This window comes from Paraburkholderia megapolitana, assembly GCF_007556815.1.
Lineage (GTDB): Bacteria > Pseudomonadota > Gammaproteobacteria > Burkholderiales > Burkholderiaceae > Paraburkholderia > Paraburkholderia megapolitana.
This window is the reverse complement of sequence record NZ_CP041745.1, coordinates 3,246,672-3,360,478: the sequence shown is the minus strand read 5'-3', so window position 1 is coordinate 3,360,478 and position 113,807 is coordinate 3,246,672. Positions and strand designations below refer to the sequence as shown.

103 protein-coding genes, 1 tRNA gene, 1 other RNA gene and 1 pseudogene (2 of these 106 cut by a window edge) are annotated in these 113,807 nt (G+C 63.8%); 64 read left to right on the top strand and 42 right to left on the bottom strand.

Annotation, left to right across the window (positions count from 1 at the left end):
- Both FNZ07_RS28275 and FNZ07_RS28270 read left to right on the top strand, forming a co-directional pair.
- A protein-coding gene (locus FNZ07_RS28275; protein WP_091011445.1) for a LysR substrate-binding domain-containing protein crosses the window boundary here: on the top strand, positions 1-834 show its 3' portion. Its footprint begins 78 nt before the window's first position; only the last 834 of its 912 coding nucleotides appear in the window; its start codon lies off the left edge, out of view; it ends in the stop codon at positions 832-834.
- A 134-nt stretch (positions 835-968) separates the two neighbouring features.
- Positions 969-1,277, top strand: coding sequence for a hypothetical protein (locus FNZ07_RS28270; RefSeq protein WP_143098056.1), 309 nt, complete (start codon positions 969-971; stop codon positions 1,275-1,277).
- 110 nt (positions 1,278-1,387) lie between these two features.
- Here the strand turns inward: FNZ07_RS28270 and FNZ07_RS28265 are convergent.
- The 3 genes from FNZ07_RS28265 to pepN all read right to left on the bottom strand — a co-directional run bounded on the left by FNZ07_RS28265 (position 1,388) and on the right by pepN (position 5,420).
- Positions 1,388-1,463, bottom strand: a tRNA-Thr gene (locus FNZ07_RS28265).
- A gap of 54 nt (positions 1,464-1,517) precedes the next feature.
- The gene (locus FNZ07_RS28260; protein WP_091011447.1) at positions 1,518-2,534 is read right to left on the bottom strand and encodes a class 1 fructose-bisphosphatase; all 1,017 of its coding nucleotides are present in this window, start codon (positions 2,532-2,534) and stop codon (positions 1,518-1,520) included.
- Between the two features lie 195 nt (positions 2,535-2,729).
- A complete protein-coding gene (pepN, locus tag FNZ07_RS28255) occupies positions 2,730-5,420 on the bottom strand; it encodes an aminopeptidase N (RefSeq protein ID WP_091011448.1) in 2,691 nt (896 codons plus the stop codon).
- Between the two features lie 186 nt (positions 5,421-5,606).
- On the opposite strand from pepN, the gene FNZ07_RS28250 reads away from it, so the two are divergent.
- The 18 genes and pseudogenes from FNZ07_RS28250 (at position 5,607) to FNZ07_RS28165 (ending at position 23,770) form a co-directional block, all read left to right on the top strand.
- A complete protein-coding gene (locus FNZ07_RS28250; RefSeq protein WP_091011449.1) occupies positions 5,607-6,329 on the top strand; it encodes a DUF4136 domain-containing protein in 723 nt (240 codons plus the stop codon).
- Between the two features lie 628 nt (positions 6,330-6,957).
- A complete protein-coding gene (locus FNZ07_RS28245) occupies positions 6,958-7,659 on the top strand; it encodes a beta-ketoacyl synthase chain length factor (RefSeq protein ID WP_091011643.1) in 702 nt (233 codons plus the stop codon).
- Complete coding sequence (locus FNZ07_RS28240) at positions 7,656-8,450, top strand: 1-acyl-sn-glycerol-3-phosphate acyltransferase (RefSeq protein ID WP_091011450.1); 795 nt, start codon at positions 7,656-7,658, stop codon at positions 8,448-8,450. The genes FNZ07_RS28245 and FNZ07_RS28240 overlap by 4 nt, the downstream gene beginning before the upstream one ends.
- Positions 8,425-8,724 carry a phosphopantetheine-binding protein gene (locus FNZ07_RS28235; RefSeq protein WP_091011644.1) on the top strand — a complete coding sequence of 100 codons (300 nt, stop codon included), beginning with the start codon at positions 8,425-8,427 and terminating at the stop codon, positions 8,722-8,724. The genes FNZ07_RS28240 and FNZ07_RS28235 overlap by 26 nt, the downstream gene beginning before the upstream one ends.
- 3 nt (positions 8,725-8,727) lie before the next feature.
- Positions 8,728-8,979, top strand: coding sequence for an acyl carrier protein (locus FNZ07_RS28230; protein WP_091011451.1), 252 nt, complete (start codon positions 8,728-8,730; stop codon positions 8,977-8,979).
- A complete protein-coding gene (locus tag FNZ07_RS28225; RefSeq protein ID WP_245811458.1) occupies positions 8,979-9,704 on the top strand; it encodes a COG4648 family protein in 726 nt (241 codons plus the stop codon). The genes FNZ07_RS28230 and FNZ07_RS28225 overlap by 1 nt, the downstream gene beginning before the upstream one ends.
- On the top strand, positions 9,701-11,419 hold the full coding sequence (locus FNZ07_RS28220; RefSeq protein WP_091011452.1) for an AMP-binding protein: 1,719 nt from the start codon (positions 9,701-9,703) through the stop codon (positions 11,417-11,419). The genes FNZ07_RS28225 and FNZ07_RS28220 overlap by 4 nt, the downstream gene beginning before the upstream one ends.
- Positions 11,416-13,356, top strand: a complete 1,941-nt coding sequence (locus FNZ07_RS28215) for a glycosyltransferase family 2 protein (protein ID WP_245811459.1) — start codon at positions 11,416-11,418, stop codon at positions 13,354-13,356. The genes FNZ07_RS28220 and FNZ07_RS28215 overlap by 4 nt, the downstream gene beginning before the upstream one ends.
- Positions 13,343-14,947 (top strand): HAL/PAL/TAL family ammonia-lyase, encoded by a 1,605-nt coding sequence (locus FNZ07_RS28210; RefSeq protein WP_091011453.1) that lies wholly within the window; start codon positions 13,343-13,345, stop codon positions 14,945-14,947. The genes FNZ07_RS28215 and FNZ07_RS28210 overlap by 14 nt, the downstream gene beginning before the upstream one ends.
- Positions 14,940-15,371 carry an acyl-CoA thioesterase gene (locus tag FNZ07_RS28205; RefSeq protein ID WP_091011454.1) on the top strand — a complete coding sequence of 144 codons (432 nt, stop codon included), beginning with the start codon at positions 14,940-14,942 and terminating at the stop codon, positions 15,369-15,371. Before FNZ07_RS28210 ends, FNZ07_RS28205 begins: the two co-directional genes overlap by 8 nt.
- Positions 15,359-16,024 (top strand): outer membrane lipoprotein carrier protein LolA, encoded by a 666-nt coding sequence (locus FNZ07_RS28200; RefSeq protein ID WP_091011455.1) that lies wholly within the window; start codon positions 15,359-15,361, stop codon positions 16,022-16,024. The genes FNZ07_RS28205 and FNZ07_RS28200 overlap by 13 nt, the downstream gene beginning before the upstream one ends.
- Positions 16,024-18,455 (top strand): annotated as a pseudogene (locus tag FNZ07_RS28195) (MMPL family transporter). The gene FNZ07_RS28200 and the pseudogene FNZ07_RS28195 overlap by 1 nt, the downstream one beginning before the upstream one ends.
- A gap of 32 nt (positions 18,456-18,487) precedes the next feature.
- Complete coding sequence (locus tag FNZ07_RS28190; RefSeq protein WP_409373404.1) at positions 18,488-19,633, top strand: beta-ketoacyl-ACP synthase; 1,146 nt, start codon at positions 18,488-18,490, stop codon at positions 19,631-19,633.
- Positions 19,633-20,118 carry a hotdog family protein gene (locus FNZ07_RS28185; RefSeq protein WP_091011458.1) on the top strand — a complete coding sequence of 162 codons (486 nt, stop codon included), beginning with the start codon at positions 19,633-19,635 and terminating at the stop codon, positions 20,116-20,118. The genes FNZ07_RS28190 and FNZ07_RS28185 overlap by 1 nt, the downstream gene beginning before the upstream one ends.
- Positions 20,115-20,840 (top strand): 3-ketoacyl-ACP reductase FabG2, encoded by a 726-nt coding sequence (locus FNZ07_RS28180; RefSeq protein WP_091011459.1) that lies wholly within the window; start codon positions 20,115-20,117, stop codon positions 20,838-20,840. Before FNZ07_RS28185 ends, FNZ07_RS28180 begins: the two co-directional genes overlap by 4 nt.
- 1 nt (position 20,841) lies before the next feature.
- Positions 20,842-22,068, top strand: coding sequence for a beta-ketoacyl-ACP synthase (locus FNZ07_RS28175; RefSeq protein WP_091011460.1), 1,227 nt, complete (start codon positions 20,842-20,844; stop codon positions 22,066-22,068).
- A complete protein-coding gene (locus FNZ07_RS28170; protein ID WP_091011461.1) occupies positions 22,065-23,306 on the top strand; it encodes a beta-ketoacyl-[acyl-carrier-protein] synthase family protein in 1,242 nt (413 codons plus the stop codon). The genes FNZ07_RS28175 and FNZ07_RS28170 overlap by 4 nt, the downstream gene beginning before the upstream one ends.
- Positions 23,307-23,344: 38 nt before the next feature.
- Positions 23,345-23,770: a signal peptidase gene (locus FNZ07_RS28165; RefSeq protein ID WP_091011462.1), complete on the top strand. Its 426-nt coding sequence runs from the start codon at positions 23,345-23,347 to the stop codon at positions 23,768-23,770.
- Between the two features lie 80 nt (positions 23,771-23,850).
- Here FNZ07_RS28165 and FNZ07_RS28160 read toward each other — a convergent pair whose 3' ends face one another.
- Entirely contained in the window at positions 23,851-24,588 is a 738-nt protein-coding gene (locus FNZ07_RS28160; protein ID WP_091011463.1) for a class I SAM-dependent methyltransferase, read from the bottom strand.
- A 130-nt stretch (positions 24,589-24,718) separates the two neighbouring features.
- Between FNZ07_RS28160 and FNZ07_RS28155 the strand changes: the two genes are divergently transcribed.
- The gene (locus tag FNZ07_RS28155; RefSeq protein WP_091011646.1) at positions 24,719-25,960 is read left to right on the top strand and encodes an NAD(P)/FAD-dependent oxidoreductase; all 1,242 of its coding nucleotides are present in this window, start codon (positions 24,719-24,721) and stop codon (positions 25,958-25,960) included.
- A gap of 64 nt (positions 25,961-26,024) precedes the next feature.
- On the opposite strand, the gene guaD is transcribed toward FNZ07_RS28155, so the two are convergent.
- The 10 genes from guaD to FNZ07_RS28105 all read right to left on the bottom strand — a co-directional run bounded on the left by guaD (position 26,025) and on the right by FNZ07_RS28105 (position 38,936).
- On the bottom strand, positions 26,025-27,362 hold the full coding sequence (gene guaD, locus FNZ07_RS28150) for a guanine deaminase (protein WP_091011464.1): 1,338 nt from the start codon (positions 27,360-27,362) through the stop codon (positions 26,025-26,027).
- A 119-nt stretch (positions 27,363-27,481) separates the two neighbouring features.
- The gene (locus tag FNZ07_RS28145) at positions 27,482-28,528 is read right to left on the bottom strand and encodes an adenosine deaminase (RefSeq protein ID WP_091011465.1); all 1,047 of its coding nucleotides are present in this window, start codon (positions 28,526-28,528) and stop codon (positions 27,482-27,484) included.
- Between the two features lie 67 nt (positions 28,529-28,595).
- Entirely contained in the window at positions 28,596-29,660 is a 1,065-nt protein-coding gene (gene xdhC, locus FNZ07_RS28140; protein WP_091011466.1) for a xanthine dehydrogenase accessory protein XdhC, read from the bottom strand.
- 64 nt (positions 29,661-29,724) lie between these two features.
- A complete protein-coding gene (xdhB, locus tag FNZ07_RS28135; RefSeq protein ID WP_091011467.1) occupies positions 29,725-32,148 on the bottom strand; it encodes a xanthine dehydrogenase molybdopterin binding subunit in 2,424 nt (807 codons plus the stop codon).
- The gene (gene xdhA / locus FNZ07_RS28130; RefSeq protein ID WP_091011647.1) at positions 32,145-33,707 is read right to left on the bottom strand and encodes a xanthine dehydrogenase small subunit; all 1,563 of its coding nucleotides are present in this window, start codon (positions 33,705-33,707) and stop codon (positions 32,145-32,147) included. Before xdhA ends, xdhB begins: the two co-directional genes overlap by 4 nt.
- A gap of 439 nt (positions 33,708-34,146) precedes the next feature.
- Entirely contained in the window at positions 34,147-34,656 is a 510-nt protein-coding gene (locus FNZ07_RS28125) for a disulfide bond formation protein B (protein ID WP_091011468.1), read from the bottom strand.
- A gap of 94 nt (positions 34,657-34,750) precedes the next feature.
- On the bottom strand, positions 34,751-36,127 hold the full coding sequence (locus FNZ07_RS28120) for an amidase (RefSeq protein WP_091011469.1): 1,377 nt from the start codon (positions 36,125-36,127) through the stop codon (positions 34,751-34,753).
- A 6-nt stretch (positions 36,128-36,133) separates the two neighbouring features.
- Positions 36,134-36,811: a GntR family transcriptional regulator gene (locus FNZ07_RS28115; RefSeq protein WP_091011470.1), complete on the bottom strand. Its 678-nt coding sequence runs from the start codon at positions 36,809-36,811 to the stop codon at positions 36,134-36,136.
- Between the two features lie 114 nt (positions 36,812-36,925).
- Positions 36,926-38,242 carry an MFS transporter gene (locus FNZ07_RS28110; protein ID WP_091011471.1) on the bottom strand — a complete coding sequence of 439 codons (1,317 nt, stop codon included), beginning with the start codon at positions 38,240-38,242 and terminating at the stop codon, positions 36,926-36,928.
- A gap of 7 nt (positions 38,243-38,249) precedes the next feature.
- Positions 38,250-38,936 (bottom strand): DUF2848 domain-containing protein, encoded by a 687-nt coding sequence (locus FNZ07_RS28105; RefSeq protein ID WP_091011472.1) that lies wholly within the window; start codon positions 38,934-38,936, stop codon positions 38,250-38,252.
- A gap of 185 nt (positions 38,937-39,121) precedes the next feature.
- On the opposite strand from FNZ07_RS28105, the gene FNZ07_RS28100 reads away from it, so the two are divergent.
- Positions 39,122-40,879: a cation:proton antiporter gene (locus tag FNZ07_RS28100; RefSeq protein WP_091011473.1), complete on the top strand. Its 1,758-nt coding sequence runs from the start codon at positions 39,122-39,124 to the stop codon at positions 40,877-40,879.
- A 188-nt stretch (positions 40,880-41,067) separates the two neighbouring features.
- A complete protein-coding gene (locus FNZ07_RS28095) occupies positions 41,068-42,450 on the top strand; it encodes a gamma-glutamyl-gamma-aminobutyrate hydrolase family protein (protein ID WP_091011474.1) in 1,383 nt (460 codons plus the stop codon).
- Between the two features lie 44 nt (positions 42,451-42,494).
- On the opposite strand, the gene FNZ07_RS28090 is transcribed toward FNZ07_RS28095, so the two are convergent.
- Positions 42,495-43,028 carry a GNAT family N-acetyltransferase gene (locus FNZ07_RS28090; protein ID WP_091011648.1) on the bottom strand — a complete coding sequence of 178 codons (534 nt, stop codon included), beginning with the start codon at positions 43,026-43,028 and terminating at the stop codon, positions 42,495-42,497.
- Positions 43,029-43,358: 330 nt separating this feature from the next.
- Between FNZ07_RS28090 and tcuC the strand changes: the two genes are divergently transcribed.
- On the top strand, positions 43,359-44,666 hold the full coding sequence (gene tcuC / locus FNZ07_RS28085; RefSeq protein ID WP_091011475.1) for an MFS transporter: 1,308 nt from the start codon (positions 43,359-43,361) through the stop codon (positions 44,664-44,666).
- Between the two features lie 236 nt (positions 44,667-44,902).
- On the opposite strand, the gene FNZ07_RS28080 is transcribed toward tcuC, so the two are convergent.
- Positions 44,903-46,876 (bottom strand): tetratricopeptide repeat protein, encoded by a 1,974-nt coding sequence (locus FNZ07_RS28080; protein ID WP_091011476.1) that lies wholly within the window; start codon positions 46,874-46,876, stop codon positions 44,903-44,905.
- A gap of 187 nt (positions 46,877-47,063) precedes the next feature.
- Here FNZ07_RS28080 and FNZ07_RS28075 point away from each other — a divergent pair, with 187 nt between their 5' ends.
- From FNZ07_RS28075 to FNZ07_RS28065, 3 genes are all read left to right on the top strand, one after another.
- Positions 47,064-47,387: an ArsR/SmtB family transcription factor gene (locus FNZ07_RS28075; RefSeq protein ID WP_177228271.1), complete on the top strand. Its 324-nt coding sequence runs from the start codon at positions 47,064-47,066 to the stop codon at positions 47,385-47,387.
- Positions 47,384-48,430, top strand: coding sequence for a cation diffusion facilitator family transporter (locus tag FNZ07_RS28070; RefSeq protein WP_091011478.1), 1,047 nt, complete (start codon positions 47,384-47,386; stop codon positions 48,428-48,430). The genes FNZ07_RS28075 and FNZ07_RS28070 overlap by 4 nt, the downstream gene beginning before the upstream one ends.
- 93 nt (positions 48,431-48,523) lie before the next feature.
- Positions 48,524-50,260 carry an FAD-dependent monooxygenase gene (locus tag FNZ07_RS28065; RefSeq protein ID WP_091011479.1) on the top strand — a complete coding sequence of 579 codons (1,737 nt, stop codon included), beginning with the start codon at positions 48,524-48,526 and terminating at the stop codon, positions 50,258-50,260.
- A gap of 41 nt (positions 50,261-50,301) precedes the next feature.
- Here the strand turns inward: FNZ07_RS28065 and FNZ07_RS28060 are convergent, their stop codons facing one another.
- Genes FNZ07_RS28060 through FNZ07_RS28045 form a run of 4 tightly spaced genes read right to left on the bottom strand, consistent with a single transcriptional unit; the run spans position 50,302 to position 55,601 of the window.
- The gene (locus FNZ07_RS28060; protein WP_091011480.1) at positions 50,302-50,550 is read right to left on the bottom strand and encodes a formate dehydrogenase subunit delta; all 249 of its coding nucleotides are present in this window, start codon (positions 50,548-50,550) and stop codon (positions 50,302-50,304) included.
- Positions 50,551-50,560: 10 nt separating this feature from the next.
- Entirely contained in the window at positions 50,561-53,506 is a 2,946-nt protein-coding gene (gene fdhF, locus FNZ07_RS28055; protein WP_091011481.1) for a formate dehydrogenase subunit alpha, read from the bottom strand.
- Positions 53,507-53,520: 14 nt separating this feature from the next.
- Positions 53,521-55,086 (bottom strand): formate dehydrogenase beta subunit, encoded by a 1,566-nt coding sequence (locus tag FNZ07_RS28050; protein ID WP_091011482.1) that lies wholly within the window; start codon positions 55,084-55,086, stop codon positions 53,521-53,523.
- Positions 55,083-55,601: an NAD(P)H-dependent oxidoreductase subunit E gene (locus tag FNZ07_RS28045; RefSeq protein ID WP_091011483.1), complete on the bottom strand. Its 519-nt coding sequence runs from the start codon at positions 55,599-55,601 to the stop codon at positions 55,083-55,085. Before FNZ07_RS28045 ends, FNZ07_RS28050 begins: the two co-directional genes overlap by 4 nt.
- 134 nt (positions 55,602-55,735) lie before the next feature.
- Between FNZ07_RS28045 and FNZ07_RS28040 the strand changes: the two genes are divergently transcribed.
- Both FNZ07_RS28040 and FNZ07_RS28035 read left to right on the top strand, forming a co-directional pair.
- A complete protein-coding gene (locus FNZ07_RS28040) occupies positions 55,736-56,815 on the top strand; it encodes a substrate-binding domain-containing protein (RefSeq protein ID WP_091011484.1) in 1,080 nt (359 codons plus the stop codon).
- A gap of 161 nt (positions 56,816-56,976) precedes the next feature.
- Entirely contained in the window at positions 56,977-57,249 is a 273-nt protein-coding gene (locus FNZ07_RS28035; protein WP_091011485.1) for a hypothetical protein, read from the top strand.
- A gap of 273 nt (positions 57,250-57,522) precedes the next feature.
- Here the strand turns inward: FNZ07_RS28035 and ssrA are convergent.
- From ssrA to ompA, 4 genes are all read right to left on the bottom strand, one after another.
- Positions 57,523-57,892, bottom strand: a transfer-messenger RNA (tmRNA) gene (gene ssrA, locus FNZ07_RS28030).
- Between the two features lie 120 nt (positions 57,893-58,012).
- Positions 58,013-58,726 (bottom strand): phosphoglycolate phosphatase, encoded by a 714-nt coding sequence (gph, locus tag FNZ07_RS28025; RefSeq protein ID WP_091011486.1) that lies wholly within the window; start codon positions 58,724-58,726, stop codon positions 58,013-58,015.
- A 37-nt stretch (positions 58,727-58,763) separates the two neighbouring features.
- Positions 58,764-59,462 carry a bifunctional 2-polyprenyl-6-hydroxyphenol methylase/3-demethylubiquinol 3-O-methyltransferase UbiG gene (gene ubiG / locus FNZ07_RS28020; protein WP_091011487.1) on the bottom strand — a complete coding sequence of 233 codons (699 nt, stop codon included), beginning with the start codon at positions 59,460-59,462 and terminating at the stop codon, positions 58,764-58,766.
- A gap of 189 nt (positions 59,463-59,651) precedes the next feature.
- Entirely contained in the window at positions 59,652-60,299 is a 648-nt protein-coding gene (gene ompA, locus FNZ07_RS28015) for an outer membrane protein OmpA (RefSeq protein ID WP_091011488.1), read from the bottom strand.
- Positions 60,300-60,778: 479 nt separating this feature from the next.
- On the opposite strand from ompA, the gene gyrA reads away from it, so the two are divergent.
- The 17 genes from gyrA to cysM all read left to right on the top strand — a co-directional run bounded on the left by gyrA (position 60,779) and on the right by cysM (position 80,033).
- On the top strand, positions 60,779-63,403 hold the full coding sequence (gyrA, locus tag FNZ07_RS28010) for a DNA gyrase subunit A (protein WP_091011489.1): 2,625 nt from the start codon (positions 60,779-60,781) through the stop codon (positions 63,401-63,403).
- A 117-nt stretch (positions 63,404-63,520) separates the two neighbouring features.
- The gene (locus FNZ07_RS28005) at positions 63,521-64,123 is read left to right on the top strand and encodes a DUF2059 domain-containing protein (protein ID WP_091011649.1); all 603 of its coding nucleotides are present in this window, start codon (positions 63,521-63,523) and stop codon (positions 64,121-64,123) included.
- Between the two features lie 155 nt (positions 64,124-64,278).
- Positions 64,279-65,361 carry a 3-phosphoserine/phosphohydroxythreonine transaminase gene (gene serC / locus FNZ07_RS28000; RefSeq protein ID WP_091011490.1) on the top strand — a complete coding sequence of 361 codons (1,083 nt, stop codon included), beginning with the start codon at positions 64,279-64,281 and terminating at the stop codon, positions 65,359-65,361.
- 46 nt (positions 65,362-65,407) lie between these two features.
- Positions 65,408-66,490 (top strand): prephenate dehydratase, encoded by a 1,083-nt coding sequence (gene pheA, locus FNZ07_RS27995; protein ID WP_091011491.1) that lies wholly within the window; start codon positions 65,408-65,410, stop codon positions 66,488-66,490.
- A gap of 61 nt (positions 66,491-66,551) precedes the next feature.
- Positions 66,552-67,664 (top strand): histidinol-phosphate transaminase, encoded by a 1,113-nt coding sequence (gene hisC / locus FNZ07_RS27990; protein WP_091011492.1) that lies wholly within the window; start codon positions 66,552-66,554, stop codon positions 67,662-67,664.
- A 66-nt stretch (positions 67,665-67,730) separates the two neighbouring features.
- Positions 67,731-68,660: a prephenate dehydrogenase gene (locus tag FNZ07_RS27985; RefSeq protein WP_091011493.1), complete on the top strand. Its 930-nt coding sequence runs from the start codon at positions 67,731-67,733 to the stop codon at positions 68,658-68,660.
- Between the two features lie 11 nt (positions 68,661-68,671).
- A complete protein-coding gene (gene aroA / locus FNZ07_RS27980) occupies positions 68,672-69,976 on the top strand; it encodes a 3-phosphoshikimate 1-carboxyvinyltransferase (RefSeq protein ID WP_091011494.1) in 1,305 nt (434 codons plus the stop codon).
- Positions 69,977-70,019: 43 nt separating this feature from the next.
- A complete protein-coding gene (cmk, locus tag FNZ07_RS27975) occupies positions 70,020-70,706 on the top strand; it encodes a (d)CMP kinase (protein ID WP_091011495.1) in 687 nt (228 codons plus the stop codon).
- A 165-nt stretch (positions 70,707-70,871) separates the two neighbouring features.
- The gene (rpsA, locus tag FNZ07_RS27970; RefSeq protein ID WP_091011496.1) at positions 70,872-72,587 is read left to right on the top strand and encodes a 30S ribosomal protein S1; all 1,716 of its coding nucleotides are present in this window, start codon (positions 70,872-70,874) and stop codon (positions 72,585-72,587) included.
- Between the two features lie 133 nt (positions 72,588-72,720).
- Positions 72,721-73,044, top strand: coding sequence for an integration host factor subunit beta (locus FNZ07_RS27965; RefSeq protein ID WP_091011497.1), 324 nt, complete (start codon positions 72,721-72,723; stop codon positions 73,042-73,044).
- 286 nt (positions 73,045-73,330) lie between these two features.
- Positions 73,331-73,624 carry a LapA family protein gene (locus FNZ07_RS27960; RefSeq protein WP_091011498.1) on the top strand — a complete coding sequence of 98 codons (294 nt, stop codon included), beginning with the start codon at positions 73,331-73,333 and terminating at the stop codon, positions 73,622-73,624.
- A gap of 61 nt (positions 73,625-73,685) precedes the next feature.
- Complete coding sequence (gene lapB, locus FNZ07_RS27955; RefSeq protein WP_091011499.1) at positions 73,686-74,861, top strand: lipopolysaccharide assembly protein LapB; 1,176 nt, start codon at positions 73,686-73,688, stop codon at positions 74,859-74,861.
- A 105-nt stretch (positions 74,862-74,966) separates the two neighbouring features.
- On the top strand, positions 74,967-76,361 hold the full coding sequence (locus FNZ07_RS27950) for a UDP-glucose dehydrogenase family protein (protein WP_091011500.1): 1,395 nt from the start codon (positions 74,967-74,969) through the stop codon (positions 76,359-76,361).
- A complete protein-coding gene (gene rfaE1 / locus FNZ07_RS27945; protein WP_091011501.1) occupies positions 76,336-77,316 on the top strand; it encodes a D-glycero-beta-D-manno-heptose-7-phosphate kinase in 981 nt (326 codons plus the stop codon). Before FNZ07_RS27950 ends, rfaE1 begins: the two co-directional genes overlap by 26 nt.
- Before the next feature lie 88 nt (positions 77,317-77,404).
- Complete coding sequence (gene rfaD, locus FNZ07_RS27940) at positions 77,405-78,397, top strand: ADP-glyceromanno-heptose 6-epimerase (RefSeq protein WP_091011502.1); 993 nt, start codon at positions 77,405-77,407, stop codon at positions 78,395-78,397.
- Positions 78,398-78,474: 77 nt separating this feature from the next.
- On the top strand, positions 78,475-78,825 hold the full coding sequence (locus FNZ07_RS27935; RefSeq protein ID WP_091011503.1) for a ComEA family DNA-binding protein: 351 nt from the start codon (positions 78,475-78,477) through the stop codon (positions 78,823-78,825).
- Between the two features lie 305 nt (positions 78,826-79,130).
- The gene (cysM, locus tag FNZ07_RS27930) at positions 79,131-80,033 is read left to right on the top strand and encodes a cysteine synthase CysM (RefSeq protein ID WP_091011504.1); all 903 of its coding nucleotides are present in this window, start codon (positions 79,131-79,133) and stop codon (positions 80,031-80,033) included.
- Between the two features lie 104 nt (positions 80,034-80,137).
- On the opposite strand, the gene mltB is transcribed toward cysM, so the two are convergent.
- Positions 80,138-81,439, bottom strand: a complete 1,302-nt coding sequence (gene mltB / locus FNZ07_RS27925) for a lytic murein transglycosylase B (RefSeq protein WP_091011505.1) — start codon at positions 81,437-81,439, stop codon at positions 80,138-80,140.
- A 223-nt stretch (positions 81,440-81,662) separates the two neighbouring features.
- Between mltB and FNZ07_RS27920 the strand changes: the two genes are divergently transcribed.
- Positions 81,663-82,586: a histone deacetylase family protein gene (locus FNZ07_RS27920; protein WP_091011506.1), complete on the top strand. Its 924-nt coding sequence runs from the start codon at positions 81,663-81,665 to the stop codon at positions 82,584-82,586.
- A gap of 41 nt (positions 82,587-82,627) precedes the next feature.
- Positions 82,628-83,452 carry an enoyl-CoA hydratase gene (locus FNZ07_RS27915; RefSeq protein ID WP_091011507.1) on the top strand — a complete coding sequence of 275 codons (825 nt, stop codon included), beginning with the start codon at positions 82,628-82,630 and terminating at the stop codon, positions 83,450-83,452.
- A 17-nt stretch (positions 83,453-83,469) separates the two neighbouring features.
- Here the strand turns inward: FNZ07_RS27915 and FNZ07_RS27910 are convergent, their stop codons facing one another.
- On the bottom strand, positions 83,470-84,357 hold the full coding sequence (locus FNZ07_RS27910) for an alpha/beta hydrolase (RefSeq protein ID WP_091011508.1): 888 nt from the start codon (positions 84,355-84,357) through the stop codon (positions 83,470-83,472).
- A gap of 251 nt (positions 84,358-84,608) precedes the next feature.
- Between FNZ07_RS27910 and FNZ07_RS27905 the strand changes: the two genes are divergently transcribed.
- The 6 genes from FNZ07_RS27905 (at position 84,609) to FNZ07_RS27880 (ending at position 91,084) form a co-directional block, all read left to right on the top strand.
- Positions 84,609-85,643, top strand: a complete 1,035-nt coding sequence (locus FNZ07_RS27905; protein ID WP_091011509.1) for a methionine ABC transporter ATP-binding protein — start codon at positions 84,609-84,611, stop codon at positions 85,641-85,643.
- On the top strand, positions 85,633-86,286 hold the full coding sequence (locus FNZ07_RS27900) for a methionine ABC transporter permease (protein WP_091011650.1): 654 nt from the start codon (positions 85,633-85,635) through the stop codon (positions 86,284-86,286). Before FNZ07_RS27905 ends, FNZ07_RS27900 begins: the two co-directional genes overlap by 11 nt.
- Positions 86,287-86,345: 59 nt before the next feature.
- A complete protein-coding gene (locus FNZ07_RS27895; RefSeq protein WP_091011510.1) occupies positions 86,346-87,149 on the top strand; it encodes a MetQ/NlpA family ABC transporter substrate-binding protein in 804 nt (267 codons plus the stop codon).
- A gap of 271 nt (positions 87,150-87,420) precedes the next feature.
- Positions 87,421-88,170 carry an electron transfer flavoprotein subunit beta/FixA family protein gene (locus FNZ07_RS27890; RefSeq protein ID WP_091011511.1) on the top strand — a complete coding sequence of 250 codons (750 nt, stop codon included), beginning with the start codon at positions 87,421-87,423 and terminating at the stop codon, positions 88,168-88,170.
- A 13-nt stretch (positions 88,171-88,183) separates the two neighbouring features.
- Positions 88,184-89,116, top strand: coding sequence for an electron transfer flavoprotein subunit alpha/FixB family protein (locus FNZ07_RS27885; RefSeq protein ID WP_091011512.1), 933 nt, complete (start codon positions 88,184-88,186; stop codon positions 89,114-89,116).
- Positions 89,117-89,296: 180 nt separating this feature from the next.
- Entirely contained in the window at positions 89,297-91,084 is a 1,788-nt protein-coding gene (locus FNZ07_RS27880; protein WP_091011513.1) for an acyl-CoA dehydrogenase, read from the top strand.
- Positions 91,085-91,225: 141 nt separating this feature from the next.
- On the opposite strand, the gene FNZ07_RS27875 is transcribed toward FNZ07_RS27880, so the two are convergent.
- Positions 91,226-92,512, bottom strand: a complete 1,287-nt coding sequence (locus FNZ07_RS27875) for a D-amino acid dehydrogenase (protein ID WP_091011514.1) — start codon at positions 92,510-92,512, stop codon at positions 91,226-91,228.
- Positions 92,513-92,670: 158 nt separating this feature from the next.
- Here FNZ07_RS27875 and FNZ07_RS27870 point away from each other — a divergent pair, with 158 nt between their 5' ends.
- Together FNZ07_RS27870 and FNZ07_RS27865 are read left to right on the top strand one after the other, a co-directional pair.
- Positions 92,671-93,159 carry an Lrp/AsnC ligand binding domain-containing protein gene (locus FNZ07_RS27870; protein WP_091011515.1) on the top strand — a complete coding sequence of 163 codons (489 nt, stop codon included), beginning with the start codon at positions 92,671-92,673 and terminating at the stop codon, positions 93,157-93,159.
- Between the two features lie 99 nt (positions 93,160-93,258).
- Positions 93,259-94,431: a PA0069 family radical SAM protein gene (locus tag FNZ07_RS27865; RefSeq protein WP_091011516.1), complete on the top strand. Its 1,173-nt coding sequence runs from the start codon at positions 93,259-93,261 to the stop codon at positions 94,429-94,431.
- A gap of 10 nt (positions 94,432-94,441) precedes the next feature.
- Here the strand turns inward: FNZ07_RS27865 and FNZ07_RS27860 are convergent, their stop codons facing one another.
- The gene (locus tag FNZ07_RS27860) at positions 94,442-94,909 is read right to left on the bottom strand and encodes an NINE protein (RefSeq protein ID WP_091011517.1); all 468 of its coding nucleotides are present in this window, start codon (positions 94,907-94,909) and stop codon (positions 94,442-94,444) included.
- A gap of 299 nt (positions 94,910-95,208) precedes the next feature.
- Here FNZ07_RS27860 and rpsP point away from each other — a divergent pair, with 299 nt between their 5' ends.
- The 6 genes from rpsP to FNZ07_RS27830 all read left to right on the top strand — a co-directional run bounded on the left by rpsP (position 95,209) and on the right by FNZ07_RS27830 (position 99,528).
- Positions 95,209-95,463: a 30S ribosomal protein S16 gene (gene rpsP, locus FNZ07_RS27855; RefSeq protein ID WP_091011518.1), complete on the top strand. Its 255-nt coding sequence runs from the start codon at positions 95,209-95,211 to the stop codon at positions 95,461-95,463.
- Between the two features lie 127 nt (positions 95,464-95,590).
- Positions 95,591-96,319, top strand: a complete 729-nt coding sequence (gene rimM, locus FNZ07_RS27850; protein WP_091011519.1) for a ribosome maturation factor RimM — start codon at positions 95,591-95,593, stop codon at positions 96,317-96,319.
- Between the two features lie 36 nt (positions 96,320-96,355).
- Positions 96,356-97,123, top strand: a complete 768-nt coding sequence (gene trmD, locus FNZ07_RS27845) for a tRNA (guanosine(37)-N1)-methyltransferase TrmD (RefSeq protein WP_091011520.1) — start codon at positions 96,356-96,358, stop codon at positions 97,121-97,123.
- A gap of 167 nt (positions 97,124-97,290) precedes the next feature.
- Positions 97,291-97,677 carry a 50S ribosomal protein L19 gene (rplS, locus tag FNZ07_RS27840; RefSeq protein ID WP_091011521.1) on the top strand — a complete coding sequence of 129 codons (387 nt, stop codon included), beginning with the start codon at positions 97,291-97,293 and terminating at the stop codon, positions 97,675-97,677.
- 103 nt (positions 97,678-97,780) lie between these two features.
- On the top strand, positions 97,781-98,461 hold the full coding sequence (locus tag FNZ07_RS27835) for a CoA pyrophosphatase (RefSeq protein WP_091011522.1): 681 nt from the start codon (positions 97,781-97,783) through the stop codon (positions 98,459-98,461).
- A gap of 128 nt (positions 98,462-98,589) precedes the next feature.
- The gene (locus tag FNZ07_RS27830) at positions 98,590-99,528 is read left to right on the top strand and encodes a CobD/CbiB family protein (RefSeq protein ID WP_091011523.1); all 939 of its coding nucleotides are present in this window, start codon (positions 98,590-98,592) and stop codon (positions 99,526-99,528) included.
- A gap of 121 nt (positions 99,529-99,649) precedes the next feature.
- On the opposite strand, the gene FNZ07_RS27825 is transcribed toward FNZ07_RS27830, so the two are convergent.
- From FNZ07_RS27825 to FNZ07_RS27815, 3 genes are read right to left on the bottom strand one after another with little or no spacing between them, the layout of a single operon-like run.
- Entirely contained in the window at positions 99,650-99,970 is a 321-nt protein-coding gene (locus FNZ07_RS27825; protein WP_091011651.1) for a putative signal transducing protein, read from the bottom strand.
- 44 nt (positions 99,971-100,014) lie between these two features.
- The gene (gene rsgA, locus FNZ07_RS27820; RefSeq protein WP_091011524.1) at positions 100,015-100,950 is read right to left on the bottom strand and encodes a ribosome small subunit-dependent GTPase A; all 936 of its coding nucleotides are present in this window, start codon (positions 100,948-100,950) and stop codon (positions 100,015-100,017) included.
- The gene (locus FNZ07_RS27815; RefSeq protein WP_091011525.1) at positions 100,947-102,206 is read right to left on the bottom strand and encodes a M48 family metallopeptidase; all 1,260 of its coding nucleotides are present in this window, start codon (positions 102,204-102,206) and stop codon (positions 100,947-100,949) included. Before FNZ07_RS27815 ends, rsgA begins: the two co-directional genes overlap by 4 nt.
- 143 nt (positions 102,207-102,349) lie before the next feature.
- Here FNZ07_RS27815 and orn point away from each other — a divergent pair, with 143 nt between their 5' ends.
- Positions 102,350-102,985, top strand: coding sequence for an oligoribonuclease (gene orn / locus FNZ07_RS27810; RefSeq protein ID WP_091011526.1), 636 nt, complete (start codon positions 102,350-102,352; stop codon positions 102,983-102,985).
- Between the two features lie 21 nt (positions 102,986-103,006).
- On the opposite strand, the gene mog is transcribed toward orn, so the two are convergent.
- Positions 103,007-103,627, bottom strand: a complete 621-nt coding sequence (mog, locus tag FNZ07_RS27805) for a molybdopterin adenylyltransferase (RefSeq protein ID WP_091011527.1) — start codon at positions 103,625-103,627, stop codon at positions 103,007-103,009.
- Positions 103,608-104,219 (bottom strand): ribosome biogenesis factor YjgA, encoded by a 612-nt coding sequence (gene yjgA / locus FNZ07_RS27800; RefSeq protein ID WP_091011528.1) that lies wholly within the window; start codon positions 104,217-104,219, stop codon positions 103,608-103,610. The genes mog and yjgA overlap by 20 nt, the downstream gene beginning before the upstream one ends.
- A gap of 226 nt (positions 104,220-104,445) precedes the next feature.
- Here yjgA and pmbA point away from each other — a divergent pair, with 226 nt between their 5' ends.
- Positions 104,446-105,816: a metalloprotease PmbA gene (gene pmbA / locus FNZ07_RS27795; protein WP_091011529.1), complete on the top strand. Its 1,371-nt coding sequence runs from the start codon at positions 104,446-104,448 to the stop codon at positions 105,814-105,816.
- Positions 105,817-105,868: 52 nt separating this feature from the next.
- Here the strand turns inward: pmbA and FNZ07_RS27790 are convergent, their stop codons facing one another.
- The 9 genes from FNZ07_RS27790 to FNZ07_RS27755 all read right to left on the bottom strand — a co-directional run.
- Entirely contained in the window at positions 105,869-106,372 is a 504-nt protein-coding gene (locus tag FNZ07_RS27790) for a dihydrofolate reductase (RefSeq protein WP_091011530.1), read from the bottom strand.
- Positions 106,373-106,434: 62 nt separating this feature from the next.
- Positions 106,435-108,054, bottom strand: a complete 1,620-nt coding sequence (locus tag FNZ07_RS27785) for a sigma-54 dependent transcriptional regulator (protein WP_245811461.1) — start codon at positions 108,052-108,054, stop codon at positions 106,435-106,437.
- 24 nt (positions 108,055-108,078) lie between these two features.
- Positions 108,079-109,557 (bottom strand): hypothetical protein, encoded by a 1,479-nt coding sequence (locus FNZ07_RS27780; protein WP_091011531.1) that lies wholly within the window; start codon positions 109,555-109,557, stop codon positions 108,079-108,081.
- 107 nt (positions 109,558-109,664) lie between these two features.
- On the bottom strand, positions 109,665-110,492 hold the full coding sequence (locus FNZ07_RS27775; RefSeq protein ID WP_091011532.1) for a peptidase C39: 828 nt from the start codon (positions 110,490-110,492) through the stop codon (positions 109,665-109,667).
- 7 nt (positions 110,493-110,499) lie between these two features.
- Complete coding sequence (locus FNZ07_RS27770; protein WP_091011533.1) at positions 110,500-111,210, bottom strand: C39 family peptidase; 711 nt, start codon at positions 111,208-111,210, stop codon at positions 110,500-110,502.
- Between the two features lie 97 nt (positions 111,211-111,307).
- A complete protein-coding gene (locus FNZ07_RS34585) occupies positions 111,308-111,796 on the bottom strand; it encodes a hypothetical protein (protein ID WP_409373397.1) in 489 nt (162 codons plus the stop codon).
- 32 nt (positions 111,797-111,828) lie between these two features.
- Positions 111,829-112,692, bottom strand: a complete 864-nt coding sequence (locus FNZ07_RS34580; RefSeq protein WP_409373396.1) for a hypothetical protein — start codon at positions 112,690-112,692, stop codon at positions 111,829-111,831.
- A gap of 30 nt (positions 112,693-112,722) precedes the next feature.
- Positions 112,723-113,328 (bottom strand): hypothetical protein, encoded by a 606-nt coding sequence (locus FNZ07_RS27760; RefSeq protein ID WP_245811470.1) that lies wholly within the window; start codon positions 113,326-113,328, stop codon positions 112,723-112,725.
- A gap of 23 nt (positions 113,329-113,351) precedes the next feature.
- A protein-coding gene (locus FNZ07_RS27755) for a hypothetical protein (protein WP_245811462.1) crosses the window boundary here: on the bottom strand, positions 113,352-113,807 show its 3' portion. 69 nt of this gene lie beyond the right edge of the window; the window shows 456 of its 525 coding nt (coding positions 70-525); the start codon falls outside the window, past its right edge; its stop codon occupies positions 113,352-113,354.

The window sequence follows — 113,807 nt, the reverse complement described above, 5'->3', positions numbered from 1 at the left end:
CGCGGCAGTTTTGCGCTGGGTGCGGAAGAACTTGCGGTGACGCCGTCCGCGGTCAGTCATCAGATTCAGCAGCTCGAGGATTTTCTGGGTGTGCCGCTGTTTCAGCGGCATCCCGGGCGGGCGGTGCTCACGGCTGCGGGGCGTGCCTATGCGCGCGAGATCGAGCGAGCATTTGGCGTGATTGCCGAGGCGACGAATCTGGTCGCGCCGCAGTCGCAGCGTGGTTATCTGGTTGTCGCATCTAGTCCGAGTTTCGCCGCCAAGTGGTTGCAACCGCGACTACCCGAATTCCTGCGCAGCAATCCGGACGTGAGGATCCGTTTGTCCACGCTCTCCGGTCATGACGATCTGGAGGCGACGCGATTCGATATCGCGATCGTCTATGGGCAACCGCATACGTCGAAGTTCGATGTCGAGCCGTTGTTGACTGAGCGGTTGCGTCCTTTGTGCAGCCCCGTACTTGCAAAGGAACTCGCGTTGCGCGCGCCGCAGGATCTGGCGCGTGCGACGCTGATCCATTCGTCGAACGCGCTGACGTGGCCGGAGTATTTGCGGCAGGCAGGATGTGCGGACGTGCGGCTCGACAACGAGCTATGGCTCGATCGCTCGGTGATGGCGATCGACGCCGCAGTCGATGGTCTCGGTGTGGTGCTGGAGAGCGAGCTTCTGGCTGCGCAAGAGTTGCGCGATGGGCGACTGATCGCGCCTTTCGATGGTGAGCGATTCAGCGTCGAAGTGACGTCTTATTATCTCGTTCGATCGCGGGATTACAACATCGGCTTGCAGGCCGCGACCGCTTTTGAGAACTGGCTGCGATCGGCGATTTCTTCGTAACCCGCAATTCTGCAGGAGTCGGACAGACATGGAAGCACTTCAGGTGTCAGCGACATGGGCCGCGCCCGTCGCCCATGATGGACACGAGCACCGTGACGGGTCGCATCATTGCACTGCTGAACCGAGGCCGTACTATGTTTGAGATCGTGGCGGTATCTGCGTTGGTATGCGCCTTTATCGGTGCACTGCTGGGCTGGCGTATGCGCACGGCGCGCCGGTGGCGGGCTCTTCGTTCGGCTATCCCGGACGGCACATCGGCCGCGACTGTCGAAGCGCTTTTAGGCGCGCCTGGCGGCCGCATCGATCTGTTTCCGTCCGGTTCCGCTGCGACTACATGGACGTACAGTCCCGCTGCCTACGCACCGGCCGACTTCAACGCGTATATCGCGATTGATTTCGATGACAGCGATCGGGTAATCGCCGTCCGGAAAATCAGGCGATAGACGAGGCACGGCGGGGGTGATTCTGCGCGATCCACCGATACAAAAAACCCGCGGAGCCTGAGGGCTGGCGCGGGTCTGAGAACTTCTAGCTGCTTTTCTGAATATCGATTTGGTGCCGGAAAGAGGAATCGAACCCCCGACCTTCGCATTACGAATGCGCTGCTCTACCGTCTGAGCTATTCCGGCATCAGAGAACCGCGATTATAGGGATACTTTCTATCCTTTGGCAAGCCCCGCCGATCAACTTTTTGCCTCGAGATGGTAGCGCGTGACGCGGTCCACCTCGTTCTTCGAGCCGAGGAACACGGCAACGCGCTCGTGCAGGCTCTTCGGCTGGATATCGAGAATCCGCTTGTGGCCGTTGGTCGCGGCGCCGCCCGCCTGCTCGACGATAAACGCCATCGGGTTCGCTTCGTACATCAGGCGCAGCTTGCCGGGCTTGTCGGGTGTGCGGCTGTCGGCGGGGTACATGAAGATGCCGCCGCGATTCAGGATGCGGTGTACGTCGGCCACCATCGATGCAATCCAGCGCATATTGAAGTCCTCCTGACGGGCGCCGTCGGTGCCGGCCTTCAGTTCGCCGACGTACTGCTGGACGGGCGGGTACCAGTGACGTTCGTTCGATGCATTGATCGCGAATTCGCGTGTCTCGACCGGAATGCGCATCTCGCTCTGCGTGAGCACCCACGACCCGAGTTCGCGGTCGAGCGTGAAGCAGTTCACGCCGTTGCCGGTGGTCAGCACGAGCACGGTTTGCGGACCGTACACCGCGTAGCCGGCCGCGACCTGGCGGGTGCCCGGCTGCAGGAACGACTGTTCGGTCGGCTGCTGGCCGTCCGGGCAGCGCAGCACCGAGAAGATCGTGCCGATCGACACGTTCACGTCGATGTTCGACGAGCCATCGAGCGGATCGAACACGAGCAGGTATTCGCCCTTCGGATAGTTCGCCGGGATCGGGAAGAACTGTTCCATTTCTTCCGATGCCATGCCGGCCAGGTTGCCGCCCCATTCGTTGGCTTCGAGCAGGATTTCGTTCGACAGGATGTCGAGCTTCTTCTGCACTTCGCCCTGCACGTTCTCGCTGCCGGCGGTGCCGAGCGCATCGCCGAGCGCACCCTTGCTGACGTGATAGCTGATCGCCTTGCACGCGCGCGCCACGACTTCGATCAGGAGACGCAGATCGGCGGGCAGGTTGTTGTTCTCGCGCTGCTGCTCGATCAGATACTTGGTGAGAGTGGTACGTCGCGATAAAGCCATTGCAGTGCTCCGGAAAGACTGAGGAATCCCTCGATTTTACCCGCTCGGGTTGCCCTGCCCGAGTTTTACGTCGGGTGCGCGCAACTGTTTTCGCTTCACACGATAAAAAGCCGGCCACAGGTGCCGGCTTTTTGCCTGATCGGCGGAGGGTGAGCGGGCCGGCGGCAAGCCGGCCAACGACACCGTCGGAACCTGCTAGCCCAGCGCCTTCTCAACAATCTCCCGCACGTCACGCGACTTCACCTGCGCGGCAACCTTTTCAAGCGCGCCGCGCATCTTCTCGCGCAGCGCCGGTGTGAACCGGCGCCACAGTTCGAGCGAACGCGCGAGCCGCGCGGCGACCTGCGGGTTCAGTGCATCGAGTGCGATCACCTGGTCCGCCCAGAACGCGTAACCCGAGCCGTCTTCCGCGTGGAACTGCGCGGGGTTCGCCGCGCAGAAACTGAAAATCAGCGAACGCGCGCGATTCGGGTTCTTCAGGTTAAACGCCGGATGTGACATCAATGCGCGCACGATATCGATCACCGGACGCTGCGCCGAACCGCGTTGCGTGGCTTGCAGCGCAAACCACTTGTCGATGACGAGCGGTTCCTTTTCGAAGCGGCGATAGAAATCTTCGAGCGCTTCCTGCGCACGGCGACCGTCGCCGGCCGTTGCCGCAGTGAGCAATGCGGACAGCGCGGCGGCGCGGTCGGTCATGTTGTTCGCCGCGTCGTATTGCGCACCGGCGAGCCGTACGGCATCGGCAGGGTCGGCGAGTTCGGCGAGGTAGGCGAGCGCAAGATTCTTCAGCGCGCGATGACCGCCTGCGTCAGGCGTCGCTTCGTAGTCACCAGGCGTTTGATGACGTTCGTAGATCGCGAGCCAGTCGTTCTTGAGCGCTTCGGCGAGGCGGCGGCGCACGAACTGCCGCGCGGTATGCACAGCGGCCGGATTCGACTCGGGCATCTGTTCCGCGAGATACGTTTCCGACGGCAGCATCAGCGCGAGTTCGCGGAACGAAGGCGACAGCGTTTCATCGGTCAGTACCTGCGCGAACGCATTGACAACCGAGTCGTCGAGTTGCAACGACGCACCCGTTGCTGCACGCGCTGCGAGGCTGAGCAGTTCGCGCGTCGCGAGCCGCTGGCCGGCTTCCCAACGATTGAACGGATCGCTGTCGTGGGCGAGCAGAAACGCAAGCTCTTCAGCCGAATAGTCGTACTCGACGATCACCGGCGCCGAGAAATTGCGCAACAGCGACGGCAGTGGTTTCTCAGCGATGTCGACGAACGTGAAGGTCTGCTCGGTCTGCGTGAACTCGAGTACGCGCGTCGTGCCAGACGCCCCAGTCTCGCCTTCGAGACGCAGCGGCAGGTCCGCACCGTTCGCACCGATCAGCCCGATTGCGAACGGAATCAGCAACGGGCCTTTTTGCGTTTCGCGTGCGGTCGGCGCGGCGTCGCCGTAACCCTGCGACAGCGTCACGCGATAGCGGTGTTGCGCGGCGTCGTAGTGCGTGCTGACCGTGACGCGCGGCGTACCGGCCTGGCTGTACCAGCGCTCGAACTGCGCGAGGTCGCGGCCGTTCGCATCGGCGAGCGCATGGCGGAAGTCGTCGCAGGTCACGGCCTGGCCGTCATGCCGCTTGAAGTACAGGTCCATGCCGCGGCGAAAACCGTCGCGACCGAACAGCGTCTGATACATCCGCACGACTTCCGAGCCTTTCTCGTAGACGGTCATCGTGTAGAAGTTGTTGATCTCGACGTAGCTTTCCGGACGTACCGGATGCGCCATCGGGCCCGCGTCTTCGGCGAACTGCATCTGGCGCAGCACGCGGACATCTTCGATGCGCTTGGTTGCGCGCGCAGCTTCGTCGGTGGCTCCACCTGCCATGTCGGCGGAGAACTCCTGGTCGCGAAACACGGTCAGCCCTTCCTTCAGGCTCAACTGGAACCAGTCGCGACAGGTGACGCGATTGCCGGTCCAGTTATGGAAGTACTCGTGGCCGACCACGGCTTCGATGTTCGCGAAGTCGGTGTCGGTGGCGGTTTCGGGGTTCGCCAGCACGTACTTCGTGTTGAAGATGTTGAGCCCCTTGTTCTCCATCGCGCCCATGTTGAAGTCGCCGACCGCAACGATCATGAAGCGGTCCAGATCGAGCTCGAGCCCAAAGCGCTGCTCATCCCAGCGAATCGAATTGATCAGCGAGTCCATCGCGTGACGCGTCTTGTCGAGATCGTGCGGTTCGACCCACACCTGCAGCAGCTTCTCTTTGCCCGAGCCGCTGCGCACACGCTCTTCGAGCTTGACGAGCTTGCCCGCGACCAGCGCGAACAGGTAGCTCGGCTTTCTGAACGGGTCTTCCCAGCGCGCAAAATGGCGGCCATCCGGCAGGTCGCCTTCGTCGAGCAGGTTGCCGTTGGACAGCAGCACCGGGTAGGCGGCCTTGTCCGCACGCAGCGTGACCGTGTAGGTCGCCATCACATCGGGGCGATCGAGGAAGTACGTGATGCGGCGAAAGCCCTCGGCCTCGCACTGCGTGAAGAAGTTGTCGCTCGATACGTAGAGACCCGACAGCGTCGTGTTTTCCGTCGGGTTGCAGAGGCTCACGAGTGTCAGTTCGAAGGCGTCCGGCACGTTATCGACGCTCAGCCCATGCTCGTGCGTGCGCACGGCGCTGTGCGGCGTACCGTCGATGCTCGCGCTGACGAACTCGAGCTGCTCGCCCATCAGTTCGAAGTGCGCTGCGTGGGCCGCGTCCGGATTGCGCCGCACGCGCATCGTATTCCTGACGACAGTACGTTCTGGGACGAGATCGAATTCCAGCGCGACGGTGTCGATCAGGAAAGCCGGCGGTGCGTAGTCGGCGCGCCGGATCACGGTGGGCGTTGCGGTATCTGCCATGATGTCCACGGGTAAGGGGATTTTCGGGGAGCCGGCCTGCGCGGGTGGGCGAGACGGGCATAGACCGCCATTGTACAAAGGCTCCGCGCGTCCTGCCGGGCGAACTTTTTACCGACTCGACCGGTCAGCGTATTATCGGGCCGCTGCACAATGTGCACACCCATGACAGGCAAGACGAGGACGACCATGAAACTGGACCGATGGACCCGGCGCGCGACGCTGTTGCTGGCGGCGTTGACCGTGATGCTTTCCGGCTGTACGACCTACGTGACGAGCCGCGTCACGGCGTTTTCCGACTGGAGCAGCAGCGACGCCACGCGGACTTACGCGTTTACGCGTACCGCCGCGCAGCAGAACAATCTTGAACAGGCAACTTACGAACAGCTGGTTGCCGACGAGCTCGCCACCCACGCATTCCGCCGCGTCGATGCGGCTGAAGCCCGTTATCTGGTCGGCCTGACGTATTCGACGCGGGCGGGCACCGTAACGGTTTCCGAACCGGTCTATGCCAACCCGTGGGCAGGTCCTTTCCCCGGTTATTGGGGCCGTCCGTTCGACCCGTGGGGGCCGTACGGTCCGTTCCCGGCTGGCTACGTGAACCAGAACTATCCGGTGTCCGTGCATACGCTCGGCATCCGCTTTACCGAGCGTGCGACCGGCAAGGAGGTCTACAACGTGACGGCCCGCACTTCCACCGATGAGCCCTCACTGGTCGGCGCGATGCCTTATCTGGCGCGCAGCGCGCTCGATGCTTTCCCGCTGAACAACGGTACGGTGCGTACGGTACGGATTCCGCTCGATAAGAACGGTGGGGCGTCGAACGAGGTGCCGGGGTCTGCGGTGCCTGGCGCGCCGCCGGTCAAGGCGCCGGCAGCAGCGCCGGTCGGCGCGGCGCAGACGGTGCAGTAATCGCCTCCGGGTCGCTAACGGTCCGACGGCAACAGCTAGCTACGCTTCACCAGATCAGTACATCAATAGATCAACGGCCTCACAAGGTGCAAGTCCTGTGGGGCCGTTGCTATTTCCCGGCGGTATTTTCCGACGGCCCGCTCCACAGGCATGCCGACGCAATGATGTCGCTTTAGCACTGTGCCAAAACTCAAGCGTCAAGAATTGAAACGGCGTATGGCATGACGGTAGTCGGGTAATCGAAAGGCTCTCGCTTAAAGCCCGACATGCGTTAGAGGTTTAAGGCTTCAATGCTTCTTTGACCGGCTTGCCACTCTTTTGACATTCAGTCGACATTCCGTCGCGCTAACGAGACGGATATAGAGAGATACGTTTTTTCAGGCTGATTTACCGGCGAATATTCGTTATGATTCGGCACATTACGGGGAACACATAGAAATCTGACCAAACGCGAAACGCGCCGCCCTGAATAAACGGGGCATGTGCGGTTAATTCACTGAATCCATAAAACAAGAGAACAAGACTGGATCGACTCCGGCGGTGACGACCTGGCGAGTGCGCGCACATTGCGCCACAGCGGGCGTCCTCCGGTCAGGCGCCAGCAGCGTTCATGCGCGCAAACACCGACATGCCCGATCTGCACTGGACCATTCCGGTTGCTCGCTGGTCTTCCTGGCCCGCGACAGCAGCCGTCGCTCCCGATATCGGCTTTATCGAACCGATGGTCAGGCGTCGTCTGAGCACACTGTCGCGCGCCGCGCTGAAAGTGGCGCACGACTGCGTGCCACGGCAATGCGAGGTACGCGTGGTATTTGCGTCCCGCCATGGCGAATTGCGGCGCACCACCGATATTCTCCATGCACTCACGGCCGGCGAACCCGTCTCGCCAACCGCCTTCAGTCTCTCCGTGCTTAACGCGATGCCCGGCATATTCAGTATTGCGCGCGGCGATCATGCGCCTGCCAGCGCGCTGTCGGCGGGTGTCGAAACGCTCGGCTACGCGCTGCTAGAAGCGCACGCGCAATATGCCGGTGATCCATGTGGCCCGGTGCTGCTCGTTTACGCGGACGAGCCCGCTGATGCGATCTACGGTCCAGTCGAACACGAAGTGCAAGGCGGCGCGCTCGCGATTCTGCTGGACTCCCAGGCTATCGGGCATCTCGAATGCACGGTTTGCGCCGATGAGTCTGATCAGCCCGATGAGCTCGCATCTGTTGCGTTGCCTACCCAGAGCGAAGCCGTGCTGCGCTGTCTGGAGCGCCGCGAGCCGACCGCGTGGCACGGGCCGCGCGCGGGGTGGCAGTGGCGCTGGAACGGAGTGGCGGCATGAATACCCGCATCGGCTACTACTGGCGTCTGGTTGCAACCGGTATGAGCTTCGTCGTATTCGGCGTGTGCGGGCTGCTGTTCTCGTTGCTCGTGTTTCCGATCGCGTGGCTCTGGCCGCATCGCGCGTCGCGGCAGCGCATCGTGACGTTGGTGATCCACCAGTTTTTTCGCGCGCTCGTTGCGGCGCTGCAATGGATCGGAGTGATGGAACTCGATGTGCGGGGTGGGGCTGCGTTGCGCAACCGCCGGCCGGCGATCGTCGTTGCGAACCACCCGACCTATCTCGACGTGGTGGTGCTGCTGTCGCTGACCCCTAGGGCCTGCTGCGTAGTGAAAAACGCGCATTGGGGAAACCCGTGCTTCTGGGGTATCGTGCGTGCCGCCGAATATGTCAGCAATGCCGATCCGGTCGAACTCGTCGAAGCCGGTTCGCGTCAGATCGCAGCGGGCTACACGATGATCATCTTTCCCGAGGGCACGCGCAGTCCCGCGCCGAACCGTCTGCACGCGTTCTCGCGCGGCTTCGCGCACATGGCGCTGAAGGCGGATGTGCCAATCCTGCCGGTGCTGATGGATTGCGATCCGCCTGCGTTCACGCGGCAGATGCGCTGGTACGACGTGCCGCCGCGTCCGTTCCGGATGCGCGTGAGTGTGCTCGAGCCGGTCGGCATCGAGCAACTGACAGCAAGCGACGCGGCGCCGGCGCTTGCCGCGCGCACCGTGACCAGCGCAATCGAAGCACATATCACCCGGCACCTGTTCGATTATGGATTCTTTAAAACTGGAAATTAAGCAGCTTCTGATCGAGGCACTCGATCTGGAAGACCTGAGCCCGGCGGACATCGACGACGATGCGCCGCTGTTCGACACGGACGGTGTCGGTCTCGATTCGATTGATGCGCTCGAGATCGGTATCGTGCTGCGCAAGAAATATCAATTGACGATCGCGGCGAACGACGAGCGCACGCGAGAGCATTTCCGTTCGATCAACACACTTGCGGCGCTGGTCGCCAGCCAGCGAGACGCTGCACACGCAGCGGACGAAGCAGTCAGGAAAGGGGAGTAAATCGTGACCGATGCAGAGATTCTTGAGCGTATTCGCGCCATCTTCAACGAGAACTTCGCGATCGAACCAGAGCGTGTGACGCCCGATGCAAACCTGTTCGAAGATCTCGATCTCGACAGCATCGATGCAGTCGACCTCGCGATCAAGCTGCAGGAAATGACCGGTCGCCGCATCAAGCCGGACGAGTTCAAATCAGTGCGTACGGTCAGCGATGTGATCCGCGCAGTCGAATCGCTGCTCGCAGCGCAGGGCTGATGCAGACGATGCGCACCCGCGCCCAGGGCCAGGACCACCAGGCGGCAGGTCGCGTAGCGCCCTCCACCGGACCGGCGCCCGAGGCCGGGCATGCCACGCTCGCGGTTGCGCCCGCAACGGCGCCCGCACGCGGGCGCGTCTGGAGCGGTATCGCGCAGGTCGCGCTGAAGCTCGCCTATCCGGCCTTGATCCTGGGCGCGTGGCACTGGGATGCGCCGCGCTACATCGGCTGCATGTTATTCGTGCTGCTGTGGTTGCAGCGCTGGATCGGCAAGGGTAGCGTCGCCACGTCGCTGCGACGGCTCACGGCGATCGACTGGTGCGTCGCCGGTGTGCTGAGCGTTGTGTCGGCTGCGATCGTCGCGACCAACAGTGAGATGCTGCTGCGTCTTTACCCTTCGCTCGTCAATCTCGGCCTGCTCGTCGCTTTCGGCGCGACACTTGTGCGCGGGCCGTCGATGATAGAAAAATTCGCCCGCCTGCGTACACCTGCCCTGAGCGAGCATGCCGTGCATCACACACGCCGCGTTACGCAGATCTGGTGCGGGTTCTTCGTACTGAATGGCGCGTTCTCCGCCTACACCGGGCTCTACTGGGCGCGCGACGCCTGGTCGCTGTACAACGGCGCGATCTCCTATGGGTTGATTGGGTTGCTGCTGGTCGGCGAGATCGCATGGCGCTATCTGGTGGTGTTGCCACGCGCCGCCCGCTCGGAGATCGCATGATCGCGTTGCACGATCTGTTGAGCGCGCCGCCCGCGGCGCGTGCTCCTTCGACGCCGGTATGCTGGGACGGCGCCGCGGTGCGCGACCATGCTGCCTTTCGTGCACGTTCGCTTGCGGCGGTTGCCATATTGCATACGCACAGCGCGCAGCGCGTCGCGCTGTGCATCGGCGACCCGTTCGATTTTGCCTGTGTGCTGTTCGCGCTCTTTGCGTGCGGCAAGACGCCGGTTATTCCCGCGAGCGCGACACCCGGCTATCTGGCCGATCTGGCCGATGCGTACGATGCGGTGCTTACCGACGCCGACATGCCGGCGCTGTGCGCTGTGTCGTTTTCGCCGGACGCGCCGGACGCGCCGGGCGCATCGGCAAGGGGTCTGGCGATCGACCCGCAGGCACCGTTGACGCTCTTCACCTCCGGCAGCAGCGGCACACCGAAGCCCATTCACAAGACGCTTGCCCAGTTCGATGCCGAGGTGCGCACCCTCGAAACGGAGTGGGGCGCGCTCGCGGGCGACGCGGCGATGCTTGCGAGCGTGCCGCACCACCACATCTACGGGCTATTGTTTCGCGTGCTGTGGCCACTCGCGGCGGGCCACGCGTTCGACCGTGGGTTGACGCTCGATCCGCAGCAGTTGCAGGCACGGCTCGCGGAAGTCGGGGCGGCACTCGTGGTGTCGACGCCCGCACAACTGTCGCGCTGGCCCGAGCTCGAGGGGTTCGCAGCGCTTGCTCCGGCGCCGCGCGCGTTTTTCTCGTCGGGTGGCCCACTCGATGAAGCGACTGCGCTCGTGTATGCAGCCGCGTTCGGCGCGGCGCCCATCGAAATCTATGGCAGCACGGAAACTGGCGGCATTGCCTGGCGCCGGCAGAACGAGCGCGCGGCGTGGACACCCGTGTTCGGCGTCGACGTGAGGCGCGCTGACGACGGCGCGCTGAACGTGCGCTCACCGCATCTGGGCCATGACCGTTGGCACCGTACCGACGACGCGATTGCGCTCGATGCCGATGGCCGGTTCCGGCTGCAGGGCCGGCTCGATCGCGTGGTCAAACTCGATGGCAAGCGCGTGTCGCTACCGGAGCTCGAGATGCGCCTCGCCGCGCATCCGCACGTCGCGCAGGTCGCGATCACACCGCTTGCCGGTGCGACGCGCGAACGGGTTGGCGCACTGGTCGCATTGAGTGCTGCGGGCCGCGACGCATTGCACGCGGGTGGTCGCGTCGCATTAGCGAAGACCCTGCGCCGCTATCTGGCCGCGTACTTCGACGTGGTCGCCCTGCCGCGCTACTGGCGTTTCCGGATGGCACTGCCATTCGACGCGCGCGGCAAGCTGCCGGCCGCGGCAGTCGCGGCCGCATTCGACGCCCGCGCGGACGGCGCCGAAGTCCTCGCCGAAACACGCGACGGCGACGCATTGCGCTACGAGTTGCGTGTGCCGCCGGGTCTCGTGCATTTCGACGGCCACTTTCCGGGCCTACCTATCTTGCCAGGCGTGGTGCAGATCGACTGGGCCATCCGGCTCGCGTCGGAACATTTCACGAACGTGCGCGAAGTCGCCTCGATCGATCGTCTGAAATTTCTCGTTCCGGTCCCACCAGGTGCGGTATTGCATCTGACGCTCGCACACGATGCCGCACGCCGTCGCGTGCAGTTCGGTTACCGGCTTGGCGAACGCGATTGCGCATCGGGTGTGATCGTCTATCGGGAGCAGGTATGAGCTTCGCTCCCTGCATCGTCATCCCGATCTATAACCATAAGGATGCGATCGGCGATACGCTCGCGCGACTCGCGGTGCACGGTTTGCCGTTCTTCGTCGTCGACGACGGCAGCGACGATGCGACTCGCGAGGTGTTGCTTGCGCTCGCCGTGCAATACCCGGCGCAGTTGACGCTACTCCGTTTGCCGGCGAACGGCGGCAAGGGTGCGGCGGTGATGGCCGGCCTGCGTGCCGCGCGCGCGGCCGGCTTCACACACGCATTGCAGATCGATGCCGATGGCCAGCACGATGCCGCCGATGTACCGCTTTTCATCGACGCCGCGCGTGCCGCGCCGGCCACCGTGATTCTCGGTCGCCCGGTGTACGACGCGAGCGTGCCGAAGGCGCGACTGTACGGTCGTTATGCGACGCACGTGTGGGTATGGATCGAAACACTGTCGCTGGAGATTCGCGATTCGATGTGCGGCTTTCGTCTGTACCCGCTCGACATCGCGTGTGCGTTGATCGACAGCGTCGCGCTGCCGACTCGCATGGATTTCGACATCGCGATTCTTGTGCGGCTGCACTGGCGCCGCGTCGCGTTCCATTCGATTCCGACGCGCGTGACCTATGCCGCCGACGGTGTATCGCACTTCGACGTGCTGTGGGACAACGTGCGCATCAGTCGCAGCCATACGTGGCTCGTCGCCGGCATGTTGTTGCGTTTGCCAGTGCTGCTTGCGCACAAGGTGATGCCGCGGCGTGCGCCTGCCGCAGCACAGTCTGTCGCAGCGCAAGCCGATGTTCAGGCCGCTGTTCAGACCGATACCCACGCCGGTACGCAGCAATGGTGGCGTATTGCAGAGCGCGGTAGCTCGATCGGTATGGGGCTGCTTGCCCTGAGCTGTCGGCTCTTCGGTATCCGTTTCACCGCGTTGTGGCTGCATCCCATCGTCGGGTATTTTCTCTTGACGGGCCGTGCTGCGCGCGCCGCATCGCGCCAGTACTTCACGCGTCTCGAACATGCCGCGCCGGATCTAGACACGCCACGACCCGGTTGGCGCAGCGCCTACCGGCAGATGCTCGAGTTCGCGCGTTCGGGACTCGACAAGCTGGCTGCATGGTCAGGCCATGTGAAGCTTGCCGACGCTGCATTCGACGATTCCAGCGCGTTCGACTCGCTCGTGGCGAGCGGCCGCGGCGCGCTCGTGATCGGCGCCCACCTCGGCAACCTGGAAATGACGCGCGCGCTCGCTGCGCGCGGTGCGCACGCCAAGGTGAGTGCCGTCGTCTACACCGAGCACGCGCGGCGCTTCAACCGCGTGCTCGCGTCCGCGAACAGCGAGTTTTCGCGGCGCCTGATCGAGGTCCGCGACTTCGGCCCGGAAACCTCGATGATGATGCAGGAGCGCATCGATGCAGGCGAGCTACTGGTGATCGTAGGCGATCGCGTGCCGGCGCTCGAATCCGGCCGCACGACCGACGCGCAGTTTCTCGGCGCGACCGCGCCGTTTGCGCAGGGACCTTACGTGCTTGCGCACGCGCTCGGTTGTCCGGTCTATCTGTTCTTTTGCCTGAAGGAGCGTGATGGCGCGGGCCAACGCTACCGGCTGTATTTCGAGCCATTCGCCGAACGTATCGATCTGCCGCGCCGCGAGCGCAAGCAGCATATCGCCGCGTGGGCGCAACGCTATGCGACGCGTCTCGAACACTATTGCCGCAAGGCACCCTACCAATGGTTCAACTTCTTCGATTTCTGGGCGCCTGCCCCTGGCGCACGTCCGTCCGGACGCGCGCGAGGAGAGCGTCCTTCGGAGCAAGCCCCGGAGGTGCCTCCCAGGGAACATGCGTTAGAGGCATCTTCTTCAGGGCACGCATCAACGGCGCTTTCAGCGGAACGCGCCACAGAAGCATTTTTTTCGGACCGCAGCAACGGAGAGGCGAATGGCGGAGCATGATCTGACCGGTGACGGATTTGCCTCAAGCGTTGCCCAGGTCGACGCGACGCGTGTTGTGACGATCGGCGGCCGCCGTCTGACGATCGAAGAAGTCGTCGCGATCGCGCAGCGGCGTGTGCCCGTTGCGCTCAGCGGCGACCCCACGTGGCGCGCGCGCATCGAGCGCGGCGCGGACTTCCTGCGCCGGTATCTCGCGTCGGGTGCGACGGTTTATGGCGTGAATACAGGCTATGGCGACGCGTGCGTCGTCGACGTGCCGCCCCATCTCGTCGAGGCGCTGCCATTGCAGCTCACGCGCTACCACGGCTGCGGCATGGGTCAGCACCTCGACGACGCGCAGACGCTCGCCGTGATCGTCGCGCGGCTTAACTCGCTGGCCTATGGCTTGTCGGGTGTGCGCCCCGTGTTGCTCGAACGATTGGCCGATCTGATTAACCACCGTGTGTTGCCGCGCATTCCATCCGAAGGGTCGGTCGGTGCGAGCGGCGACCTGACGCCGCTGTCGTATGTCGCTGCGGCGCTGGTCGGCGAGCGTGACGTGCTGTTCAAAGGCGGATTGCGCGACGCAGCTGGCGTATGGGCCGCGCTCGGTCTCACGCCACTCACGCTGGCGCCGAAAGAGGGCCTTGCGCTGATGAACGGCACGGCAGTGATGACCGGTCTCGCGTGTCTCGCCTTTGTTCGCGCCGAACATCTGACGCGGCTTGCCGCGCGCCTCACCGCGCTGTCGACGGTCGCGCTCGACGGCCGCGCCGCGCATTTCGATGCGCTGTTATTCGAAGCGAAGCCGCACGCGGGGCAGATGGAAGCCGCCGCGTGGATTCGGGCGGATCTCGCTGGCCGCGACGATACGCCTGGGCATCGTCTGCAGGACCGCTATTCGATCCGCTGTGCGCCGCATGTAATCGGTGTTGCGCGCGACGCGCTGTCATGGGTGCGCCGCGACATCGAGAACGAACTGAACAGCGCGAACGACAATCCGCTGGTCGACCCCGACGGCGAACGCGTGCTGCACGGCGGCAACTTCTACGGCGGTCATATCGCGTTCGCGATGGATGCGCTGAAAACGGCGGTCGCCAACCTCGCGGACCTGATGGATCGTCAGATCGCGCTGCTCGTCGACGACAAGTTCAACAATGGCTTGCCGCGCAACCTGACGGGTGCTGCGCCCGCGCGTGCGCCGATCAACCACGGCTTCAAGGCCGTGCAGATATCGTCGTCGGCATGGACCGCCGAGGCACTGAAACTGACGATGCCCGCGAGCGTGTTTTCGCGTTCGACCGAAGCACACAACCAGGACAAGGTCAGCATGGGTACGATCGCCGCGCGCGATTGTTTGCGCATCCTCGAGCTGACCGAGCAGGTCGCGGCCGCCCATACGCTCGCGACCGTGCAGGCCGCACAGCTGCGTTTGCGCAGCAACGGCACGCCGCTCCCCGCGCCGCTGCGCGATTTCGTCGACAGCGTGAGCGCGCAGTCGCCGTTCGTCGATGAGGATCGTGCGCTGGAGCCGGACCTGCGTGCATTGACCGCACGAATCGCAGATTGCGCGCTGGTCGGCGACACGGTGGAGGGCAGGCGGCATGGCTGATCCACGCCCGGTCCTGAGCGCGAGCGCCACTGTCGAGGTGCCGTTTCACGACGTCGATGCAATGAACGTATGCTGGCACGGTCATTATCTGAAGTACTTCGAGATCGGCCGGGTCGCGTTGCTGCGCGCATTCGACTACGACTATCGTGAGATGCAGGCGTCGGGTTATCTGTGGCCGGTCGTCGAGGCGCATCTGAAGTACGTGCGGCCCGCGGTGTACGGACAGCGCGTCGACGTGCACGCCGAGTTGCTCGAACACGAGAACCGCCTGAAGATCGGCTACGAGATCGTCGACTGTGTATCGGGCGAGCGGCTGACGAAGGGCTACACCATTCAGGTGGCCGTCGACGCCACGAGCCAGGAGTTGCAGTTCGTGTCGCCGCCAGTCGTATTCGAAAAGCTGGAGCGCGCATGGTCTCGCTGACGCTGCGTGCGGCGATCGCAACGCTGTTCGTCGCGGCTTGCGTGCCCGGGACAACTGCGTTCGCGGCAGCGGCACCGCCGTCCGCTGCGGCCCCCGATAGCGCACTCGTTGCGCAGATCGCCGCGCATCTCGGGCAGGCGCCAGGCATTCGTGCGCGCTTCACGCAGACCCAGACGCTGTCCGCGATGAAGCAACCGCTCGTCAGCAGGGGCTCGCTGCTGTTCGTTCGCGCGCTTGGCGTGATCTGGCAGATCGAGTCGCCCTACAAAGCCACTTACGTGATTACCGACACGGGCGTCGTTGAAGTCAACCCGCAGGGCCAGCGCATCGCCACACAAACCGCGTCCGGCACGCGCGGCGTCGCGCAGGTATCGCGGATGATGCGCGCGATGCTTGGCGGCGACCTGTCGTCCCTCTATTCGCAGTTCGACGTGCATGCGCAGGGCACGTTCGCACAATGGCGCATGCAGCTCACGCCGAACCAGCCGCAGCTCGCACAATCGATCCGCTCGCTGCAAATGACGGGCGGCACCTACCTGCAGACGCTGCACATCGCGTTCGCGAACGGCGACGCCACCCAGCTCGACTTCGCGAACACGACCCCGGTCGAGGCACCGACGCCTGCCGAACGTACCCTGTTCGGAGCGCCCTGATGGAACGGCTGCAACAGCGCGGCGCCAGAAAAACGTGGGCGATACGCGCCGCGTGGCTGGTGCTCGCACTCGCGGCCTCTTGCTACTGCGCATGGCGCTTCGCGGGGCCATCGCCGTTGCAGACCGATCTGCTCGCGCTGCTGCCCGCCACCGAAGTCGACCCTGTGGCCGAACAGGCCGTCAATACGCTCGCTGCATCGCTGGGCGACCGCACTGTGTTGCTCGTCACGAGTCACGATGCTGCGCATGCAAAGGCAGCGGCGCGGCAGCTCGGAGCATCGCTCACCACAAGCGGCGCGTTTCGCTCGGTAACCGCGGAGCTTCCGCCGTTCGATCTGTCGAGTATCGCTGCGCTATATCTGCCGTATCGCTTCGGCCTGCTCACCCCGACGGACCGCGCAACGCTCGCGGATCCTGGGGTCTCGCTGCACGATGCACTGGCCGCGCGCCTCTACAACCCGCTGCGCAGCGGTCTTGCCACGCCGCTCGCCGACGATCCGTTCGGCTGGCTCGAACATTGGCTCGCGAGGTTGCCGCTTGCCACCTCGAATCTCGGTATCGAAGACGGTCTGCTGGTCGCCCATCGCGGCACTGCGACGCTTGTGACGGGTGCCAGCACCAGCGTGCTGGTGCTCGCTACGCTACCCGGCTCAGCCTATGAAGCGAAGACACAGCGTGCGGTGCTCGACGCGGTCGCACACGGCACGGCGGTGCTACGTCAGACGTTTCCCGATGTGACCGTCGCGCGTACGGGCGCCGTGTTCTATGCGGAGGCGGCGCGCAGCGCGTCGGAGCGCGAGGTGCATCTGATCGGCGCCGTGTCGGTGTGCGGCATTGCGCTGCTGATGCTATGGGTGTTCCGCTCGCCGCGATTGCTGCTGTTCGGTTTCCTCTCGACGGCACTGGGCGTCGTCTGCGCGCTTGCGGTGACGATGCTGGTGTTCGGCAAGCTACACCTGCTGACACTGGTGTTCGGCGCGAGTCTGATCGGCGAGGCGGTCGATTACTCGATTCAGTACTTTGTCGTCTATCTCGGCACGCGGCGCAACTGGGATGCGCGACGTGGCGCACGCGCGGTGCGCCCGGCACTGGGCGTCGCACTGTCGACGAGTCTGCTTGGCTACGCGATTCTTGCATGGGTACCGTTTCCAGCGTTGAAGCAGATCGCGTGTTTTGCGATTGTCGGCATCTGCACCGCGTTCGCGTCCGTATTGTGGTTGTTGCCCACGCTGCTCACCACTGCACCGAAGCGCAGCCCGCGCGCACTTTTCAATGCAGCGGCAAGGCTGCTCGCACGCTGGCACGCTGCGATCGGCGGACGGCGCGCAGGGGTCGTCGCGGCGCTGCTGCTGGTCGCCGCGGCGCCGGGCTGGATGCGCCTCACGAGCGACGACGACATCCATCTGTTGATTCAGCGTGACCCGGCGCTGGTCGCACAGGAGCGCGAGGTCCGCGAGGCGACCGGCGTCGACAGCACGGCGCAATTTTTCGTCGTGCGCGGTGCGACGCCCGAAGCCGTGCTGGAGCGCGCAGAGATGCTTGGCGCGAAACTGGACGCGCTGCATGGCCCCAGGGAGTGGACGGCTGGCAATCGGTGACGTCGTTTGTGCCGTCGGCGAAACAGCAAGCCGACGACCGCCGGCTGCTCGCACAGCGTGTGTTCGCCGATCCGGCGAAACTGGGTACGCTGCTGGACGACGCGGGCTTTCGCGACGAGGTCGCAACCACGTGGCTCGCGGCCTATACGAAATCGGCCGGGACGGCGCTCGGTATCGACAACTGGCTCGCCGCACCCTGGTCGCGGCCGTTCCGTCATTTGTGGTTGGGCAACGTGGGTGAGATCGACGGGCGCGCGGGCGGTTATGCGGCGCTCGTGATGCCGCGGCGCGTGACGACCGCGAACGAAGCGGCGCTGATCGCCATTGCCAGTGCGTTGCCGCAGGTGGTTTTCGTCGACAAGGCAGCGAGCGTGTCGCGTCTCTTCGGTGCGTACCGTGTCGACAGTGGGCTGTGGCTCGCAGGTGCACTGGTACTGGTCCTTGGTTTGCTGATGTGGCGTTACACATTGCGCGGTGGTCTCGCGACGGCGCTGCCGGTCATGCTCGCGGTCGGCGTAACGCTCTCGGTGTTCGGTTATGCAGGCGTACCGCTCAATCTGTTCAACTGGCTCGCGCTGATGCTGGTACTCGGCGTCGGGGCGAATTACGCGGTATTTCTGCGCGAAGGTGCGGGGCGCCCCGACGCCGACCTCGGTGCGGTGTGGACCGGCGTGCTGCTATCGGCGGCGACGACACTGCTCTCGTTCGGCCTGCTAGGGTTGAGCGCGATGCCGGCGCTGCGCAGCTTCGGCGGCACGCTTGCGTTGGGTATCGCGGTGTCGGTGCTACTCGCTCCGATCGGCATGCCGGCGTCTCCCAGGAGGATCGCTTGAGCGGAGTACCCGTCTATCTGCACGCGCTCGGCATGATCAATGCACTCGGCGCCGACCTCGACGCGATCGTGCCTGCGCTCGCCGCTTCTGCTGCGCCGGGAATGGGTGCGGTGCCGATGCGCAACGGCGACTCGTTCGTCGGCCGGGTCATGGCACCGCTTGACATTGCACCGCCCGCGGCGCTCGCGCACTACGACTGCCGCAACAACCGGCTGCTGCTTGCCGCGCTCGCGCAGATCGCGCCGGCACTCGAAAACGCCCGGGCCCGCTATGGTGCGCGGCGGATTGGCGTGGTGCTTGGCACGAGTACGTCAGGCATCGATGCCGCCGAAGCCGCGCTCGCGCAGCGCGTCCGTACCGGCGAGTTACCCGCCGCGTTCGACTACCGGCAGATGGAAATCGGCACGGTGGCGCCGTTCGCCGCTGCCGCGCTGAACCTGCGCGGACCGGCATTCACGATTTCGACCGCGTGTACGTCGAGTGCGAAAGTCTTCGTGGCGGCGCGCCGGCTGTTGCAACTGAAGTTGTGCGATGCCGTCGTAGTCGGCGGGGTCGACGCACTGTGCGAACTGACCGTACAAGGATTCGGCTCGCTCGAATCGACCAGCGTGTCGCGCAGCAATCCGATGAGTCGCAACCGCTGCGGGATCAACATCGGTGAAGGCGCTGCGGTGTTCCTGATGAGCCGTGACGAAGCGCTCGTCAGGCTGGCGGGTGCCGGCGAGTCGAGCGATGCCCATCACATCTCGGCGCCGGACCCGCAGGGTGTCGGCGGTGAACGCGCCCTGCGCGCGGCACTCGCCGATGCGGGGATTGCCGCGGCGGCGGTCGGCTACGTCAACCTGCACGCGACAGCCACGCGCAAGAATGACGAGATGGAAGCGCATTTGCTGGCCCGCGTGTTCCCGGCGGGTGTCGCGGCGAGCGGCACGAAGCCGTTGACCGGCCACCCGCTCGGCGCAGCCGGCGCGACCGAACTGGGGTTCGCGTGGCTTGCGCTGGCGCGTCCAGATGTCGCGTTGCCGCGCCATCTGTGGGACGGTGAGGCCGATCCTGCGCTACCGGTACTCGATCTCGTCGAAGACGAACGGCGGTTAGCGAGCGCAGGCGGCGCGTACGCGATGAGCAATTCCTTTGCATTCGGCGGCAGCAATGTCAGCCTGATCCTTGGCCGGTGATGCCCGTGACGACACCTACGATCGAATCTGTTTTCCCACCCGTCGAGACGATCCTGCCGCATCGCGGCACGATGCTGCTGCTCGAGCGCGTGAGCGCGTGTACCGACGATGCGCTCACCGCGCATGCGAGAGTGAACCCGGCCGCGTGGTACGCCGATGCCAACGGTGCAATGCCCGCGTGGATCGGCATCGAACTGATGGCGCAGGCGATTGCCGCTCACGTCGGCCTGCTCGCCATGCGCGCGGGCGGCACGGCGCGCCCAGGCGTGCTGCTCGGTTCGCGCAGCTACACGGCGGTGCTGTCCGCTTTTCCGCGCGCGGCGCAGTTGCGGATCGAGACCAGCGAACTATTGCGTAGCGAAGCAGGGCATGGCGCGTACGAATGCACAATCGATTGCGGCACGACACGCTGTGCCGAGGCGGTGATCAAGGTGTATCAGCCCACCGATTTCCAGACATTCATTGAAGGGAGTTTCAGGTCATGAGCCGGCGTGTCCTTATAACCGGTGCAAATCGCGGCATTGGCCGCGCGATAGCCTATCAGCTTGCCGCCGACGGTTTCGCCGTATCGGTGCATTGCCGCAGTGGCCGCGCCGAAGCCGACGCGGTCACGGCAGGCATCGTCGCCCAGGGCGGCGCGGCACGCGTGTTGCAGTTCGATGTGCGCGAGCGCGCCGTCTGTCGCAATCTGCTCGAAGCCGACGTTGCCGCGCATGGCGCGTACTACGGGATCGTCTGCTGCGCCGGGGTGACCCGCGACGCGGCGTTTCCCGCGCTTACCGATGAAGACTGGGACATCGTGATCGAAACCGGTCTCGATGCGTTCTACAACGTGGTCCACCCCCTGACGATGCCGATGGTGCGTGCTCGCAAGGGTGGCCGGATCGTCACGATCGCGTCGGTGTCCGGTGTGATCGGCAATCGCGGCCAGGTGAACTACAGCGCAGCGAAGGCCGGGTTGATCGGAGCGACGAAAGCGCTGGCCGTCGAACTTGCGACGCGCAACATCACGGTCAACTGTGTCGCGCCCGGACTGATCGAGACCGGCATGCTCGACACCACGTCGCTCGAACACGGACTGCAGGCGGTGCCGATGAAGCGCGTCGGCCAGCCGGCCGAAGTCGCGTCGGTGGTGAGTTTCCTGATGTCCGATGCAGCCTCGTATGTGACGCGGCAGGTGATCGGTGTGAACGGCGGGATGGTCTGATATGAAGCGCGTCGTCGTTACAGGTATGGGCGGCGTCACGGCGTTCGGCGATCGCTGGGACGACATAGAAGCGCACTTGCGCGCCGGACGCAATGCGGTGCGTCGCATGACTGAATGGGACTACTTCGAGTCTCTGCATACGCGGCTGGCGTGTCCGCTGCCCGGCTTTAGCGCGCCTGCGCACTATCCACGCAAAAAGACCCGCTCGATGGGGCCGGTGTCGATGTATGCCGTGCGAGCGAGTGAACTCGCGCTGGAGGACGCCGGACTCGCCGAAGACCTGTCGATCCGCGATGGCCGCATGGGGGTCGCGTACGGATCGTCGTCGGGATCCGTCGCGCCGATCCGTGCGTTTGGCGCGATGCTTCAAACCGGGTCGATGACCGATGTCTCCTCAAACAGCTACGTGCAGATGATGCCGCATACCGCGGCGGTCAACGTCAGCCTGTTCTGGGACCTGAAGGGACGTATTGTGCCGACGTCGTGCGCATGCGCGTCGGGTAGCCAGGCGATCGGCTACGCCTATGAGACGATCGCGACCGGCAAGCAGCAACTGATGCTCGCGGGCGGCGCGGAGGAACTGTCGGGGCCCGCAGTCGCCGTGTTCGATACGCTGTATGCGACCAGTACCCGTAACGACGAAGCGCATCTGACGCCACGGCCGTTCGACCTGAAGCGCGACGGCCTCGTGGTCGGCGAGGGCGCGGCGACGCTGGTGCTTGAAGAGTACGAGCACGCGAGAGCGCGCGGCGCGCGGATTCACGCGGAGATTGTCGGCTTTGGCTGCAATTCCGATGGCGCGCATATGACCCAGCCCACTGCCCCGACCATGGCGATCGCGATGCGGCTTGCGCTCGACGATGCACAGCTTGCCCCCGCCGCGATCGCCTATGTGAACGCGCACGGCACGTCGACGGATCGCGGCGATGTTGCGGAAAGCCACGCCACCGAGCAGGTGTTCGGCGCGCGCATGCCGATCAGTTCGCTGAAGAGCTACGTGGGCCACACGCTCGGCGCATGCGGTGCGCTGGAAGCATGGTGGACGATCGAGATGATGAAGCGCAACTGGTACGCGCCGACGCTGAACCTGACTGAAGTCGACCCGGCGTGCGCGTCGCTCGACTACATCGTCGGCGGTGGCCGGGAGATCGACGCGGAGCACGTGATGAGCAACAACTTCGCGTTCGGCGGGATCAACACATCGCTTGTTTTCAGGCGCGTGCGATGAGCGCGCATACATCGCGCGCGACGTCGCGTGTCGTCGTCACCGGCATGGGTATCGTGTCGTGCCTCGGCAATACGCTCGACGATGTGTCGGCTGCGCTGCGCGAGGGGCGCAGCGGCCTGTCGCGAATCGACGCGTGGCGCGCCCGTGGCTTTGGCAGCCAGGTGGCGGGCGTTGCATCGGTGGCGGGCGCGCTGCCCTTCGACCGCAAGCTCGAACGCTTCATGGGCGATACCGCGCGCTTCGCATGCCATGCGGCGCGTAGTGCGATTGCCGATGCCGAACTCGATCCGGCGACGCTGCGCTCGCCGCAGGCGGGCGCCGTGATCGGCTCCGGCGTCGGCACCATGTCCACGTACGACCACGCGATGGCAATCGCACACACGCGCGGCGTCGACAAGGTGCCGCCGTACACGGTGCCACAGGCGATGAGCAGCACCGCCTCCGCGAATGTCGCGCAGGCGTTCGGTCTGGAAGGCGTGAGCTATTCGCCGTCTTCGGCCTGCACGACGTCCGCGCTCGCGATCGGTCAGGCGATGCAACTGATCCAGACGGGTCGCCAGCAGATCGTGCTCGCGGGTGGTAGCGAATCGCTGCACGACAACATGACGTTGATGTTCGATGCGATGGGCGCGCTGTCGCGGCACTTCAACGACACGCCGCAGCGCGCGTCGCGCCCGTACGATACGGCGCGCGACGGTTTCGTGATCGCATCGGGCGGCGGTGTGCTGGTGCTGGAGGCGCTCGATCACGCGCTTGCCCGCGGCGCACGCATTTACGCGGAGCTGACCGGCTTCGGAGAAGGTACCGACGGTGCCGGCATGGTGACACCGCACGCGCCGGGGATTGCGCGTGCGATGCGTGCCGCGCTCGACGAAGGCGGCGTACGACCCGGCTACATCAACACACATGGACCGTCGACACCGCTTGGCGACATCGAGGAACTGCGCGCGCTTGCCGACGTGTTCGGCCCGGAGGTGCCGCCGTTTTCCTCGACCAAGGGGTTGACCGGGCATCCACTCGGCGCATGCGGGGCGCACGAGGCGATCTACACGCTTCTGATGATGCGCGATGGTTTTATCGCAGGGACGACGGGGATCGAGACGATCGACCCACGGGTCGGCCACCTGCCGCTCGTGCAAGCCTCGCGTGCGGCGCAGATCGATGCGGCGATGTCGGTTTCTTTCGGGTTCGGCGGCAGTTGCGCGAGCCTGATGTTTCGCGCCTGGAAGGGTGCATAAAATCCTGCAACGTAGTTGCAATAACGAGAGAAATAACAATGAAGATCAGATACGCGGTTGGCATGGTGATCGTTGCGGCGATCACCCAGACGGGGTGTGCAACGCATGTTCGGTCGTTGCCGTTGCAGGCGAAGTTGACCCAGCCGGATGCCAGCTCGGCGGTAGCGCTTTATTTCGGTTCGCAAACCCACGAGGCGGTGAAGACGCAGCTTGGCGAGGTGACAGCGTCGGCGCGCATCGCGCGTAAGGTCGACGACGAGCAGGTGTCGTGCGATACCGCCTTGAACGAGGCGTTGCACAAGCTGCGCGACGATGCAGGCTCACGTCATGCGAATGCCGTGATCAATATTCGCACGAGCTTTCACAGCACCGAGACGGAAGCGGCCGATACCTTCACCTGTGGCGTAAGCGGCAGCGCCGCCGCGCTGCACGTGCGCGGCGATGCAGTCACGCTCGAGCAGTAACACTCGCAACGAAGTGAGCGTTGGGTGGCGGCATGCGAGGAGCGCTGGCCGGCGCTGCCCCGATGCCGCCACGGTCTGGATCAGCCTGTCTTGACCGCGGCGACGTTGACGAGCGTTTCGCGGCGCTTGCCCGGCTGAGGATGGGACAGGCCGAGTCGTTCGAGCAGACCGAAGTCTTTTGCGCGACTCCACCACAGGTAGGGCAGCGACACGTTGTGCGTGCCGAACGCGAAGCCGGCATCGCGGATCATCTGCAGATAACCGTCGGCGCTTTTCTGCACGTGCATCGGATGGCGGAACAGCAGCCGGATGACCCACGAGCGGATGTATGCGTCGGTCGATTCGGCGAACAGCAGCACGCCGCCAGGCTTCAGGACGCGGCGGAATTCGCTGAGCGCGCGGTCCTGCTCGACGAGATGATGGAAGGTCTGGTGGCAGAACACGAAATCGGCGCTCGCGTCGGGTAGCGGCAGGTTTGCACAGTCGCCGTGCAGTAATTCGATGTCGATGGCGCGATCAGCCTGCGCGCGACAAGTGTGCGCGGCCGCTTCGGCGAGCACCAGCGACGGCGCATGAAAATCGACGCCGACGATGCGGCGTGGGCGGAACGCGCTGGCCAGCAGGCGGAACGAGATGCCTTGACCGCAGCCGACGTCGACGATCGTGGGCGAGTCAGGCAGCGGGGCGTCGACGAGCTGCTTGAGGTCGTTGATCGCGACGCGCAGCACGTGGTGTTCCCACGTGTGAGTACGCAGGAACCAGATGCCGAAGGCAGTTTCGGGCACGAACGGCACGCTGGAAAATTGAGATGGCGACACGTGGTTTCCCCGGTAGAGGTGCAGTCTCGCCGCGGCGAGCGTTCGACATTGTAAAGCCCGATGCCGGGGCGCGCGAGCGATGGCGACACCGCCCGGGACGGATCAATGCAGCGAAGAACAGGTGAGCGGAATGTCTTTAGATCAGAATGTGACCGTCGATGTAGCGATTATCGGCGCTGGGCCCGCGGGTGCCGTTGCGGCGGCGTTACTGCGGCGTGCGGGACACTCGGTGCGAGTGCTCGAACGGCAACATTTTCCACGCTTTTCGATCGGTGAAAGTCTGTTGCCGCAGAGCATGACCTACCTTGAAGAAGCGGGCATGTTGCAGGCGGTGGTTGAAGCGGGTTTCCAGTACAAGAACGGCGCGCACTTTATCTGCAACGAGCAGACGTCGTCGTTCGACTTCCGCGACAAGCACACACCGGGGTGGGGCACGACATACCAGGTCGAGCGCGCGGTTTTCGACGATCTGTTGATCCGCTGCGCACAGCAGCAGGGTGCCGAGGTCAGCTTTGGCCACACGGTGCGCGCGATCCAGACCGGTGCGGCGCCTGTGCTCGATATCGAAGACGAGGCGGGTGCGGCGTACCGCGTGCAGGCGCGCTTTGTACTCGACGCGAGCGGTTTCGGCCGTGTGCTGCCGCGGCTCTTGAACCTCGAGGCGCCGACACGGATGCCGACTCGCGCCGCGATCTTCACCCACGTACGCGACGGCTTGCCCGCTGGCACGACCGATCGCAACAAGATCAGCGTGGCCGTGCATCCGCGGCGGCGCGACGTCTGGTACTGGATGATTCCGCTGGCTGGCGGCCGCTCGTCGGTTGGCTGCGTGGCGGAGGCGAGCTTTCTCGATGTACCGGATGCAGAACGCGAAGCGAAGCTGCGCAGCCTGATCAACGAGGAACCCACACTGGGTAGACTGATCGGCGCCGCACCGTTCCTGATGCCGGTGCGGCAGATCGGCGGGTATGCCGCGAACGTCGAGAAACTGCACGGCCCCGGCTATGCGCTGCTCGGCAACGCCGGTGAATTTCTCGACCCGGTGTTTTCTTCAGGCGTGACGATCGCACTGCGCTCCGCGCATCTCGCGACGCGCGCGTTAATACGGCTCCTGCGCGGCGAGGCCGTAGACTGGCAGGCCGATTACGACGTACCGCTGCGCAAGGGTATCGATACGTTCCGTGCGTTCGTCGAGCGGTGGTATACCGGCGAGCTACAGGACATCATTTTTCATCCGCACCAGACGGAGGGAATCCGTCGCATGATCAGTGCGGTGCTAGCGGGTTATGCGTGGGACGAGACGAATCCGTACGTTGCCGACCCGGTGCGCAGACTCAATGCGCTGCACGAAGTTTGCATGCAACCGGTGTGACGTGGCGTGAAGCGTTGCGACGGGCGGTGCAATCCAGATGCGCCGCCCGCCGCGGAATCTCGGGTTACGCAGCAATCCTCGCACTGCGAGCCGCATGCACCCGCTCCCGATCGCGCTCGTGCACACACTTCCCAGCCGCATAAGTCGCGTACACCGCGCGATCGTCGCCGAGCAGCGCGAACGCAAACAGCAGTTCCTCCAGCGATTCCACCCGCGCCGTACGGCGCGCCAGCAACGGCGTCGCCGCCGGATCGAGCACGACGAAATCCGCTTCCGATTGCACGGCGAGCGTCCCGACCTTGTCGGCAAGATCGAGCGCCTGTGCGGCGCCGGCAGTGGCGAGCCAGAACATGCGCGTGGCACTCAGATGATGGCCGGTGAGGCGCGCGACCTTGTGCGCTTCGTTCATCGTTTGCAGCATCGAAAACGACGTGCCGCCGCCGACGTCCGTTGCGAGTGCGACCGGCTGCCCCGTTTCCCCTGCCTTGTCGAAATCGAACAGTCCGCTGCCGAGAAACAGGTTCGAGGTCGGGCAGTGTGCGGCGACGGTACGGGTCTGCGCCATCCGCCGACGGTCTTCGTCGTCGAGATGGACACAGTGTCCATACACCGCGCGCGGACGCAGCAGCCCATAGTGATCGTAGATGTCGAGATAGCTGCGATGACCGGGAAACAGGCTCGCGACCCATTCCACCTCGGCGAGATTCTCCGCGACGTGACTCTGAATAAAGATGTCCTGATGCTGCTTCGCGAGCACGGTGCATGCTTCGAGCTGTGCTTCCGTCGACGTCGGCGCGAAGCGCGGCGTCAGTGCATACATCTGCCGGCCGCGGTTGTGCCAGCGGCCGATCAGCTCGGCGCTGTCGTCGTAGCCCGATTGCGCGGTGTCGCGCAGAAACTCGGGGCAATTGCGATCCATCAGCACCTTGCCGGCGACCATCCGCAGGTTGCGCGCTTCGCTTTCGGTGAAAAACGCATCGGCGGAATGCTTGTGCACGGTGCAGTAGACGAGCGCGGTCGTCGTGCCGCACGCGAGCAGCTCATCGACGAAGAAGCGCGCGGTATCCGCGGCAACTGCGGGGTCGGCGAAACTGCCTTCGGTTGGGAACGTGTACGTCTCGAGCCACGGCAACAAGCCCGGTGCCGGCGACGCGATCATGTCGGTCTGCGGGTAGTGGATGTGCGAATCGATGAAGCCCGGCACGATGAGCTTGTCGCGCATCTCGTGCACCTGCGTGCCCGGTGCGAGCTGGGTCGATACGGTGTTCCATGCGCCCGCTGCGACGACACGGCCGTCATCGACGATGAGCAGGCCGTCTTCGTCGAAGACCGCTGCGTGGTGCGATTGCGCAGGATCGCCGTTGAATCTCAGCAATTGTGCGCGGTAAGCCGATTGAGTCATGGGAAAAACTGTCTCCGTCGTGTAGCGATTGAAGTGGTGTGGGTTGGTGGGCTGTGCGCGGTGGGGGGCCGCGCGGCCTTCGTGGGTTCTGTGGATATCGGTGACCTAAGTGCGCGCAGTTACTGCGCGCCATCGCCGTGCCAATGCGCATCGAGCCTTGCAATCAGCGCCGCGCGCTCGTCCGGCGTGACGAACGATGCTTCGAAGCTGTTGCGCACGGTCGTGTAGACCTCGGTATCGGTAAGCTTCAGCGCTTCGATAATTGCGAAGTAATTGGTGTTCACGTAGCCACCGAAGTACGCCGGGTCGTCGGAATTCACGGTGACGGCGACACCGCGATCGAGCAACTCCTTCAGCGTGTGCTTCGTGAGATCGTCGAACACGCACAGCTTCAGGTTGGAGAGCGGGCACACCGTCAGTGCGACGCGCGAATCGGCGAGACGCGCGACGAGTGCCGGGTCTTCGATGCTGCGCACACCGTGATCGACGCGATCCACTTTCAACAGATCGAGTGCTTCGTAGATATACGACGGCGGACCTTCTTCGCCCGCATGCGCGACGAGTTTGAGCCCTAGCGCACGCGCTTTCGCGAACACGCGCTCGAACTTCGACGGCGGATGGCCGCGCTCCGACGAATCCAGACCGACACCGATCAACCGGTGGCGATAGCGCTCGAAAAGCGGCAGCGCCGCATCGAACGTAGCGAGCGCATCTTCTTCGGACAGATGGCGCAGGAAGCACAGGATCAGCTTGCTCGACAGGCCCTGCTTTTCCGCATCGGCAAGCGCACGCTCGATACCCGCGACCACGACATCGATCGATACACCGCGTTCGGTGTGCGTCTGCGGATCGAAGAAGATTTCGGTGTGCGCGACATGATCGGCGAGGGCGCGCTCGGCGTAGGCCATCGTCATGTCGTAGAAATCCTGCTCGGTGAGCAGCACGCTCGCGCCTGCATAGTAGATGTCGAGAAACGATTGCAGATCGGTGAACGCATACGCCGCGCGCAAGGCATCGATCGATGCGTACGGCAGCGTTACGCCGTTGCGCTCGGCGAGCCGGAAGATCAGCTCGGGTTCGAGCGAGCCTTCGATATGAATGTGCAGTTCGGCCTTCGGTGCGCGTGCAACCTTGTCGGCGAGAGTGGGTGCGATCGTTGTAGTCATCTTCGATTCTTCGGGGGCAGGTTTGGTTTATTGAAAACAGATGCATATCCGGAGGGGCAGCTCCGGTTTATCCGATGTCAGGTGCAATTCGCCCGGCTGCGGCCAGCGCCGCGGCGGAAGGCCCGGCAGGCGCATTCGCTTCGACGGCCTGTAACAGCTGCGCAGCCGCGGAAACCGCGATGACTTCCGGCGACTTGTCGACGATCCCATCCACACCGAGCGGGCACTTCATCCGCGCGATCTGCGCAGGGTCGATGCCGCGCGCGGCAAGCCGGTGCTCGAACTGCTTGCGTTTCGTGTGCGAGCCGATCATGCCGAAGAACCCGTAATCGCCGCGCAGCAGGATGCGCTCGGCGAGTTCGAGATCGACCTGGTGGTTGTGCGTCATCACGATGAAATACGTGTTCGGTGCGGCTTCGTCGACGGCGGCGTCGGGCGCATCGTTTGCGTCGATCGTCAGGTTTGGCGCGTTGAGCGTTTCCGGTGGCGGAAACTGCGCGTCGCGCTCGTCGACCCAGCGCACGTGACAAGGCAAGGTGGCGAGCACACGCACGAGTGCGGCACCTACGTGACCCGCGCCGAACAACACCACCGAGAAGTCGCGCGGCGCGATGGTTTCGGTCAGCAACGCGCCGCTCGCTTCGAAGCCGGCGCCGTCCCACAGCAGACAGTCCGCGCTTTCCACACCGGGTTCCGGTTCGGACAGCAGCACGGCGTCCGCTGCGGCGGTATCCGCGGCGGGACCGAATGATACGCTACGCACCATCGATTGCCCGGCCGCGATGCGCTTTGCCAGCGACGTGACCCAACCGAGATCGCCGATATCGAGCCGCTCGAACGCGAGCACGACCGCACCGCCGCAACATTGGCCGAGGCTCGGGCCGAGCGCAAAGCGTTCGAGCCGACGCATGCGCGGTGTGCGCATGCCGTCTTTGAGCACCTTGCGAGCGCTCTCGATTGCTTTCCACTCGAGATGGCCGCCGCCGATCGTATGCCGCGCCGAATCGCGCGTGACGATCATCTTCGTACCGGCCCCGCGCGGTACCGATCCTTCGGCACGCGCCACCGTGACGAGCACGACAGCATCGCCGTGCGCGAGCAGTTGTTGCAGATCGGGTAGCCAGGCTTGCATCCGGCATTCTCCAGTAAGGCCCGCACGAGGTATCCGGGTGGGCGGTTAGGTACGGTCGATGCGACTAGACGGCGGTATCGGCCGTCTTTGCTGACGGCGGTGTCGCCGCGCCGGCCGCGTTCGGTTCCTGATGTTCCTGTTCCTGTGGCGGCGCACCGAGTGCCTCGATCGCGTCGAGTATTGCCTCCGGCGTCGCGGGCGCGCGCAGCGGCGGCGCGCGCTTCGCGTGAGGCACGGCTGCGGCGATCGCATCGCGAAGCGCCAGGAACACCGAGAACGGCAACAGCAACGGCGGCTCGCCGACGGCCTTCGAACGGAACACGGTCGGCTCGGCGTTTTCGTTGCGATAGAGCCGCGTGTAAAACGCAGCCGGTGTGTCGCTTACGGCGGGAATCTTGTAGGTGGAGGGCGCGTGCGTCATCAGGCGGCCGTCGCTGTTCCACCAGAGCTCTTCGGTGGTGAGCCAGCCCATGCCCTGGATAAACGCGCCTTCCACCTGGCCGATATCGATGGCCGGGTTGATCGATTGACCCGCGTCGTGCAACAGGTCGGCACGCACCAGCTTCCATTCGCCGGTCAGCGTATCGACGACGACCTCCGATACGGCCGCACCGTACGCGAAGTAGTAGAACGGATGGCCGGTCAACGTCTTCGCGTCCCAGTGGACTTTCGGCGTCGCGTAGAAACCATCGGACCACAACTGCACGCGTGCGAGGTACGCGCTCTCGACCAGTTGCGCGAACGGTATCGATGCGCCGTTCGCGTGCACTGTGCTGTCTGCGAAACGCACGTCCTGCGTTTCGCCACCGAGTTGTTGCGCGGCCAACGCGGCCAGTCGCTCGCAAATGATGTGCGCGGCTGCTTCGGCGGCCTTGCCGTTCAGGTCGCTGCCGGTCGATGCCGCCGTTGCCGACGTGTTCGCGACTTTCGATGTATCGGTGGCTGTCACGCGTACGCGCGACAACGGCAGGCCGAACGCGTGTGCAACCACTTGAGCGACCTTGGTGTTGAGCCCCTGGCCCATTTCAGTGCCGCCATGATTGACGAGCACCGAGCCGTCCCGGTACACGTGAACAAGCGCGCCGGCCTGATTCAGAAACGGCACGTTGAACGAGATGCCGAACTTCACGGGCGTCAGTGCAATGCCGCGCCGGAGTATCGGGCTCGTCGCGTTGAATGCGGCGATTGCATTGCGGCGCGCCTCATACTGGCTCGTCGCGAGCAGTTCGTCGGTAAGCGGCGCGAGGATGTTGTCCTCGACGCGCTGACCGTACGGCGTCACATCGCGCTCTCCGACGCCGTAGTAATTCACGCGCCGCACGTCGAGCGGATCGCGCTGCAACTGTCGCGCGATGTCATCGAGCATGACTTCCATCACGAGCGCGCCCTGCGGGCCGCCGAAGCCGCGAAACGCCGTGTTCGACTGCGTGTTGGTCTTGCAGCACAGCGCGACGATATCGACATCGGACAGGTAGTACGCGTTGTCGACATGGCAGACGGCGCGTGTCGCGACGGCGCCGGACAGATCGGCGGAATAGCCTGCACGCAACGCGATCTCGACGCGCACGCCGGCGATGCGACCGTCGTCGTCGAAACCGACTTCGTATTCGTACGCAGCGTCGTGGCGCTTGCCGGTGATCGTGAAGTCGTCGTCGCGATCCGCACGCAACTTCACCGGTCGATTCAGCCTGCGGGCAGCGAGCGCGGCCGCGCAGGCAAACACCGCCGATTGCGATTCCTTGCCGCCGAACCCGCCGCCCATCCGCCGGCATTCGCAGACCACGTTATGCGCGGGCAGGTTGAGCATGTGCGCGACCAGCGCCTGCATTTCGCTCGGATGCTGCGTCGAACTGTAGATGAGCATGCCATCCATCTCTTGCGGCACCGCATACGCGATCTGCCCTTCCAGATAGAACTGCTCCTGGCCGCCTACTTCGAATGTGCCGGTCATGCGATGAGCCGCCGCCGCGATACGTGCGGCGGGTGCGCCGCGAGTCAGATGCAGCGGCGGCAACACGAACGATTGACGTGCCTTCGCTTCGGCGATGGTGAGTACCGCTTCGAGCGGCTCGTAACGGACCACGTCTTCGCTTGCGGCGAGCGCGGCTGCGCGGCGCGCGAGCGTGTGGCTCTGCGCGATCACGACGAATACCGGCTGGCCGAGATATTGCACTTCGCCGTCGGCGAGAATCGGATCGTCGTGCAGTACCGGGCCGCAGTTGTTTTCACCTGGAATGTCGCTCGCTGTCAGCACGGCGACGACGCCCGGCGCGGCGCGCACGGCGGCGAGATCCATCGAGACGATGCGCGCATGTGCATGGCGCGCGAGGCCGAGCGCCGCGTGCAACGTGCCGTGCAGTTCGGGTAGATCGTCGGTGTAGTGCGCTTCGCCGCTCACGTGCAGTTGCGCCGACTCATGCGGCAGCGACACGCCGATCGACGCGTGGTTTGCGTCGTCTGCAGTAGAAGTGTCGATGCGCGAGCTCATGGCTGAGGCTCCTTCGCGAGCGTGACTTCGTCGGCTGCGTCATGCACGTCACGCGTGCCGAACGCAAATGCGTTCACGTCGTGCAGACCAAGCGGCGCGTTGTCGCGCGTCTCCAGATGGAAGCGCCACAGCAGATTGCGCGCCACCTTCAAACGATAGGCGCCCGACGCGCGCATATCGGTCAGCGGTTGATAGTCGGCGGCGAGCGCATCCATCGCGCGACGGGCGGTGGCCGCATCCCAAGGCGCGCCTGTGAGCACCGCTTCCGCCTGGGCCGCACGCTGCGGCACCGCCGCCATCCCACCGAACGCGATGCGCGCGTTGACGATCGTGTCACCGTCGACGCGCAGTGCGAACGCCGCACACACCGCCGAAATATCCTGATCGTAGCGCTTCGATACCTTATAGGTGCGAAAGCGCAGTGTGGGAGCCGGTCGAGGCACGCGGATCGCCGCGACGAATTCTCCGGCCGTGAGCGCCGTTTTCCGGTAGCCGGGATAGAACGCATCGAGCGGCACGGTGCGCGTTTTGCGCGCATGGCGCAGCACGACCTGCGCACCGAGCGCGATCAGCGCGGGCATCGAATCGCCGATCGGCGAGCCGTTCGCGATATTGCCGCCGAGCGTGCCCGCATTGCGGATCGGCAGCGAGGCGAAGCGGACCCATAGCTCGGCGACTTCGGGGTAATCGACGGCGAGTGCGGCGTAGGCCGCTTCGAGCGATACCGCCGCGCCGATGGTGAGTGTCTGCGCATCGCGCTCGATGGTCTTGAGCGCTGCCACGTTGCCGACGTACAGGATGTCGCCGAGGTCGCGAAACTGCTTGGTGACCCACAGGCCAACATCGGTGCCGCCGGCCAGCACGCGCGCCTGAGGATGCTGCGCATACAACTGCGCGAAGCCGTCGAGGTCGACCGGCGCATGGAACGTCGGCGAACCGGCGGCGGTGCCGCGCACGTCGGGGGCGGTATAGGTGAAGGCGTGGCGACGCTGGACCGGTTCGAGCGCAGCGCACACCGCAGCGCGATCGAGCGCGACGCGCGGGTATTGCGTGTAGTCGAACATTTTCTGCGCGGCATCGACGATCGGGCGGTAGCCGGTGCAGCGGCACAGATTGCCGGAGAGTGCGGCGGCGATTTCATCGCGTGTTGGCAGGCCGGCGTCGGCGGGCTGGTTTTCGTAGAGCGCCCACATCGACATCGCGAAGCCGGGCGTACAGAAGCCGCATTGAGAGCCGTGACAATCCACCAAAGCCTGCTGGACCGGATGCAGTGCGCCGTTAGCGGCGCGCAGGTCTTCGATAGTGAAGAGGGCGCGGCCATCGAGCGTAGGCAGGAACTGGATGCAGGCGTTAACCGCTTTCAGCGCGAGCGAGCGTTGCGGACCCAGCTCGCCGACCACCACCGTGCACGCGCCGCAATCGCCTTCGGCGCAGCCTTCCTTCGTTCCCGTGCAATGCAGGTCTTCGCGCAGGTGCTGCAGCACGGTGCACGAAGCGGGCACGTCCGTGACTTCACGGAGGGCCCCACGGTAATAGAAACGGATGGTTTGCGTTGTCATGGCGAATCCGAAAGACATTGCGGACCGGGCGCGCGTTACGCATGAGGTCGAGCCGTAGCCGGCCTCGCGCACGTAGATCGCCATCCATGCCCGAAGATAGCACCACCGCGCGTGGAAAGGATTCCCTGCCGGTAATGGGGGTTATCAGCCGCGGGTCATGACAACCGTACGATTCGCCCGCGCGGCGGAAGTTGCGTGGGGGCGGGAAGGGGCGAAAGGCGGTGGAAAGTGACGTGAAGCGGTTGGCCGGAGACAGGAAAGGCCGCGGAATGGGCCGGGTCAAAGCGGTGACGCCGGACCTGTCAACGCTGCGCGGCCACGCAAACGCCGCTGACCCCGCGGCGCCGGCATCGCGGGCTCCGCCGCAGCCGCCCCACATCGACCGGCAGTACAGCGGACAGGCCGTCCGGCAACGAGCGCGCCGGGCGGCAACCCCGAATCAGCTGATGCGGCGCCGGTTACGCACGAGACTGCGCACGAGCGGCACGAACGCGACGACGAAGCCGAGCAGCGACCACATCGGCAGCGTCAGGCCGAGAATCGGCGGATAGGCGGTTTCGCAAAGGCCCGCCACCTTGAACACGCCGGGCAGCCAGTGCGCGGGCGGCAGGCTGTCGACGACCGGTTGCAGCGCGTCGAACCCGCAGCTAAACCCCGGGTTCGCCTGCACGTAGACGTGTTTCGCCGCGGTAGCGATGCCGGCTGCCGCCGACAGCACGGCCAGCAGTTCGAGCAGGCGCACGCCGCGCCAGCCGCGCAGCCGCGCGCCGAGGAACGCGAAGATCGCGATCAGCAGATAGAAGTAGCGCTGCATGATGCACAGCGGGCACGGGTCTTCGTGCTTGAAGTACTGGAGGTACAGCGCGCCGGCCACCAGCGCAAGACAGATGAAACCGAGCAGGACCAGCAGGGAGCGCTCGCGGCGCAGGACGGCGTTGTCGTTGTTCATGGATCGATCGTGTGGCGGTCGGTGAATGCCGGGGGAGCTCCCCCAGGCGGGTGCCCGCGATTCTAGCGCGAACCCGGGCCACCGCGCCTTTCGTCTAACGGATCGTCGTCAGAACGGCCTCGGCGGCCCGGCCGAGGGCCAGCAGCGCGTCGTCGTTGTGCGGGGCGCCCGCCAGCATCAGGCCGACCGGTGCATCGCCGCGCCGGTGGCAGGGCAGCGACAGCGCGCACGTATCGAGGAAGTTGAACGCGCTCGGATTGCGCAGGATCAGCGCGTTGGTGCGACCGAATGCCTCATCGTCGTCGATCAGGTCGGCGACGCGCGGCGGCACGACAGGCACGGTCGGCGCGACCACCGCGTCGAAGCGCTGCCACAGCGCGCGGGCTGCTTCCAGCATCGCGTGGCGTTCGGCGAGCAGGTCAAGATAGTCGGCGGCGCTGGCCGGCTGGCCCTTCAGGATCCGGACCAGCACGCGCGGATCGTAGAGGTCGCGATGCTTTTCCAGCAGCGGCCGGTGCCAGGCGTACGCTTCGATCGGCGAAAAGCCGAAGCGGTTGATTTCCGCCAGGCGGTCGAGCGGCGCGAAGCGGACTTCCTTGACGATCGCGCCGGCGGCTTCGAGATGCTTGAGCGCCATATCGACAGCTTCGGTGACCGCCGGCTCGACACCGTCCGTTACGTAGTTGGTTAACACGCCGAGGCGCACGCCTTCGAGCGGCCGGGCGGCCGGCACACGCGGTTCCAGCCCCGCCAGCATCCGGTCCACCAGCGCGCAGCACGCGACCGACACGCCGATCGGCCCGAACGAATCGAGCGTTGACGACAGCGGCACGCCGCCTTGCTTCGGAATCCGCTCGGCGGTCGGTTTGAAGCCGGTCAGACCGCACAGCGCGGCCGGGATGCGGATCGAGCCGCCGGTGTCGGTGCCGAGCGCAATCGCCGCCATGCCGTCGGCGACCGAAGCCGCCGCGCCCGACGAAGACCCGCCCGAGATCCGTTCGTCGCCGGGTTCGCTGCGCCGGTACGGCGACAGCGGATTCCCGTAATGCGGATTGAGCCCAAGCCCTGAAAACGCGAACTCGCTCATGTTGGTGCGCCCGACGATCACCGCTCCCGCACGCTTCAGCCGCGCGACGGCGATGGCATCGGCGGTGGCGGGCGGCGCATCGGCGAGCACGCGGGAACCCGCGCGCGTCACCTGGCCTTCGATATCGAACAGGTCCTTCACCGACACCGGAATCCCCGCGAGCGGCGACAGTACGGTGCCCGCGGCGCGCAGACGGTCGTGCGCATCGGCGGCCGCGCGGGCGCTGTCGGCATCGACATGCATGAAGACGGTCGATCCCTGGCCTGCCGGATCGGCGATCCGTTCGAGCGCGGTTTCGACGAGCGCGCGGCTCGTGGTGCGACCGGCGGAGAGATCGGCGGCGAGTTGGGCGAGCGGCGGGAAAGGTGTGAAATCGGTGGTCATGGTCGTTCAGATCCGGTTGAAAAGCGTCGCGCGGAACGCTTCGATATGACGCTGCACGGACTGGCGCGCGCCGTCCGCATCGCGTTCGCGCAACAGGCGAAACAGTTCGAGATGCTCGTCGTGGACGTCTTCGAGATGGTGCGGCTCGGACAGCGAGATGAACCAGAAACGCAGCGAGCGTTCATGCAGTCCACGCAGGATGTCGGCGAGCACCGCGTTGCGCGAGGCGGCGGAAATGGCCAGATGGAACTCGCGATCGATGTCCATCATCCCTTCGACGTCATGCGCCGCGACGCAGACCGCCGAACGTTCGAGCAGCGCTTCCATCGCTTCGAAATCCTGCGCCTGCGCATGGCGCGCCGCGAGTTCGACGCAGTAGCTCTCGTTGACGAGCCGCACATCGATGATCGCGAGCACGTCGTCGAGCGAGACCGGGCGCACCATGATGCCCTTGCGCGGCATGATCGTGAGCATGCCTTCGTGAACGAGCCGGTGCAGCGCCTGGTGAACGGGAGTGCGACCGATGCCGGTCAGCGCCATCAGTTCGGCTTCGTTGAGCACTTCGCTTGGGCGCAGACGCATCGTGATGATCTCGCGCTTGACGAAATCGTAGGCCTGTTCGGCGAGGCTCGCGGCGTTCTGTGGCTTGGGGCGAGCGCTGCGGGAAGTCTGCGGGAGCGTCATGAAAAGGAGTGCGGTCGGTGTGGCCGCATTGTAGAACACGGCTGCGCGGCAAACAGGGCGCAGCGGGCCCGCGGACTCACCGCGCTGTCGGCGCTGCGAGCTGCGGTGTGAGTATTACGCCGCACTCGTCGCACCGTGCAGTACCTTCACGCGCGGCATCGCGAGCGTGACAAGTCCACCGACGATCAATGCACCAGCGATCAATAGCAAGCCGTAAGTCACGCTATGCGTCGCATCCTTGACGATGCCGAGCACATACGGGCTCACGTAGCCGGCCAGATTCGCAATCGAATTGATCACGGCAATGCCGGCGACCGCAGCCGTACCTTGCAGAAACGTCGTCGACATCGACCAGAAAATGCCGAAGCCCGCGAGGATGCCGACGTACGCGATCGACAGACCGGTTACGGCAAGCGGAATCGAGTTCGTGACTGACGCACTGCCGATCAACCCAGCCGCGCCAAGGAAGCAGCACACCGCGTAATGCCACCGACGCTCGCCCGTCACATCCGACGAACGGCCGATCAGGATCATGCCGATGCCCGCCGCGAGATAGGGAATCGCGGTGACGAAGCCGTTCGTCAGCAGGTTCGTCACGCCGAGGTCCTTGACGATCTGCGGCAACCAGAACGAGAAGCCCGCATTGCCGGTGACGAGACAAAAGTAGATCAGCGTCAGCAGCCAGAAGCGACTGGAGCGCAGCGCGACGGCAAGACTGTGTTCCGCGCCCGCTGCGGCCGCGACGCTGTTTTCGCGGGCGAGCCGGCCGAGGATGGCGTGCTTTTCTTCGGCGGTGAGCCAGGCGGCGTCGGCGGGGCTGTTGCGCAGCACGGCGAGCGCCCAGAAGCCGGTCAGGATCGACGGAATGCCTTCGATCAGGAACATCCACTGCCAGCCGCGCAGTCCGTGCGCTTCATGCAGCGCCGACATCAGGAACCCCGACAACGGCGCACCGATGATGCCCGCCACCGGAATCGCCGCCATGAACACGGCGACCATCCGCGCGCGCCGGTCGGACGGAAACCAGAACGTCAGATACAGCACGACGCCCGGCACGAGACCGGCTTCGGCGACGCCGAGGAAAAAACGCAGCACATAGAACGTGGTCTCCGAATGCACGAACATCATCGCGCACGACAGCGCGCCCCACAGGATCGTGATGCGGGCAATCGTGGCGCGTGCGCCGAAGCGCTTCAAAAGCAGATTGCTCGGCACCTCGAACACGAAGTAACCAAAGAAGAAGATCCCTGCACCGAGCCCATAAGCTGCATTCGACAGGCCGAGGTCGCCGGTGAACTGCAGCTTCGCGTAGCCGATGTTCACGCGGTCGAGATACGACAGCACATAGACCAGAAACAGGAACGGCATGATGTGCCAGGTGATCTTGCGCAGCGCGCTGGCTTCGGCGGAAGCGGCGGGAGTGAGGTTCATGAAAGACTCATTCGACGATGGGTAATGCGCGCACGCGATACGCGTGGCGCAGCGTGCGGTTCAGCACGGGGTCATGCAGTTCGAGTTCGAGCGCATCGCCGTCTCCCATCCCGACGATGCCGCCGATCACCGCCAGCGTGCCGCAGAACATCGCCGCGCCGGCCGGCACCGGTGCGCGTTCGAGCAGATCGGCGGCGGCGAGCAGCGAGGCCACGCTGCCTTGCTGGTACAGGCGACGCTCGCCGTTCAGTACGGCATGCGCGCGCAACTGCAACTGATCCCAGTGGCCGACGACGTCGTCGAAGCGCCACGCATCGCGTGCTACTGGCTTCGGGCAGATCTGCTTCGATACGGTTACGCCGTAGGCTTCGACTTCGCGGTCCGTGTGGTCGGAGCCGATCGTCACGAGCAGTCCGTCGGCGCTATGGACCAGCACGCACTCGGCTTCGCCGCTCGATTTCGTGCCGACCACGTCGATCTGTTCCGCCTGCGTGAGCAGGCCGGCGCCGAGACGGTAGAAGAGCGGTGTCGTGGACGGGCGTTTGACGCCGAGCGCGGCGAGTTCGGCGATGTGATGCTCGATCGCCGCCTGGTCGCGGCCGGCCCAACCGGCGATCGTCAACCGGTTGAGATCGACGGTGGACGGGGCGCTCGTTCCCGAGCGGCTCACGACATTGAACGACACCTGCGACATGACTGAACTCCAGATTGAATATGCGATAGATATTATTGTGATATTTCACAGACGTCCAGTCTGTCAAAAACATTCCTTGAGATGACTTAGGCCGTGCGCAGGATGCCGGACGGCCTAAGTCCGGCACGTCGCACACGTGCGTTACTATTCGGTCTCGACATTACTTTTTGTAAGGAAAGGCGCCCATGCACCACGGAATCGGCTTCATTCAGGATCTGGCGGTCGTGATGGCGTTTGCCGGCGTCGTCACCGTGCTGTTCCATCGCCTGAAGCAGCCGGTGGTGCTGGGCTATATCGCGGCGGGCGTGATCATCGGGCCGTACACGCCGCCGTTCCAGTTGATCCACGACGAGGCGACCATCCAGACGCTCGGCGAACTCGGTGTGGTGTTCCTGATGTTCTCGCTGGGGCTCGAATTCAGTCTGCGCAAGCTGTTCCGGGTCGGCGCGACCGCCATCGTCGCGGCGCTCTCGGAGATCGTGCTGATGCTGTGGATCGGTTACGAGATCGGCAGTGCGTTCGGCTGGAGCCCGATGGATTCGTTATTTCTCGGTGCGATCCTCGCCATCTCGTCGACGACGATCATCGTCAAGGCACTCTCCGAACTGGGTCTTAAGCGCGAGAACTTCGCGCAACTCGTGTTCGGCATTCTGATCGTCGAGGACATCCTCGCGATTGCGATGCTCGTGCTGTTGTCGGGCATCGCGCAGACCGGTCAACTCAGCGCGGGCGTTGCACTGATGACGCTCGGCAAGCTGCTGCTGTTCATGACCGTGTCGCTGGTGGTCGGCATTCTGGTCGTGCCGCGTGCGCTCAATTACGTGGCGCGTTCGCGCAGCGACGAGATGCTGCTCGTATCGGTGCTCGGTTTCTGTTTTGGCTTCTGTCTGCTGGTCGTGAAGCTCGACTACAGCATCGCGCTCGGCGCGTTCCTGATCGGCGCGATCATGGCCGAGTCGCGGCACCTGCATCGCATCGAGCATCTGATCGCGCCGCTGCGCGACGCGTTCTCCGCGATCTTCTTCGTGACGATCGGCCTGATGCTCGATCCGCGCATCCTCGTCGACTATGCATGGCCGATTGCGGTGATCACGGTGGCGGTGATCGTCGGCAAGATCGTGTCGTGCGGCCTCGGCACATTCCTCGCGGGCAAGGACGGGCGTACCGCGATGCGCGTCGGCATGACCGTGTCGCAGATCGGCGAGTTCTCGTTCATCATCGCGTCGCTTGGGTTGACGTTGAAGGTGACGAGCGCGTTTCTGTATCCGATCGCGGTGGCCGTGTCGGCGCTGACCACGTTGTTCACGCCATATCTGATCCGCGCCGCCGATCCGATTACGCAGCGTCTTGGCCGCGCGATGCCGGCTACGCTGGCCAACGTGTTCGGTATGTACTCGCAATGGCTTGGTAGCTTGCGGCCCGCGAGCAACGAACCGACGCTGCTCGGCATGACGCGGCGGATCGTGCTGCAGATCGCAGTGAACCTCGCACTCGTCGCGGCGATTTTTCTCGGCGTTTCGTATGGTGCGCCGCATGCAAGCGACTTCCTTGCGCACTGGGTGAATTCGGAGCCACTGCAGCGCGTCGTGCTGTGGAGCGGGGCGCTGCTGGTGTCGCTGCCGTTTCTCGTCGCGGTCTATCGCAAGACCAAATCGCTCGCGTTGTTGCTCGCGGAAGTCAGCGTACAGCCGGCGAAAGCGGGGCGCTTCACGAGCGCGATCCGCTATGCGATTTCCGACCTCGTGCCGATCGTCTCGATGGTGGGGGTATTCCTGCTGGTGGCGGCGCTATCGGGCGGCATTCTGCCGCCGACCGGTCTGCTCGTCGCCGTACTCCTGTGCGCGGCATTGCTGGTGGCATTGCTGTGGCGCTGGTGCGTGAGAATTCACGCGACGTTGCAGATCGCATTGCGCGAAACGTTCGAGGAACAGCCTGATCCGTGAAGCGGGTTGCCAGCCAGGTGCCACCGAAGTACTACCCAGGCAGGCCCGGCTGAGGCTGTGACGGTCGTCATGTGACAGAAACACACTAATGTGAGCAATTGTGTGCTGGTTTGCCGGGCACTCCTGGCTGAAGGATAATGGGTTCACATCCATTCGTTCGCGTGTCCAGACGCGCCTGTGCCACCGCCATGAGCGAAAACAAACCTGATCAGCCTGCCGTACCGGGCACCCCCTCTCCCTCCACCGCCCACCCGGATGCCGCGAAGCCGGCGCCACCTCCGTCTGCTACACCACCGGTGCAAGCCGCTACCGAAGCGTCATCGACCGATTCACCCGTCAGTGCCTCGAACGTCACGCCTGCCGATCCCGGCGCCGCGCAGCGGCAAGATGCGGCCGAAGCGCGTGCTTCCGCTGCACAGGCGACTGCAAGGCAGGAAGCCGAGGTGCGCGCGCGGACCGGCGGTGCACATGCGAACCAGGGTGCCGGCGCGGAAGCAACCGCAAATGCCGGCGCGAGCCCCGGCGAGGTGTCGGCGGCCGGGGCGGAACAGGCCAGTACCAGCGATGTCCCTGGGGAAACCGCGGCAGCCGCATCCGCTGCGCGCGCCGGTGCACCGCCACCCGGTTTCGGCGCGGCGCCGGATTTCAGCGCATCGAATCCGCCGCCGCCCAATGCGATACCGCCAGGCCAGCCCGCGTACCTGAAGCAGGCCGATTCCGCGTGGTCGGTGTTTGGACGGATCGTCGCGGCGCGGGCGCGGCGCATCTTCGATCGTGCCGGCCAGCGCATCACGCAACGCACATTACGCATTGGTGTCTCCGCACGGATCTTCCATCCTGAGCCCGGTGCGAAGGGATTGCGCGGCAAGACGCTGCAATACCTCGAGGAATCGATTGCGCACTGGGTGATGTCGCGTGATGTGCTCGTGTTCATGATCCCGACGGTCGGTCATCAGGGCATGCTGCACCCGAGCAACATTCGTCTGCGCGATTACGCGAAGCATCTCGATGGGCTGCTGCTGCAAGGCGGTGCGGATGTTTCGCCGCAGTCGTACACGGAGGCCGCGACGCATCCCGAATGGCCCGGCGACCGCGTGCGCGATATGTACGAACTGGAACTGCTGCACGAGTTCGTCGAGTCGGGCAAACCGGTGCTCGGTGTGTGCCGTGGGTGCCAGCTCATCAACGTCGCGTTCGGCGGCACGCTGTATCAGGACATCGCCACCGATGTGCCGACCGCCGCCGTGCACGTCAACGAGCACTACGACCAGCATCGCCACTCGATTCATTTCCCCGATGGCTCGACGCTCGCGAACATGTTCCCGGGCCGGCGCGAGGCGATCGTCAACTCGATCCATCACCAGGCGGTGAAGACGCTCGGGCGCGATCTGAACATCGAAGCCGTGTCGGCGACCGACGGCATCATCGAAGCCGTGCGCTACCGGCGTGCGCCGTTCGTGGTGGGCGTGCAGTGGCATCCGGAGTTTCATCGTGCGGGTGGGCCGGAGCTGCTCGATTGCACACCGTTGCTCGATACGTTTTTACGCGTCGCGCGCGAGACGCGTTTCTAGCCGCGGGTTTTCAGGTGCGATAGCGGAGGGGCGACCTGTGAAACTCAGGTCGCCGTTGCTCGATCGAGCCGATAGATATAACGCAGCGCGGTGATATCGATGCCGCCCATCTGATCGGGCTCCGCGCCCGAGAACTGCCAGCCCTGGCGCTCATAGAAGCGGATCGCGGGCGTGTTGCCTTCGAGCACATATAGATAGAGCTGTACCGCGCCCTGAGCGCGTGCCCAGTCCTGGGCGGCGCGCATCAGCAGCTTGCCCGCGCCGATCCCCTGATGCGCGGGGAGCGCATGCAGGTTGTCGAGGAGGACGCCCCAAGGCGTGTCGATCTGACGTTCCACACAGACAAAGCCGATCGCTTCGCCGTCACGTTCGGCGATCAGCACGATGCGCCGTTCGGCGCCCGGCGCGTTCATCCGGTCGAACCAGTAGGCCGCGCGTTCTTGCGCAACTTCGCTGTCGAGAAAGGCGTCGGGCAGCAGCCCGCGATAGGTGGCCTGCCAGCTCGCGGCGTGGATCGACGCGAGCAACGACGCGTCATCGACAGTGGCGGGGCGCAGCGAAACAGAAACGGTGGACATCGAGGCAGGATTGGGTCGAAACAGACGAACGCAGAGTGTACCGCCGCAACTGGCGTGCGCGTGTGAACCTTCGCCTGCCGAGCGGTATGCGGCGCGACGCAGCGCAAACTGGCCGCGGGAACGGTAATATTCGAGTCGCTGATGATGCTCGCGTGGCCCCATGTTTACCCTGATATCGCAGCAATAACCGCAGCGTCAAAATTCAGCGCCCCTGGCGCGTGTTCCAGCTTGTCCGCCCCGGGCTATCCACTTGCCGATGCAGTGGATTGTCGTTAGTTAACTCCCCGATCCTGCCACCGTCCGCCGGCAACGGGCTCACCCGAGAGTGTCATGTCTACTGCGTCCCACGCGTCTCACGCGTCTTCCGCCGAGGAATCGAAAGTCCGCACGGTGTTCCGCGTCGTCAGCGGGAATTTCCTCGAGATGTACGACTTCATGGTCTACGGCTACTACGCGTCCGCGATTGCCAAGACCTACTTCCCTGGCGGCAGCGAATTTGCGTCGCTGATGCTGTCGCTATCGGTGTTCGGCGCCGGCTTCCTGATGCGTCCGCTCGGTGCGATCGTGCTCGGCGCGTATATCGATCACCACGGCCGGCGCAAGGGCCTGATTCTCACGCTCGGCTTGATGGCGCTCGGCACGCTGACGGTGGCCGCGATACCGGGCTACGCGACGATCGGTATTCTCGCGCCGGTGCTCGTGCTGCTTGGGCGTCTGCTGCAAGGGTTCTCCGCGGGCGTCGAACTGGGTGGCGTGTCGGTGTATCTGTCCGAGATCGCGACGAAGGGCCACAAGGGCTTCTATTGTTCGTGGCAGTCGGGTAGCCAGCAGGTCGCGGTGGTGTTCGCGGCGCTGATCGGCGTGCTGCTCAACAAGCTGTTGCCGGCCGACCAGATGACGGCGTGGGGCTGGCGCGTGCCGTTCCTGATCGGCTGTCTGATCGTGCCGTTCCTGTTCCTGATCCGCCGCTCGCTGAAAGAGACCGACGAGTTTCTCGCGAGGAAGCATCGCCCGTCGATGGGCGAGATCATGAAGTCGATGGCGCAGAACTGGGGCGTGGTGCTGGGCGGTATGGGCATGGTGATCATGACCACCGTGTCGTTCTACATGATCACCGCTTATACGCCGACGTTCGGCAAGGAAGTGCTGAAACTGTCGTCGCTCGATACGCTCGTCGTGACCGTCTGTATCGGTCTCTCGAATCTGATCTGGTTGCCGCTCGCGGGCGCGTTGTCGGATCGTATCGGTCGCCGGCCGGTGCTGCTTGCGTTCACGATCCTCACTATCCTGACCTCGTACCCGGCGGTGCTGTGGCTCGTGGCGGACCCGTCGTTCGGCCGTCTGCTCACCGTCGAATTGTGGCTCTCGTTCCTGTACGGCAGCTATAACGGCGCGATGGTTGTGGCGCTGACCGAAGTGATGCCGGCCGACGTTCGCACTGCGGGCTTCTCGCTTGCCTACAGTCTCGCGACGACGATCGGCGGTTTCACACCGGCCATCTCGACGCTGTTGATCCACTCCACGGGCAACAAGGCTGCACCTGGTTTGTGGATGGCCGTGGCTGCGGTATGCGGGCTGATCGCGACGCTGATGCTGTATCGCACGCCGGAAGCGCGGAATCAGTATCGAAACGCGTAGTGGCGAGCGGTGCGTGAGCGGCGTGCCGCTCGATAGTGACTTGCTGGTGTTGAACTGAACCCCACTTGCCTTTGCGGCGCGTGGGGTTTTTCTTTGGCGGTTTGATGTTGCTTAGGTGCTGGACGAGTGCTGGCTAAGTGTCGCTTGGGTGCCGTTTAGGTACCGTTTAGGCGCAACGTCCAGGCAGTGTTTAGTTACCACTTAGGTGCGGCCAGGGTGCCGTGTAACGAAAGCGTCTAGCCGTCACGCAGCGCGCGCGCGACCGTTTCCACAACTTCATCCCACGCACCTGGCCGCGGCTGGCGCACGAGCCGCGCGCCGGGATACCACGGGCTGCGCGTGTCGTCGGTGAACCAGCGCCAGTCCGCGGCGAACGGCAGCATCAGCCAGAGCGGCCGATGCAGCGCACCGGTCAGATGAGCGATCGACGTATCGATCGAGACCACCGCTTCCAGCCGTTCGACGATCGCCGCCGTGTCGGCGAAATCGACGATGCGTTGTCCTGTCCGCTGACCCATGCGATGAATCGATGCGGCCCGCGGGTGTGCATCGAGTGCCGCATGATCTTCCTCGCTCAGATCGGGTTGCAGCACGATCCAGTCGATGCCTTCCAGCGCGAACAGCGGGTCGAGCGCCGCGAGCGGCATCGCGCGGTTTTCCTGCTGCTGGATGCGGCCCGACCACGCGAGCCCGATCTTGCGCTTCGCGTGTCCGCCCAGCGATCCGCGCCATTTGCGCTGATAAGCAGGCGGCACGGTGAGGTAGGGCGCGCGCGCGGGGATCGTGTCGAAGGTCGTGCCGAAGGCGAGCGGCAGGCTCGGTAGCGGGCAGTGCAGATCCGCGTTCGGCCGCGACGTGCCTTGCGCGATCAGCGTGACGCGCCATGCGCGCGCTGCGGGTTCGAGTATCGGGATCAGTTGCGGCTGCACCTCGAGTATCACGCGCGCCGCACGCTGTGCGAGCTCGGGTACGTAGCGCACGAACTGCAGTGTGTCGCCGAAGCCCTGTTCCGCGTAGACCCGCAGCGTGCGCGAGTCGAGTGGTTCGCCATGCCAGCGCGGCAGGGCGGCTGAGGTGGCCGTCGATGTCGGCGACGGATGCGGTGCGGCAGACACGTGCAGCATATTCTGCCCATTCGCAGCACTCGCAGCATTCGATCCATTCACCACGTTTGACGCGTTCACCGCATCCGCATGCGATACAACCCGCAGTCGCCATTCGTATTCGGGCAACCCACGCGCGAAGTCGCCCAGTGTCAAACGCACGAGCGCGCGATTCATATGCGCAGGCGCGAGCTCGGGCCGCAGACGCAGCGCCTGATCGAATGCGCGCAGCGCCGCCGCGTGCGCGCCGAGCGCGTGGTGCGCCGTGCCGAGGCTCAACCACGCAAACGCAAACTGCGGATCGAGACCGACCGCGCGCTCGAAACGCGGTAACGCCTGCGCGTGCTGGCCGAGTGCGGCGAGCGCGTTACCGAGGCCGAACAGCGCGGGCGGCAGATTCGGTTGCAGCGCGAGTACGGTTTCAAATGCATCGATGGCTTCGCGATGCTGGCCAATTGCATCGAGCGTGTTGCCGAGATTGAATTGCGCGGCGACGAAGCGCGGTTCGGCGGCGAGCGCCGCGCGAAATTCGACGATCGCTTCGTGCGGCTGATTCAGCGCATTGAGCGCCATCCCGAGATTGTTGTGCGCGCCCGCGTGGCCAGGGCGCAGTTCGAGCGCGCGACGAAACGATGCGATCGCCTCGCGATGCTCGCCCAGCGCATGCAGCGCGTTACCAAGATTGTTGTGCGAGGACGCGTCCTGCGGTTGCAGTCGCAGCGACTTGCGAAACGCGTCGGCAGCGTCTTCGTGCCGACCGGTTGCCGCATACGCATTGCCGAGGTTGTAGTGCGCCATCGGAAAGGTCGGCGCGAGCGTCAATGCATTGCGAAACCGTTCGATTGCACTGTCCAGCTGGCCCATTGCCTTCAGCGCATTGCCGAGGTTCAACTGCAGCGCGGCGTCGTCCGGGCGCAGATCCGCGGCGCGGCGCACGAGGTCGGCCGCTTCCGCGTGCTGGCCCTGCTGGTGGCGCAGCACGCCCAGCAGATGCAGCGCATCGACATGTACGGGATCGGCGTCGAGCGTCGCGCGGTAATCGCGCTCGGCGTCGGCGAGGCGGCCGTCAAGATGTGCCGCGTACGCGCGGTCGAAAGCAGGTTCCATGACGGAAAAGGACGGATCGGGTGAGGCAGAGCGCGCATTTTCCCACACTCGCCGAGCCGTTCCGCGATTTGACCGGTCAAGTGGCATCGGCTAACATGTGAATACCTGTTCATATGTTATTTCCATGCTGTCCGGTTCTCATGTAATTCATGTAATAACCGGGCGCCAGACTTCTGCCGATACCTCCATGCTGCCTGCCGTCGTCGACGATCGCGTCGTGCCCATTGCCGATCTGTTCCGCCTGCTCGGCGATCCGACGCGGCTGCGTATCGTGCTCGTCTGCGTGGACGAAGAGCGCGCCGTGGGCGCGATTGCCGATGTGCTCGGACTGTCGTCGTCGCTGGTCAGCCATCATTTGCGGTTGTTGCGCGCGGCGCGGATCGTGCGCGCGGAGCGTCAGGGCAAGCAGGTGTTCTACCGTGCGGCCGACAGCCATATCAGCAATATGCTCGCGGACATGCTGGAGCACGTCGCCGAACCGGCCAACGAACTTACCCAGGATACAGAATGACGAATACGCCAGCCGCCGGCGAACACGAGCACGGCGACGATCATGATCACGATCACGAAGCGCATGCCGGCCATGACCATGACAATGACCACAGCGGCCACAATCACGGCGGCCATGACCACAGCCACGGCGGCCACAGCCATCACCATCATCACGCGCCGGTGCAGGGCCAGGGCCGCGCATTCGCACTCGCGGTCACGCTGAATATCCTGATCGTCGTCGTACAGGCCGTCTACGGTGTCCTCGCGCATTCGACGGCGTTGCTCGCGGATGCGGGCCACAACCTCTCGGACGTGCTCGGTCTGCTGCTCGCGTGGGGCGCGATCTGGCTCACCGCGCGCCGGCCGTCGGCACGCTACACATTCGGCTTCGGCAGTTCGTCGATTCTCGCGTCGCTCGCCAACGCGGGGTTGCTGCTGTTCGCATGCGGCGTGATCGTCGCCGAGGCGATCAACCGCCTGCTGAACCCGGCGCCCGTAGCGGGATTCGACGTGTTCGTCGTCGCCACCATCGGCATGATCGTGAACGGTTTCTCCGCGTGGCTTTTCATGCGCGGCCAGGAGAAGGACCTGAATGTGCGCGGCGCCTTCATGCATATGGCCGCCGATGCCGCCATCTCCGGCGCCGTTGCGGTGAGCGGTCTCGTCATTCTCGGCACCGGCTGGACGTGGCTCGACCCGGTGATGAGCATCGTCGTGGTTGCAGTGATCGTCTACGGTACGTGGGGTTTGCTACGCGATTCGATCCGACTCGCGCTCGATGCCGTGCCGCCCGGTGTCGACCTGCAGCGCATCCGCAGTTTTCTCGCGCAGCAACCCGGCGTCACCGATGTTCACGATCTCCACGTATGGGCGTTATCCACCACGGGTAACGCGCTGACCGCGCATGTCGTGATGCCCGCGGGCCATCCCGGCGACGCTGCCGTCGACGGCATGGTGATCGCGCTGCGCGAGCGCTTCGAGATGCATCACGCGACGTTGCAGGTCGACCTCGGTACGAGCGATCATCACTGCACGCTCGACAGGCCGCCGCGTTCGCATTGACCATACCGAACCAGCGTATGCTTTGATGCGCCGCGTAGAAGGCCGGCTACACGGCGGCGTACACTAGCGACGTGTTCATCCGCGGAGGCCAGCATGACAGCTGCTTCCTTCGATGCAGCGCCGGTGCTGATCGTCGGCGCGGGTCCGACCGGGCTCGCCGCAGCGATGAGTCTGGCCCGTGCGCACGTTCCCGTCCGTCTGATCGACAAGGCGTTGCAACCCGATCCGCATACGCGCGCAATCGGCATCCAGGCCCGCACACTCGAACTCTTCGAGCAACACCGGATCGTCGAGCCGTTTCTCGAGCTTGGTCATCGAGCGCGCGCGGCGAATCTCTACTCGAACGGTCACCGGCTCGTCCAGCTCGATTTCGATCCGCTGCAGACGCGTTATCCGTATCTGCTGTTCCTCGACCAGTCCGTCACAGAACGATTGATGACCGGGCATCTCGCGACGCTCGGCGTTACCGTCGAGCGCGGCGTCGAACTGACGACGCTCACACAGAACGCCGCCGGTCTGAGCGTGAACGTGCAGCGTACGGACGGTCATGCCGAAACGTTGCACCCCGCCTGGTTGATCGCCGCCGACGGCGCGCACAGCTCGATCCGCAAGCAGCTCGGCATGAGCTTTGCCGGCAGAACCCTCGCGCAGACTTTTCTGCTCGCCGATCTGCACGCGGACACCGAATGGCCTACCGACGAGTTCCATATCTTCGCGTCAGGCGAGGGAATTGCCGCGCTGTTTCCGATGGGCGATGGCCGCCATCGATTGATCGCCGATCAGGTGGCGGTACCGGTTGCGGGCAACCTTAAAGGTGACGGCGAAAGCGAAGCCGCACAGACACCGCCGGTGCCGTCGCTCGACGAGTGCCGAGAGATCGTCGAGCGGCGCATTCATCATCCGGTCGCGCTGTCGGCGCTTGCATGGTCCGCCTGCTTCCACGTGAACAGCCGCATGGTCGAACAGCTGCGCATGGAGCGCGTCTTTTTCGCCGGCGACGCCGCGCATGTGCACAGTCCGGCGGGTGCGCAGGGCATGAACACGGGCATTCAGGAAGCCTTCAATCTGGGCTGGAAACTGGCGCGCGTGCTGAAAGGCGACGCGCCGGATCGGCTGCTCGACACGTACCACACGGAGCGTCATCCGATCGAACGCGAGGTGCTGCGGCAGACCGGTTTCGTCATGCAACTCGCGCAGGCCGATCACGGGCCGCTCAAGCTGCTGCGCGAACGCGTGATGCCGGCGCTTGCCGCGCTCGGTCCGCTGCGCGATGCGGCCCGTCGCCAGGTCAGCGAACTGGCGCTGCAGTATCCGCGCTCGCCGCTCACGCTCGAGCGCGTGCTCGACGGTGGCCCGCATGCCGGAGCGCGTGCGCCCGATGCGCTCGTGCATGTCGTCGATGGGCCGCTCGGACGTGTGCCTGGCACTGGGTGCATATTCGATCTGCACGATCCCGCGTTCTTTTCGCTATTCCTGCTGGTTGCCGCGGACGAAGGGGGAGAGGGTGGGGCCGGTGGCTTGGGATTGAACGACTCCGCCTCGACTTCAGAAGCGCCGCGCGACAGCGCGCTCGATCAGCTTGCGGCAGCGGTGGAGCAGGCGTTACCCGATGCCGTGCGCGTGTGGCGCGTGACGGATATGGTCGGCGATGGAGCGTTGTCGTTGAGCGATGCGTATGGTCGTACGCGTCCGTCGTTTTATCTGGTGAGACCCGACGGGTATATCGCCGCGCGCGGCCGGCCGTCGTCGGATCTGCGCGCGTTACAGCGCTACTGCGATGCGTGGTTTACGAAGAATGCATTGGCTGGAGAAGAGTCGGAGGCCGGTTAGGCGTGACGTAAGCCGGCACCACCCATATCGGGCGTCGTGCCTCAAACAACAGCCGGGGCCACCGGCGTCAGCGACGCGCGATGCCGCAGCAACGCCTCGCGAACGATCGCCGACATCTCGTTGTCCGCGGGCGGCTGGTCGAGCGTCGCCAGCAATGTGCGGCGCATGCGCGGCTCCCAGAAGCGGCGAATATGATCGGCGATACCGTCGAGCGCTTCCTCGCGATCCGGCATCGACTCGAAAAACTCGCCGATCCGGTTCGCCATATCGATCAGGTTCTGTTCATCCATCGCCTGTCCTTTATTTACCGATCGTCGCGTTTGCCAGCTCGCCCGTGCGCAGCAGGTCGAGCTGCTCGGCGTTAAAGACCGAGTAGTCCTTCTGCCACTGCGATGGTTGCTCGACTGGCATCACCTGAACGGCCGTGACCTTGTATTCGGGGCAGTTGGTGGCCCAGTCCGAGCTATCTGTAGTGATCACGTTCGCGCCCGACTCGGGGAAGTGGAACGTCGTATACACGACGCCCGGTTGCATCCGCTCGGTCACTTTCGCGCGCAGCACGGTCTGGCCCGCGCGCGATTCGATACCGACCCAGTCGTCGTTGCGAATACCGCGTTCTTCCGCGTCGTGCGGATGGATTTCGAGCCGGTCTTCGTCGTGCCAGCGCGAATTCTCGGTGCGCCGTGTTTGCGCGCCGACGTTGTATTGCGAGAGGATGCGCCCGGTGGTCAGGATCAGCGGGAACTTGCGCGTGACTTTTTCCGGCGAGGCAATGAACTTCGTGATGACGAACTTGCCCTTGCCGCGCACGAATTCGTCGATGTGCATCGTCGGCGTGCCGTCGGGGGCCTGCTCGTTGCACGGCCACTGAATACTGCCGAGCTGGTCGAGCTTCGCATACGACACACCATGGAACGTCGGTGTGAGACGCGCGATCTCGTCCATGATCTCGCCCGGATGCGCGTAGTCCATCTCGTAGCCGAGCGCATGCGCGAGCAGCACTGTAACTTCCCAGTCCGCGTAGCCGGCGAGCGGCGGCATCACCTTGCGTACCCGCGAGATGCGGCGCTCGGCGTTGGTGAACGTGCCGTCCTTTTCGAGGAAAGTCGAACCGGGCAGCAACACGTGCGCGTACTTCGCCGTTTCATTCAGGAAGATGTCCTGCACGACGATGCATTCCATCGCCGACAACGCAGCCGATACGTGGTGCGTATTCGGATCCGACTGCACGATGTCTTCGCCCTGGCAGTACAGGCCCTTGAAGGTGCCGTGCACGGCGGCGTCGAACATGTTCGGAATCCGCAGGCCAGGTTCGGGCTGCAGCGTGACGTTCCAGGCGTCCTCGAAGAGTGCGCGCGTGATCGAATCGCTGATGTGGCGGTAGCCGGGCAGTTCGTGCGGGAACGAACCCATGTCGCACGAACCCTGCACGTTGTTCTGGCCACGCAGCGGATTGACGCCGACGCCTTCGCGACCGATGTTGCCGGTCGCCATCGCGAGATTCGCGATGCCCATCACCATCGTCGAGCCCTGCGCGTGTTCGGTGACGCCGAGTCCGTAATAGATCGCGGCATTGCCACCGGTTGCGTAGATGCGCGCGGCTGCGCGCACCTGGTCGGCGGGGACGCCGGTCGTTGCTTCGGTCGCCTCGGGCGAGTTTTCGGGCAGCGCGACGAACGCACGCCATTGTTCGAACGCGCGCGTTTCACAGCGCTCGGCGATGAACGCTTCGTTCAGCAGGCCCTCGGTGACGATCACATGCGCGAGTGCGGTGACGATTGCGACGTTGGTGCCGGGCATCAGTTGCAGATGGTGTACGGCTTTCACGTGCGGTGTATCGACGATATCGATGCGGCGCGGATCGACGACGATCAGTCGTGCTCCTTCGCGCACACGGCGCTTCAGACGCGACGCGAACACCGGGTGGCCATCGGTCGGATTCGCGCCGATCACCACGATCACATCGGCTTTTTCGACCGAGCGGAACGTCTGCGTTCCGGCGGATTCACCGAGTGTCGTCTTCAACCCATAGCCGGTCGGCGAATGACAGACACGCGCACAGGTGTCGACGTTGTTGTTGCCAAACGCAGCGCGTACGAGTTTTTGTACGAGATAGGTTTCCTCGTTCGTGCAGCGCGACGACGTAATACCGCCGATCGAATCGCGACCGTGCTTGTCCTGGATGCGACGGAATTCCGATGCTGCATAGCTGATCGCTTCGTCCCAGCTCACTTCGCGCCATGGGTCGGTGATCTTCGCACGGATCATCGGCTTCGTGATGCGGTCCTTGTGCGTCGCGTAGCCCCACGCGAAGCGGCCCTTCACGCATGCATGGCCTTCGTTTGCCGCGCCGTTCTTGTTCGGCACCATGCGCACGACCTGGCTGCCCTTCATCTCGGCCTTGAACGAGCAACCGACGCCGCAATACGCGCACGTCGTCACAACCGAGTGTTCGGCCTGGCCGAGCATGACGACGCTTTTTTCCTGCAGCGTCGCAGTCGGGCAGGCGGCGACACACGCACCGCACGACACACACTCCGAATCCATGAACGGCTGGTTCTCGCTTGCGGCCACGCGTGATTCGAAGCCGCGGCCAGCGATGGTCAGCGCGAACGTGCCTTGCGTTTCTTCGCAGGCACGTACGCAGCGATTGCAGACGATGCACTTCGACGGATCGTAGGTGAAGTACGGGTTCGACTCGTCTTTCTTGTCCTTCAGATGGTTCGCGCCGTCGAAGCCGTAGCGCACTTCGCGCAAACCCGTTACCCCGGCCATGTCCTGCAGCTCGCAATCGCCGTTGGCGGGACAGGTCAGGCAGTCGAGCGGATGATCGGAGATGTACAGCTCCATCACGTTACGGCGCAGCGACTGCAGGCGATCGGTCTGCGTGCGCACCTTCATGCCCGCTTCGACCGGGGTCGTGCACGAGGCCGGATAGCCGCGCCGTCCTTCGATCTCGACGAGACACAGGCGACACGAACCGAACGGTTCGAGCGAATCGGTGGCGCAGAGCTTCGGTACGTTGACGCCCGCTTCGATTGCGGCGCGCATCACCGATGTGCCGGCCGGCACGGTCACGGCCTCGCCGTCGATTTCGAGCGTGACGTCGACATCCGCGTAACGCAGCGGCGTGCCGTAGTCGGTCTCGTCGAGCGGCGAGCGGATGGCGCGTTGCTGTGCCTGCGATTTACAGCTGCAGTTACCTGAGCCGCAGCCGCCGGAAGGAGAATTGAGCGTATCGGACATAGGGAGCTCTCTCTTCAGGCCGCCGCCGCGTTAGCGGCTGCCTGGACACTATCGAGACCGAAGTCTTCGGGGAAATGATCGAGTGCGGACATCACCGGGAACGGCGTCATGCCGCCCATTGCGCACAGCGAACCGGACACCATCGTGTCGCACAGGTCGCGCAGCAACTGAACCTGGCGCGTCGACGTGTCGCCGTTGCGGATGCGCTGAATGACTTCGACGCCGCGCGTCGAGCCGATCCGGCACGGCGTGCATTTGCCGCACGATTCGAGCGCGCAGAAGTGCATCGCGTATTGCGCGAGTTCGGCGAGATTCGACGTGTCGTCGTGCACGACGAGGCCGCCGTGGCCGACCACCGCACCGACCGCCGCGTACGCTTCGTAATCCATTGGGATGTCCCACTGGCTCTCGGGCAGATACGTACCGAGCGGGCCACCCACCTGGACCGCGCGTGCGGGCCGGCCGCTTGCAGTGCCGCCGCCATAGTCGAACAGCAGTTCGCGCAGCGTGACACCGAATGCGAGTTCGACGAGACCGCCTTGCTTCACATTGCCCGCGAGCTGGAACGGCAACGTGCCGCGCGAGCGGCCCATGCCGAAGTCCTTGTAGAACGCTGCGCCCTTCGCAAAGATGATCGGCACGGTAGCGAGCGTGATCACGTTGTTGATCACGGTCGGCTTGCCGAACAGCCCGGAGAGTGCGGGCAGCGGCGGCTTCGCGCGAACGATGCCGCGCTTGCCCTCAAGCGATTCGAGCAGCGCCGTTTCTTCGCCGCACACGTAGGCGCCGGCGCCTTTTGCGACGAACAGCTCGAAGCGATGCGCGGAGCCGAGCACGCTGTCGCCGAGCCAGCCGGCGGCACGTGCTTTGGTGATAGCGGCTTCGAGCGTTGCGATTGCATGCGGGTATTCGCTGCGCACGTAGATATAGCCCGCCGTCGCGCCGGTCACGATGCCCGCGATCGTCATGCCTTCGATCAGCACGAACGGATCGCTTTCCATCACGAGTCGATCGGAGAACGTACCCGAATCGCCTTCGTCGGCGTTGCAGACGATGTACTTCTGGTCCGCCTGCGCGCCGCGCACGGTACGCCATTTGATGCCGGCCGGGAACGCTGCGCCGCCGCGCCCGCGCAGGCCCGATTCGATCAGCGCGGCGCAGGCGGCGTCGCCATCGGTAGTGAGCGCGTTGCGCAGACCTTCGAGGCCGCCGTGGGCGACGTAGTCGTCGGTGGAGAGCGGGTCGGTGATGCCGATGCGTGCGAAAGTGAGACGCTGCTGTTTCTTCAGATACGGAATCTCGTCGACAAGGCCGACGTGGAGCGCATGCGCACCGCCCTCAATAAAGCTCGCATCGAACAGCGAAGCAACGTCCGCGACGTCGACATTCGCATAGCCGACACGACCTTGCGGTGTGTCCACTTCGACGAGCGGCTCGAGCCACAACAGTCCACGCGAACCGTTGCGGACGACGTCGAGTGCAATGCCACGACGGGCGGCTTCCTGCGCGATCGACGCAGCAAGTGCGTCGGCGCCGAGCGCGAGCGCCGACGAATCGCATGGAATAAACACGCGCGTCATGCTGTTTGCTCCATGTGGTCATTCGTGCTGGCGGCGACCGTACTCATGGCGGCCTCGAAGAGGGCATCGAATTTTTGCGGCGTGACTTTAGCGTGCAACGTACCGTTGATCGTCATCGCTGGCGACAGTGCGCACTGGCCGAGGCAATACACGGATTCGAGTCCCACCGCGCTGTGCTTGTTGTGTTCGCCGTGCGCATCGTTGAAGTGGCAACCGGTGCGCGCTTCGATGTGTTGCGCAAGCGCTTCGGTGCCCATGCTGCGGCACGCTTCGGCGCGACATAGTTGCACCGTGACCGGCGCGGGCGGTGCGGTACGGAAATGGTGGTAGTAGGTGATGACGCCATGCACTTCGGCACGCGACAGGTTCATCGCGCGGGCAAGCGGTCCGACCGCGGCCGGCGGCACGAAACCGGTTTCGTCCTGGATGGCGTGCAGCACGGCGAGCAGCGACATGCCGGGCTGCGCGTGACGCTGCACGAGCGCCTCCGGTGCGAGGGCGGTGGGGTCGTCCAAGATGGGGCTCCTCCGAAGTCAAATATGCACACATGATTCATAATGCGCGCATCCCTGCTTCATTTATTTGGCGTGGATAAAGCGTACGATAGGCGGCGAATAGCGCTTGTGCAATAGGAGGCGGTGCAACATATATGATCAAGATCGAATGCCGGGCGCAACTGGTCGTGCGCGATGCGGACGGCCGCGAAGCCAGCCTGACGGATGTCGTGCCGCTGCTGGCTTTTGTCGATGAAGCGGGCAGCATTGCCCAGGCTGCCACGCTCAAGGGTTTGTCCTACCGTCATGCGTGGGGCTTGCTGCGCAGCATCGAGGAGCGCCTGGGCGGTCCACTGATCGCGAAGGAGCGGGGCCGCGGCTCGGTGCTGTCGGAACTGGGACAGGCGGTGCTGCGCTCGCAGCGCCTGTGCGGCGAACGGCTTGGCGGCAACATGCAGGCGCTCGCGAGCGAAGTAGCAAGCGATCTGAACCGCTGGCTCGCTCCGCCCGCCGACGATGTGAGGATCCACGCATCGCACGGTTACGCGGTCGCGACGCTGGTAACCGCGCTCGTCGCTAACGACGTACCCGTCGACATCAAGTATCGCGACAGCGCGGAAGCCGTTACGGCGCTTGCGCGCGGCGAATGCGATCTGGCCGGGTTTCATGTGCCGCGCGGCGAATTCCGTACGGCGTGTGCAGACACATACCGCCGCTGGCTCGATCCGCAGCGTCACGTGCTGATTCATCTGACGCGGCGCAAACAGGGGCTTTTTCTGGCGCGCGGCAATCCGAAGCGGATCGGCGGATTGGGCGACCTGTCGCGCGACGACATTCGCTTCGTCAACCGGCAGCCCGGCTCCGGCACGCGGCTGCTGCTCGATCTCGCGTTGCGCCGCATCGGTATCGATCCCGATCGGGTCAACGGTTATGCATCGGCGGAACTGACGCATTCGGCGATCGCGGCGTTTGTCGCGAGCGGCATGGCGGACGTCGGCTTCGGTGTCGAGCCGGCTGCGCATCACTTCGGGCTCGACTTCATTCCAGTCGTCGACGAGGACTATTACTTCGCTTGCGATCGGACGCGACTGCAGCGGCCGCCGCTTGCGACCGTGATCGATTTGCTGCGCGGCGAGCCGTTCGTGAGCAGCGTCGCGCGGCTCGCAGGCTACGATCCGGTTGAATGTGGAAAAGTATTCGATCTGGATGCGGGGTTGCGCGGCACCGACGCGTAACGGAGCGTGCCGTTTCGGGCGATTCGCTGTGCGCCGCGATGAGCGGGTAAGTTCAGGTAACAATCGGGGGCGCGTCGGCGCTGCATCGCGGGATAGTTTGCGATACTCTCTAAACTTCGCACTCCGCTTTAGTTGCGCGGTTTTTGCCGCGCCGAATCGACATGAAATTGCTCATCCAGACATGCATCGCCGCTGCCGCCGCAGGCGCGGTACTCGCAACGGCATCGGTTGCTTTTGCACAAAATTCGCCGGGCGTGCCCGGAGGCATCCTGCAGGACGAATTCCGTTTGCAGGAACATCCGCAGTTGCCGTTTGCCGCGTCCGCTCCGTCGAACAAATATCAGAAGGGCGCGCCGTCGAAAATGCGCCGCAAGGGCGATGACGGCGATCCGGATGGTTGCAATCTTCAGTGTCCTAGCGACAGTACCAAGTAGACTTGTGTTGTCCGGCGGTGCTGCGCGGCCCGAAAGCGCTTGCCGCGTTGTGAGCCTGGATCGACGGTGCGACATGATGTCGCGTCTCTGCAGCCGTTGGATCGTCAGGACAAAAAAGCCCGCTCATCGAGCGGGCTTTTTACTGGGAAGTTCTGGCGGAGCCGACGAGATACAGGCGCGCCAACACTCCCGACGCAGGTCGTCTGCTTCGTGTGTCAAACGGAGGGAAGGATCCAGCGGGCGCGCAGCGCACGAATGCGCTGCGCGGAATTGTGGTGGAGGCGGCGGGAATCGAACCCGCGTCCAGAAGCACTCTACGACCAGTTCTACATGTTTAGTTCTGTCATTTGATTTAGCCGCAGCGACGCGGACGAACACGCTGCACTACGGCGATTCACTAATTTTTCGACCCGGACGTCGTGACGCCGCCAAGGCTTAACTGACGTATATGACCTCTGTCGGTATTGCTACCGGTCTTGCGACACTAGCCCGTCAGTGAACTAGGCAGAGGACGGCGGCCCTTAGGCTGCCAGTGCGAACGTATCGTCGTTTGCAGTTACGTTTTTCCCATTGATTAACGAGGTGACGGGTCCTCGACATGCCCTAGCCGCTTCGCAACCCCTGTCGAAACCAGGTCGCCCCCGCAGAAGGATGACCCACAGAGAACTGCGGGCCAATATGCATTCTACAAGAGAGCGCCTTCTCGCGCCACTGACCCTTCTACACTGGCTGTCGGGCAAGGGCAGGGCAACCGCGCCGCGGGTTAACCGATCTCGCGCAGCAGCCGCTGCAGTTCCGCAGGCGAATCGACGACATGTTGCGCATGCCAGCGTGTCGGCGGCAGGTCGGTGCCGCAGTAGCCGTAGGCAGCTGCAACGGTCACCATGCCCGCCGCGAAGCCCGCTTGCACGTCGCGCAGATCGTCGCCGACATAAACGATCCGCTCCGGCGCGATACGCAGCTCGCGCGCGGCATGCAGAAGCGGTGCGGGATGCGGCTTCGCATGCGGTGTCGTATCACCGCTCACCACACTCGCTGCGCGCGTATCGAGACCAAGCAGCGCGACGAGCGGACCGGTCAGCCGGGAGGCCTTGTTCGTCACGATGCCCCAACGCACGCCGCGCGCATCGAGATCGTCGAGCACGGCATCGATGCCGGGAAAGAGCGTCGTTTCGATGCACAGATCCGCTTCGTAGTTCGCGAGAAACTCTTCGCGCATCGACGTGAAGTCGAGATGCTCGGGGCCGATCGAAAATGCTCCACCGATCAGACCGCGCGCGCCTGCGGATGCAAGCGGGCGCAGCGTTTCGAGCGGCACCATCTCGAGGCCGCGTTCGTGGCGCATCTTGTTGACGGCAGCTGCGAGGTCGGGCGCGGTATCGGCGAGCGTGCCGTCGAGATCGAACAGGACAGCCTGGCAGAGGCCAATCGACGCATCGTCGCCTTCACGTTGCGGCAGGGGCGTGGGGTCGCTCATGGGATTCCCGGGGGAAGGTGTCGCGTGTGGGCGCGGGTCAGGCTTCGCGACGACACGCGAGCATGTAGTTGACGCTCGTATCGTCGGACAACGCGAAATGCTTGCTGAGCGGACGGTAGGCGATACCTTTGATCTCCTGCGTATGCAGGGCAGCGGCCCGTACGAATCCGGCCAGCTCCGACGGGCGAATGAAGCGCGCGTAGTCGTGGGTGCCCTTCGGCAGCATCTGCGCGAGGTATTCGGCGCCGATCACCGCGAACAGATACGACTTGACGTTGCGATTGAGCGTCGAGAAGAACACCCAGCCGCCCGGCTTCACGAGTGTCGCGCATGCGGCGACGACGGCTGCCGGCTCGGGCACGTGTTCGAGCATTTCCATGCAGGTCACGACGTCGTAGGTGGCGGGTTCGCGGGCGGCGAGGGCTTCGGCGGCGATTTCTTCGTAGTCGACGGTGACGCCGCTTTCGAGGCTGTGCAGATCGGCAACGCCCAGTGCCTGCGACGACAGGTCGATGCCCTTAACCGTCGCCCCCAGTCCGGCCATCGACTCCGACAAAATGCCCCCGCCGCAGCCGATATCGAGCACCCGCTTACCGGCAAGCGCCGCATGCGCGTCGATCCACTTGAGCCGGACGGGATTCAGTTCATGCAGCGGTTTGAATTCGGCGTTCGGATCCCACCAGCGATGCGCGAGATCGCTGAATTTCTGCAGTTCGTGGGGGTCGGCATTGGTCATGGGAGAAGCGGCCTGTAGAGCGGGTGGGCGGGCGATCGAGGATAAACCCGAGTATATAGGCCGACGATCAGGGCGGCAAAATGCCGCGGTCGCAGCGGACGGGCCCGGAGGGCCGGAGCAGTGCGCTGCAGAAGCACATAAAAAAAGCCCCGCCGAAGCGGGGCTTTGATACTGCAGTAATTGTGTCGCTTACTGCTTCGAAGTACCGACAACTTCGACTTCCACGCGGCGATCCGGTGCGAGGCAGGCGATGAGTTGCTTGCGGTTGCGCTGGTTGCAACCCGTCGTAACCGGGTTACGCTTGCCCTTGCCTTCCGTGTAGATGCGGTTGGCTTCGATGCCACGGCTAACCAGGTAAGCCTTCACAGCTTGAGCACGGCGCAGCGACAGACGGTCGTTGTACTTGTCCGAGCCGATGCGGTCGGTGTAACCCGTTGCCACGACGACTTCGAGGTTCACGCCCTGAATCTTCGAGGCGAGGTCGTCAAGCTTCGCCTTGCCAGCCGGCTTCAGGATTGCCTTGTCGAAGTCGAACAGTGCGTCGGCTTGATACGTGATCTTCTGGCTGGTCAGAGCCGGCGGCGGCGGCACGTTAGCCGGCGGGGTCGGAGCCTGGGCGACCAGTGCGCCATCGCACTTCGCGTTAGCCGTTGCCGGCGTCCAGAACGCGTCGCGCCAGCAAAGCTCGTTCGTGCCGTTCATCCACACGTATTCGCCGGTACCGTTCACCCAGTTGTCGTTCACGGCTTGTCGCGATGCCGGCACCGATTGTGCCGAAGCCGATGCAGCCATTACTGCGGTAGCTGCAATGAACGCGAGCTTTGAAAGTTTATTCATATTTCTCCTCTCGAAATTGAGATTACCGCAGGTTTACTGCGAGCCTGTTGACGAAGACAAGTCATACATTGCTCGAAGTATAACATTGGTGCGGAACAAAAAACGTGCTGTGTAGACTTCGAGCCGTGTCTAACTCTTTGTGCGTTGGCATTTTGCCATATCGTTCCCTTCCAACGATAAAAAAATCCTGTTCCCCCGATCAGCCCCCCAATTGTGGTGCAAGCGCAACAGAACGTTAACTGGCGCAAGAGCCCGCCGGCCGTGGTTTTGCGCCGTTTCGGGGTCAGCACTTTCCGGGCCCGCTCTCACGCGCTGCAGAAGCCCTCAGGCGGCTTCGTTCGTCGTTCCTCTAATAGGTATACGCAGGTCCTCGGTCGTGGACGTCGCGCATGCTAGAATCGCGTGATGCGCTGCGCCTGCGGCGCTGACGCGTAAGGCGCGGCATCTTCGCCGTTTGCGCACGAAAAAGACACGGATAAATGGATCAATTCGCCAAAGAGACTCTGCCAATCTCCCTAGAGGAGGAAATGCGCCGCTCCTATCTCGACTACGCGATGAGCGTGATCGTGGGGCGAGCACTCCCCGATGTCCGCGATGGCCTGAAGCCGGTGCACCGGCGCGTGCTGTACGCGATGCATGAGCTTAACAACGACTGGAACCGGGCGTACAAGAAGTCCGCACGTATTGTCGGCGACGTGATCGGTAAATATCACCCGCACGGCGACACGGCCGTCTACGACACGATTGTCCGGATGGCGCAGCCTTTCTCGTTGCGCTACATGCTGGTCGACGGGCAAGGCAATTTCGGGTCGGTCGACGGCGACAATGCCGCAGCCATGCGCTACACCGAAATCCGCATGGCGAAGATCGGCCACGAACTGCTGGCCGACATCGACAAGGAAACGGTCGATTTCCAGCCGAACTACGACGGCAGCGAAAACGAACCGGCCATCATGCCGGCGCGGATTCCCAATCTGCTGATCAATGGTTCGTCCGGTATCGCGGTCGGGATGGCAACCAACATTCCGCCGCACAACCTCAATGAGGTTGTCGATGGGTGTCAGCATCTGCTGAAAAACCCGCACGCCACCATCGACGAACTGATCGAAATCATCCCCGCACCCGATTTCCCGACCGCCGGCATCATCTACGGCATCGCCGGCGTGCGCGACGGTTACCGCACCGGGCGCGGGCGCGTCGTCATGCGCGCGACCACGCACTTCGAGGAAATCGACCGCGGCCAGCGGATGGCGATCATCGTCGACGAACTGCCGTACCAGGTGAACAAGCGTTCGCTGCAGGAGCGCATGGCCGAGCTCGTCAACGAAAAGAAGATCGAGGGCATTTCCGACATCCGCGACGAATCCGACAAGAGCGGCATGCGTCTCGTGATCGAGTTGAAGCGCGGCGAAGTGCCCGAGGTCGTGCTTAACAATCTGTATAAGGCGACCCAGCTGCAGGACACGTTCGGCATGAACATGGTCGCGCTGGTCGACAATCAGCCGAAGCTGCTGAACCTGAAGGAAATGCTTGAGCATTTCCTGTCGCATCGCCGCGAGGTGCTGACGCGGCGCACTGTATACGAACTGCGCAAGGCACGCGAACGCGGCCACGTGCTCGAAGGTCTGGCCGTCGCGCTGGCCAACATCGACGAGTTCATCGCGATCATCAAGGCTGCTCCGACGCCGCCTATCGCGAAGCAGGAGTTGATGGCGCGCCCGTGGGATTCGTCGCTCGTGCGCGACATGCTGGCGCGCGCCGAGACCGAGAATGCAACGGTCGGCGGCGGCGCGGCCTACCGGCCGGAAGGTCTGAACCCGGCGTTCGGGATGCAGGGCGACGGCCTCTACCGTCTGTCCGACACCCAGGCGCAGGAAATCCTGCAGATGCGTCTGCAACGCCTGACCGGTCTCGAGCAGGACAAGATCATCGGCGAGTACCGCGAAGTGATGGCGCAAATTGCCGACCTGCTCGACATCCTGGCTCGTCCGGAGCGCATTACGGCGATCATCGTCGACGAACTCACGGCTATCAAGGCCGAATTCGGCGACGCACGCCGCTCGAAGATCGAGTTCAACGCAACCGAACTGAACACCGAAGATCTGATCACGCCGCAGGAAATGGTCGTGACGATGTCGCATGCCGGCTACGTGAAGTCGCAGCCGCTGTCCGAATACCGTGCGCAAAAACGCGGCGGACGCGGCAAGCAGGCAACCTCGATGAAGGAAGACGACTGGATCGATACGCTGTTCATCGCGAACACGCACGACCACATCCTGTGCTTCTCGAACCGCGGCCGCGTCTACTGGGTCAAGGTCTACGAAGTGCCGCAGGGTTCGCGCAACTCGCGCGGCCGTCCGATCGTCAATATGTTCCCGCTGCAGGACGGCGAGAAGATCACGGTCGTACTGCCGGTCAAGGAATTCTCGGCGGACAAGTTCGTCTTTATGGCGACGGCGTTAGGAACGGTAAAAAAGACGCCGCTAGAAGCCTTTAGCCGGCCGCTGCGCAAGGGTATTATTGCGGTCGGTCTCGACGATGGCGATTACCTGATCGGTGCCGCAATCACCGACGGCGAACACGACGTGATGCTGTTCTCCGATTCGGGCAAGGCGGTGCGTTTCGATGAGAACGATGTGCGGCCGATGGGACGCGAAGCGCGCGGCGTGCGCGGCATGCAACTCGACGACGGGCAGAACGTCATCGCGTTGCTGGTTGCGGGCGACGAGCAGCAGTCGGTGCTGACGGCAACCGAGAACGGTTACGGCAAACGCACGCCGATCATCGAGTACACCCGTCACGGGCGCGGCACGAAGGGGATGATTGCGATCCAGACGTCGGAGCGCAACGGCAAGGTGGTAGCCGCAACGCTCGTCGACCAGGAAGCGCAGATCATGCTGATCACCACCACGGGCGTGCTGATTCGTACGCGCGTATCGGAGATTCGCGAGATGGGCCGTGCAACGCAAGGTGTTACACTCATCAGCCTTGACGAGGGTACGAAGCTTTCAGGTCTCCAACAGGTCGCGGAAGCCGATGCCGAAGGCGATGCCGACGGTCCCGCCGAAAACGGCGAGGCCGATGAAGAAGGTGGTGTTGCCTGAGTAGTACCGGCGCGCTTCTCGCCACTGGGTGAATAGCCGCAAGGACACATGAGCGCATCGGGCCGATGCGCTGTCCAGGCGGCGCGCAGTTCGACTAATTTCTCTTAGGGAGTAATGATGCAAAAACGATTCAAACAGTTGATGGTGCTCGCAGCTTTCCTGCCGACTCTCGCGATGGCGCAAGCGCTGCAGCAGGCGCCGGCTACGGCACCCGCAGCTGCGGCAGCTCCGGTCGACCCGGCCAAGCAGGCTGCGATCAAGGATCTGCTCGACGCAATCGATGCGCAGAAGCTGGTCGGTGCGATCGGCAACAGCGCACAGATGCAAGCGAAGCAACTGGTTCCGGCCATCCTGTCGGACGCCCTGTCGGAAAACAAGACGCTGACGGACAAGCAGAAGCAGGCTTCCGTGCCGACGCTGCAAAAGAACGCCGTGCCGAAGCTGGTTGACGGTGCAGGCCAGGTCTTCGCAACCGATTCGTTCCGTCAGGACGCGATGCAGGCTCAGTACGACGCGTACGCGAAGTACTACAGCACGTCGGAAATCAAGGATCTGACGACGTTCTACAAGAGCCCGACGGGCCGCAAGTTCATCCAGGTGCAAGACCAGGTGGGCCGCGACGTGGTGAACGGTCTGATGCAGAAGTACATGCCGGAATCGATCAAGGCAACGCGTGACCAGGCCGACAAGGAAGTCGCGGCCGTCAAGCCGGCTAAGTAAGCCAGTCGAACCGGCTGCACCGGCAAGCACCGCCAGACGTCGCGCCGCAAGGCGCCTTCGGTTGGCGGGTTGCCAGTGACAGTGCGATAATGGCCGTTTGCGCACAGGCGCAAACGGCCATTATTTTTTCGGGTTTCTCACGCGGGGTTTTTACGATGCGCGTCTTCAATTTCTCCGCCGGACCTGCGGCTTTGCCCGAAGAGGTACTGCGTCAGGCCGCTGCCGAAATGCTCGACTGGCAAGGCAGCGGTATGAGCGTGATGGAGATGAGCCATCGCGGGAAAGAGTTCTCGTCGATTCACGAAGCGGCGCTGCTCGATCTGCGCGAACTGCTCCACGTACCCGCAAGCCACCATATTCTGTTCCTGCAAGGCGGCGGTCTGGGCGAGAACGCGATCGTACCGATGAACCTGATGGGCGCGAAGCCGCGCGCGGATTTCGTCGTGACGGGATCGTGGTCGCAGAAATCGCTGAAGGAAGCGCAGAAATACGGCGCGGTGCATCTGGCGGCAAGCGGCGAGACGTCGGCGGGATTCACGCGCGCGCCTGCCCGTTCCGAATGGCAACTGTCCGACGACCCGGCGTACGTCCATCTGTGCACGAACGAAACGATCCACGGCGTGGAGACGTTCGACATTCCGGATCTCGGCGACATTCCGCTCGTCGCCGATGCGTCGTCGCACATCCTGTCGCGTCCGATGGACATAGCTAAATTCGGTGTGCTGTTCGGCGGGGCGCAGAAGAATATCGGCATGGCCGGTGTGACGGTCGTGATCGTGCGCGAAGACATGCTCGATCGCGCGCTGTCTATTTGCCCGTCGGCGTTCGAATGGAAGACGGTCGCCGCGAACAATTCGATGTACAACACGCCGCCCACCTACGCGATCTACATCGCGGGGCTCGTGTTCAAGTGGTTACAGAAGCAGGGCGGCCTGCCTGCGATCGAAGCGCGCAATCTCGAGAAGTCGACACTGCTGTACGACACGATCGATGCGAGCAGCTTCTATCTGAACAAGGTCGAGCGCGGCTCGCGGTCGCGGATGAACGTTCCGTTCTTCCTCGCCGACGAAGCGCGTAACGAAGATTTCCTGGCCGGCGCGAAAGCGCGCGGGCTGGTGCAGCTGAAGGGCCACAAGTCCGTCGGCGGCATGCGGGCGTCGATTTACAACGCGGTGCCGCTCGAAGGCGTCAAAGCGCTCGTCGAGTACATGAAGGAATTCGAACAGCGCGAGGCCTGATTCCCGGCGCGCGCGCCACTCTTTCAGCTAACGGCCGGTTTTACGCATGGACGACGAACTTAATTTACGACTCAAACCGCTGCGCGAGCGCATCGATGCCCTCGATGCGCAGCTCATCGCGCTTCTCAACCAGCGTGCGGCGGTCGCGCTCGAAGTCGGCGAGGTGAAGAAGCATTTCAACGCGCCGGTGTTTCGCCCGGAGCGCGAGCAGCAGGTCATCGCGCGTTTGCAGGACATGAGCGCGGGGCCGCTGGCCGGCGAACACATCAGCGCCATCTGGCGCGAGATCATGGCCGCGAGCCGCGCGCTCGAACAGACGGTTCGCGCCGCCTATCTCGGACCGATCGGCACCTATAGCGAAGAGGCGATGCACGAGTACTTCGGCCAGTCGATCGAAGGGCTGCCGTGTCCGTCCATCGACGAAGTGTTCCGTTCCGTCGAAGCCGGCGCCGCGGAATTCGGCGTCGTGCCGGTCGAGAACTCGACCGAAGGCGCGGTGTCGCGCACGCTCGATCTGTTGCTGCAATCGCAGTTGCTGATCGGCGGCGAACTTGCGCTGCCGATCCACCACAACCTGCTGACGGCGAGCGGCGACCTGACAGGCGTGACGCGTGTCTGCGCCCACGCGCAGGCACTCGCGCAATGCCAGCGCTGGCTGTCTACGCATGCGCCGCATCTCGAGCGCGAGGCCGTGTCGAGCAACGCTGAAGCGGCGCGTCTGGCAGCGGCCGATCCGACGGTCGCGGCGATCGCCGGCGATCGCGCGGCGACGCATTATGGTTTGCAGGTGGCATACGCACTGATCCAGGACGATCCGCACAATCGCACCCGCTTCCTGATGATCGGCAAGGAGCCCGCGGGTGTGAGCGGCAATGACCGGACCTCGCTGATCTTCTCGGTGAAGAACGAGCCTGGTGCGGTGTTCCGGCTGCTCGAACCGCTCGCCCGCCACGGCGTGTCGATGACGCGTTTCGAGTCGCGGCCCGCGCGCGTCGACAAGTGGGAGTATTACTTCTACATCGACGTCGAAGGTCATCGCAACGATGCGGCTGTGGCTGCGGCGCTTGCCGAGCTCGAGCAGAAGGCCGCCTTCGTCAAGATACTCGGCTCGTATCCGCGCGCCCGCTGACGCTGGCTTGCCGGCTTGCTGCTGCGAATTCAACACATCAAATGTCGTTTTGGAGATACTCATGACTACGCCTTTCGGTCCTTCCTATGTGCGCGCCATCGCGCCTTATGTCGCCGGCAAACCGATCTCGGAAGTCGCGCGTGAATTCGGTCTCGACGAGGCGAGCATCGTGAAGCTCGCCTCGAACGAGAATCCGCTCGGCATGCCCGAGTCGGCGCAGCAGGCGATGACGAAGGCCGCGGGCGAGCTGGGTCGTTATCCGGATGCCAACGCGTTCGAACTGAAGGCCGCGCTGAGCGCGCACTACGATGTGCCCGCCGAATGGATCACGCTCGGCAACGGCAGCAACGACATCCTCGAACTCGCCGCGCACTCGTTTGTCGAGAAAACCCAGTCGATCGTCTACGCGCAGTATTCGTTTGCGGTTTATGCGCTCGCTACGCAAGGGCTCGGCGCACGCGCGATCGTCGTGCCGGCCGTGAAGTACGGTCACGATCTCGACGCGATGCTCGCCGCCATCGACGACGACACACGGCTCGTGTTCGTCGCGAATCCGAACAATCCGACCGGCACGTTCCTCGAAGGCGCGCAGATCGAAGCGTTTCTCGACAAGGTGCCGCGCCATGTCGCGGTGGTGCTCGATGAGGCTTACACCGAATACCTGCCGGCAGAAAAGCGTTATGACGCGATTGCGTGGGTGCGTCGCTATCCGAACCTGCTCGTGTCGCGCACGTTCTCGAAGGCGTTCGGCCTTGCCGGTCTGCGAGTCGGTTTCGCGATCGCGCAGCCCGAGCTGACCGATCTGATGAACCGTCTGCGTCAACCGTTCAACGTCAATACGCTTGCGCAGGCTGCGGCGATTGCTGCGTTGAACGACAACGCGTTCCTCGCGAAGAGTGCGGAACTCAACGCGCAGGGCTATCGTCGACTGACCGAAGCGTTTGACCGGCTCGGCCTCGAATATGTGCCGTCGTCGGGCAACTTCGTGCTGGTGCGCGTGGGCACCGACGATGCAGCCGGCAACCGCGTCAATCTCGCGCTGCTCAAGCAAGGCGTGATTGTGCGGCCGGTTGGCGGTTACGGTTTGCCGCAGTGGCTGCGCATCACGATCGGTCTGCCCGCAGAAAACGACGCGTTCATCGCCGCGCTCGAAAAGACGCTCGCGACCGCCTGAGCGGTTTGCGCCGACTATCCCTGTGCCCGGCCCGATGACGGCCGGGACGCTTTTTCCCGGTTCGCTGTGGCCGCATTCTCTTTCAACAAGCTGGTGATTTTCGGTGTCGGCCTGATCGGCGGATCGCTTGCGCGCGCGTTGCGCGAGCGTGATGGTGTGAGCGGCGCGCGTACCGTGGTCGGGGTGGGGCGTTCGGCGGCGTCGACGGCGCGGGCGCTCGAACTCGGCGTGATCGACGCAGCCGCCACGTTCGACGATCCGGTCGCATTGCGCGCAGCGCTGGCGGGCGCGGATATCGTGTTGCTTGCTGCGCCGGTTGCGCAGACGCAACCGCTGCTCGAACGCATAGCACCGCTTCTCGACGCTGCAACCATCGTCACCGATGCCGGCAGCACGAAGTCCGACGTCGTCGCGGCGGCGCGCGCGGCACTCGGTTCGCGGGTCGCGCAGTTCGTGCCCGGGCACCCGATTGCCGGTCGCGAGTCGAGCGGCGTCGATGCGGCGCTCGCCGATCTATATGTCGATCGCAATGTCGTGCTGTGCGCGCTGCCGGAGAATGCGCCGCGCGACGTCGAGCGAGTGGCTGCGATGTGGCGCGCCAGCGGCGCAGCGGTACACGAGATGTCGCCGGAGCAGCACGATCGTGTGCTCGCGTCGGTGAGCCATCTGCCGCACGTGCTGTCGTTTGCGCTGGTCGAGCAGATTCTCGGCTCACCGGATGCAGCGCTGAAATTTTCCTTTGCGGCTGGTGGCTTTCGCGATTTCACGCGGATTGCCGCGTCGAGCCCGGAGATGTGGCGCGACATCTGCGTCGCCAACCGCGCGGCGCTGCTCGACGAGCTCGACGACTACACGGCTGTGCTGGCACGGCTACGTGCCGCGATCGAGGCGGGCGACGGCGCGGCGCTCGAAGCCGTGTTCGCCCGCTCGCGCGAGGCGCGCAGCGGCTGGCAGGCCGGTGGCAGCAAGACCGGCACCGACGACGCGTCGAAATAACAGGACATACCATGGACTACCTCGATCTCGGACCCTACTCCCGTGCGTCGGGCACGGTGCGCCTGCCTGGTTCGAAGAGCATTTCGAATCGCGTGCTGCTGCTCGCCGCGCTCGCCGAAGGCGAGACGACGATTACCAACCTGCTCGATTCCGACGACACCCGCGTGATGCTCGCGGCGCTCGAACAACTCGGCGTGAAGTTGATTCGCAACGGCGATACCTGCACGGTCACCGGTACACGCGGCGCGTTTACGGCGCAGAGCGCCGATCTGTTCCTCGGTAACGCGGGTACGGCGGTGCGTCCGCTCACAGCGGCGCTCGCGGTGAACGGCGGTGAGTATCGCGTGCACGGCGTGCCGCGTATGCACGAGCGGCCGATCGGCGATCTGGTCGACGGGCTGCGGCAGATCGGCGCGAAGATCGATTACGAAGCGAACGAAGGGTATCCGCCGCTGCGCATTCACGCGGCGCAGATTGCCGTCGACGCGCCGATCCGTGTGCGCGGCGATGTATCGAGCCAGTTCCTGACCGCACTGCTGATGACCCTGCCGCTCGTGCGCTCCGCGAGCGGCGTGACGGTCGTCGAAGTAGAGGGCGAGCTGATCTCGAAGCCCTATATCGACATTACGATCAAGCTGATGGCGCGCTTTGGCATTCACGTCGAGCGCGACGGCTGGCAGCGCTTCACGGTGCCGGCCGGCCGGCGCTATCGGGCGCCGGGACGCATCATGGTCGAAGGCGATGCGTCGTCGGCCTCGTACTTTCTGGCGGCAGGTGCGCTGGGCGGCGGACCGTTGCGGGTGGAAGGCGTTGGGCGCGCGAGTATCCAGGGCGACGTCGGCTTTGCCGACGCACTCAACCAGATGGGCGCCAATGTATCGATGGGTGAGGACTGGATCGAGGTGCGCGGTATCGGCCACGATCACGGCAAGCTCGCGCCAATCGACATGGACTTCAACCTGATCCCGGATGCCGCTATGACGATTGCGGTGGCTGCGCTGTTCGCCGACGGCACCTCGACGCTGCGCAATATCGGCAGCTGGCGCGTCAAGGAAACCGACCGGATTGCCGCGATGGCGACTGAATTGCGCAAGGTCGGCGCGACGATCGAGGAGGGCGCCGACTATCTGGTCGTCACACCGCCCGCGCGCCTCACGCCCAACGCCGCCATCGATACCTACGACGATCACCGCATGGCGATGTGCTTCTCGCTGGTGAGCCTCGGCGGCGTGCCGGTGCGTATCAACGACCCGAAGTGCGTTGGCAAAACCTTCCCCGACTATTTCGAGCGCTTTGCCGCGCTCGCGAAGCCCTGACACCGATTCCCACTCCGGTTTACCCCGACGAGCGACTTTTCCGATGAAACCGACCCGTCCTTTTCACCAGACGCCCGTCATTACGATCGATGGCCCGACTGCCTCCGGTAAGGGCACCGTAGCCGCGCTGGTTGCCGCCCAGCTGGGTTTCCACCTGCTCGACAGCGGTGCGCTCTACCGGCTTACCGCGCTGGCCAGCGCACGCTATCAGGTTGCCACCGACGACGCCGACGCACTGGCCAGGCTGGTTGGCGACCTGCGCATCACGTTTCGCGAGGGGCTGGCGCAGCTCGACGGCGTGGATGTATCGAGCGAAATCCGTGCCGAGGAAATCGGCAAACGGGCCTCGGCGATTGCCGTTCACACACCGGTGCGGGCCGCGCTGGTGGCGCGTCAGCGGGCTTTTCGCAAGGAACCGGGGCTGGTCGCCGACGGCCGCGATATGGGGACGGTGATCTTCCAGGATGCGGCGCTAAAGGTGTTTTTGACCGCAAGCGCCGAGGCTCGTGCGGCGCGACGGCATAAGCAATTGATCCAAAAAGGTTTTTCTGCTAATATAGATGACTTGCTCCGGGATTTGCGTGAACGCGACGCGCGCGATAGTCAGCGCACGGCCGCGCCGCTCAAGCCCGCAGCAGATGCAAAGCTGCTCGATACTTCAGCTCTGTCAGTCGACCAGGCGGTCGGCCAGGTGGTGCAGTGGTATCAGGCGCTAACGCCGCATGCATGACGCGCGCAAGAGCGTGCGAGCGGCAAGGTAGGTGCTTCGCGAGCGTCGCGAAGCGTGAATTCAACCCTTTAACCCCGCGTGGGATTCGCTTTAATCACAGCGACTGAAGTCTTGCCGCTGTACGGCCATCCAGGCCGCGCGAAAACCAGGCAAATTCCGATTTTTATGTCCGACCTGCAAACCTCCACCCCGAATACCGAATCTTTTGCGGCTCTGTTCGAAGAGTCGCTGACCAAGCAGGACATGCGCGCTGGCGAAGTGATCTCCGCCGAAGTCGTGCGCGTCGACCACAACTTCGTGGTCGTCAATGCTGGTCTCAAGTCCGAAGCCTACATCCCGCTGGAAGAATTCCTGAACGACGCGGGTGAAGTGGAAGTGCAGGCGGGCGACTTCGTTTCCGTCGCGATCGACGCGCTCGAAAACGGCTACGGCGACACGATCCTGTCGCGCGACAAGGCGAAGCGTCTCGCTTCGTGGCTGTCGCTGGAAAAAGCCCTCGACAACAACGAACTCGTGACCGGCACGATCACGGGCAAGGTCAAGGGCGGCATGACCGTGATGGTCAACGGCATCCGCGCATTCCTGCCGGGTTCGCTCGTCGACACGCGTCCGGTCAAGGACACGACCCCGTACGAAGGCAAGACCCTCGAATTCCGCGTCATCAAGCTCGACCGCAAGCGTAACAACGTCGTGCTGTCGCGCCGTGCCGTGATCGAAGCTACGCAAGGCGAAGAGCGCGCGAAGCTGCTCGAAACGCTGAAGGAAGGCGCGATCGTGGAAGGCGTGGTCAAGAACATCACCGACTACGGCGCGTTCGTGGACCTCGGCGGTATCGACGGTCTGCTGCACATCACCGACATCGCATGGCGTCGTGTGCGTCACCCGAGCGAAGTGCTGTCGGTTGGCCAGGAAGTCACCGCGAAGATCCTCAAGTTCGATCAAGAGAAGAACCGCGTTTCGCTGGGTATCAAGCAACTCGGCGACGATCCGTGGGAAGGCATTTCCCGCCGTTACCCGTCGGGCACGCGCCTGTTCGGCAAGGTCACCAACATCACCGACTACGGCGCATTCGTCGAAGTGGAATCGGGCATCGAAGGCCTGGTTCACGTGTCGGAAATGGACTGGACGAACAAGAACGTTGCACCGTCGAAGGTTGTGCAGCTCGGCGACGAAGTCGAAGTCATGGTTCTCGAAATCGACGAAGACCGCCGCCGTATCAGCCTCGGCATGAAGCAATGCAAGCCGAACCCGTGGGACGACTTCAGCCGTAACTTCAAGAAGGGCGACAAGCTGCAGGGCGCGATCAAGTCGATCACCGACTTCGGCGTGTTCATCGGCCTGCCTGGCGGCATCGACGGTCTGGTCCACCTCTCCGACCTGTCCTGGAGCGAAACCGGCGAAGAAGCCGTGCGCAAGTACAAGAAGGGCGACGAAGTGGAAGCGATCGTGCTCGGCATCGACGTCGAGAAAGAACGCATTTCGCTGGGCATCAAGCAGCTCGAAGGCGACCCGTTCAGCAACTTCGTTGCAATGAACGACAAGGGTTCGATCGTCGACGGCGTGGTCAAGACGGTAGATGCGAAGGGTGCAGTGGTCACGCTGTCGACGGAAGTCGAAGGCTACCTGCGCGCTTCGGAAATCGCTCAAGACCGCGTGGAAGATGCGCGCAACGTGCTGAAGGAAGGCGACAAGGTCAACGCGATGATCATCAACATCGATCGCAAGTCGCGTGGCATCAACCTGTCGGTCAAGGCTAAAGATTCGGCTGAGCAACAGGAAGCGATCCGCGGCCTGGCTTCGTCGGATTCCAACGCGGCAGCAACCGGCACGACGAACCTCGGCGCGCTGCTGAAGGCCAAGCTCGACGGCCAGAACCAGTAAGCCTGAAGAACGCCCCCAACCCTGGCGCCTCGCGCGCCAGGCCCCCTGAAGAGGGGCTGTCCCCCACGGGGACTTCCTGCGGTGTACAAAACCTGGGGGCGGTCAGGCGTTTTCTTTAGGGGTCTGCTGCAGTATGACCAAATCGGAATTGGTCGCCCAGCTGGCTACGCGATTCCCGCAACTTGTTCTCAAGGACGCGGATTTCGCGGTGAAGACGATGCTTGATGCAATGTCCGAGGCGCTTGCCAAAGGCCATCGCATCGAAATTCGTGGCTTCGGCAGCTTCGGCCTTAACCGCCGTCCTTCCCGTGTCGGACGCAATCCGAAATCGGGCGAAAAAGTGCTGGTACCTGAGAAGTTCGTACCGCATTTCAAGCCTGGCAAGGAGTTGCGCGAGCGCGTCGACCGACGTGCGGGCGAACCGCTGAAAGATGAAGGGCCGGACGACGATCTGTGAGTTTCGTTGCCTGCAATGAAACTGTAGCGGCCGCCAGGGGCGGATGCCACAGATGCCAGACGGCAAAAAGACCAGAAAAAAGCGCCTGCGGGCGCTTTTTTTTCGCCTGTACGGCGCGCGACACCGAACCATGGCCGATCGATGCAAGCGCGGACCGTCCAGGCGGGTTCTGTCCAGCGGCGAGAGGCTTCAATTACAATACGGGTCACTTCGGCGCGGGCAGCACCGTGGCGCGATGCGTCATCAGGCCGGCGTCATCCCGCAATCGCCGTCAAGAGATCTACTCATGAAATTTATCGTCTGGTTGATCCGCGTACTGGTGTTCGTGCTGCTGCTGGTGCTCGCACTATCCAATACGCAAACCGTCACGTTGAATTTCCTGGCTGGCTACCAATGGCAGGCGCCGTTGATCCTGATCGGCCTCGCGTTCTTCGTCGTGGGCCTGCTGGCTGGCCTCGTATCGTCGTTGCCGGCGCTGTTCCGGTTACGGCTCGAGAACGGCCGCCTGAAGCGCGATCTGCGCGTCGCGCGCGAAACACCGGTGGTCGTCGAACAACCGCCGCTGCCGCCGTTGATGTGAGTTTCCTCATGCCGCGCGCCCCGTGTGCGCGGCTTTTGTTTTCGCCTTCACTACCATTCGCATGGATCTAGACTACTGGTGGCTACTCGTTATACCGGTCGCCTTCGCGCTCGGCTGGATGGCCGCGCGTTACGACCTGAAGACGCTGTTGTCCGAGAGCGCCAATCTGCCGCGGTCCTATTTCCGCGGCTTGAATTTTCTGCTGAACGAACAACCCGATCAGGCGATCGATGCGTTCATCGAAGTCGTGAAGCTCGATCCCGAAACCATCGAACTGCACTTCGCGCTCGGCAATCTGTTTCGCCGGCGCGGTGAAACCGACCGCGCGATCCGCGTGCATCAAAACCTGCTGAGCCGCGCCGACCTGCCGGTCAAGGAGCGCGACCACGCGCTCTTCGAACTCGGCCAGGATTTTCTGAAGGCCGGTCTGCTCGATCGCGCCGAGGAAACTTTCCGTTCGCTGCAAACGGGCGACCATGCGCTGGGCGCGCAGCGTTCGCTGATGACGATCTACGAGATCGAAAAAGACTGGAACAAATCGATCGACACCGCACGCCGGCTCGAAACGATGGGCGCGGCGTCGCTCGAGAAAGAAGTGGCGCAGTTCCACTGCGAACTCGCGCAGGAAGCGCTGCAACAGCAGAAGCCCGACGAGGCACGCCGGCAGATTACCCTCGCACTGAAAGCCAACCCGCAGAACGTCCGCGCAACGATACTCTCCGGTGACGTAGCCGCAGCAGCGGGCGAGCAGAAAACTGCGATCGCTCAGTGGCGCAAGGTCGAGGAGCAGAATCCGGCCTACCTGCCGCTCGTGGCCGAAAAGCTGATGAAGGCGTATGCGGCGCTCGGCCAGCAGGAAGAGGGTGCCAATCTGCTCACGACATGGGTGGATCGCTATCCGACCAACGATCTGCTGGATGTCGCGTATCAGCACGTCGCGGCACTGCGCGGACCCGACGCGGCGCATGCGCTGGCCCGCACGCAGATGCAGAAATCGCCGACGCTCGCGGGCATGACGCGCCTGCTCGAAGCGCAGCAGGCAACCGCGGAAGAACCGCGGCGCAGCGAACTGGATCTGATGCGCACGTTGATCAAACAGCGGACCAAGAATCTGCCGCGCTACACGTGCCAGAATTGCGGTTTTCGGGCACGGCTTTTTTATTGGCAATGCCCGGGCTGTAGCGGTTGGGAAACCTATGCGCCGCGTCGTATCGAACCGATGGCAGCGGCGAGCTGATCACGACAACGCCGGGTGCGTGCGAGGATCGCCGCGCCCGTGCAGTAGCGAAACGGCTGAATCATTCACCGGAAACCCACACCGGAACCACCTACCGGAACGCGTATGAAAATCACCATCATCGGTACGGGCTATGTCGGGCTCGTCACAGGCGCGTGCCTGGCCGAAATCGGCAACGACGTCTTCTGCGTCGACGTCGATCCGCGCAAGATCGGCATCCTGAACGGCGGCGGCGTGCCGATTCACGAGCCTGGCCTGAAGGAAATCATCGCGCGCACGCGGGCGGCCGGACGCATCGAGTTCGCCACCGATATCCAGGCGAGCGTCGAACACGGCGACGTGCAGTTCATCGCGGTCGGTACACCGCCCGATGAAGACGGTTCTGCAGACCTGCAATACGTACTCGAAGCGGCGCGCAACATCGGCCGCTACATGAACAGCTACAAGGTGATCGTCGACAAGTCGACGGTGCCGGTCGGTACCGCCGAACGCGTGCGTGCCGTCGTCGCAGAAGAACTGGCAAAGCGCGGTCTCGCGGATAGCCCGCAGCATCGTTTCTCGGTGGTATCGAATCCCGAGTTCCTGAAGGAAGGCGCCGCCGTCGACGACTTCATGCGGCCCGATCGCATCGTGCTCGGCATCGACGACGATGCGGCCGGCCAGATCGCGCGCGAAAAGATGAAGCGCCTGTATGCGCCGTTCAACCGCAATCACGAGCGCACGTTGTACATGGACGTGCGTTCCGCCGAATTCACGAAGTACGCGGCCAACGCGATGCTTGCCACACGCATCTCGTTCATGAACGAGATGGCGAATCTCGCGGATCGCGTCGGCGCCGATATCGAAGCCGTGCGTCGCGGCATCGGCTCCGACCCGCGCATCGGTTACCACTTCCTGTATGCGGGCGTCGGCTACGGCGGCTCGTGCTTCCCGAAGGACGTGCAGGCGCTGATCCGCACCGCGAGCGAGAGCGGTCACAACCTGCGCATTCTCGAAGCCGTCGAGGACGTGAATCAGGCGCAGAAGGAAATCCTCGTGCGCAAGATTACCGGCGCGCTCGGCGACGATCTGACGGGCCGCACGTTCGCAGTCTGGGGGCTCGCGTTCAAGCCGAACACCGACGACATGCGCGAAGCGCCGAGTCGACGGTTGATCGCGGAACTGCTCACGCGCGGTGCGACCGTACGTGCTTACGATCCGGTCGCGCTCGACGAAGCACGTCGCGTCTTTGCAATGGATCTCGATGGCGAGCCAGAACAACGCGCGCGCCTGCACTTCGTGAACACCCAGGACGAAACCTTGACCGGCGCCGACGCACTCGTCATCGTCACCGAATGGAAAGAGTTCAAGAGCCCGGACTTCGCGTACCTGAAGTCGGTGCTGAAGTCGCCGCTTATTTTCGATGGCCGCAACCTGTACGAACCGGAAGCGATGACCGAGCTGGGCATCGACTATCACTCGATTGGACGCCCCTATGTACAACCCTCCCACCGTCCCTGAAGCGTCGACGCCGGTGCCCGAACCCCGCGTCGTACCGCGCGAGCAGATCGCGCGTGCGCGCGTGCTCGTCGTGGGCGACGTCATGCTCGACCGTTACTGGTTCGGCGACGTCAACCGGATCTCGCCGGAAGCGCCGGTGCCGGTCGTGCATGTGCAGAAGCAGGAAGACCGCCTGGGCGGCGCGGCGAACGTCGCGCGCAATGCGGCGGCGCTCGGTGCGCAGGCCGGATTGCTGTGCGTGGTCGGTCACGACGAACCGGGCGAGCGCATCGTGCAGTTGCTCGGCGACAGCGGCGTCACGCCGCATCTCGAACGCGACCCGGCACTGCTCACCACCATCAAGTTACGCGTGCTGTCGCGCCAGCAGCAGTTGCTGCGCGTCGATTTCGAAAATACGCCGGCACACGAAGTGCTGCTGTCCGGTCTCGCGCGCTTCGACGCACTGCTGCCGCAGCACGACGTGATCCTGATGTCCGATTACGCGAAAGGTGGCCTCACGCATGTCACGCGAATGATCGCGAATGCGCGTGCGGCGGGCCGACCGGTGCTGGTCGATCCGAAGGGCGACGACTGGGAACGTTATCGCGGCGCGACGGTGATCACGCCGAACCGCGCGGAGCTGCGCGAAGTGATCGGACAGTGGAAATCGGAAGAGGACTTGCATGCGCGAGTCGCGAAACTGCGCGCGGATCTCGAACTCGATGCGCTGCTGCTCACACGCTCCGAAGAGGGCATGACGCTGTTCGCCGCCGAAGGCATCCTGCACGCTTCGGCGGTAGCACGCGAAGTGTATGATGTGTCGGGTGCCGGCGACACCGTGATCGCCACGCTCGCCGCCATGCTCGGCGCGGGTTTGTCGCTGGTCGAAGCGGTCTCGCTGGCCAATCGCGCAGCGGGCATCGTGGTCGGCAAGCTCGGTACCGCCACCGTCGACTACGACGAACTGTTCCATTGACCCCGCGCCGCGTTTTGCGTCGCGCAGCCATGCGAACGATGCAAGACGCCGCGTAGCAACCGCTACTCTTACTCAACGCAGGACGATCATGACTCTCATCGTCACCGGCGCAGCCGGCTTTATCGGCAGCAATATCGTCAAGGCGCTCAACGAGCGCGGCGAGCAGCGCATCATCGCAGTGGACAACCTGACGCGCGCCGACAAGTTCAAGAACCTCGTCGATTGCGAGATCGACGATTATCTCGACAAGACTGAATTCGTCGAGCGGTTTGCGCGCGGCGACTTCGGCAAGGTGCGTGCGGTGTTCCATGAAGGCGCCTGTTCGGACACGATGGAAACCGACGGCCGCTACATGATGGACAACAACTTCCGTTACAGCCGTGCGGTACTCGATGCGTGTCTCGCGCAGGGCACGCAGTTTCTGTATGCGTCGTCGGCGGCGACTTATGGTGGCTCGGACCGCTTCGTCGAAGATCGCACTGCGGAAGCGCCGCTGAACGTATACGGTTATTCGAAGTTTTTGTTCGATCAGGTGATTCGCCGTGTGTTGCCGCAGGCGAAGAGCCAGATTGCCGGCTTCCGCTATTTCAACGTGTACGGTCCGCGCGAAACGCACAAGGGCCGCATGGCGTCGGTGGCGTTTCACAACTTCAACCAGTTCCGCGCCGAAGGCAAGGTCAAGCTGTTCGGCGAATACAACGGTTACGGCGCGGGCGAACAGACGCGCGACTTTGTCTCCGTCGAAGACGTGACGAAGGTGAACCTGTTCTTCTTCGATCATCCGGACAAGTCGGGCATTTTCAACCTCGGTACTGGACGCGCGCAGCCGTTCAACGACATCGCCACGACGGTCGTCAACACGCTGCGCGCGCTAAAAGACGAACCGGCGCTGTCGCTCGCCGAGCAGGTTCAGCGCGGACTGATCGAATACATACCGTTTCCCGATGCGCTGCGCGGCAAGTATCAGTGCTTCACGCAAGCCGATCCGACCAAGCTGCGCGCAGCCGGCTACGATGCGCCGTTCCTGACGGTGCAGGAAGGTGTCGATCGCTACGTGCGTTGGCTGTTCGGCCAGCTATAAATCCCTCCGGCAGCTTCTTAAACTGGACTCTCCTGGTCGGCGATCGGCGCCGACCGGTTGCATCAAGGAGAGTCCAGATGTTCCGAAAAACCATCATTACGGCGGCGATGCTCGCTGCGTTCGGCCACGCGTATGCGGCCGTCGACGTCAATACCGCGAACGAGGACGCATTGCGCGGAATCAGGGGCATTGGCGCGTCGAAGGCGAAAGCGATTCTCGAAGAGCGTACCGCGCACGGTCCGTTCAAGGACGCGAGCGATCTCGGCAAACGCGTCAAGGGCATGGGCGGGCATACCGTCGAGCGCCTGCAGGCGGAGGGTCTCGCTATCGGTCCGGCTGGCGCTGCTGCTGGTACACAGGCTGCGGCAAAGGCCGCGCCCGCAAACCCCGGCGTGAAAAACGGTGCGGCGACGGTGGCGAAGAAATAGCCGCGTGCGGTGAGGGCGGCTTCCGCCGCCTTGCGAGGTTTCTTTTCGGGTGCGTGCCAGGTGATTGCTTCCGTCGGCTCATTCCTTCAGGTCGCTCCTTCAGCCGTCTTCTGATGACTGGCTCCCGCGGCGATATTTGCCGCGGTTTTTTGCGTTTCAGCAGCGATGGCGCGAGGCGGGCGCAATGTCTTGTACCTGTGGTCATTTCAGGCAGTTGCCCGCGTGACGACGAGGGACGGACAGCGAGGCCGGGCACAGTGGTTTAGAATCGGCGGATTATCGATCGTCCGGCAAAGCAAACGCACATGGCTTACAAAACAATTGAAGACACGATCGGCAATACGCCGCTCGTTCAACTCGTCCGCCTGCCGGACGACGAAATCCGCAGCCGCAATAACGTGATTCTCGGCAAACTCGAGGGGAACAACCCAGCCGGTTCGGTGAAGGATCGTCCGGCGCTGTCGATGATCAGCAAGGCCGAAGCGCGCGGACGCATCAAACCCGGCGATACGCTGATCGAAGCGACGAGCGGTAATACCGGCATCGGGCTGGCAATGGCCGCGGCGATCCGGGGCTACAAAATGGTGCTGCTCCTGCCGGAAGACCTGTCGCTCGAACGGCGCCAGAGCATGGCCGCCTACGGCGCGCAGATCGTACTCACGCCGGTGACGGGCGGTATGGAATACGCACGCGATCTCGCCGAGCAGATGCAGCGCGACGGCAAGGGCGTGATCCTCGATCAGTTCGCGAATCCCGACAATCCGCTTGCGCACTACGAAACGACGGGCCCGGAAATCTGGCGCGATACCGAAGGACGCATCACGCATTTCGTGTCAGCGATGGGTACGACCGGCACGATCATGGGCGTCTCGCAGTATCTGAAGGAACAGAGCCAGGCGGTGGAGATTATCGGTGCGCAGCCGGAAGAGGGTTCGCGCATTCCCGGCATCCGCAAATGGCCCGAAGCCTATCTGCCGAAAATCTTCGATCGCACCCGTATCGATCGTACCGAGAACGTCAGCCAGGCCGCGTCCGAGGCGATGGCGCGGCGACTGGCATCGGTGGAGGGGATTTTCTGCGGGATCTCGTCGGCGGGTGCCTGCGAGGTGGCGCTGCGGATTGCGCGTCAGGTCGAGAATGCGACCATCGTGTTTATCGTTTGCGATCGCGGGGACCGGTATCTGTCGACGGGTGTATTTCCGGCCTGAGATTCTCGCGGTGGTGTGCCAGCAAAAAGCGCCGGTTTTGAAGCCGGCGCTTTGCGTTTCACGCTGCGGAGCGTAGCGCGTCGCGCTATCCAGCGCACCGCATCCTACTGATTCGTCGAATTCGAGCCCGGGCTTACTTCAGGACTAATCCCCGGATTCAACGGGGGGATCGGTTGAGCGTTCGGCACCTGATCGCCCGGCGTCGCATCGTCGGTTGCTTCCATCTGCGCCTTGATGCGCTGACCGAGCTGATACACCGCGAGCGCATAGAAGAAGCTGCGGTTATAGCGCGTCAACACATAGAAGTTCTTCAGGCCGAGTTCGTATTCGGTCGGCCGTCCTGGGGACGGCAAATCGATCACCGTGACCGGCGTACCCGCTTCGGCTGCGATGTCGAGGTTCGGCTCGTTCAGCAGCATGCCGGCGCGCAGCAACTGGGAGAGCGGCCAGCGAGGCTCCGGCTGACCATCCGCGGCCGCTTGCGCGATGCCGAGGCTGCCCGGGTCGCTGGTAATTTTCCACACCACCGGCCGGCCGTTTTCCCAGCCGTTCTGCTTCAGATAGTTCGCCACGCTGCCGATCGCATCGGCCTGGCTCGTGCGCAGGTCGATCTGCTTGTTGCCGTCATAGTTGACTGCGTACTGCACGATGCTGCTCGGCAGAAACTGCGGAATACCGATGGCACCCGTGTAGGAGCCGAGCACGGTAGTCGGATCGATCTGCGAATCGCGTGTCCACACCAGGTAGTCTTCGAGGTTCTTGCGGAACGTCGCCTGGCGGTCGGCGCGATTCGGTGTGCCCGGGTAATCGAAGGTCAGCGTCGTGAGCGCGTCGAGCACACGGAAGTTGCCCATGAAGCGCCCATAAATCGTCTCGACACCGATAATGCCGACGATCACCTCCGGCGGCACGCCGAATTCGTCAGATGCGCGCTGCAGCGTCGCCTGGTTGTTGCGCCAGAAACGCACGCCTGCGTTGATGCGGATCTGATCGAGAAAGCGCGCCTGGTACACACGCCAGTTCTTGATCGACGGCGACGGTGCGGGCGTGACGAGTTTCACCGCGGTCGCCGAATAGCTGACGCGCGCGAACAGCGCGTGCAGCATGGACGGATCGAAGTCGTAGCGCGCAACCATGTCGTTGATGAACGCTTCGACGTCCGCGTTGTTCGCGTAGCGCTGCGGAACGATCTCTTCTTCGAATGTCTGTCCTTGTTGCACCGTCGCTTGAGGCTGGCTTTGCGCGAGCAGCGCCGGCTTCGGACTCACGGTCTGCGCACTCGCCGCACGGCTGCCGGCGAACCCGCATGCAGCGACCAGCGCGATAACAAGCGCTGTTGTGCCGAACCGGTTCGATGCGTGCGTGGACGTGGATGTCGAGGCGGGCAAAGCAGACGTAACGGTCATAGGGGACGGGGTGGGCAGAGGCGGAAAAGGACCGGGCCAGTATACCCGACGACATCCGCCGCGCCGGTGCCTGTGGCGGCCGCAGAACAAAAGCGCATAACCCGCGCGCGGCTGAGAGCGATGTGCCGTCGTGTGGTAACTTGGCGCTAATTGCGCGCATTCCCGCTGCGCGCCCAGACGGAGACATGCCGTGCACGCGTTGCGTCGCGCGGCTCGACGATTCATGGCCACAGGCTTCTATTCCCACACCGACTGTCTGAAGCACGAGATGGGGCAATGGCATCCCGAATGCCCCGGGCGCCTGCAGGCAATCGAAGATCAACTGATCGCGAGTCGCATCGATGCGCTGATCGAACGCGATACGGCGCCGCCCGCCGACGAAGCCGCACTGCTGCGCGTACATACCCAGGCGCATATCGACTACATCCGTAGCCGCGCGCCGTCCGAAGGCTACGCGGAGATCGATCCCGACACGTCGATGAATCCGCATTCGTGGCAGGCCGCCTTGCGCGCTGCCGGCGCAGCAATCGCCGCGACCGATGCGGTGATCGAAGGTCGCTACGACAATGCTTTCTGCAGCGTGCGCCCGCCGGGTCACCATGCAGAGCCCGCACGCGCGATGGGCTTCTGCTTCTTCAACAACGTGGCGATCGCGGCGCGTCATGCGCTCGAAGTGCACGGCCTCGCGCGTGTCGCGGTCGTCGATTTCGACGTGCATCACGGCAACGGCACGGAAGCTGCGTTTTCCGGCGACTCGCGCGTGCTGATGTGCAGCTTTTTTCAGCATCCGTTCTATCCGTTCAGCGGCGCGGACAACCAGGCGCCGAACATGGTGAACGTGCCAATGCCGGCGCGCTCGAAAGGCATGGATGTGCGCGAGGTCGTCGACCTGTTGTGGCTGCCGCGGCTACACGCGTTCAAGCCGGAGATGATCTTCGTGTCGGCGGGTTTCGATGCGCATCGCGAAGACGACCTCGGCAACATGGGGCTCGTCGAAGACGACTACGCCTGGCTGACCGGACAGATTCGCGAGGTCGCGGATCGTTATGCGCAAGGCCGGATCGTCAGCTGTCTTGAAGGCGGCTATAACCTCTCGGCGCTGGGTCGCAGCGTCGTGGCGCACGTGCGAGCGCTGGCGGGAATCTAGAGGCCCCCCAGTCACACTGCAGCTACGCAAAGGAGCGCGTGATGAGCGGTACTTCGCAGATTCCCGTGTCAGACAAAACCGGTCGCGCGTCACTCGTCGACGTTAAGCACCATGCGTATGGCGTGCGCGATCTGGTCTGCCTGACGCTGAACCGGCCCGATGCGTTCAATGCGCTGTCGGAAGCGCTGCTCGACGAACTGCAAACACAGCTCGCCTCGCTCGAACATTCGGATGCGCGCGTAGTCGTGATCGCCGGCGCGGGTCGCGCGTTTTGTGCGGGGCACGACCTGAAGGAAATGCGGGCGGCGCCATCGGCCGGCTACTACGAGGCGCTCTTCGCGCGCTGCACGAAGATGATGCTGACTGTCCAGCGTCTGCCGCAGCCGGTCATCGCACGGGTGCATGGCGTCGCGACCGCGGCGGGTTGCCAGCTCGTCGCGATGTGCGATCTCGCCGTCGCAGCCGATTCGGCGCGCTTCGCAGTATCGGGCGTCAACCTCGGGCTGTTCTGCGCGACACCGTCGGTGCCGCTGTCGCGCAACCTGTCGCGCAAGGCGGCGCTCGAAATGCTGCTGACCGGCGACTTCATCGATGCGCAACGCGCGCTACAGCAAGGACTCGTCAACCGCGTCGTGCCGCTCGACGAACTCGACGCAGCAGTCGCCGCGCTAGCCTCGAGCATCTGCGCGAAACCGCGCGAGGCCGTGCGCGCGGGGAAAGGGCTCTTTTACCGCCAGCTCGAAATGGGCATCGATGCCGCGTATCAGCTTGCTGGCCAGACGATGGCCTGCAACATGATGGATGCCTCCGCGCTCGAAGGCGTGCAGGCGTTCATCGACAAACGCCCGCCCGACTGGCAGCGCTGAACCGACGCACTTCAACTTCACACAGCGCGCTTCACTATCCATTCGATCAACGCATCGATCACCTGCGTGCGATCGAGGTCGTTCATCGTCTCGTGATAGCTCCCCTCGTACAGCGTGAGCGTCTTGTCGGGCGAGCCGGCCTGCGTGCCGAACGTACGGCTGCCATCGGGTTCGGTGAGCTTGTCGCGCGTGCCGTGATAGACGAGCAGCGGTAGCCGCAAACCGGCCCGGCCGCGTTCGATGCGCGTCATCGCGAGCAGGATTTCGGCGCCGGTGCGTGCGGGCACCGCGCCGTGATGGACGAGCAGATCGTGCCGGTTGTTGTCGACGACGGCCGGGTTGCGCGACAGAAGCGCCGCGTCGATCTTGAGGGCCGGAAAACGCGGCCATACGCGACTGATAATCCGGCTTAGCCCGATCATCCAGCGCGGCACGTCGCGGCCCGGGGCGAGCGCCGGGCTCGACAGGATCAAGCCGGAAAAACGGCGGCCGCGAGTCGCAGCCCGTTCGATCGCGTACAGCGCCGCGATCTCGCCGCCCATGCTGTGCCCCATCAGGAAGAGCGGTGCGCTGCTGCGGGCCGCGGCGTCGAGCAACGCATCGGCGTCCTGCAGATAATCGTCGAATCGCTCGACCCACACGCGCAAGCCGGGCGCGCGGCCGTGACCGCGCAGATCGACGGCGAACAGTTCGATGCCGGCCGCGTTCAGCCGTTGCGCCAGCGCCGTATAGCGTCCCGCATGCTCCGCGAGACCGTGTACCAGCGCGACGGTCGCGCGCGGCGACGTCACGGGCCAGCGGTACAGGGGCAGCTCGATACCGTCGCCGGTCACGACGTTCGATACGTCAGGCGCCTTACCGGCCGTAGGCACGGCAGCGGCGGCAACAGACTGGGGTGTCTCCATGGGGCGGGGGTCTCCGTCGTGGTTGTTCTGAGATTCGCCCGATCATAGTGGCTGCGGCGAAGCGGGCGTACAGATGATGACCGCGGGTGTCCTCTAATGCTCTCCCGTTATGAAAAGATCGGAATTGATTATTAAGGGAAATGTCGACGCTGCGGTAAAATCGCCAGCCATCCTCTATCAAGGCGGCGGCTGACCTTTGCGATCATCGCGACGGACGATCCGTCGTCCGGCAGACCGCCGTCCTGTTCTCAATGATCGAAATACGCAACATCTCGCAGCGTTTCGCGGGGCCCCGCGGTTGGGTCGAAGCGCTGCACAACGTCAATCTGTCCATTCCGCAGGGCGAAGTGTTCGGCATCATCGGACGCAGTGGCGCGGGCAAAAGCACGCTCGTGCGGACGATCAACCTGCTGACACGGCCCACCGAGGGCAATATCGTCGTCGACGGCCGCGATCTGACGACGCTGCCCGCCGCGCAGTTGCGCGAAGCGCGGCGCGAAATCGGCATGATCTTCCAGCATTTCAACCTGCTGTCGTCGCGCACGGTTTACGGCAACGTCGCGTTGCCGCTCGAACTGGCCGGCATGTCGGCGGCCGAGATCAAGGCGACCGTCTTGCCGCTGCTCGACCTGGTTGGTCTTTCGGCGCAGCAGGATCGCTATCCGGCGCAGATCAGCGGCGGCCAGAAGCAGCGTGTCGGCATCGCGCGGGCGCTGGCGAGCAAGCCGAAGGTGCTGCTCTCCGACGAAGCGACCTCTGCGCTCGATCCGGAAACCACGCGCTCGATTCTCGATCTGCTCAAGCGCATCAACCGCGAATTCGGTTTGACCGTCGTGCTGATCACGCACCAGATGGACGTGATCAAGCAGGTCTGCGATCGCGTCGCGGTGCTCGATGCGGGGCGTGTCGTCGAGGAAGGCAAGGTCATCGATGTGTTCCTGCAGCCGCACCACGAAGTGACGCGCGCGCTGATCGGCGATGTGATCGCGCAGGAACTGCCGCCAGCGATGAAGGCGCGCGTAGCCGAGCGTCTCAAGACCGGCAGCGGTCATCTGTTGCGTCTCGCGTTCACGGGCTCGGGCGTCGATCAACCGATCCTGTCGGAAACGATCCGTCGCTACGAACTGGACTTCAACATCCTGCACGGCCAGATCGACGAGATTCAGGGCCAGGCGTTCGGCTCGCTCGCGGTGCTGGCGGGCGGCGAGCCGCTGAAAGTCGCGCAGGCGATAGCGTTTTTGCGCGAACAGGGTGTGGTGGTCGAGGAGCTTTCGTATGTTGAGTGAAATGTTCGATATGTTCGTGCAGTCGTTCTGGGAAACGCTCGTGATGGTGGGCATTTCCGGTGCGGTCGGCGCGCTCGCCGGTGTGCCGCTTGGCGTGCTGCTGTATCTGACCGACCGCCAGGGCGTGCTGCAGAACATCGCGGTGAATCGCGTGATGGGTATCGTGGTCAATGCAGTGCGTTCGACGCCGTTCATCATCCTGCTGGTGGCGGTGATTCCGTTCACGCGGCTCGTCGTGGGCTCGTCGATCGGCACAGCCGCTGCTGTCGTGCCGCTGACGATCGCCGCCGCACCGTTTATCGCGCGGCTAGTCGAGACGGCGTTGCGCGAAGTGGACCGCGGGCTCATCGAAGCCGCTCAGGCAATGGGCGCGACAACCTCGCAGATCGTGTTCAAGGTGCTGTTGCCGGAGTCGCTGCCTGGCGTCGTCGCGGGTCTGACGATCACCTTCGTTTCGCTGGTTGGCTACTCGGCGATGGCCGGGGCGATCGGCGGCGGCGGGTTGGGCGATCTGGGTATCCGCTACGGTTATCAGCGCTTCCTGCCGGAAGTGATGCTGACGGTCGTCGTGATCCTGATCGTGTTCGTACAGTTGGTGCAGTCGTTCGGGGATTGGCTCGTGCGTCGTTTGAGCCATAAATAACAAGGGTTGTGTTGCGATTCGCTCGATAACCCGTTCAACGAGAATCATAAAGGTCGGTCATGCAACGTCGTTTCATTGTCAGGCTCGCGGCCGCGCTCGGCGCCGCGTCGCTGTTCACCGTTTTCGCCACGCCGGCCCAGGCCGATGACACCATCAAGGTCGGCGTCACCGGCGGCCCGCACGCGCAACTGATGGAAGTGGTGAAAGGCGTCGCCGCGAAGAACGGCCTGAACATCAAGATCGTCGAATTCTCCGACTACGTGCAACCGAACGCCGCGCTCGCCGCCGGCGACCTCGATGCAAACAGCTACCAGCACGAGCCCTATCTGCAGGCGCAGGTGAAGGACCGCGGCTATCCGCTGATCAAGATCGCGGATACCGTCACGTTCCCGATGGGCATCTATTCGAAGAAAGTGAAGTCGCTGGCCGAACTGCAAAACGGAGCGAAGATCGCGGTACCGAACGATCCGACCAACGGCGGTCGCGCGTTGCTGCTGCTGCAGAAAAACGGTCTGCTCAAACTGCGCGCCGACGCGGGGTTGAAGGCAACACCGCTCGATATCGTCGATAACCCGAAGAAACTGAAGATCGTCGAACTCGATGCGGCGCAGATTCCGCGTTCGCTCGGCGACGTCGATGCCGCTGCAATCAACACGAACTTCGCGATGGAGGCGGGCCTGAAGCCGAAGCAGGACGCGATCGCCATCGAAGATCCGCAAGGTCCGTACGCCAACATTCTCGTGATCCGTGCGGCGGACCGCAACAAGCCGTGGGTGGCGAAATTCGTGGCCGCCTATCACTCAGCGGAAGTGAAGCAGTTCATCGAAAGCCGCTTTGGCGGTTCGGTCGTTGCTGCCTGGTGAGCATGCGTGTCGCCACGCAAATGCGGAGGCCTCGCCACCAGTTAGAGGCGTCGGTCGGAACCCGGGGTTGGCACCCGGGTTTTTTTGCGTTTAAAATAGAACGATCGTTCGCTATCGCAGTCAAGCCCACCGACCGTCCTGCCCGTTTCCTTGCCGGTGTCGTGTCAGGGCGCAATATCCTCGCAGCAAACCCACGCCACCGACTGTCTGGAAGAAGGCAGTCGTTATAATGGCCGCTGGGTTGACGTATTCGTAACTTTGGAGCGTGTGCATGAAAATCCTGGTGCCAGTCAAGAGAGTGGTCGATTACAACGTGAAGGTCCGTGTGAAGTCGGACGGCACGGGAGTCGACATTGCGAACGTGAAGATGTCGATGAACCCGTTCGACGAAATCGCGGTGGAAGAAGCGGTACGGTTGAAGGAAGCAGGCATTGCGACCGAAGTGATCGCGGTGTCGGCAGGGGTGACGCAGGCGCAGGAAACGCTGCGCACGGCGCTCGCAATCGGCGCGGACCGCGCAATCCTCATCGAATCGAATGAAGATCTGCAGCCGCTGGCCGTGGCCAAGCTGCTCAAGGCGCTGGTCGACAAGGAACAACCGCAACTGGTGATCCTCGGCAAGCAGGCCATCGACGACGATTCGAACCAGACCGGCCAGATGCTCGCCGCGCTGGCGAATCTGCCGCAGGCTACGTTTGCATCGAAGGTCGTCGTTGCCGACGGCAAGGCGACGGTGTCGCGCGAAGTCGACGGCGGTGCGGAAACGCTGTCGCTGAAGCTGCCGGCCGTTGTCACGACCGATCTGCGCCTGAATGAGCCGCGCTACGTGACGCTGCCGAACATCATGAAGGCGAAGAAAAAGCCGCTCGAAATCGTCAAGCCGGAAGACCTCGGTGTCGACGTGACGCCGCGCCTGAAGACGCTGAAAGTGGTCGAGCCGCCCAAGCGCAGCGCTGGTGTGAAGGTGCCCGACGTGAAGACGCTGGTCGAGAAGCTGAAGACCGAAGCCAAGGTGCTGTGAGGAGACCGACAACATGACGAATCTTGTAATTGCAGAACACGACAGCGCATCGATCAAGCCCGCGACGCTGAACACGATTGCAGCGGCGCAGAAGATCGGCGGCGATATTCACGTGCTGGTAGCGGGCCACAACGCGCAGGGCGCGGCCGATGCAGCGGCGAAGATCGCCGGGGTATCGAAGGTGCTGCTGGCCGATGCGCCGCAACTGGAAGCGGGCCTTGCAGAGAACGTCGAAGCGACGGTCGTCGGTATCGCGAAGGCTTATACGCACATCCTTGCACCGGCTACCCCCTACGGCAAGAACATTGCTCCGCGCGTTGCAGCGAAGCTCGACGTTGCGCAGATCAGCGACATCACCGCGGTAGACAGCGCCGACACGTTCGAGCGTCCGATCTACGCAGGTAACGCCATCGCAACGGTCCAATCCACCGATCCGATCAAGGTCATTACGGTCCGTACGACCGGTTTCGACCCGGTTGCGGCCGAAGGCGGCAGCGCATCGGTCGAGAAGATCGACGCAGCAGCGGATTCCGGCCTTTCGGAATTCGTTAGCCGTGAAGTGACGAAGCTTGATCGTCCTGAACTGACCTCGGCAAGCATCATCGTGTCGGGCGGCCGTGGGCTTGGCAGCGGCGAGAACTACACGAAGGTGCTCGAGCCGCTCGCGGACAAGCTGAACGCGGCGCTCGGCGCTTCGCGTGCAGCCGTCGATGCAGGCTTCGTGCCGAACGACTACCAGGTCGGACAGACCGGCAAGATCGTCGCGCCGCAGCTGTATATCGCGGTGGGCATCTCTGGCGCGATCCAGCATCTGGCTGGGATGAAGGACTCGAAGGTCATCGTGGCAATCAACAAGGACCCGGAAGCGCCGATTTTCAGCGTCGCCGATTACGGTCTGGTGGGAGATCTGTTCACGGTTGTGCCGGAGCTCGTTGGCGAGCTTTGAGGGTCGACTGCGCGCCCAGCGGGTGCGCACGGATCGACGCCGACGCCGGCTAGCGCTGAATAGCACTAGACAACGCCGCGCAACAGGTGTCCGGCAGTAACCGAAGGGGCGCAGGACCTGAAGTCCCGCGCCCCTTTTTATATCGCTCAGCTACAACATTCAGGCAGGAGGAGAACTGACATGTACAACGCGCCCATCCGAGACATGCTGTTCGTCATGAAGGAACTGGCCGGTCTCGAAGACATCGCGGCGTTGCCCGGATTCGAAGATGCGAACCTCGAGACCGCTCAGGCCGTACTCGAAGAATCCGCACGATTCTGCGGCGAAGTTCTGGCGCCGCTGAATGTGGAAGGCGACCGCAATCCGAGTAGCTGGCGCGACGGCAAGGTTACGGCGACGCCGGGTTTTGCCGACGCGTTCCGCCAGTTCGCTGAAGGCGGCTGGCAAGGCGTTCAGCACCCAATCGATTACGAAGGGCAGGGTCTGCCGAAGCTGATCGCGACGCCTTGCGTCGAGATGCTCAACGCATCGAACCTGTCGTTTGCACTGTGTCCGCTCTTGACCGACGGCGCGATCGAAGCGCTGCTCACCGCTGGCACCGAAGAACAGAAACAGGCGTACGTGCCGAAGCTGATCTCCGGCGAGTGGACCGGTACGATGAATCTCACCGAGCCGCAGGCCGGCTCCGATCTCGCGCTGGTGCGTACGCGCGCGGAGCCGACCGGCGACGGCGCATACAGGATCTTCGGCACGAAGATCTTCATCACGTGGGGCGAGCACGACATGGCGAAGAACATCGCCCATCTCGTGCTGGCACGCACACCCGGCGCGCCCGAAGGCGTCAAAGGCATTTCGCTTTTCATCGTGCCGAAGTTTCTTGTCAATGCGGACGGCTCGCTCGGCGAGCGCAACGACGTACATTGCGTGTCGATCGAACACAAGCTCGGTATCAAGGCGAGTCCGACGGCGGTTCTGCAGTTCGGCGACCACGGCGGCGCGCTCGGCCATCTGATCGGCGAAGAGAATCGCGGCCTCGAGTACATGTTCATCATGATGAACGCGGCGCGTTTCGCGGTCGGGTTGCAGGGCGTCAGCGTATCGGATCGCGCGTATCAGCAGGCGGTCGCGTATGCGAAGGAGCGTGTGCAGAGCCGTCCGGTCGACGGGTCGGCGAAGCAGTCGGTGGCGATCATCCAGCATCCGGACGTGCGCCGCATGCTGTCGACCATGCGCGGCCTGACCGAAGCTTCGCGCGCTCTCGCCTACGTTGCTGCCGCTCATTGCGACATCGCGCACCGGCATCCCGACGAAGCGAAGCGGGCCGAGCATCAGGCGATCTATGAATTCCTCGTGCCGATCGTCAAGGGCTGGAGCACCGAGCTGTCGATCGATGTGACGAGCCTCGGCGTGCAGGTGCACGGCGGCATGGGCTTCATCGAAGAGACGGGTGCAGCACAGTACTATCGCGACGCGCGCATCCTGCCGATCTACGAAGGCACGACTGCTATCCAGGCAAACGATCTGATCGGCCGCAAGACGGTGCGCGACGGCGGCGCGGTCGCGAAAGCGCTACTGGCCGGCATTGCGCAGACGGTCGAGCAACTCGGTCAACAGCAGGGTTCCGCGTTTGCTTCGATGCAGCGGCACCTCGCGCAGGGGCAGCGTTCGCTCGAGGCAGCGGTGCACTTTGTCGTAGAGAACACGCGACGCGATCCGAACGCGGTGTTTGCCGGCAGCGTGCCTTATCTGAAGCTTGCGGGTATCGTGCTGGGCGGCTGGCAGATGGCGCGTGCGCTGCTCGTGGCCGCGCAAAAACAGGCCGACGATCCGTCGTTCTACGGCGCGAAGATCGCGACGGCGCAGTTCTTTGCGGAGCATGTGTTGTCGCAGGCAAGCGCATTCGAAGCGGCGATTGTCAGTGCGAAGGGTGGTGAAGGGGTGCTGGCGTTGTCGGAGGATCAGTTCTGATCGTGCGTTGCGAACCGCTCGCCGCGGGCATGACGCAGGAATAGATAAACTGACCCGGCAAAACAAACGGCGCCTTCAAGGCGCCGTTTGTTCTCTCAGGTGAACTAGGTCAAGCACGGCAAAAAGCCGTCGCTACAAGTATCAAGCGTAAGCCGGGCGATGCGTGCCGCCAGTTTCACCAAGGTAGCGATGCACCGACAGATCTCCCGATTGAATAGCCGGCTGCTTGCCGGAGATCAGATCGGCGAGCAACTGGCCCGAACCGCACGACATCGTCCAGCCGAGCGTACCGTGCCCGGTATTCAGGAACAGGTTCGACACAGGAGTGCGACCGACGATCGGCGTGCCGTCCGGCGTCATCGGGCGCAGGCCGGTCCAGAAGGTGGCCTTCGACGTATCGCCGCCGCCCGGGAACAGATCGTTCACGCACATTTCGAGCGTCTCGCGACGCGCCTGGCGCAATGTCTTGTCGAAGCCGACGATCTCCGCCATGCCGCCCACACGGATGCGGTCGTCGAAGCGCGTGATCGCGATCTTGTAGGTCTCGTCGAGCACGGTCGAGACCGGCGCCGCGGCCGCGTTCACGATCGGTGCGGTGATCGAGTAACCCTTGAGCGGATACACCGGAATCTTGACGATGCTGGACAAGAACTTCGTCGAGTAGGAGCCAAGCGCGACGACGAACGAATCGGCGAGCACCAGTTCGCTGCCGCACTGCACGCCAGCGATGCGTCCACCTGCCATCGCGAGTGCGTCGATCGGTGTGTTGTAGCGGAATTTCACGCCGAGCTCTTCGGCCATTGCAGCAAGACGCGTGGTGAACAGCTGGCAGTCGCCGGTTTCGTCGCCCGGCAGCCGCAGGCCGCCCGTCAGCTTGTGCGAAACCGCGGCGAGCGCCGGTTCGGCGCGTGCCAGTTCGTCCGGCGACAGCAATTCGTACGGCACGTTTGCTTCCTGAAGTACGGCGATGTCTTTCGCCGCGCCATCGAGCTGCTGCTGGCTGCGGAACACCTGCAGCGTGCCGCCCGTACGGCCTTCGTACTGGATGCCGGTCTCGGCGCGCAGCGCCTGCAGACAATCGCGGCTGTATTCGGCGAGACGGACCATGCGGCCTTTGTTCACCGCATAGCGCGCGGACGTGCAGTTCTGCAGCATCTGCCACATCCATTGCAGCTGGAACTGCGTGCCATCTAGACGAATGGCGAGCGGCGCGTGCTTCTGGAACATCCACTTGACGGCTTTCAGCGGCACGCCAGGTGCCGCCCACGGTGCCGCGTAGCCCGGCGAGATCTGGCCGGCATTGGCAAAACTGGTTTCGAGCGCTGGGCCCGCTTCGCGATCGATAACGGTCACTTCGTGACCGGCGCGTGCTAGATAATAGGCGCTCGTCACCCCGACGACACCGCTTCCCAAAATGACAACCCGCATAGCTGCTCCAGAGAGGTCGAAAGGCCCTGGCGCTCGTGGAATCGGTCAGTACATTCGATTAACGAGGTGTTACGCGAGTGGCCCAGTGTTAACCGCTATACTATTGATCGTTCACTAGGTTTTGTTATTGTATTTTTGCGAATTTCAGTAAAAACACGATGAGAACACAACGTCAACCGATCCGCGCACTCGACAAGCTCGATCACCGCATCCTCAAGCTTCTGCAGCAGGATGGCCGCATGGCGATGAAAGATCTCGCGGAGCAGGTGGGGCTTTCAGTCACGCCATGCATCGAGCGCGTGAAGCGGATGGAGCGCGACGGTGTGATCACCGGCTATTACGCGCGCCTGAATCCCGCCGAACTCGGTGCGGCGCTGCTGGTGTTCGTCGAGATCACGCTCGACCACAAGAGCGGCAACATGTTCGACCAGTTTCGCCGCGAGGTGCAGAAGATCCCCGAGGTGCTCGAATGCCATCTCGTCTCCGGCGATTTCGACTATCTGATCAAGGCGCGCATCGGTGAGATGGCCGACTACCGCAAGCTGCTTGGCGACATCCTGTTGCAATTGCCCGGCGCGGTGCAGTCGAAGAGCTATGTGGTGATGGAAGAAATCAAGGAATCGCTGGCGATCGCAGTGGGCGAATAGCGGTCGGCACGGGACGTTTTTTGCGTTGCATCGGCGCTCGACAAACCGTGTAAACACTGTATATTTGTACAGTATTGATGCCGTTTGCCGCGCCCAGCCATGTCCGCTTCCGATTCCGATTCCGACGCCGATTTCAATCCCGACCGCGAATTTCCGATCGCACCGCCTGCGCCCCGCAAGGGCCGCGGCGCGGTGACGAACCTGCAGGGCCGCTACGAAGTCGACCAGCGCGAAACCGTCGACGATGGCTGGGCGTCAAACCCCGACGAAGACGGCGAGCCTAGGGCCCTGCGCACGCAGGTGTTCGAGGAAAAGGCGAAAAGCATCCTCACGCGCAATGCGTCGCCGGATATCCCGTTCAACGTCTCGCTGAACCCGTATCGCGGCTGCGAACACGGCTGCATCTACTGCTTTGCGCGGCCGACACACAGTTATCTCGGGCTGTCGCCGGGGCTCGATTTCGAAAGCCGTATCTACGCAAAGATCAACGCGCCCGAACTGCTCGAGCGCGAGATGTCGAAGAAGTCCTATGTGCCGGAGCCAATCGCGCTTGGCGTCAATACCGACGCATGGCAACCGGTCGAGCGCGACTTGCGGCTCACGCGCCGCATCATCCAGGTGCTGCACGATCGCGGCCAGCCGTTCGCTGCGATTACGAAGTCATCGTTGATCGAACGCGATCTCGATCTGCTCGCGCCGATGGCCGCGCGCGGGCAGGTGATGGCTGCCATTACGATCACGACGCTCGATGCCGATATCGCGCGCACGCTCGAACCGCGCGCGGCAACGCCGGCGCGTCGGTTGCGTACGATCCGGACGTTGAGCGAAGCGGGGGTGCCGGTCGGGGTGAGCATTGCGCCGGTCATTCCGTTCGTGACGGAGCCCGACATGGAGCGCGTGCTCGAAGCCTGCGCGGAAGCGGGTGCGACGAACGCTAGCTATATCGTGCTACGGCTGCCGTGGGAAGTCGCGCCGCTGTTCAAGGACTGGCTGACCGCGCACTTTCCGGATCGAGCCGACCGTGTGATGAGCCGGGTGCGCGACATGCGGGGCGGCAAGGACTACGACTCGTCGTTTGCGAGCCGGATGAAAGGCGAGGGCCTGTGGGCTGATCTGCTGCGGCAGCGCTTTTACAATGCGGCGCGTCGTCTTGGGTTGAACCGGCGGGATCGCGGCATTCTCGACATGTCGCATTTCCAGCACGTCGAGCAAAAGCCGGCACCGCGGGCCGCACCGGACAAACCCGCGAGCCCGCAACTGGATCTGTTCTAGCCGCGCTGCCTTACTGCGAGAGGGACTTGGCCGCTTCGACCTGCGATTCGAAATAAGTCTGGAACGACAGAGCCAGCCCGGTCATCAGCAGGAAGGCGCCGATCAGCAGCGAAAAAATCACGATGAAGATGACCGTCCAGCCCGAACGGCTGTGCCGTCCGGTCTGCGCGTTGAACTGCGCATCCCATTTGTCATCCGGGCGCAGGCCATAGACGATCGCTGCGAGGAACGCGGACAGCAGCGATATCGCGCCAGGTACGGCGAGAAACCAGCCCAGCATCGAGGCCCGCTCGGTCGCAACCAGCAGCAGGACACCCGGGATACCGAGCAGCGTGCCGACCACGTGCAGCCAGCCATACGGATCGCGCGGGCTATACAGATAGAAGCGATGCGCACCGAGCGTGCCGAAGAAGAAGGCAAGCGCGGCGGTGGCCGTTTTGGAGCGGAAGCGCGGGGAAGTCGAAGCGGCGGTGGACATGGGAAGGGCGACAGGCTGCGGAAAGATGCGGCGCGCTTGCGCGCGGGCCGACGCGCATTCTACGCTGCGTGAGCACCGGCGGTCACGCGGCGCTGTGCCGCACAGGCCCCAGGTTCGACGTGGGTTTCGCGCCCAGGGAACCTTTCATCAGAAGATTTTGTGGCACCGGAATGCCGCGACTGTGTGGTCCGTGCGACTGGGCGTGCCAGTTTATCCCCGTAAGTGTTTGTTATGGCGTTGGTTTCGGGCTATAATCTCGCGTTTAGTGGTTCTGAACCCCGGTTTTCAAGGATTCCAGTATGGTCATCATCCGCTTGGCTCGTGGCGGCTCGAAGAAGCGCCCGTTCTACAACATCGTCGCAACCGATTCGCGTAACCGTCGTGACGGCCGCTTCATCGAACGCGTTGGTTTCTACAACCCGGTCGCTACGAAGGGCGAATCGCTGCGTATCGCTCAAGATCGCCTGACGTACTGGCAAGGCGTTGGCGCCCAGCTGTCGCCGACGGTCGAGCGTCTCGTGAAGCAAGCGCAACAGGCACAACCGGCTGCGTGATGGCGGCAGGTAATTGCATCGGCGGCATGGTCCGGCGGTGCGATGTACTCGGTGATGCGCGAAAGCAAGCGCGGCTACGGTTTCGTGGCACGCCTGCCTTCGCGCAATAAGTTTTTGAGGTCGGTCCATGTCAGCGCCTGATTCCAGCGGCTCCGGTCGCGCGAAAGCGCCTGCATCGGCATCCGAGGCTCCGTTTGGCGCGTTTGTTCGCAAGCCGTCGAAAGCCGCTGCACCCGCCGCACCGAACGCCAGTCCCGATGCCGGTCCCGATACGCAGCCTATGCGTGTCGAATCGCCGGAAAGCTGGCCGGCCGACGCCGTTGAAGTAGGCGCGATCGTCGATGCTTACGGTCTCAAAGGTTGGGTCAAGGTGGCCGCGCATGCGGACGCCGGGCACGGCGGCGATGCGCTGCTGAGCGCGAAGCGCTGGTGGCTGCTCAAGGGCCGCGATGCGAATCCGGAGCGCAGGTCGACGCCGGTGCTGCAGGCGAAGATCCATTCCGACAGTATCGTTGCGCATCTGGCCGGTGTAGATGGTCGCGACGCTGCAGCCGCCATGCGCGGCTGTCGTGTTTATGTGAGCCGCAGCGAGTTTCCCTCGCTCGAAACCGACGAGTTTTACTGGGTCGACCTGCTTGGTCTGGATGTGGTCAACGTTGCCGGGGTTGCACTCGGCAAGGTCGCCGACATGATCGACAACGGCGCCCATTCGGTGCTGCGTGTCGAGTACCCGGCAACCGGCAAGGATGGAAAGCCGGTCAACGGCGAACGGCTCATTCCGTTCGTCGGTGTGTACGTCAAGCATGTGGACCAGGCGGCGAAGCAGATCACAGTCGACTGGGAAGCCGATTACTGAACCCATTAGCAAGCGTTCGCTGAAACGGAGAGAGCGATGCAGTTCGATGTCGTGACGCTCTTCCCCGAAATGTTCCGCGCGCTGACCGACTGGGGCATTACAAGCCGTGCGGCGAAGCAGGCGCGTTACGGGTTGCGGACCTGGAATCCACGCGATTTCACCACCGACAACTACCGTACGATCGACGACCGGCCGTATGGCGGCGGCCCCGGCATGGTGATGCTGGCCAAGCCGCTGGAAGATTCGCTCGGCGCAGCGCGCGCCGCGCAGGCGGAGCAGGGTATTGCAGGTGCGCGGGTCGTGATGATGTCGCCGCAAGGCGCGACGCTGAATCACGAAGGCGTAATGCGACTCGCTGGCGAACCGGGGTTGATCGTGCTGTGCGGTCGCTACGAAGCGATCGACCAGCGTCTGATCGACCGGTATGTCGACGAAGAAGTGAGCCTCGGCGATTTCGTGCTGTCGGGCGGCGAGTTACCCGCCATGGCCATGATGGACGCGATCGTGCGTCAGTTGCCGGGCGTGCTGAACGATGCGCAGTCGGCGGTGCAGGACAGTTTTGTCGATGGCCTGCTCGATTGCCCGCATTACACGCGGCCGGAAGAATATGACGGTGTGCGCGTGCCGGATGTGCTGCTCGGTGGCCATCACGCGGAAATCATGCTGTGGCGTCGTCGCGAATCGCTGCGCAATACGTGGCACAAACGGCCCGATCTGATCGAGCGGGCCAGAAAGAACAAGTTGTTGAGCCGTGCCGATGAGGCGTGGCTTGCAAGTCTCGCGAAGGAAGCGCCAAAGGCCTGAGGCCCTGGCGTTCCGGGCGGGAACCAGGCGGTGTCGTTCATGCGTGGACGGCGCCAGATGTGAACCCATCCTCTATCGGGGCCGTAGCCGCGCGTAACAGGTAGTCCTCTGGGCAAACCCACGCAAGGCAGGTACGAACGCCGACAAGATGGCATTAGGAGTCAGTGATGAATCTGATTGAAAAACTCGAGCAGGAAGAAATCGAGCGCGCGCTCGCAGGCAAGACCATTCCCGCATTCGCCCCCGGCGATACGGTAATCGTCAGCGTGAACGTGGTCGAAGGTACCCGCAAGCGCGTTCAGGCTTACGAAGGCGTTGTCATTGCGAAGCGTAATCGTGGCCTCAACTCGTCGTTCATCGTCCGCAAGATTTCGTCGGGCGAAGGCGTCGAGCGTACGTTCCAGACTTACTCGCCGCTGCTGGCGAGCATCGTCGTGAAGCGTCGCGGCGATGTGCGTCGTGCAAAGCTGTACTATCTGCGCGACCGTTCGGGCAAGTCGGCCCGGATCAAGGAAAAGCTCGTGTCGAAAGACCGCGCGGCTTCCCAGGAGTAAAAGCTGTAAGAAAAAGCACCCGTTACGGGTGCTTTTTTGTTTGGCGAGGCAAAATGTCGGTTATCCCGTCGATGTCCCACATTTGCCTGCGCCGAGAATCCCGTTGATCCGTCCAGTTTTCGAACCCGAAACCCTGCCTGTCGTGGCCACCGGTGGCGATCTGCCCGCCGTGGCGCCCGCGCGTCTGACGCCTGACACCCTGCGGGCCCGTTTCGAACAGCGGCTGAGTTGGAACCCCGAGCAGGCCGAGGTGCGTTGGGTCGAAGGTACCGATCCGCGTGTGGCGGCCGTGCTGGTGCCGCTCGTGGTCCGCGAGGGCGGCCTGACTGTTTTGCTGACGCAGCGTGCCGATCATCTGAACGATCACGCAGGCCAGGTCAGCTTCCCCGGCGGCCGCGAAGAGCCGCACGATACCGATGCCACCGCGACCGCGTTGCGCGAAGCGCAGGAAGAGGTCGGACTCGATCCGGCGCGCGTGGAAATTCTCGGTACGCTGCCCGATTACATGACCGGTACCGGCTTTCGCGTGACGCCCGTGGTCGGCCTCGTGCATCCGCCGTTTACCGTCGAAGCCGATACGCTCGAGGTCGCCGAAATCTTCGAAGTGCCGCTCGCTTTCCTGATGGACCCCGCGCATCACGAGGTGCGTCTGTTCCGTTGGGAAGGCAACGAACGCCGTTTCTTCGCGATGCCGTATCCGCGCCCCAACGGGGGCGCGGACTATTTCATCTGGGGCGCGACGGCGGGCATGCTGCGCAATTTCTATCGTTTTCTGATGGCGTAATTTCATGGCGTAGCTCGCGCGTGGCCGGGACGGACGTTGTACGTTTGTAAAGCCGCCGTTCAGCGGCATCCGACCCTGTGCTATCGTTACAACACAACTGTAAAAACTCGAATGGCACGGCGCATCGCATGACTTTTTTCTCCGTATTGCTCGCTCTCATCGTCGAACAGATGCGCGCGCTGTCGCCGAACAATCCGGTGTCGGCGTTGCTGCAATATCACGCGGAATCGGCGGCGCGCGGATTCGATGCCGGCAAGCCGAAGCACGGCATCCTCGCGTGGCTCGTCGTCGTCCTGCCATGGACGCTCGCGGTCGGCCTCGTCTACTACGTGCTGTACCGGATCAACTTCGTGCTGGCGTTCATGTGGAACGCGGTGATCGTCTATTTCACGCTCGGCTTCCGGCAGTTCAGCCACTACTTCACCGACATCCATCTCGCGCTGAATAACGACGACGTCCCGCGCGCGCGGGAGATCCTCGCCGAATGGACCGGGATCGATACGGTCGATATGCCGGTCAGCGAGATCGTCCGGCACACGTTGATCCACGCGGTCGTCGCGTCGCATCGTCATGTGTTCGGCGTGTTCTTCTGGTTTCTCGTGCCGATCGGTCCGGCCGGCGCCGTGTTGTACCGGATCGCCGAGTATCTGGCGCGGACGTGGTCGCAGCCCGCGGTCGATCGCACCGCGGCGTTTTCGACCTTCGCGCAGCGCGCGTTTTTCGTGATCGACTGGGTACCGGCGCGGCTTACGTCACTCGGCTTTGCGATCGTCGGCAATTTCGAGGATGCAATCTATGCGTGGCGCAATCATGCGCGCCAGTGGCCCGATCCGAACGACGGCGTGCTGCTCGCCGCGGGCAGCGGTGCGCTGGGTGCACGGCTGGCGGGTCCGCTCGCGGAGCCGTCCAGTCTCGATGCGCTCGCCACCGGCGATGGTGGCCCGCTGTCGGTCGGTGACGACTGCACGCCGCGTACGCTGCAATCGGCGGTTGGGCTGGTGTGGCGCGCGGTGATCCTGTGGATGATCCTGCTGCTGATGCTGACGATCGCCGTATGGCTCGCGTAGCGTAGTAGGGCAGTGCCCGCACTAGCGGACACAAAAAAGCAGTGAGAGCGAGGCCGGCCAGACCGGCCTCGATTCTTTTCAGCGCCCGATATCGGCTTCAATACCGCGCTAACGTCGCCGCTCAGTCGCCGAGCGGATCGCGCGCCGTCCCGCATTGCCAGCACACCGTAAACTGCGCCTCCAGCGTTTCGCTGCACTGTCCACAGCGCCACGACGGCGTGCCCGCTGCCGGTCCGTGCAACGCCACGTCGATCAATCTGCGCGCCATCATTTCATCGCGTTCGTCGGTGAGCCACAGTTCTGGCGCGCATTGATCCGCGGGAATCTCGCCGAGCGCCCCGTTCAGATAACGATTGTGCAGTTCGCAGCCGATGCCGGCTGTCGCCAGCACATTGACCCAGTGCTGGCCGATCAGCAGATTCGGTGCGCGCATCAGCTTCAGCATGGAAAGGACGAGCCGTAAGGAAAACGGGAGCTGCTCAATGCTCAACGAACGATCTGACTCGCCTCGTGCACGAGCTGCGCATACAGCGCATGCCGCGTGCGCGCGATCCTGCCGTCGGCGACTGCTTCGAGTATCGCGCAGCCCGGTTCCTGCAGATGATGGCAGTTATAAAAGCGGCAATGCGCGAGCAACGGACGGAACTCGGGGAACGCGCGCTCGAGCCGTCCCTCGGTCAGGTGATGCAGGCCGAACTCCTGGAACCCCGGCGAGTCGATCAGCGCGCCGCCTTCCGGCAGCGGATAGAGCCGCGTGAACGTGGTCGTATGGCGACCGCTGTTCAGCGCCGTGGAGATCTCTCGCGTGGCGACTTCGGCGTTGGGGATCAGCAGGTTCACGAGCGTCGACTTGCCCATCCCGGACTGGCCGAGCAACAGCGTCGCATGGCCATGCAGATGCTCGGTGAGGATTGCGTGCGCCGCTTCCGGCTGCGCCTTGATCGATACCTCGACCACCGTATAACCGAGCGCCCGATAGCGTTCAAGGCGTGCGCGGGCGCCGGCCAGTTCGGCCTCCACGTCGATCTTGTTCAGAACGATCAGCGGCTTCAGCTCATGCGCCTCGGCGGCGACCAGTGCGCGGCCGAGCAGGTCTTCGCTGAAATGCGGCTCGGTGGCAAGGACGATCAGCAACTGGTCGAGATTGGCGGCGAAGAGCTTCGATTTGTACTGGTCCGAACGGTAGAGCAGGTTGCGCCGCTCGCCGATCTCGACGATCACGCCCTGATCCGCCGAAGTCCATTCGTACAGCACGCGATCGCCGACCGCGACCTCGCTGCGTTTGCCGCGCGGAAAGCACTGCATTGAGGGGCCGCCGTCGTCGGGGGTGACGAGGTAGTGGCGTCCGTGCGCGGCGACCACGAGGCCGTGTGCGCGAGCACCGGTTGCTGCCCGGGCGGGCTTCGCCGAGCGGTGCTTCATGCGTGCCGCAACAGGCGATCGATACGCTGCGACGCCGGCGGATGCGAATAGTAGAACGCGGTGTAGAGCGGGTCGGGCGTCAGCGTCGATGCGTTGTCTTCATACAGCTTGACGAGCGCGTTGACGAGATCCTTCGCGTCCGTCTGCGTGGCGGCAAACGCGTCCGCTTCGAATTCGTGTTTGCGCGAACTGAGGCTACCGAGCGGCGTCACGAAGAACAGGAACACCGGCAACGCAATGAAGAACAGCACCAGCGCGAGCCCGCTGTCGCCGCTCGTCAGCGATGGCCGCACGCCGAGCCCTTCGAAGAACCACAGGCGCTGCGACAGCCAGCCGAGCAGCGCGAGCATTGCGAGACTGATGACGAACGTGACGATCATCCGCTTGAGCACATGGCGCCGCTTGAAATGGCCGAGTTCGTGCGCGAGTACGGCTTCGATCTCGCTGCCCGACAGACGCGCGATCAGCGTATCGAAGAAGACGATCCGTTTCGACGCGCCGAAACCGGTGAAGTACGCATTGCCGTGCGCCGAGCGCCGGCTGCCGTCCATCACGAACAGTCCTTTTGCAGCAAATCCGCAGCGCTTCATCAGCGCTTCGATGCGCGAGCGCAGCGCTTCGTCTTTCAGCGGTTCGAACTTGTTGAAGATCGGAGCGATAAAGGTCGGATAGAGCACGAGCGCCAGCATCTGGAACGCGACCCAGACCACCCACGCCCAGAGCCACCACAGGCCGCCCGCCTGGTTCATGAGCCAGAGCACGACGAACAGCAGCGGAAGTCCGACGGCAGCGCCGAGCAGCACGCCCTTGATGCGATCGAAGAAGAAAAGACCTTTGCCCATCCGGTTGAAGCCGAAGCGTTCTTCGACCACGAACTGCCGGTAGTAATCGAATGGCAGGTCGATCACGCCGGTGATCGCGAGCACCGCCGCCACAAGGGCGATTTGCCCGCCATAGCCGTGCCCGAGCCAGCCGGACAGCGCCACATCGAGCGCCTGGATGCCGCCGAGCAGCGTCAGCGCAACTAGCACCGCGGCGCCCGCGACGATCTCGAGCATGCCGAGACGCGCGCGCTCGACCGTGTAGTCGGCGGCGCGCTGGTGCGCGGTCAGCGTAATCGTGGTGGAGAACTGCGCGGGCACCTGGGCGCGGTGCGCGGCGACAAAGCGGATCTGCCGCGTCGCGAGCCATAGCTTGGTGCCGACCATCAGCAGGACGGCGATCGCGAACAGGGCAGTGAAGTACAGGGTAGGCATCCGGGGGATCCGTGGTAACTATGCGAGAATTATATGTTTCTTCCTGCCAGCCGGGCGGGAGCGTTCAGGCGAACGGTGCCGGGCTGGCGCCGGCCGCCGCGTGCGTCATATTCGTCCGGTCCGGCCAACCAAGGCTGCCTCTCATGACTGACACCCTCGATCCTGCCGGCACTTCCAACGCTCCCGACGCTCCCGCGCTCGTGCGCAGCGACATGAATCTCGTCTGGCTCGACATGGAAATGACGGGGCTCGAACCCGACACCGATCGCATCATCGAGATCGCCGTCGTGGTGACGAATTCGCACCTGGACAAGCTCATCGAGGGTCCTGTGCTGGCCATTCACCAGAGCGACGAAACGCTTGCCAAAATGGACCAGTGGAACCAGAACACGCATGGCCGCTCGGGGCTGATCGACCGGGTGCGCGCGTCGACGGTGACGGAGGCGGATGCCGTCGAGCAGATCCGCACGTTTCTCGGCGCCCATGTGCCGCCGGGCAAATCGCCGATGTGCGGCAACTCGATCTGCCAGGACCGCCGCTTCATGGCCCGCTGGATGCCGGACCTCGAGCGGTTTTTCCATTACCGCAATCTCGACGTCAGCACGCTGAAGGAACTGTGCCGCCGCTGGCAACCGGCCACGTACAAGGGCTTCCAGAAGCGTGCGATGCACACGGCGCTCGCCGACATCCACGAATCGATCGACGAACTGCGCTACTACCGCGAGCATTTTCTGGTGTCGGCAGCAAGCGTACCAATCGCCGATACATCAGCAACGTAGCCGTAGCCGTAGCCGTAACGGTTAGCGTGCCGGCCGCTGGGCACTCTTCGGCCGGAACGCGGTGACGACGGCGCTATGGGTTTCCACATACGGACCGCCGATCAGATCGATGCAGTAAGGCACCGCCGCAAAGATGCCGGGCACTTTAACCGCGCCAGCTTCGTCGCGCAGACCTTCCAGCGTTTCGCGAATCGACTTCGGCTGGCCGGGCAGGTTAACGATCAGCGCGGCGCGATCCGGCGTCTCGCGGATCACGGCGACCTGCCGCGACAGGATCGCGGTGGGCACGAAATGCAGGCTGATCTGCCGCATCTGCTCGCCGAAACCCGGCATTTCCTTCGTACCGGCTGCCAGCGTCGCCTCGGGTGTCACGTCGCGGCGCGACGGGCCAGTACCGCCGGTGGTCAGCACGAGATCGCAACCCGCCTCATCGACGAGTTCAATTAGCGTAGCCGTGATGGTGGCCGCGTCGTCCTGGATCAGCCGCGTTTCGGCGCGCCACGGCGATGCGAGCGCCGTTTCCAGCCATGTCTGCAACGACGGAATCCCCTTGTCCTCGTAGATACCGGTGCTCGCCCGGTCGCTGATCGAGACCAGCCCGACGATCAATGCGCGGTCGTCGTCAGGCGCGGTCGTCGTCATGGTCGTCTTCCTTGCGATCGGCAGCGGTTTCGTCGTCTTCGTCCTGATCGGAGCCGCTCGCGGTCTTGATCCACCGGAACAACTCGCGGAAGTAACGCGGCGGCCGTGCCTGCTGCGCTTCCTTGCGGGCGTTGCGGATCAGCATGCGGCCTTCCTGCGGATCGGCGGCTGGATGCAGGCGGATGAATTCGGTGAGCGCGGCATCGTCGGCAAGCAGCTTCTCGCGCGTGCGTTCGATCCAGTGCATGCGGGCCGTTTCGGCCTTGTTGATGCCGTTGTAGGAATCCAGCGCCGTGCGCAGCGCGGCGACCTCGTCTTCGAACAGCGAGCGCATCACGCGGCCGACATACTGGATCTGGCGACGCTTGCCCTCGTGATCGGTGATGCGGCGCGCTTCGCGGACCGCTTCGTCGAGTTTTTCGGGCATTGGCATGCGCTTGAGCGCATCTTTTGGCAGGGCGACGAGCGTTTCGCCCAGTTCCTGCAGCGCGTGCATGTCGCGCTTCAGCTGCGATTTGCTGGGGCGATCATAGCCGTTGTCGTCGACGACGACAGCGGTTTCCATCGGTTGAATGCGGGTTTTGCGTGTCATAGGCCGTATTGTAGCGTGCCGGGCCGTGCAAACCGGCTGCGGAGGCATCCCGCGTACGCCGGGCGGCCGAACGAATCGCAGGTGCGTGTGCGCGGACCTTGCTATGATCGCGGGATGCGCAGCGCGGCGGCCCGGTTACTTGAGGCAGCGCCTGCAGACGGACTTCCCGACCGACCGGCTCCCGCGCCGGTCCCTGACCGAACGGCAATACAGGACGGCAACGACAATGGCAGCAGACATGGACGCCAGACAGCGTTTTTTCCCGCATACGCAGGACGAATTGAAGCAGATCGCTTCCGACATCCTTCGCCACGCGAAGTCGCTCGGTGCGAGCGACTCCGCCACGGAAATTTCGGAAGGCGATGGCCTGTCCGTGTCCGTGCGGCGCGGCGAAGTCGAGACGATCGAACACAACCGCGACAAGATGGTCGGCGTGACCGTTTTCATCGGTAACAAGCGCGGCAATGCGAGCACGTCGGATTTCTCGTCGGCGGCACTGAAGGACACGGTCGCGGCCGCGTACAACATCGCGCGCTTCACTGCCGAAGACGACTGCGCCGGTCTCGCCGAAGCCGAACTGCTGGAAACGGCGCCGCGCGATCTCGACCTGTATCACCCGTGGAATCTCACCGCCGACGAAGCCGTCGAGATCGCCCGTCGCTCTGAAGACGCCGCCTTCGCCACCAGCCCGCAGATCCGCAACACGGAGGGCGCGAGCGTGTCGGCGCAGCATTCGCAATTCGTCCTCGCCACCTCGCGCGGTTTTCTCTCGGGCTATCCGTTTTCGCGCCACTACGTCGCGTGCGCGCCGATCGCCGGCAGCGGCCGCAACATGCAGCGCGACGACTGGTACACGTCGAAGCGCAGCGCCTCCGAACTCGCCGATCCCGAAGCGATCGGCCGTTATGCGGCGCAACGCGCGCTCGCGCGGATCGGTGCCCGCGGTCTCGATACGCGCAAGGTGCCGGTGCTGTTCGAAGCGCCGCTCGCGGCCGGCCTGCTCGGTGCGTTCGTGCAGGCGACGAGCGGCGGCGCGCTGTATCGCAAGACCTCGTTTCTCGTCGACAGCCTCGGCACACCGGTGTTCGCGCCGCACATCCAGATCGTCGAAGATCCGCATGTCGCGCGCGCGATGGGCAGCGCTCCGTTCGACGAAGAAGGCGTGCGCACGAAGCAGCGTTCGGTCGTGAAGGATGGCGTCGTCGAGGGCTATTTCCTGTCGACCTACTCGGCGCGCAAGCTCGGCATGCAAACCACCGGCAATGCAGGCGGCTCGCACAACCTGTCGATGGCGAGCACGCAGACGCGTCCCGAAGACGACTTCGAAGCGATGCTGAAAAAGCTCGGCACGGGTCTGTTGCTGACCGAACTGATGGGGCAGGGCGTCAACTACGTGACTGGCGACTACTCGCGCGGCGCGTCGGGGTTCTGGGTCGAGAACGGCAAGATCCAGTATCCGGTCGAAGAGATCACGGTGGCGAGCACGCTGCAGGAGATGTTCCGGCACATCGTCGCGATCGGTTCCGATACGCTTGTGCGCGGTACCAAGCAGATCGGTTCGGTGCTGATCGAGCGGATGACGATCGCTGGGCAATAGGCTGCGTCGCTACTAACAAAAACGCCGCGAAACGCAGGTTTCGCGGCGTTTTTTATTGCCAGCCCTTGCGGCGATAAGTGACGAACGCGTAGTCGAAGTCGTTCGGTGCGTGTGCACGATGTGTTTCGTGTGCGACTTCTTCCCAGTCTTGCGGATCGGGAGCAGGAAACGTTGCGTCGCCGTCGAAGTCGGCGGAGATTTCGGTGATGATCAGCTTGTCGGCCTGTTGCAGGCCCTGCGCATACAGTTGCGCGCCACCGATCAGAAACGCTTCGGGCGCGTGATCGGTTGCCGCGAGTGCGAGCGCGTCGGCGAGCGTCGTTGCCGTATCGCAACCGTTAAAGCGCCGCGCGGCGTCGCGCGTGACGACGATGTTGCGTCGTCCCGGCAGCGCCCGACCGATCGATTCGTGCGTCTTGCGGCCCATGATGATCGGCGCACCCATGGTGGTGCGCTTGAAGAACGCGAGATCTTCGGGCAGCCGCCAGGGCAGCTGGTTATCGCGGCCGATCACGCCGTTACGTGCGCGCGCAACGATCAGGGTAAGCGTTGTCATCGAAAAGGCGGGAGTAGTCATCGGGCGATTGTACCCGAGCGGTCTCGCGCGTCTGTCTTGCGCTAGTCGTGCGCGCTTTGTGCTCCCGGTGTGTCATGAGTATCGGCGTTATCGCCTTCGGTACCGAACGGCGGCTTGTCGTCGTGCTCGCTGATTTCGCGCAAACCATGCGAACCCATCAGCCGATATAGCGTCACTCGCGAAATGCCGAGATCGGCGGCGGCTTCGTTGAGCCTGTGGCGGTGGCGCAGCAAAGCGGTTTCGATTGCGCGTTTCTCCGCGGCTTCGCGCGCCTGCGCGAGGCTCATCGTTTGCTGCGCGGTGAAGTGCGCGAGGTCGAGGTCGTCGGCGGAAATCAGTTTGCCTTCGGCCATCACGATGGCGCGCCGCACGCGATTGATCAGCTCGCGTACATTGCCGGGCCAGTTGTAGTTGTACATCGCCTCGATCGCGGACGGCGTGAAGCCGCGAATCTTGCGCGCGCTGTCCACCTTGAAACGATGCAGGATGTGATGCGCCAGAATCTCGATGTCCTTGCCGCGCGCACGCAGCGGCGGTTCGTCGACGCGCAGCACGCACAGCCGGTGAAACAGGTCGGTGCGAAACCGGCCGTCGCGTATCGCGCCTTCCAGATCGATGTGAGTTGCCGAGATAATGCGCACGTCGACCGCAATCGATTCATGTCCGCCCAGCCGTTCGATCCGGCCTTCCTGCAGGAAGCGCAGCAGGCTCGCCTGGCTTTCCATCGGCAGGTCGCCGATTTCATCGAGCAGCAACGTGCCGCCATCGGCCGCTTCGACCCGGCCGATCTTGCGCTGGTTCGCGCCGGTGAACGCTCCGCGCTCGTAGCCGAACAGCTCCGACTGCAGCAGATGGTGCGGAATCGCACCGCAGTTGATCGCTACGAACGGCGCCTTGCGGCGCGGCGAGCGTTCGTGAATCGCGAGCGCGGTCAGTTCCTTGCCGGTCCCCGATTCGCCGGAGATAAAGACGCTCGCGTCGGTGTTCGCGACCTTGCGGATCGTGCGGAACAACTGTTGCATCGCTTCGCAGGTGCCGACCATTTCGTCGTCGCCGGCGCATGCGACGCCGGCCGCAAGATCGAGATCGCACAGCGTGATCATGCCGAACGCGTGGCCGACGAGATAATCGACGGTCGCATTGGCCACCGGCAGCTTCACGTAGTCGAAACAGTACTGACGGATCAGGCGTCGCGTGTCGGGTTCGATGAGCCGCTCTTCGGTGGCGAGCGCGATCCAGCCGACCTGCTGCTGTTGCAGGCTCGCTTCGAGCCCGGCCAGCTCGCGAGCCGGAAAGCTCGCGAGATCGACGATGCCGGCGCAGGCCACTTCGGGCTTGAGCAGTCGCCCGATCTCATACGAAGAGCGCGCCACCGATACGACCCAGCCGCGGCTGCGCAGATGCGCGGCGAGCGCTTCGTCGGGCTTGCGCGTCAGGTAGAGCAGGGCGCGTTCGGGCTCGGCTGTGGCGGCACCGTTGGCGTTGTCGCGGGTCGTGTCGTTCGCCGTACCGCTGGCGCGTTCGTCGGTACGCGCGGCGTCGTCGGCGGCGTCGGTGTCCGTCGGCCGCCCTGTGGGGGCATCGTTCGAACTTGCGATCGTCAGGCGACTGCCCGCGCCCGCGAACGGCATGATGCTGGTGAGTTGGGATGAGTCGCGCACGATCAGCCTCATATCGGTGAATCGTCAGAAAGTGTACGGGAAGCGCACGCCGACCACGAAGTTCGGCGCATCGGGCGTAAGGCCGACAGAAACCGAACCGTTGATCGTCAGGTGCTTGTTCACTACGTGGTTCAGCCCGAAGTTCAGCGCCGACGCGGTGGTTTCGCTACCCGGCACCTTGCTGTAACTTTCGCCGGGCGCGCGTGTCTTCGAGGCCGGTTCGAGCGCCATCGTGTACGAAATGCTTGCCGAGTCCTTGTCCGAGAACGCGAGCGCAACCCCGCCACCGAACTGGATGATGTCGCCGAGCTTCACCGTGGCCGGTTGCGTCTGTCCCACTACCGACGAGATATCCGCGAACGAGCGCGCGATGTTGTACGTGTACGAGAGGCTGCCGAACAGCACGACCGGGTCGTAGGTCTTCAGCAGCGAGACGCCCGCCGTGATGTTCCAGAAGCCCGTGCCCGTGGGCAGCTTGGAAGGCGCGACGAGGTTGGTGTTGTCCGGCGTCAGCTGGACGACCTTGACGCCGAACGGCGAGCTGCCGGTCGGCGCCTTGATACGCAGGCTGCCGACCACATCGGGCATGCTGTTGGTCTCTTTCAGGAACTGATAGTAGATCCCGAAGTTGATATCGCCGATACCACTCGAATTGAGCGACGCGTCGGACATCGAATTCGCCGCGCCGCCGGCCCCGCCGATGATGAAATTGCTGTGCCGGTACACGTACGGCACGTCGACGTCGATGCTCATGCGGTCGGTGAGACCGTAGCGCGTATCGAGATCGGCCATCACCTGGTGCGACTTGGTTTCGCCGAGGTTGATGTTGCCGAGGAAGATCGCATCGAGCGCGAGGAACCCGGACAGCTGCAACTGCCGGCGATCGTAATACGTGTCGCTGATACCCCAGTCGAGCGTCAGCTTGTGATCGAAGAGCGGCGCGTGTTCGCGCTGCACGACGGCTTCTTCGGCCTGGGTCCGCACCGGCTCCGCGGCTTTCTGCGTCTGTCCGACCGTGGTGCCGTCCGGCATCGGCGCGGGGCCGCTCGTGCCCGGTGCAGTCCCGCTGCCGGTGCCGTTGCCATTACCCGGTGAGGGTGGGTTGACCGGCACGCCGGTCGCAGTGCCGGTTGCGTCGCCGGGCGCGGACGCGCCTGGGCTGATCTGCGCGAGCTGCTGCAACGGTTGTAGCGGCGGTAGCTGAACCGGCAAGCCGTCCGCACCCGGTTGCGCGGCAACTGCCTCGCTGCCGGCCGGCGCACCGGCGCCCGGTACACCGCGGCCGCGTTGCGCCATTTCCAGACTCGTGACCTGCTGTTCGAGCGAGTGAATCTGCCGTTGCTGTTCGTCGACGACGCGCATCAACGTATTGAGCCGGTCTTCGACCGACTGGTTCGCGAGTGCCTGGGCAGCCGCGCCTTGCGACAGCGCGAACAGCAGCACGGCGGCCGGAATGGCGGCGAGTGCGATGCGCGGTGTCCTGGTCCTAGAAACGTTAGTCATTTTTGTTCCCCCGGTATCGGGCCGCGCAACCGGTCTCGGTTAATGCGTTGCGCGGCCCTCTTCGATACGACTACTGCGTTCCTGCATGCGGGCGGCGGCCCGCCGCATCATCTCCTGACGATGGCTGCGTTCTGCAGGGCTTGAAGAACGCCGGCCTGTTGCAACATGGCGGGTGACATCTGCTGCGTTTGCAGATGCAGTTGCAACTGGTTGGCGACTTGTTGGTTATTGCCGGCGATCTGTAGCAACTGCGCGATCGCACCGGCTTGTTGCGCGCTGTTCGGCGCGATGGTCTGGGTCGCGAGTCCGGCCGGCGTTTGTAGTGCGACGGTGACACCGCCGTTGCCGAACGCGATGCCGGCCCGGATCGTGCCCGCGGCGTTCGACGCGTTTGCACTGGCGGCGTTATTGCCGCCCGGCAATAACGCGGGCGCGCCGTCACCGAAGTCGATCTGCGCGGCGTTCACGCCGACGTTGCGGTCACCGGCTACCTGGGTGACCTGCGACACCCCATTCACCGAGATGCTCTGGCCACCGTTGGCGCCGGCATTCGGATTGGCACCGTTGTTGCCGTTGCCGCCGCCCACCACGCTCGCAAGCGTGTTGACGGTCGCGGTCAACTGATTCGCGGTGTTCGCCGCGACGGCAAGCGTGCCCTGCGCGATGGCGGTCACGCCGTTGGGCAGTTGCCATTGGGACAGCAGGTTCAACACGAACCCGGAAATCATCGACGCACCGGCGTACTTGCCGGTCTGCTGCGACAGAACGTCGTCGTCGACGGCTTGCCACTCCATCGTTTGCGGGGCGGCGTCGCGGATCGCGAGCAGGTCCTGCACCGGTGGCGGGCCGATGCTTTCCGCAGCAAACGCACTACTTGCAAGGCTGCACGCCGTGGCGCATAACGCGAAGCCGAGCTGTGAGATTTGGCGCTTCATGGTTGATTCAGAACAGGTCTGCCTTGATCAATCCGTATTCGACAAAGGGGGTCGCCGCCGAACCGTTTTCAAGCGCATTCGCGCGTAACTTCAAGGCCAGCGACTCGTTGTTTTGCAGCAATGGGGAATCCTCCCTGAACGGCTTTCCGAGAACCGCGAACACGAGGCCGTTCCAGGTTCTCGTAAAGTCCTCTTGAAGCACGATGCGGTTGCCGAGCGCAGGGTCCGCGATAAAGATGCGGCTGTTCTCGGCGTGTTTGACGATCACGAAATGCTCGTAACCATCGATGTTCATCAGCACCATCACGGGAATCTGCAGGCGATAGAGCGCATCCACGTTGACGCGGAAACCTCTGCCGCGCAGGCCGATCGTATCGACGAACTTCTTCATGTCGAGCATCGAGAACCCGTTCTTCACCACGACTTCCGGCGTCGAGAAGGCCATCATCCGGCGGATCAGTTCGGTTTCCGGAATATCGATGCCGTAGCCGTACTTGAGCAGCGTCGCGAGCGCAGCCGCACCGCAGCTGTAGTCGAACTGCTGGTTGACGATGTGGCTGTAGCGGATGTCCTTCATCGAGCGGACCGTCTTGACGAGCGGTACGCCTGCGAGCGTCGACGTATCGATCGTCGTCTGCGCGTAGCTCGCTGCACACGAGGTGCAACTTGCCAGCGCGACGGCAAGCCGTAACGTCCAGGACCGGTTGAAACCGGACATGATGGTCTCCTGCCTTATATGCGCCGGCAGCTACTGTGGCTGCCGGCGCGCTCCTGCCATGGTGCGATGTCGCGAGTACTGCGCTTGCCTGCCTCGCTTACTTGGCCACGTTCATCGAAGCGATCGCGAGGCCGTTGTGCTGCACGTTGCCTGCACCACCGGCGATGTTCACGCCGATGTTGCCTTGAGCGCCGAGCAGCGCGCCCATCCCGAGCGAAGCCGTACCTTCGAACGTACCGTTGAAGGTGAGGCTTGCTTGCTGCACGCTGTTGTCGGTTGCGACCATCGCGCCGTTGGCGTTCTTGTTCACAGTCGACGTCGATGCGGCGAGGCTGTTGTTCTGCACGTTGCCGATGCCGGCCGCGATGTTCACGCCGACATTGCCCGATGCGCCCGACAGCGAGTTGTCACCGACCGAAGCGTTGAGGTTGAAGTTATTGATCTTCGCCGTGCCAGCCGAAGTCTGGTTGTTGAACACCTGCGCATTGCCGAACACGTTGCCGGCATCGACCGATGCGAGCGACGCTTCGTTGCTTTGCGCGTTGTCCACACCTTCCGCGACGTTCACCCCGACATTGCCCGACACGTTTTGCGCAGCACCTGTACCGGTTGTGGCGGTCAGCGTGCCTGCCTTCTGCGTGTTGATGTGCTGGGTGATCTTGCCGTTCGTCGAGACGTCGGTGGTCGCGAGGCTGGCGTCGATGCCCCATGCGGCATAGGCGCTGTTGGTCTCGGTGGAGGCGCCGGCCTGATAGCCCGACTCTTCGCCCCATGCGGACTGGCCACCGGAACCTTGATCGGCATGGAAGCCCACAGCGCGCCCTGTCCCGAACCTTGCGAGGCCTGGAAGCCGCCCGCGAGGCTGTTCGAGTTGGCGTAGCTCGACTGGTTGTAGCCGGCCGAGAAGCCACCTTGCGCATGCGCGGAACCGAAGCCGAAGAACGGCGTGTCGAAGTTCACGTAGTTGTAGCTGCCGCCGATCTGTCCGCCTGCGGCGATGTGGCCGCCGGAGTTCTGCGACGTATGGCTGAAGCTGCCGGCGATGCCCGAGCTTTGCTGGCTGTACTCATAGCCGCCGCCGGCAATCGAGCTGCTTTGGTTGCCGTACTTGTAGCCCGATGCTTCCTGGCCGCCCTGCGCCATCCACGACGACGACGAGTGGCTCGTCGTTTCCGTTCCGAACGCAACGCCGCCGCCCTTGATGGACGAAGAGTTGTTGTGAATGGTCGTCGTCACATAGCCGGACGTATAGGTTTGCGCATTCGGGCTGAGCGATGCGTTGACCATCACGTTCTGGTTGTTGTTGACGACGGCGCCGGCGGTGCTCTGCACGCCGACACAGCCATACAGTGTGACCCAGCCGAACACGCCGACTTCTTCGCCGACGATCGTGGCGTTGAAGATGAACGGGTTGGTGGGTGCCGCGAACACACCGCCCGAGGCGGTGGCGAGTACGGCTGCAGCAATAAGAGTGCGCTTCATGATGTCGCTCCGATTTACAAGTGTGGTCAGTTAAAAAAGAGTGCCCGCCGGGGGACGGAGCACAAAACTGTTTGCCGTGGCATTACCGGCACCGGCTGTCTGGTTGATCTGTACGATCCCGTTGACGTTCTTGAAGGCGTCGTTGGAAATAGTCGCCTCGCGTACGCTGTGAACCCCGATTGCTAGACCTTGACCGCCGTTTTTCGCGGCCGTCGCGGATAGCTCTCTATCCGAGACGGTCTCGACTCCTGGCGCCGCAGTGCCGAGCTGCACACTGTTGCGCTGGAGATTCCCTGCGCCGGCGCTCTGATTGATCATCAGGGCTCCGGACGAATTCGAAAATGCGTTGCTGCCGATCGATGCAGTCGTGCTCGTGACCTTCGCGGCAACCGATGCGCTTTGCGCGCTTGCGTTGTCGGCGGCGACGGCGTTGCCACCCGTGATCGTCAGCTGGTTGGCCTGTGCGTTGTCGACACCGGCCGTTTCGTTGACCGCCACCGCACCGGTCGTACCGACACCTGCGCCGGCACCGATCGATGCGGTGCCGCTCACGACCGGCACGCGCTGCGCATAAGCGCTGCTGACAAGGAGCGCGACGAGTACGGCGCTGCCCGTATGAACGAGCGTGCGCGCCATGCGCTGCGAAGAACGGCGCGCGCTCATTTCAGACCTCCGAGTCCGCCGCTCAGCGCAGCAGACAGCGGTGCAAGGGCGCCTGTCACCGACTGCGAAATCGTGCCGCCGATACCGGCACCGGCCAGGCCCGCGCCGCCCGCACCGAGCGGAATGCTGCCGCCCGCCGCGTTGCCGCTGAGAATGCGCGTCACGCCCTGGATGCTGTCGCCCATCGCACCGATCGGCGCGAGGCCGCTCGAGCCGCGCGCGGTCGTCAGGTCGGCGTCGGACACGATCTGCGCCATCATCGGATCGAAGGTGTTGGCCGGGAACGTGGTGGCGCGCACGGCGACCGGATCCTGGTCGCGCGGAACCTGGGCGAACGCACTGCGTGGCGTGATTTCCCGCTCGACGATGATGTCGCCCGGGTTCACCGCCTGTTGTGCGGCGGCGATGCCGGCTCCGCTTGCGGCCGCGATTCCGAGCAACGCCTGCAGCAC

What these genes read in the sequence shown, in the direction of transcription:
- FNZ07_RS27775 (WP_091011532.1), bottom strand. Translation starts at nt 110,492, where the DNA reads ATGAAGCGCCAAATCTCACAGCTCGGCTTCGCGTTATGCGCCACGGCG.
- FNZ07_RS27890 (WP_091011511.1), top strand. Translation starts at nt 87,421, where the DNA reads ATGAAAATCCTGGTGCCAGTCAAGAGAGTGGTCGATTACAACGTGAAG.
- FNZ07_RS27920 (WP_091011506.1), top strand. Translation starts at nt 81,663, where the DNA reads ATGGCCACAGGCTTCTATTCCCACACCGACTGTCTGAAGCACGAGATG.
- FNZ07_RS27950 (WP_091011500.1), top strand. Translation starts at nt 74,967, where the DNA reads ATGAAAATCACCATCATCGGTACGGGCTATGTCGGGCTCGTCACAGGC.
- FNZ07_RS28215 (WP_245811459.1), top strand. Translation starts at nt 11,416, where the DNA reads ATGAGCTTCGCTCCCTGCATCGTCATCCCGATCTATAACCATAAGGAT.
- FNZ07_RS28250 (WP_091011449.1), top strand. Translation starts at nt 5,607, where the DNA reads ATGAAACTGGACCGATGGACCCGGCGCGCGACGCTGTTGCTGGCGGCG.
- rsgA (WP_091011524.1), bottom strand. Translation starts at nt 100,950, where the DNA reads ATGAAGCACCGCTCGGCGAAGCCCGCCCGGGCAGCAACCGGTGCTCGC.
- FNZ07_RS28040 (WP_091011484.1), top strand. Translation starts at nt 55,736, where the DNA reads ATGATCAAGATCGAATGCCGGGCGCAACTGGTCGTGCGCGATGCGGAC.
- FNZ07_RS27780 (WP_091011531.1), bottom strand. Translation starts at nt 109,557, where the DNA reads ATGACTAACGTTTCTAGGACCAGGACACCGCGCATCGCACTCGCCGCC.
- pmbA (WP_091011529.1), top strand. Translation starts at nt 104,446, where the DNA reads ATGGCAGCAGACATGGACGCCAGACAGCGTTTTTTCCCGCATACGCAG.
- FNZ07_RS27770 (WP_091011533.1), bottom strand. Translation starts at nt 111,210, where the DNA reads ATGTCCGGTTTCAACCGGTCCTGGACGTTACGGCTTGCCGTCGCGCTG.
- FNZ07_RS28105 (WP_091011472.1), bottom strand. Translation starts at nt 38,936, where the DNA reads ATGTCGCAGGTGTCGTTCAATGTCGTGAGCCGCTCGGGAACGAGCGCC.
- FNZ07_RS28220 (WP_091011452.1), top strand. Translation starts at nt 9,701, where the DNA reads ATGATCGCGTTGCACGATCTGTTGAGCGCGCCGCCCGCGGCGCGTGCT.
- FNZ07_RS28245 (WP_091011643.1), top strand. Translation starts at nt 6,958, where the DNA reads ATGCCCGATCTGCACTGGACCATTCCGGTTGCTCGCTGGTCTTCCTGG.
- FNZ07_RS28115 (WP_091011470.1), bottom strand. Translation starts at nt 36,811, where the DNA reads ATGACGCTCCCGCAGACTTCCCGCAGCGCTCGCCCCAAGCCACAGAAC.
- FNZ07_RS27895 (WP_091011510.1), top strand. Translation starts at nt 86,346, where the DNA reads ATGCAACGTCGTTTCATTGTCAGGCTCGCGGCCGCGCTCGGCGCCGCG.
- FNZ07_RS28145 (WP_091011465.1), bottom strand. Translation starts at nt 28,528, where the DNA reads ATGACTACAACGATCGCACCCACTCTCGCCGACAAGGTTGCACGCGCA.
- ompA (WP_091011488.1), bottom strand. Translation starts at nt 60,299, where the DNA reads ATGAATAAACTTTCAAAGCTCGCGTTCATTGCAGCTACCGCAGTAATG.
- FNZ07_RS28070 (WP_091011478.1), top strand. Translation starts at nt 47,384, where the DNA reads ATGACGAATACGCCAGCCGCCGGCGAACACGAGCACGGCGACGATCAT.
- FNZ07_RS28050 (WP_091011482.1), bottom strand. Translation starts at nt 55,086, where the DNA reads ATGACGCGCGTGTTTATTCCATGCGATTCGTCGGCGCTCGCGCTCGGC.
- pheA (WP_091011491.1), top strand. Translation starts at nt 65,408, where the DNA reads ATGGACGACGAACTTAATTTACGACTCAAACCGCTGCGCGAGCGCATC.
- FNZ07_RS28035 (WP_091011485.1), top strand. Translation starts at nt 56,977, where the DNA reads ATGAAATTGCTCATCCAGACATGCATCGCCGCTGCCGCCGCAGGCGCG.
- FNZ07_RS28180 (WP_091011459.1), top strand. Translation starts at nt 20,115, where the DNA reads ATGAGCCGGCGTGTCCTTATAACCGGTGCAAATCGCGGCATTGGCCGC.
- trmD (WP_091011520.1), top strand. Translation starts at nt 96,356, where the DNA reads ATGCAGTTCGATGTCGTGACGCTCTTCCCCGAAATGTTCCGCGCGCTG.
- FNZ07_RS27790 (WP_091011530.1), bottom strand. Translation starts at nt 106,372, where the DNA reads ATGACAACGCTTACCCTGATCGTTGCGCGCGCACGTAACGGCGTGATC.
- rfaE1 (WP_091011501.1), top strand. Translation starts at nt 76,336, where the DNA reads ATGTACAACCCTCCCACCGTCCCTGAAGCGTCGACGCCGGTGCCCGAA.
- FNZ07_RS28200 (WP_091011455.1), top strand. Translation starts at nt 15,359, where the DNA reads ATGGTCTCGCTGACGCTGCGTGCGGCGATCGCAACGCTGTTCGTCGCG.
- FNZ07_RS27935 (WP_091011503.1), top strand. Translation starts at nt 78,475, where the DNA reads ATGTTCCGAAAAACCATCATTACGGCGGCGATGCTCGCTGCGTTCGGC.
- FNZ07_RS27885 (WP_091011512.1), top strand. Translation starts at nt 88,184, where the DNA reads ATGACGAATCTTGTAATTGCAGAACACGACAGCGCATCGATCAAGCCC.
- cysM (WP_091011504.1), top strand. Translation starts at nt 79,131, where the DNA reads ATGGCTTACAAAACAATTGAAGACACGATCGGCAATACGCCGCTCGTT.
- FNZ07_RS28080 (WP_091011476.1), bottom strand. Translation starts at nt 46,876, where the DNA reads ATGGAACCTGCTTTCGACCGCGCGTACGCGGCACATCTTGACGGCCGC.
- pepN (WP_091011448.1), bottom strand. Translation starts at nt 5,420, where the DNA reads ATGGCAGATACCGCAACGCCCACCGTGATCCGGCGCGCCGACTACGCA.
- FNZ07_RS28235 (WP_091011644.1), top strand. Translation starts at nt 8,425, where the DNA reads ATGGATTCTTTAAAACTGGAAATTAAGCAGCTTCTGATCGAGGCACTC.
- FNZ07_RS28120 (WP_091011469.1), bottom strand. Translation starts at nt 36,127, where the DNA reads ATGACCACCGATTTCACACCTTTCCCGCCGCTCGCCCAACTCGCCGCC.
- FNZ07_RS27900 (WP_091011650.1), top strand. Translation starts at nt 85,633, where the DNA reads ATGTTGAGTGAAATGTTCGATATGTTCGTGCAGTCGTTCTGGGAAACG.
- FNZ07_RS28210 (WP_091011453.1), top strand. Translation starts at nt 13,343, where the DNA reads ATGGCGGAGCATGATCTGACCGGTGACGGATTTGCCTCAAGCGTTGCC.
- FNZ07_RS27910 (WP_091011508.1), bottom strand. Translation starts at nt 84,357, where the DNA reads ATGGAGACACCCCAGTCTGTTGCCGCCGCTGCCGTGCCTACGGCCGGT.
- FNZ07_RS28060 (WP_091011480.1), bottom strand. Translation starts at nt 50,550, where the DNA reads ATGGATGAACAGAACCTGATCGATATGGCGAACCGGATCGGCGAGTTT.
- xdhB (WP_091011467.1), bottom strand. Translation starts at nt 32,148, where the DNA reads ATGAGCTCGCGCATCGACACTTCTACTGCAGACGACGCAAACCACGCG.
- FNZ07_RS28205 (WP_091011454.1), top strand. Translation starts at nt 14,940, where the DNA reads ATGGCTGATCCACGCCCGGTCCTGAGCGCGAGCGCCACTGTCGAGGTG.
- mltB (WP_091011505.1), bottom strand. Translation starts at nt 81,439, where the DNA reads ATGACCGTTACGTCTGCTTTGCCCGCCTCGACATCCACGTCCACGCAC.
- xdhA (WP_091011647.1), bottom strand. Translation starts at nt 33,707, where the DNA reads ATGACAACGCAAACCATCCGTTTCTATTACCGTGGGGCCCTCCGTGAA.
- FNZ07_RS28165 (WP_091011462.1), top strand. Translation starts at nt 23,345, where the DNA reads ATGAAGATCAGATACGCGGTTGGCATGGTGATCGTTGCGGCGATCACC.
- FNZ07_RS28175 (WP_091011460.1), top strand. Translation starts at nt 20,842, where the DNA reads ATGAAGCGCGTCGTCGTTACAGGTATGGGCGGCGTCACGGCGTTCGGC.
- rpsA (WP_091011496.1), top strand. Translation starts at nt 70,872, where the DNA reads ATGTCCGACCTGCAAACCTCCACCCCGAATACCGAATCTTTTGCGGCT.
- FNZ07_RS27905 (WP_091011509.1), top strand. Translation starts at nt 84,609, where the DNA reads ATGATCGAAATACGCAACATCTCGCAGCGTTTCGCGGGGCCCCGCGGT.
- FNZ07_RS28095 (WP_091011474.1), top strand. Translation starts at nt 41,068, where the DNA reads ATGAGCGAAAACAAACCTGATCAGCCTGCCGTACCGGGCACCCCCTCT.
- FNZ07_RS28190 (WP_409373404.1), top strand. Translation starts at nt 18,488, where the DNA reads ATGATCAATGCACTCGGCGCCGACCTCGACGCGATCGTGCCTGCGCTC.
- mog (WP_091011527.1), bottom strand. Translation starts at nt 103,627, where the DNA reads ATGACGACGACCGCGCCTGACGACGACCGCGCATTGATCGTCGGGCTG.
- rplS (WP_091011521.1), top strand. Translation starts at nt 97,291, where the DNA reads ATGAATCTGATTGAAAAACTCGAGCAGGAAGAAATCGAGCGCGCGCTC.
- rimM (WP_091011519.1), top strand. Translation starts at nt 95,591, where the DNA reads ATGTCAGCGCCTGATTCCAGCGGCTCCGGTCGCGCGAAAGCGCCTGCA.
- cmk (WP_091011495.1), top strand. Translation starts at nt 70,020, where the DNA reads ATGAAACCGACCCGTCCTTTTCACCAGACGCCCGTCATTACGATCGAT.
- hisC (WP_091011492.1), top strand. Translation starts at nt 66,552, where the DNA reads ATGACTACGCCTTTCGGTCCTTCCTATGTGCGCGCCATCGCGCCTTAT.
- FNZ07_RS27915 (WP_091011507.1), top strand. Translation starts at nt 82,628, where the DNA reads ATGAGCGGTACTTCGCAGATTCCCGTGTCAGACAAAACCGGTCGCGCG.
- FNZ07_RS27880 (WP_091011513.1), top strand. Translation starts at nt 89,297, where the DNA reads ATGTACAACGCGCCCATCCGAGACATGCTGTTCGTCATGAAGGAACTG.
- FNZ07_RS27960 (WP_091011498.1), top strand. Translation starts at nt 73,331, where the DNA reads ATGAAATTTATCGTCTGGTTGATCCGCGTACTGGTGTTCGTGCTGCTG.
- gyrA (WP_091011489.1), top strand. Translation starts at nt 60,779, where the DNA reads ATGGATCAATTCGCCAAAGAGACTCTGCCAATCTCCCTAGAGGAGGAA.
- ubiG (WP_091011487.1), bottom strand. Translation starts at nt 59,462, where the DNA reads ATGACCAATGCCGACCCCCACGAACTGCAGAAATTCAGCGATCTCGCG.
- FNZ07_RS28260 (WP_091011447.1), bottom strand. Translation starts at nt 2,534, where the DNA reads ATGGCTTTATCGCGACGTACCACTCTCACCAAGTATCTGATCGAGCAG.
- gph (WP_091011486.1), bottom strand. Translation starts at nt 58,726, where the DNA reads ATGAGCGACCCCACGCCCCTGCCGCAACGTGAAGGCGACGATGCGTCG.
- FNZ07_RS28100 (WP_091011473.1), top strand. Translation starts at nt 39,122, where the DNA reads ATGCACCACGGAATCGGCTTCATTCAGGATCTGGCGGTCGTGATGGCG.
- guaD (WP_091011464.1), bottom strand. Translation starts at nt 27,362, where the DNA reads ATGACTCAATCGGCTTACCGCGCACAATTGCTGAGATTCAACGGCGAT.
- FNZ07_RS27860 (WP_091011517.1), bottom strand. Translation starts at nt 94,909, where the DNA reads ATGTCCACCGCCGCTTCGACTTCCCCGCGCTTCCGCTCCAAAACGGCC.
- FNZ07_RS28125 (WP_091011468.1), bottom strand. Translation starts at nt 34,656, where the DNA reads ATGAACAACGACAACGCCGTCCTGCGCCGCGAGCGCTCCCTGCTGGTC.
- FNZ07_RS28240 (WP_091011450.1), top strand. Translation starts at nt 7,656, where the DNA reads ATGAATACCCGCATCGGCTACTACTGGCGTCTGGTTGCAACCGGTATG.
- FNZ07_RS27965 (WP_091011497.1), top strand. Translation starts at nt 72,721, where the DNA reads ATGACCAAATCGGAATTGGTCGCCCAGCTGGCTACGCGATTCCCGCAA.
- FNZ07_RS28170 (WP_091011461.1), top strand. Translation starts at nt 22,065, where the DNA reads ATGAGCGCGCATACATCGCGCGCGACGTCGCGTGTCGTCGTCACCGGC.
- FNZ07_RS27815 (WP_091011525.1), bottom strand. Translation starts at nt 102,206, where the DNA reads ATGCCTACCCTGTACTTCACTGCCCTGTTCGCGATCGCCGTCCTGCTG.
- FNZ07_RS27865 (WP_091011516.1), top strand. Translation starts at nt 93,259, where the DNA reads ATGTCCGCTTCCGATTCCGATTCCGACGCCGATTTCAATCCCGACCGC.
- FNZ07_RS28005 (WP_091011649.1), top strand. Translation starts at nt 63,521, where the DNA reads ATGCAAAAACGATTCAAACAGTTGATGGTGCTCGCAGCTTTCCTGCCG.
- rpsP (WP_091011518.1), top strand. Translation starts at nt 95,209, where the DNA reads ATGGTCATCATCCGCTTGGCTCGTGGCGGCTCGAAGAAGCGCCCGTTC.
- aroA (WP_091011494.1), top strand. Translation starts at nt 68,672, where the DNA reads ATGGACTACCTCGATCTCGGACCCTACTCCCGTGCGTCGGGCACGGTG.
- serC (WP_091011490.1), top strand. Translation starts at nt 64,279, where the DNA reads ATGCGCGTCTTCAATTTCTCCGCCGGACCTGCGGCTTTGCCCGAAGAG.
- yjgA (WP_091011528.1), bottom strand. Translation starts at nt 104,219, where the DNA reads ATGACACGCAAAACCCGCATTCAACCGATGGAAACCGCTGTCGTCGTC.
- FNZ07_RS28270 (WP_143098056.1), top strand. Translation starts at nt 969, where the DNA reads ATGTTTGAGATCGTGGCGGTATCTGCGTTGGTATGCGCCTTTATCGGT.
- FNZ07_RS28065 (WP_091011479.1), top strand. Translation starts at nt 48,524, where the DNA reads ATGACAGCTGCTTCCTTCGATGCAGCGCCGGTGCTGATCGTCGGCGCG.
- FNZ07_RS28225 (WP_245811458.1), top strand. Translation starts at nt 8,979, where the DNA reads ATGCAGACGATGCGCACCCGCGCCCAGGGCCAGGACCACCAGGCGGCA.
- rfaD (WP_091011502.1), top strand. Translation starts at nt 77,405, where the DNA reads ATGACTCTCATCGTCACCGGCGCAGCCGGCTTTATCGGCAGCAATATC.
- FNZ07_RS34580 (WP_409373396.1), bottom strand. Translation starts at nt 112,692, where the DNA reads ATGAAGCGCACTCTTATTGCTGCAGCCGTACTCGCCACCGCCTCGGGC.
- lapB (WP_091011499.1), top strand. Translation starts at nt 73,686, where the DNA reads ATGGATCTAGACTACTGGTGGCTACTCGTTATACCGGTCGCCTTCGCG.
- FNZ07_RS27830 (WP_091011523.1), top strand. Translation starts at nt 98,590, where the DNA reads ATGACTTTTTTCTCCGTATTGCTCGCTCTCATCGTCGAACAGATGCGC.
- xdhC (WP_091011466.1), bottom strand. Translation starts at nt 29,660, where the DNA reads ATGCAAGCCTGGCTACCCGATCTGCAACAACTGCTCGCGCACGGCGAT.
- FNZ07_RS28155 (WP_091011646.1), top strand. Translation starts at nt 24,719, where the DNA reads ATGTCTTTAGATCAGAATGTGACCGTCGATGTAGCGATTATCGGCGCT.
- FNZ07_RS28185 (WP_091011458.1), top strand. Translation starts at nt 19,633, where the DNA reads ATGCCCGTGACGACACCTACGATCGAATCTGTTTTCCCACCCGTCGAG.
- FNZ07_RS27875 (WP_091011514.1), bottom strand. Translation starts at nt 92,512, where the DNA reads ATGCGGGTTGTCATTTTGGGAAGCGGTGTCGTCGGGGTGACGAGCGCC.
- orn (WP_091011526.1), top strand. Translation starts at nt 102,350, where the DNA reads ATGACTGACACCCTCGATCCTGCCGGCACTTCCAACGCTCCCGACGCT.
- tcuC (WP_091011475.1), top strand. Translation starts at nt 43,359, where the DNA reads ATGTCTACTGCGTCCCACGCGTCTCACGCGTCTTCCGCCGAGGAATCG.
- FNZ07_RS28090 (WP_091011648.1), bottom strand. Translation starts at nt 43,028, where the DNA reads ATGTCCACCGTTTCTGTTTCGCTGCGCCCCGCCACTGTCGATGACGCG.
- FNZ07_RS28075 (WP_177228271.1), top strand. Translation starts at nt 47,064, where the DNA reads ATGCTGCCTGCCGTCGTCGACGATCGCGTCGTGCCCATTGCCGATCTG.
- FNZ07_RS27870 (WP_091011515.1), top strand. Translation starts at nt 92,671, where the DNA reads ATGAGAACACAACGTCAACCGATCCGCGCACTCGACAAGCTCGATCAC.
- fdhF (WP_091011481.1), bottom strand. Translation starts at nt 53,506, where the DNA reads ATGTCCGATACGCTCAATTCTCCTTCCGGCGGCTGCGGCTCAGGTAAC.
- FNZ07_RS27760 (WP_245811470.1), bottom strand. Translation starts at nt 113,328, where the DNA reads ATGGCGCGCACGCTCGTTCATACGGGCAGCGCCGTACTCGTCGCGCTC.
- FNZ07_RS28110 (WP_091011471.1), bottom strand. Translation starts at nt 38,242, where the DNA reads ATGAACCTCACTCCCGCCGCTTCCGCCGAAGCCAGCGCGCTGCGCAAG.